Below are 90927 nucleotides of genomic sequence, written 5' to 3'. Positions count from 1 at the left end.
CCTTAGTCCTTAGTCCTTAGTCATTAGTCCTTAGTCCTTGGTTCTTAGTCATTACAAAGAACAAATGACAAAGGACAAATGACTTATGACTGATGACTAGCTTACGCTAAATGCATTTTAAGAACACTTTTGGGAGCTTTGCGGACTCTGGCTAAAATGGTTTCTTTACCCAAACGCTGGCATGCTTCGTAGCGATGGCACCCAGAAAATCCGTAATACTGTCCGTCAACTTCTAAAACGTCTATTGGTTCTTGCTGTCCAATCTCTGCGATCGATTCCATTAGGGCTTTGACTTTCTTTTGATCGTTCTTTCGTGGCAAAGGTCGCCGTATTTGATTTAAAGGAATTTCTTGAATGACCATATGAGTTTTTTTAGTGGTAATGTTTGATGACTTATCTAAATCATACTCATTATGAGTTTATGTTGCAACTCTTTTGAAAAGTGAGATGGGTAGTAGAATCATCAAAAGATTTATGGCAAAATCCCCATACCGTAAAGGAAAATTTATAGGATGAAAAAAGTTGTATAAGGAACTTTTGGTATAAAACAACAGTCGTTGTGCCGGAAATGCTGCAATTTGATTTTTCTCCACGGACTTTTTTATGGGGGTAAGACTAAGTATTTTTCCTTAGGGATATTGCAATCAAAAACTAAATCCCCCGAGTAACAGAATGAGTGCAAAGGAAGGGTTTTGTGCCTTTAAGATGTATTCTCTGTTTATCCGGAATAAACTTGCACCTTAGTGTAAGATGTGCAGAGGAGGTGATAAATGTGGCAACCGCAACACTCAGGTAAAAACAGCCTTTTTTCTAACCAAATAGTTGCAAAGCCGCTAAGTTGAGTGCAAATTGCATCAACTTCAGACATAAATAAAACTTTTTAAATCTAGAGGATACAACCAGCTCGGCAACGATTAATCACAGTCAAGAAACATCTACCCCTAGACATAACACGATGGCTTTGGCGGCATAACTTAAGATTCCATGAAAATTATCTGGCGTATTTCTTATACCTTACTACCCTTGTTTTGTTTGTTAGGTCTGACTGGTGCGTCAGGTCCGGCTAGCAAAACCAAGGATGTAGAACTCAGGATTGGCATAGTGCAGCGATTTGGAGACGATCCCACAGAACAGCTGCAACTAGAACCTACCAAAGGCGATCGCCTGAAGCTGAAATTTCAAGACAGCAACAGACAGCAAATCGTCGTCACCGATCAACCCATAAAGTTAGAAGTCAGCATGCAACCTTTAGCGCAAGCCGTGGTAGAGGAAAGAGTCGTGCTGGGAGTCTACCGCACTTTTGAAACTGCCGAAGATAGTGCCAGAATCTGGCGAGAACGGGGAATAGAAGTGGAGTTAGCCCAGCCCGATCGCTGGCAAGTATGGGCAAAAAGGGACGTGTACAACACCCCCTTACTCAGACGCTTGCTTTTGCAAAGCGTACAAGCGGCTAATAATAAGACAGCATTTGTTGATACCCAAATTTTGCAACGGGTACCAATAATAAGTTGGCAAGTCAAGGGCAAACGCTACAGTCAGAAAACTGTAGAAATTAGCAGCGAACAGAATTTAATTCGGGTTAATGAAAGCCAAAAACCAGAAAAGGCACGCCTATATGCAGGAAGGATGGAAATTCAACCCAATGCTTACGGCAGCTATACTCTGGTTAACGAAGTGCCTTTAGAAACCTATTTGCGTGGGGTTGTGCCCTATGAAATTGGAACCTCGGCACCAACAGCAGCCCTAGAAGCACAAGCGGTTATTGCTCGTACTTATGCCCTCCGAAATGTACACAGATTTGCTATAGACGGATACCAATTATGCGCTGATACTCATTGCCAAGTTTATTATGGTTTGGGTGGAGCAGCTCCAAACACAGATCGGGCGATCGCAGCTACAAGGGGTATGGTACTTACCTACCAAAATCAGTTAGTGGATGCTTTATACTCTTCGACAACAGGTGGGGTGACTGCTTCGTTTAGCGATGTGTGGAATGGTAGCGATCGCCCTTATTTGCAACCTGTCGTAGATGCTCCAAGCCATAATTTATGGAGCTTAACGGGGCAAAGTTTAGCCGATGAAAACAACTTCGTGCAGTTTATCAACCGCAAGCAAGGATTTAATGAGAGTCAAGCAGACCTATTCCGGTGGAGAAGGGAAACAAAGCTAGAAGACATTGCCAAAGACCTACAAAAATTCCTTAAGGTGAAGAAGAGCCCCTTTGCAAAATTTAAAACTATTAAAGAGATCCAAGTTGTAGAGCGAAGCAAGAGCGGACGTATTCTGAAATTAGAGGTCAACACAGATATTGGCACTTTTACCTTACACAAAGACGAAGTTCGCAGTGCTTTTGCTGCTCCTGTGAGCACATTTTTCTATTTGCAACCCCTTAATAAAGGACAACCCGATCTTTGGGGATACGCCTTCATTGGTGGTGGCTTGGGACATGGAGTCGGCTTGAGCCAAACTGGTGCTCAAAATTTAGCAAATCTCGGCTGGTCAAGTCCCAAAATTCTTCAGTTCTACTATCCTGGAACCAAAATTCAAGTTTTCAGTGATGCACTTGAGTCCAATCAATTGAGTAGCTAACAACGAAATACAAGAGTCTGTGTCACACTAAAAGTAAGTCTATAAAGCAGGAACACAGTGGGCGCTGTGTTCCGTGCTGCATGACGTGAATCTAGACTGATTGCCAAAGTAGGTGTATGGAGCAGACACAGCAAAACAAAAATTCTTTTGTCTGTGCTGCTTCTTTTCTTTTACTGTTTTTGTAACAACAGTTGCTTTTGCAAAAAGTTTGTATTTAGAGCGAAGTAAGCAGTTTAGTAAAGTTCTTCTTCTTGATGGGTTTGGATAGTGCAATCAGAGGTTGGATAAGCGACACAGGTTAGCACATATCCTGCTTCAATCTGGTCATCATCTAAGAATGACTGGTCAGACTGGTCAACGGTACCAGACACAAGCTTACCTGCACAGGTAGAGCAAGCGCCAGCGCGGCAGGAGTAGGGCAGTTCAATACTTTTCTCTTCAGCCGCGTCTAGAATGTATTCATCATCTTTAACGTTGATAGTTTCGTTTATCCCTTCAGCCTCGCTGATAAGTGTCACTTTGTAAGTAGGCATTTTGGTAGTCCTCTCTTTTGTCAACAGCAGTATAAGTTATCCTAAAGCAATTACAACGGCTTCCCTCGTCAGATCGATCGCCTGTTCTAATTTGCTTCACTTCTGATACTACGAGAAAACTCAGAGGATACAACTGGAAATCAAGGGCGATTAGTAATGAAATTTTGTTACTCAAACATGATTAGTTTTACTTATAGCATTAACCGGATACTTGTTAAAGTATTACATAAATTTATAGCTAGCCAGTAAATTTTGAATAGATGAAAAGGTCACAATAGGAAAAAACCGGGTAGGTCTTTAGCACACAATTCAACAAGCATGACATAGACCTACCCACAAGTATGAATAGTTTCAGAGTAGGGAAGGTAGCAACTGCGATCTTTCTACCTTCCTACTTTTCTTGTATCAAAATCTATCGCTCAAGTTAGTAAATTTCTTCTTCTTGGTGGGTTAAGATAGTGCAGTCAGAGGTCGGGTAAGCTACACAAGTCAGCACATATCCTGCTTCAATCTGGTCATCATCCAAGAATGACTGGTCAGATTGGTCAATAGTACCCGATACAATCTTGCCCGCACAAGTCGAGCAAGCACCAGCGCGACAAGAGTATGGTAAATCGAGACCTTTCTCTTCAGCCGCGTCTAAAATGTATTCATCATCTTTGACGTTGATTGTCTCATTTAGCCCTTCTGCTTCGTTGATTAGGGTCACTTTGTAAGTAGGCATTTGGTAATCCTCTCTTTCGGCTAGATTGTTATAACTTCTCTTAATAACAACAGTGCGGCTCATCTCAATCAGACCAGCCGCCGTTCAAGTTTGCTTCACTTCTGATACTACGAGAAAAGTAAGAGGATACAGCTGAAAATCAGACGAAATTAAAAATGAAAGTTAGTCGCCCAAGAACTATTAAATTTACTTATATATGTAAGTAGCTAGTTGCTGAGTTATTAGATAAAGTTATACGTCGGTGAATCCTACGTAGTAGTTCAGTAAACTAATACATACATATCGGTGACTCCTATGTATGATAATTCTCCATTTTCGCAAGACCGTCCTGTACGCGTGGGTTTAGTTGGTACTGGAGCTGCTGCAAAGCTTAGGGCTGAAGCATTTGTGCAAGACAAGCGTTCTCATTTAGTCGCTATTGCAGGCAATACACCAGAAAAAACAGAAGCCTTTGCTAAAAGCTACGAAACAGAGATGGTCAATTCTTGGGAACATCTAGTGGAACGAGAAGATGTAGATTTGGTTGTCGTTTGTACTGTCAATCGCGATCATGGTGCCGTTGTACACAAAGCGCTAAAGAATAGCAAACACGTTGTCGTAGAGTATCCACTGTCTTTAGATGTGGCAGAAGCTGAAGAACTGATTGCACTTTCAAAAAGACAAAACCGACTTTTACACATCGAACATATTGAAATATTAGGTGGAGTGCATCAAGCTTTGAAGCAACACTTACCACAAGTCGGGCAACCATTTTTTGCGCGATACAACACAATCAAGCCCGAGCATCCCGCACCCCGGAAATGGACATACAATCACGAGCTTTTTGGCTTTCCTTTGATAGGTGCCCTTTCCCGATTGCATCGGCTTGTAGATTTATTTGGCGACGTTATGTCGGTCAATTGTCACAACCGATTTTGGACAGTGCAAACAGATTATTACCAAAGCTGTTTCTGCGAGGCTGTTCTGTCCTTTAACAGTGGTTTATTAGCCCATGTTATCTATGGCAAGGGTGAAACTCTGTGGCATCCAGAACGTAAGTTTGAAGTTCATGGTGAAAATGGCGGTCTGATTTTTAATGACGATACGGCGATTTTGATACAAGCAGGAGAAAGAAAACCTATAGAAGTTGGCACTCGACGGGGTTTATTCGCGAAAGACACAACAATGGTTTTAGATTGTTTGATTCATGGAACTCCGCTGTATATCACCCCAGAACAAAGCTTATATACTCTTAAAGTTGCAGATGCAGCAAGGCGTTCTGCTGAAGAAGGGATAACCGCGATCTGCAATCCGAGAGCGGAAACTTTATGAGCCAGAAGGGTCTATTTTCCGATTGACAGCCCCTTCTAGAGGAGAAGCAGTTTTTCTTAGCTTGTGCTATGATTTTCTATCTAGAACAACAGCCCGCATCAGAGCTAATTTTTCTCTGGCTCTGCGAGCATAAGATTGTAGTTTAATTAAATTCCAGCCTGTAATTAAACTCATTTCTTCCAAATTCATTCCCTTCATTAACATTTCTACACACCAAGTGTGTTGTGCTTGTTGAATAATCGGTTGTTGTCCTTCCGGTGTTAACAGCCCCTCAGTTAAAATCTGCCAGCGCTGTTGTATTTCTGCCTCTGAGATTGGCATACCGTCATCGTTAAGAAATAATGCTGTTTGCCCATCTTTACGCACCTTTAACCATTGAGTCAGTGGATTGCGAGTGTATGAACCATAGCGCTTGCCCATAATCCACTGATTAACTGGAACTTGTCGAACAGAACCTTGAGTTATCTGCAATAAGTGCTGTTTGGTATCTATCATTGGGTTTGTTCTGCTTTGCCCAACGGCAGGTATTCGCTCTAAGTTCACAATTTCTGCTGGCGATAAACCAGCTCCAAATAAAACGTATATGAGGGCATAATCGCGCAATCCCGATTTTTTTGCTCGTTGCAAAATGACATGGACTAAAGGGGCTGGTAAATCTACCACTTTCTCTATTAACATAGAGTCAGAATTGATTAAACTGGTAGAATTGGTGACTTGATTTAAAAACAGCGTCACCAAATTTTCCAAAAACTCATCTCTGTTGTGCCAAAGTTCGTGAAATTCACTCGTAAATTCAACCACGGCATACCCTATTAACATACTATTAAGTAAACTAGCTAGCTTTTGGGCTGGCAATTGCGTGTTTACTTGTTCGCGAGCTATTACTGTTGCTAAATATTCAGCAACATCGTGGTTGGCTTGGGCTAATATTCTGCCAAGTGCTTGACGATTTTCAACTGGATAATTGCCAGCCTCACCGACCAAAGAACGTACCAATTCAGGAACTTTGTCTAAAGCCTGCAAGCGGTCTTCACAATAATCTTTCAGCCCTTGGTAAAAACTGGTTGTTTGGCTCCCTTGTATTTTTAAGACTTCGCCCAACTCTTGCAACACTGGAGATTCACAGATGACTGCTAGGAGCAGCCCGTACTTGTTGCCGAAATGGCGGAATAGCGTCACTTCGTTGACTTCTGCTAATTCTGCAACCGCTTTTGTCGTAGTTTCTGTGATTCCTTGAGTTGTGAATAACGCTCTAGCTGCATTGATCAGTCGCTGTCGAGTAGAAATTATTTGACCAGACATAAGTAAAAAGTGCAAGTAGCACTTGCATTTAAAGTTTATCCTTGCTAAGCTGAGACATGTAAGTAGCACTTGCATCCTCTACTCATACTTTAGCTGTCTTGACCAGTTTTTACAGAGGATGTGGAAGCAGTACAGTATTGTTCTGTACTCGTCGCTTTACAGTACACACGTCAAAGGAAAGATTCATGACTACAAACTCAGATGTGACTGTGGAGAAGCAGCCGCTCGCTCTGAGCTGGATCAACGTAGTATTTTTCGGTATAATTCATGCCCTAGCTTTATTAGCTCCTTGGTGTTTTTCTTGGTCTGCTTTGGGAATAACAATATTCCAGCACTGGCTGTTTGGCAGTATCGGAATTTGTTTGGGTTATCACCGACTCTTAAGCCACCGCAGTTTTTCTGTACCCAAGTGGTTGGAATATGCGATCGTCACCTTAGGATCTCTGGCGATGCAAGGAGGTCCAATCTCTTGGGTAGCTGGGCATCGTTTACATCACGCTCATACAGAAAATAGAGACAAAGACCCCTATTCTTCCGAACGGGGTTTTTGGTGGAGCCATATGCTTTGGATTTTGTACCCGCGTCCGGAGTTTTTCGAGTATAAACATTACAAAAGATTTGCCCCAGAACTAGAACGCGAGCCATTCTACCGATGGCTAGATCGCTACTCCTTGCTGCTTCAAATTCCTGTTGGCGTTCTATTGTATGCCCTCGGTGGATGGAGTTTTGTTGTCTACGGTATCTTTGTCAGAGCCGTATTGCTTTGGCACACCACTTGGTTAATTAACTCTGCGGCTCACCTGCGTGGCTACCGTAATTTTCAGTTGAATGACAATTCTCGTAATCTTTGGTGGGCAGCCATTCTAACCTATGGAGAAGGTTGGCACAATAATCATCATGCTCACCCGAATGTGGCAAAAGCAGGATTGCATTGGTGGGAAGTTGATATGACTTGGTGGGCAATTCAAGTTTTGCAAACTCTTGGGTTAGCAAGGAAAGTTGTCATGTTTCCAAAACCAAAAGCAGAAGTTTGACCAATCCTTTGTGATTTTTTTTGCACGGAGAAATACTTGATATCGTCCCCATCCTAACCCAATCGGTCAGGGTGGGATATAATTTGAGCGATATTTGTCCAAAGGTTTCTCTGCTACTCATCCCAACTTATAGTGAACTATATAATGATGGTTTAAACTAAACTTTATGAACAACAGCAAAACGATTGTTTTATTATCCACTAGAGAAATAGAAAAAATGCGTAAGGCTGGACGCTTGGCAGCCGAACTGCTCCATCACCTAGCACCGATGGTTAAGCCAGGAGTCAGCACTCTTGAGTTAAATGACGAAGCAGAACGTTGGACGCAAGCTCATGGAGCTAAAAGCGCCCCTCTTGGTTACAAGGGTTATCCTAAATCAATATGCACTAGTATTAATGAAGTGATTTGTCACGGTATTCCCAGTGCCAAACAGATTCTTCGCGATGGCGACATTATTAATATTGATGTGACACTCATTGTTGATGGCTACCACGGTGATACATCTGAGACATTTTTTGCGGGCACACCTTCCCCCAAGGCTCAAAAGCTGGTAGAGGTAACAAGAGAGTGCCGCAGAAGAGGTATTCAGGAAGTTAAGCCAGGAGCCTACATAGGAGACATTGGGGCTGCTATCCAAGAGTATGCCGAAGCACAGGGTTTTTCTGTCGTGCGAGACTTTGTAGGACACGGTATCAGTAATGTGTTCCACACTGCACCGGAAATTCCTCATTACGGTACCCGTGGAAAGGGAAAACGTCTCAGACCTGGTATGGTCTTTACCATTGAACCCATGATTAACGAAGGGACTTGGGAAGTGGAAATTTTAAGCGATGGCTGGACTGCTTTGACACGCGATCGCAAACTTTCTGCCCAATGCGAGCACACTATAGCTGTGACGGAAGAAGGTTTTGAAGTTTTAACCCTAAGAGAAGGTGAAACCTTCGCCTAATAGCGAGTGGTTAGTAGTTAGTAGTTAGTGGTTAGTGGTTAGTGTTTGGTGGTCAAATCGTTGTTTCATTTGACGACTAGCTACTAACCGTTACTAACCGCTAATGCTCCTCTTATTTTCCCAATTTATTGGGAATACCTTCGCAACCACCGGGGATGGTACCTCTTGTTTTTTCACCGCCCCAAGCACAGCAATAATATCTTGCCGGCTCAGACAGCCGTTGGACATCACTGAAATTGGCATTTTCTACAACAGCACCAGTGTGTTCCCCAGTTTCATAGTTTGGCGGTTCAGTACGGCTGCGTGGTGATGCCATTTCAACAGAACCATAAAATAGACGCGTTCCATTGAGGTCAGCACCTCTGAGATCTGCTTCATACAAGATAGTGCGGGAAAGATTTGCTTTGACCAGATCGCTGTTCCTTAGGTCAGCACGGACAAGATTTGCTTCAGACAAATCAGTCCAGCGCAAATCTGTTGCAGAAAGGTCAGCACCTGCTAGCATGACACCCAAATCAATAACGCGCACACCCTCAACGCGATCTTCAGCATAACCACCTGTCCCGTTGAGAATCGGTCTACCCAATCGTCGATCGCGCTTGAGAGGTGTCAGCAATCTAGACCGCGAAAGAAAGCGAAGAATTTTTGCTTTGCCACTCCCATCCACACTACTTAGGATTGCTGCAGTGCGACCCTCGGCAATAGCACGTTCTTGGGGCCAATCTTCTAATAATCCTTCTTCATCCAAGACTAAATCGGAAACGCCTTGGAAATAGGAGGTCTACTTCTTGGTGAACGATCGCCAACCTGCGTCTGTACTTACTTACATTCAAAGTACGAATATCCTCACCGTCAATGAGAATCCGACCTTCTTGAGGTTCAAAATACCTGAGTAACAGCTTAACTAAGGTTGATTTACCAGAACCAGAACGCCCCACTAACGCTACTGTTTGATACGGCTCAATCAAGAGATTGATATCGTGTAAAACCGGGCGATCGCGATCGTATCCAAAGCTAATATGAGAAAACTCAACTTTCCCAGTAAATTGATAGGGATTGCTTGTGACGTTTGTCTCGTCTAATAACCCCTCAGAATCCAGCCCCGTTGGTTCTTTGAGAAAATCGTGGAACCTTATCATAGATGTATAGCGGCGAGCAAAAATCTCCGCTTGGTTGCTGATAGGTTCCAACTCAGCATATGCCATGCTCGAAAGTGTGAGTGTCATAACAAAGTGACCGAGGCTAAGTCTCCCATCTACTGTTGCTGCTAATGTCAAACCCAGTATCGTAAATACACAAAATTGAATGACCGTCCTTTGCCAAGTTTGCAGCTTGACATAACCCTTGTGAATGCGATATTCAACGAGTTTTAATTCCCGTGATAACCTGATATTTTGTCGCTTTAACTCATGAGCTTCAGTCGCAAAAGCTTTTACAGTTTTGATGTTAGTGATGATTTCTGATGTGCGGCTTTCTGTATCTTCTATGTATTTATCCAGGAGGTTATCGTGCCAAATCAGCCGCTGCATTTTTTTCAGGCTGAAACCCAGGATAACGACAAAGGAAATCAGATATAAAAGAGCAATCCGCCACTCCACAAACCAGATAAATACAAAGATTGCTAACACCCGAAACAGTTTGGGAAGTAACTGTCCGGTGACTTCAGGGTAAGTCCAAGTATGGTTGGCAATTCCTCTAGCTACTCGTCCGGCAATACGTCCGGGGTTGTTTTCGTCATAAAATTCTAAAGGTAAAGTCAGAATCTTCTCTATAGCTGTTTGACACTGAACTCGACGCGCCCTTAAGGCTATATCCCAATGAAACCAATTGGTTAACCAAGGCTGGGTTGGCGCTCTCACTACTGTGGCTAGAAAAATTAAACCCAGTAATGTGCCTAACTCTAAAGGTTTACTTACTGGGTAGTTGGTGAGATTTGACAGATTTGCGATCGCTTCTTGAAGTGGTCTATCTAGGGGTTGGTTGGACAACACATTTAAAATTTGCCCGATAGCATAAGGCACCACCAAATCAATGACTTCATATACACTGGTTGCGGCGATACTAAAAGCGCCAACTGACCAGTAAGGACGAAAGTAGTTGAGAAGATCTCGAAAATTTGCCATGATGCACACTATTCTTGGAGCGCGAACCTGTAACTCCTAAGTCTTTTATACTACACACATACTACAAAACGCGTCAATAGTTTGAATATGTAAATCATTCTTTCGGAGTAGAACACAGGGGACAAGGAAGACAAGGGGGACAAGGAAGACAAGGAGCAGAATAACAAATGACCAATGACAAATGACCAATGACCAAGGACAAATGACTAATCACTTTTGGAAAAAAATTCCAGGCGATAGCGGTAGAGAGCGACAGGTCGAGAAGCCGCACGAAAGTAATTTGGATCTTGGGGTGACAAGTAAACAGCAGTGACCTGATCTGCTTCTATCGCAGGGTTTGCTTGCTCTAGTTTGTGGTATTCAGTAGTGGATTCCACAATGTTGAAGTAAGGACGCCCACCACTCTTAAAGAACTGTTGGAACACCTCAGTTGCAATAAACTTGCCATCAGATGTAGTTTCGGTGGCGCGATCGCTCACTATGGAAACGAGCTGGCGTTCACCACGTAAAAACGTTATCTGACGATTGGGAGAATCTGGATCGACTTTGACTGCTAGCACGGCATCATTTAAATATGCTCGCGCCAAATTCAAGCCATTAAACGCTCTATCGGCAACGACTGCTGGGGCAGTTCTTTTAGCGGTTTTGGCTTGAAAAAACTGCGGAGTTGCTTTGCTGTTTACGAAAGGGAGCGTTTTCAACCCAGTCGCAGGTATTTTTTCCCTGACAAATCGCACCTGGAAACTTATCGGTTCATTGAGATACTGACGATTGCTCTCAAATCCTGGTGTAACAATATCGGGAGCCAGGGGAGCAACTAAATCGGTCAGGATGCTTTTCACCTCCCAATTACCCACCATCCATTCGGGGTAAACCAAATCTCCCACTGCTGGTTGCACTGAGGTTAATTTTTCCCATTGAGAGAAATTTGCCAGTCTCTCCGATAACTCCCCAGCCTCCGCCTCCCCATTCCAAAGCAGACACAGCAGAACTAAGCAACAAGCCCAAACTATCTTCATGGAAGTATTAAAATATATTGCAATATGTTAATTTTATTTTGAGCAATAACTTATTTTAAAAAAAACTTCTCTAGCTTTTTTACTACCAAATTTAATGAAAGTATTATAAAAATAAATAAAAACATTTTTTTCTAAGTACTTTTTCTATCTGAAAGAGGTTAAAAGCCAAGGTAATTGGAGAAAGTTACCTGCTCAAAAACCCAATAGCTGGAAACAATAGTGTTTTGTAGTTCTTCTCTACTCTTGGTCAGTATGTGCTATAGAGAAAATTATTTACAGTAGCTGATTTTAAATATACATTAATTTAATAATTTTAAGTGATATTACGTAAATTTATAGTTATTAGTCTTTCTTATCAGTAATATTACTCTTTCTCATAAGAAAGATATGTATTTATCCTTCTAGATATAAATGCTGAATCACTAAAGATTAAATCACTTTTTATCAAAGCAGTTATCAAAATTGCTTTTGCAGAAATATCTATCAGGGTGCAAGCTCCCATCAACATCATATTGAATACCCCTTGCACTAATGACTCTATCTAGTTCTTTTACGGATTTTTCCCTAGGTGAATTGTTTCAACTGATTGACCAAGGACGAAAATCAGGCTGTTTAACAGTCTGCACCTTACCAGACCTCCATTCTCCCGGTTCTAAATCTCAGTATTTTTACATTTGGTTTAGACAGGGGCGAGTGATAGCAGCTTCCAATCGCTTGAACGGTCAAAGATTAGCTTCTAAGATTGTAAATCGCGGTTGGGCAAATTTGAATGTTATAGAAGAAGCTTGCAATCACGCTTCCACAACAACCCCTCTTGGTCTATTGCTGAAAACTGAAGGCGTGTTAAGTAGCGAGCAGCTCAATTTATTGTTTGCCAACCAATTGCAGCAAGTTCGGGAGCTTTTTGAAATTCAAAAAGGCGTGTTTAAACTTGATAGTAAAGCAGTGTTGCCTTTAAAAGAAATGACTGGATTGAGTCTGAGAGCAATAGAAGTGGCTCTTATGGCTTTGAGAGTATTGAAAGATTGGAAAATGCTAGCTGATGTACTCCCAAATGCTAGTTCCGCGATCGCGAGTATTTTTCAAGCAAAACCGCAAATTCGCTTGCACGCCTTAGAATGGCAGGTTTGGGAATTTGCTAATGGGAACATTTCTTTGAATGCGATCGCCGGTCAACTCAACCAGCCAATTGCTTTAGTTCAGCAAGCTGTTTTCCGGCTGATGCTAGCGGGTTTGGTAGAAGAGGTTCCCAGACCGATATCAACATCTGAGTTAAGTGACTACCCCATAGATGAGAGTATAGCGAACGCTTGTGAATTGGGACGGCAGAAATCAAAGGAATCAGAACCATTGAAACTGAGTACTGCATTTCTGCAAAATTTAGTTGGTTTTTTAAAGAGCAAAACTTGATGGTGAGTAGATAGTAGTTGGTAGTTAGTTGTGTTTCTACCAACCACTAACCACTATCCAATAACTACTAACCACCATCATTCATAGTGTAATAATTAAGATCGCAGTCTTAGAGTAAGCAGTTTAGCCGCCATGCCTTTGGGCAAAATCCTGAATTTACTATTAGCAGCACTTGAGAGAATATCAGCGGAACCCACGACAGTCAAAAACTCGCAAATCTCAAAAGCGCCATCAACTGGAAATGTGGAAACTACTGAAGTCAATGCTGCTATAATAACAGATTTACTGACGGTTACGGAAACTGACGACAGTAGCTATGACTTTCTCCCTCAGACGCCAGTTGCTACAACTGTCTCAAGCAAACCAACAGAAGAGCACAACAATAGGCTGTCTCCTGAATCTCCCCTACCAAAAATATTTGAGGCAACAGACACGAGCAAAATTTCAATACTACACGATGAGTTGCAAAACTTTGTTTCTAGTAGTAACGAGGTTCAGGGTGCTATTCTAGCGAGCCCAGATGGATTAACATTAGCTTCTGTTCTGCCAGCACAAATGGATGAAGAGCATACTGCCGCCATGTCAACATCTATGCTTTCCTTAGGGGAACGCATTGGCACGGAACTTGCTCGCGGGAGTGTCGAACGTGTTGTCATAGAAGGCGATCGAGGTTATGGAGTGTTAGTTGGCTGCAGTCACGACGCTGTTTTATTAATTCTTGCTAGTTCTACGGTTAAACAGGGTGTCTTGTTTTTAGAAATTAAACGTGCTGTTGCCAAAATTGCCCTGTTATTGGAATAAGCCAGATGAAGTTATGGCTTTACCGTCATTTGTCCTTTGTCTTTTGTTCCTGGAGGTAAGACAAACGATTGACGATCGAGAACAAAGGATGACCTGTACGCCTTTAAATAGATTTGTACTGAATTTCTTAATTACCCTGTTTCCCAATTCACCAAAGCGAATGGATAAAAGGGGCTGCAATTTTCTCTAGGATAAGTATTTATTCATATAGGAAAACCGTATTTATTGAGATATAAATATAACAAGCTAATCTCAGCGAATTCTTGGAGTAAATTAATGTTACAGAGATAAAAACCGTTAAATAAATCTGTTATTTTTTAGTAGCTGTTTGGGACTCATCTGAATCTTGTGTTTTTGTTGATACTTAGGAGAACGGGACAATGACTTTAGAACCACAGGCGTTTATGTCCGCACTGGTAAAGCGTTCTAGCTTTACAGATGAAGATAAGGCTTTGCTCAAATCTAATGCAGATTGGGGGTTAGAAATTGCGTCTCAAATGGCTGACCACTTCTATGCTTACTTAGGGCGTGATGAGGAAATGAACGCGATTTTGCATACTGGAGAAGAGCGTATTCATCGCCTTCATGAAACCTTCACTAAATGGTTCCATGAGATGTTTACAGGTATTGATAACTGGGGTTCAGCCTATGCGGATCGTCGTTGGAAAATTGGTCTAGTTCACGTTCGTATTGGTATTGGTCCCCAACATGTTGTCCCTGCAATGGCGACCGTGATATACGAAGTGGGTAAGCGGTTACAAGCTGAGGGGAAAACAGAAGCTCTCAAAGATGCTCTCAGTCGGATCTGCATGATTGACTTAGCTTTTATAGAGCAGGCTTATGTGGAGGTATCTTCGGCTGCTGTTCTCCAAGAGACTGGTTGGACAGAAGGTTTGTTTAGGCGGTTAATTGCGACTGGTGCGCGTTCTATGTAAAAATTCTTTACGAAATGAATCTCAAGGTCTAATTTCCAAAGTAAATAAAATGACCGAAGCGTTCACCCATACAGGGTGTATTTACCAAGTATCTTTCGGTAGCTTGGAAAACTTATAAAATTATTATAGTTCCAAATTATACATCTACGACCGTAGGAAGTCTTTCCGAGAGGAACTTAAAAATTGTAAAAAGCTTTACAAGTAAGCAGTAACTCAGTTTGAAAATTAACTAACTACTGTAGTAAAATCCCAAAGATACCGATGTAACTATTTCAGGGTGTGGAATGTGTGATGCAATTTTTAGAGCGATTGCATCAGTGTGGACAAAAGTCATGATTGTCACATTTCCTGAAGAGGCAAAAAGCTAATGTATCTCATACAATTATCCCCACTCATTAGGTCAATCCTACTGAACACAGTTATATTTACTTGGCTTGAGATTATTTGCAGCACTTCCCAAGCGCTCTTTGCGGTCATTGCTACAGCCTTGCGGAGGTATAAAAAATGGCAATCCTACGCGTAGTGGTAACGGGAGGCGTAGGCGCGGGAAAAACAAGCTTGATTCGTACAATCAGTGAAATAGACGTCGTAGATACCGATAGGAGAGCGACAGATGAAGTAGCACAATTCAAGGAGAAAACTACGGTTGCTTTGGATTTTGGGCGACTCACTATTGCACGGGATCAATCTCTACACCTGTATGGCACTCCCGGACAGATGCGGTTTGACTTTATGTGGGACATTCTCATTGCCAAAGCACACGCTTACATACTGCTCATAGATGCACACCGTCCGGAACAATTACGATTTGGGCGGAGAATTCTCAGTTTCATTAACCAAAAACTGAAATTACCACACATCATCGGGCTTACACACACCGACTGTCCGGATGCATGGGAAGCGGAAGATGTAGCTATTGCTTTGGGGCTGGTAGATGAAAAAGCACGACCCCCAATCATTACTGTCAATGCTACTAATAAAGCTTCTGTCGCACAAGCTTTGATTGCTCTTGTTCACGAAATAGCTAACTTTCACAAAGATTCTACTCTATAGCTTGAAGTTGCGATAAGAGCCAAATTTTTAGAAGACACATCAGAGTGCGTACTTTTAACAGCAAAAATACAACACCCAGATTAATTATTTTGGAGAAGTACAGTCATGATTAACGTTTCAATGCTGCAAGATGAATTGCAAAACTTTGTGTCTGGCAGCGCTGAGATTCAAGGCGCTATTCTTGCTAGTCCTGATGGTTTGGCATTAGCTTCGGTGCTGACGGTGGGAATGGATGAAGAGCGTACTGCTGCCATGTCAGCATCTATGCTTTCACTGGGTGAACGTATCGGACGGGAACTCGCCCGTGGGAATGTTGACCGTATTGTTGTTGAAGGTGAGAAAGGTTACGGTATTTTAGTAGGTTGCGGTCAAGAAGCTGTTTTATTGGTTCTTGCTAGTGCATCTGCTAAACAAGGTGTTTTGTTTTTAGAAGTCAAGCGCGTTGTTGCTAGGCTTGCACCTCTGTTGGCTTAATTGTCAAACGATAAGTTGTAAGGGATTTCCAATACATAAATTCTCCTTTGAATGTGGTACGGGCGTCCTCACCCTTACTGTGCAAATGGCGGGCTGGAAACCCGCACCACAAGAAATATTTGAAGACTTTTTTATTTGGAAGTCCCTAAACTGTTTCATCCCCATGCACAAATGCAGGGACTTTCACCCTTTAATTTTTGGTAAAACTTTTTCAAATCTCAGAGGGGGCTGGTTCCCAAACTTCACCGTACTTTTCTCGTAAAGCTTGCCAAGCCTCTACTTGACCTGGTTCATATTCTCCTGGCTTACCCCACTGCAAAAATGCACTTAAGGCTGGTTCTTGTTTTTCATCAAGAAAGCGGATGGCATAAGTAGTAAAGTTACCTCTTTTTGCCTCTCCTGTTTCAAATTTTACTTGAGTAATCTTATCCATATTCAAGTGAAATTCAAAACCTTCGGTATGCATATTCGCATATTTCCCTTTCGGTAATTCTGCATAAAACAGCTTTTCTATCTTGCCCCGTGCCTCTAAGACAGCTGCACTACTTGTGACAATCAGACGTAATGTACCCAAAGTCTCACAAGCTTCTAAAAATTCCTTTAACGTGGCTGTCATCGTTAATTTCCCTTACTTCCTTGTTTAAATTTTACAGTACTGGACACAGAGGTTGGTGGTTAGCCGACTACTACCCACTAACCACCAACCATCACCTAAGTAAGTCGGTGTGAATAAACAGAAATACGTTACAAAATGTAAATGCATCTGAAACCCTTACAAATGACCCTCCAACCCGCCTACAGGGCTGGACTCACCAATGACAAATGACTAAGGACGCCTTTACCAGTTACGTTTTTTCTTACCGACTTACTCAATGACTCTTTTCATAACCTTCGTAGGCTGCGACAATTTCCTGAACAAGAGGATGGCGCACGACATCTTTTTGGGAAAATTCGCAAAAGCCGATACCTTTTACATGTTTTAGAATATGCAAAGCCAGTGTCAACCCAGATTGTTGGTTGGGCAGTAAATCAGTTTGTGTGATATCACCCGTAATCACCATTCGGGAATGGAAACCCAAACGGGTCAAAACCATTTTCATTTGAGATGGTGTGGTGTTTTGAGCTTCATCGACGATAACAAAGGAGTTGTTAAGGGTCCGCCCTCGCATATAGGCTAAAGGAGCAACTTCAATCACTCCTCTTTCCATTAATGATGGTACTTTTTCTGGGTCGATAAATTCATTGATAGCATCGTAGAGTGGGCGCAGATAGGGATTTACTTTCTGTTGTAAGTCTCCAGGCAAAAAACCCAATCTTTCACCCGCTTCTACAGCAGGGCGTGTTAATATTATCCTTTCAAATTGGTTTGCCAGCAGTGCTTGTACGGCAACAACAACTGCAAGGAATGTCTTACCAGTTCCTGCAGGACCCGTACAAAAGGTGAGGTCGCGCTCGCGGAGTGCTTCTATATACTGCCGCTGTTTTAAGGTTTTAGCGCGGACTTCTTCGCCTTTGCGTGTCCGAGCGATGACATTTCGCTGCAACTCGTGCAGTTCATTTTCTCTATGGGTGTCGAGGGCATGACGGGCTGTTAATATATCCGTACTGGTAATACTATTGCCTTTACTCCAAAGGTCTTCGAGCGATCGCACTAATCGACTAGCTAGGTCAATTTGCTTGTCCGTCCCCGATATATGAAGTTCCTGTCCGCGCAGTACCAGGCTTGCTCCTGTTTGTCGGGCGAGTGTTTTGAGATTTCCTTCTCCTTCTCCGGCTAGTGCGATCGCACTTGGTATATTCGGTAGTTGAATTGTTAAGTTATTAGTCATTAGTCATTAATTAAGGGAAAGTAGAGACGCGAGGAAGCGCTTCTCTACTTCGTTTAGGTTTGATTTGCAATGAACTCAAACCTTCACTTTGACAGCTATCAGTTTTTTATGTGTAACTGAATGACTGGTTACTGGACATTGAGAAATGTTGGTGCGATCGCTCATTTAGTAGCGACCTCCTTTGCGTGCGACTTCCGCTTTGCGCTTCCGGCGCAGACTGGGTTTTTCGTATCTTTCGCGACGTTTGACTTCGGATAAGATGCCGGCTTTTTGAATTTTCTTTTTAAACCGCCTTAATGCTGAGTCTATTGACTCATTTTCTCCCAAACGGACTTCAGCACCTGCAAGACTGGCTCACTTGGGTGCGGATGAATATAGTGGACGAGTTGATTGTGCAAGTCTATCGTCCCAATCTAGATAGTTTTATCCAAAAGATTTCTCGCCCAGAAATGCAAGAAGTCCAACAAACGATTCCCACTGGGATCGGTATTATGGCAGGGTTGCGGAATAATCCAGTTCCTTTGCGACAAATTCAAGCTCAAGTGAGGGCTGTCCAAGAACGTGGTTTGGGTGTAGCCTTCTTTTACTTAGAAAGTCTGTGGAACTACGCTCCAGAACCTGCCAAAGATCGGCTAGCTGGGCTTCAAACCCTCTTTCCATCTCCCGCACTCCGGGCTAGGGCTGAACAACCTGTTAGTACAAATGATTGATGTTGTCAAGAGAATAGAGTTTCTCATCTGTGTGAGTTTTAAGCCGCAAACGAACTAGCATATATCGGCAAAAATAAGGCTACCATTGCAAAGGTTGTCAAGATTGCAGTATAAAGCCGTTACTATCATCCTTTAGCCTTTATATCTAAGCCTTTTTGTACTAGCATCTACCTAAAAGCAGGTTTGGACGTAGAAAAAAATACTATGCCTTGGAAGTGATTTATATAACCAATGGATTGTATCACCCAATTGACACAAGGTATCCATACAAGATACATCATGGTTCAATGGTTATGATAAGTTGTTTCCGATGAAACTTTTTTTAATTCTCGGGTTCACAAGCAAAGGGGAGGGGTAATATGGATACTAGCTTGATCGTATCCAACATCCTGAATCCTCCAGTTCTGTTTTTCTTCTTGGGGATGACTGCTGTTTTTGTCAAGTCCGATCTGGAAATTCCCCCACCTGTACCAAAATTCCTCTCGCTTTACTTACTGTTTTCTATTGGGTTTAAGGGGGGAGTGGAACTGGTCAAAAGTGGAATTACTCAAGAAGTCATCCTGACGCTTGTGGCTGCAATGTTAATGGCTTGTGTGGTTCCGATTTACACTTTTTTTATTCTCAAGTTAAAGCTGGATACCTACGATGCTGCCGCGATCGCAGCGACCTACGGCTCAATCAGCGCTGTTACTTTTATCACAGCAAGTGCCTTTTTGAGTGAGCTTGGCATTACTTTTGACGGCTTTATGGTAGCAGCCCTTGCCTTGATGGAATCCCCAGCCATCATTGTTGGTCTCATCCTAGTGAATATATTTACAACCGATAACGAGAAGCGGGACTTGTCTTGGTCTGAAGTGTTGCAAGAAGCGTTTTTAAACAGTTCCGTCTTTCTGTTAGTTGGTAGTCTTTTGATTGGTATCCTGACAGGAGAACACGGTTGGCAGGTTTTGGAACCATTTACACAGGGACTGTTCTACGGTGTTCTCACCTTCTTTTTGCTAGATATGGGACTGGTTGCGGCTAGAAGAATTAAAGACTTGCAAAAAACCGGCTTTTTCCTCATCTCATTTGCGATACTGATTCCAATCGTTAATGCTAGCGTGGGGTTAGCGCTCGCCAAATTCATTAGTATGTCTCAGGGAGATGCGCTTTTGTTTGCGGTGTTATGTGCCAGTGCCTCGTACATTGCTGTCCCAGCTGCTATGCGGATGACCGTTCCTGAAGCCAATCCCAGCTTGTACGTTTCTACTGCTCTGGCGGTGACATTTCCATTCAATATTATTGTGGGCATTCCACTTTATTTATATGGAATTAACCTGTTGTGGAGGTAATGATTATGCATCTCGTTAAAAAGATAGAAATCATCGCCAATTCTGTTGAACTTGGCAAAATTTTAGATGGTTTAGACCATGCAGGTGTTCACGGTCATGCAGTCATTCGAGGTGTCGCGGGGAAAGGATTGCACGTAGGGAATGAAGATTTAGACATGACGATGTTAGACAATGTGTACATCATCGCATTCTGTATGCCAGAACAATTAAAGGCTGTCGTAGAAAACATCAGACCCATTCTGAATAGGTTTGGAGGTACTTGTTACATCTCAGATGTTATGGAGATTCGCTCCGTCAAATGTGTCGCCTCTCTGTAAGAGAATCATGAACCCAAGGTAAATCTAGAGAAACATTTATGGAACGTCGTGATTTCTTAAAGTTGGGAACCATTGGAGCAGTTGGTTTGGGATTAACCGCTCTTGATTCATTGTGGCATATTCAACAAGCTCAAGCCGCCGAATTGCCACGTCGCTTTCCTCAACTTGGGGAACCAGAACAAGGAAGTGGATCTCCAACCATTTCTGAATCCCTCAGCCCTGATGCTGCATTGCAAAAGTTGATGCAGGGAAATCAGCGCTTTGCTCAGAACCTTCCTCAACATCCTTATCAATCCCCGGCTCGGTTAAAGGCAGTTGCTCAAGCTCAACACCCATTTGCAACCATTTTAAGTTGTGCCGACTCACGGGTGCCAGCAGAAATTATTTTCGATCGCGGTATCGGAGACATCTTTGATGTTCGTATTGCCGGAAATATTGCCACACCTGAAGCAATTGGCAGTATTGAATACGCAGTCGCCCTGTTAGACACGCCCCTACTTCTGGTACTGGGTCATGAACGCTGTGGGGCGGTAACGGCCGCCGTGAAAAACGAAGAGTTGCTTGGTGATATTAGCACTTTTGTCAAAGCAATTCTACCAGCCGTGAAAAGAGTCAAGGATGAACCAGGTGACGCAGTTGAGAATGCCGTGATTGCTAACGTTCACTATCAAATTGAACACCTAAAGCGATCTGCGATTTTAACTGAGCGCTTGTTATCAGGCAAATTGAAAATTATCGGAGGTCGTTATGACTTGGATACAGGGAGAGTAAATATTATTACTTGATTTCGTGGAGGGGTGTTGACTGCTTGCATAAATATGGGCAAGTCCAGACTGAATTAGGTATTTTGCCCATATTCTAATATTAAGAACGTCTACATAGTCCCTTCTAAACCAAAGAACAAAGTCAGAAAGTCTGAGCAATAAATAGAACTCGAGTCAAGAAACGTAAATATCCCTAAAACCCTTTCCCATCATAACAAATGACCAATGACCAATGACTAAGGACAAAACTTATGAACATCGAGAAGCATTTATTCCCTACCGTCGCAGTGAAATTATCGAACTTTGCCTCCAAGATGGTCAGCTAAATGCTCTTGAGACTGAAAAGTTTAAAGATTTCTGCCAAATCCTATCTGCATATTACCACTTTCGCTTTCACAAAACCTTAGAAATTATTAAGGACAACTACGGGTCCTTTAATCCAAATGAAGATTTTCAACCACTTACTCAACCAACCCTAGAGCAGTATGATGAGATGGAGTCAAAAGTCATTGATGCATTTCATCACATTTTAGAAAGAGCTAATTACATTCTCTTGCCCGAATCGACCATACAACGAGCATTAAACAAGAAATCTTTAATTGAATTAAAAACTCAAGTTGATTTCAAAGACTTCGAGAGATTTTTTTTCTATTATCAAGGTGAAATATCAGAGAAAATTTTGATAAAAAAGCTTTGGTTTTGGCAGGAGGAAAAGACAATCGATGTTTTTGAAAGGCTGGTTTTGCTAATTAAGTTTAAAGAAGCGGCTTATTTTCGAGGAAAAAACAATAAGAGAGAAAACCTAAACTTTCTTCCTGGAAAAATGTATGTCTATTTCTATAAAAATATTCCAAAATTAGATATTGAATTACTCTTTCCTAATGTCGTTACAAGTATGACCTGGAAAGACAGACTGCTATTTGGTATTCCTGCCATTGGGGCAGCAATTCCCCTAATCTTAAAGGCATTACCGAATCTGTTACTGCTTATTGCTGCAATTTTGCTAGTGTTCAACGCACCATCTCTGCTTCAATCCTTGGGTTTAGCTTTAGAACAGCATAGCAATCGAAATGTAATGCCCGTTTTAGTCGCAGCCCTATCATTGGCGATCGCTCTAGGTGGATTTGCCTTCCAACAATATAACAATTACAAAAATAAAAAAATCAAATTCCAAAAAGATGTGACCGATACGCTGTTCTTTAAGAATTTAGCCATTAATACTAGCGTCTTTCAGATGCTTATTGACATCGCTGAAGAACAGGAGTGTAAGGAAATTATTCTGGTTTATTACCATCTTCTGACAAGCCCCACTCCGCTAAATCCACAACAGCTAGACTCTCGCATCGAAACTTGGATGGAGAGGAAATTGGGTATTAAAATTAACTTCGATATCCACGGCCCATTAAATAATTTAAAAGATATTCGTGGCAAAGCAATCCCAAATCCCCAAGCAGCCAACAACACACCTGAAATTCCTCTACTTACATACGATAACCAGGGATTTTGCCGCGTTCTTCCACTACATGATGCTCTGGCAGTCCTGGATTATGTTTGGGACAATGCCTTTCGGTACAACGATATATCTTTTTAATTGATATCATACTTTGTATGGTAATTCTTCATCCGCTTTCAGATTTTATTGACAGCAGTTGTATCGTTGACGGCTTATCGCCCAGCTACTGGTATGAAGGGCTTTGTCCCCAAAATGGTAAGCTGCTGAAACTGCCTCGCACTCCACTAGCAGAAGCGATCGCCACTAGTTTAATGCGATATCTTGCCTCCAATAACCGTTATTCCCGTGAGGGTAAGATGTACGGAGTATTGCTAGTTGAACTACCTTCAGGCGAACAACGGGTACTCAAAGCTTTCTCCGGGCTGCTTAACGGTAACAGTGTAGTGGAGGGTTGGGTACCCCCCATTCCAGGGCGAGAACAAGTTGCCTTAGACGAAACTCGCACATTGGCTGAGTTGGAAGCAATCAAGCAAGAACTGATTAGTCTCAAGCAACTTCCAGAACGACAGCAGTACGAAAAAGTATCTCGCGAGTTTGAGTTACGCCTGCAAGAAACCCGCCTTCGCCATCAAGATTGCAAACAGCAACGACACGAAAAACGTCAGATATTCTGCGAAACGCTTACCGGAGAATCACTCACTACTGCCCTAGAACAACTTGATGAAGAAAGTCGTCGGGATGGAATTGAGCGACGGCGGTTGAAACACCAACGCGATGAAATATTGCAGCCACTCAAACAGACCGTTGACGCAGCCGATACACGAATTTGCCAACTGAAACAGCAGCGTAAAGAACTGTCCCGACAACTTCAAGCTCAGATGCATGCCAGTTACTCCCTAATGAATTTTTTAGGGAAATCTTCATCATTGCAACAGTTAATGCCGGGAGGTGCTATGCCCACAGGGACAGGAGACTGTTGTGCCCCAAAGCTACTCCATTATGCAGCCACACACGGTCTAAAACCATTGGCAATGGCAGAATTTTGGTGGGGACCTTCCTCTAACAATCAAGATAAAGTCCAAGGAGAATTTTACGGCGCGTGTACGGAACGCTGTCAGCCATTAATGGGGTTTCTGCTATCAGGATTGCCGACTGCAGATATGGAGACTAAGCATGGCTGGTCTCTACGCCTACCTATTCTTTACGAAGATCAATGGTTGATTGCGGTGAACAAACCCCCAGGGCTACTATCAGTTCCAGGGCGTTATCGCGAGCGCCAAGATAGCGTTCTCAGTCGTTTGCGTCATTTGTTACCAGATGGCATGGGTCTTATTGCCGTGCATCGCCTGGATTTAGAAACATCTGGCATTCTTTTGTTGGCTCGAGATCGACAAACTTACCGTCAACTGAGTCAGCAGTTTCAGCAACGGCTGGTTCACAAAGTTTATGAAGCCGTCCTTGCTGGTTCCGCCACCAGCGATCGAGGTATCATTGAACTGCCGTTATGGGGAGATCCAGAAAACCGCCCCTATCAGCAAGTGAATTGGCAGTATGGAAAACTCAGTGTGACTCACTTTCAAGTGATAGGGAAAGAAGGAAACTACACTCGCGTAGAATTTATTCCACTTACAGGGCGTACCCATCAACTAAGAGTTCATGCTGCTAGTGTTAAAGGGCTTGGGATACCCATACTAGGCGATCTTCTCTATGGCTGTAGTGCAGGTGCTACCCGGTTACACCTACACGCTAGGGAACTGCGCTTCAAACATCCCCAGTCAGGAGAAACCTTGCACTTACTAACAAAAACGCCATTTTAACAAAATCATAGGGCTTTATAAATCAATACGGTTCAGATAAAACCAGAACCTTTATCAGGAACACAACGTAGAGACGCTTCAAACAGCGCGGCTCTACACACATGATTTTTTATACATTAACCTTAACTGAACCGTATTGCGTTATAAGTCCAAAAAATCACAAATTATGCTGTCGAAGAAACTGTTCAAATGCCAGAACAGCATCATACTGGTCGGGCATAGCGATATGTTGCAGCAACACGTTTGGGTCTAACTCTATCTTGGTATGTCGGGAGAGCTACTTTTTAGGACAGCAAACTTCGCAGCCAAGCTTCATCTTCTACAGATAATTTGGGAGTGCAGGGTGTATTATAGTCAATGGCGAGCTCTAGTCTAGCGCGATCGTACACCTGATGTAGCAAGAGTTGTAATTCCAATAGAGGCTCTTGTTCTCCTTTACGCAGAGGAATCGGAAAAGCTGGTATTGGCTGACTTAAGTTAAAGGCGTACAATTGTGCCTTTGGACGTTGAGAACTGCGGCTAATTAAGATACGGTAATCCGATGAAACTGCGCCAATCATGGGAAGTGGCTCACCTCCCCGCAATAAATCTATTTCAACTAAGTGAGTCCTACTCGTGAGAATTTTTTGTCGTTTTTGCAGATAAGCGCTACGTCCTTCACCAGTGCGTTTCTTTTTAGGTGATAGCAGTTCGATTGTAGTTATGACATTTCTTGTAGCACCTTCGCGAATTTCTAAGAATCTTTCTTGGATTTCCTCTGCAATTGGAACCTCAATGTTAAGAGGTTCAACTACAGCAGTGGAAGTTGACGCTTGAGTTGTTTTTGGTACAGAAGAGGTGACCGACACATCTGGAATGCCAACTAATACACTTTCCCCAGCTTCGCTCAAGTATACCCGCTTTTCTACAGCCACACGATAATCTCGACTGAGACAATCATCAAGCTTATCGGCAATCGCTACAATCATGCGGCTGTGAAATTCTGACCAGAATTCCGGGTTTTCCAAATAAGGATTCATGCCAGGTAAAGGAGAGGGCATGGTCAAACATCAAATAGGAACAATTTTAATATATATATTACTAGCTTGTTGACGATACTCTTTTTCTGAAATGCTTGGTAGCAGTTTGTTTGCTGGCAGCAACCTCTGATATGTATTAAAATTTATTAAGAAAGTTTATGTAAAAAAAGGGGTATCTGTGACTACTGAGATGAGTCTGCAAGGAAATGTGCCTGATGTTGTCGAACCATTTGAACAGCAAGAAGAAGGAATATTCCAATGGACTAAGCAGTGGTACCCAGTAGCCGTTGTCAACTTCTTAGACCCTTCTCGCCCACACGCCATGCAGTTACTGGGAAAGGATATTGTGTTGTGGCGGGATGGTGCTGGGAAATGGCGTTGTTTTGAAGATTTTTGCCCCCATCGGCTTGCACATTATCCCCCCACTGAATTCTGGTGGGCACTTGGAGGCGCAATTTTATTTGCAATAGTGGGATAACTGCTGAAGAAATTGAGTCGGCTCTTCTATGTTTATGAGTTTGACCATGCCCGTAATGACTGATTGTTTTATGACATATGTAGAGATGTAGCATATTACGTCTCTACAAGCTGTGACGATTTTGAACGGCTTACGGATTGTGACTGTAAGAGCACAACTAATCCAAGAAGATGACTGTCGAATTTTTCGATGTACCTACAAGCCCAATTCAGGAACTTTTTGACGAAACACTCAATGAAAACGGCATCAGACTTTTTATCAAGAGGGATGATTTACTGAATTTTCCAATATCAGGTAATAAATTCCGGAAACTCAAATTCAACTATTTGAAACTCAAGGAGTTAGGATTTTCAAGACTTGTTACCTTTGGTGGTGCTTTCTCCAATCATATTTACGCCACAGCAGCATTGGGAAAACATTTTCGTATTGAAACTTTCGGTATTATTCGCGGTGAGCGTCCAAAACACCTTAACACGACACTCGATTTTGCTGAAAGTTGTGGTATGAAACTGCAATTTGTCAGCAGATCTGATTTTCGGAATGAGAGTTTTATTATCCAACAGATAGAAAGAGAATTTGGCGATGTTTATGTTTTACCATCAGGTGGTTCAAATACTTTAGCTGTACGTGGTTGTAGAGAAATTGTCGAAGAAGTTCATTCACAAATGCCGTTTCTTCCTGATTATTTTTGTACAGCCTGTGGTACGGGCGGTACTTTGGCAGGTATTATTGCGGCTGCTGATTCACATCAACATATCATAGGTTTTTCAGCTTTAAAAGGAGATTTTTTGAAAAATGATGTGCAAAAACTGCTTGACTTAGAGGAAAGTATATGCTGTTTGAATTGGCAAATAAATGACAATTACTGCTTTGGTGGCTATGCGAAGTGGCAACCGGAATTAATTAATTTTATCAATGATTTTAAACGAAAACACCATATTGCACTTGACCCAATTTACACGGGAAAAATGTTTTTTGGTATTTTTGATTTAGTGAAAAAAGGATTTTTCCGACACAATACTACAATTGTTGCTGTTCACACAGGTGGATTGCAAGGTATTGATGGTTTTAATCAAGTGAAACTCAACGATTCTGCTTTGAAAATTGAATAAATAAGCAGAACTAAACCTAAGGAATGTCTAAGAAATAAATTATTCATCTTGTGTGACGGTTGTCCCACCTGTCCTATATACGTGGCGGGCGAGACGCCCGCACCACAAGAGAAAGTTAGATATTTTTTTAGTTTGAAGTCCCTAAATGTGTCAAGTATTAATTGAGATATTTTTCCTACTAACCACTAACCACTAACTCTTAACAACCCTTAGTCATCCTTATTCACTTAAATAAGTCGGCGTAAATAAACACATATATGATACAAAATATAAATGCATTGGAAACCCTTACTAATGACTAATGACAAATAACTAAGGACGACCCTCATCAGTTACGTTTTTTCTTACCGAGTCACTTAGTAGAAACAAACCAGTCGAGAAGCTTTCGGGCGATACTTGGCTTGGGAGGAATTTGTGGTAAGTCGTGTTTGCTAAACCAAGCAGCATCCGTTAACTCTTCCGGTTCGATAATAATATCACCACTGGCATAGGTAGCTGTGAAGCCAATCATCAGTGAGTTGGGAAACGGCCAGGGTAATATCAACTTGGCGATTTACCTGCATCACGCCACTCATTTTTACATAGGAATTTTCGGCAATGAGCCAATCTAAATAGGGGTAAAGCAAAGGATTACGTGTTTCAAACTCCACTACCTTTTCTCGCCAATCCCAAAAATCCGGAGCACGCTGACGAAACTCATCTAAAAAACCCGCGTTATTCAGCCACAAAATTAATACTAAATTCCTACCAAATAGCTCTTCCCTGCCTAAATTTAACTGCCTCATTTCTTTCACCAAACGTGGTGTTGGTAATTGGTCAATCCCAAATGCCATCACCAACTTGCGCCCAGTTTCCAGATTTAGTTGCCCATCATCTACGCTATAGAGAAAATTATGGAAGGAGTTTTGACTATAAAAAAAGTTATGGAAGGCAAACTTTTCATCGCTAGTTGCTAAAGATTCTTGTAGCTGTCTCACAACTGGATGCTGAGGGCTACTCTCTGGTGCGATCGCAAAGATAATCGTCGTTCCACTAGAAAGTTCCAATACGCTGACTAATTTCTTTAATTCTGCTTTGTCAGCTTCACTGAGAGAGTAGGTATCTTGAGAAAGCATACATAAAACCAGCGTATAATTAGTAATTTTTTGATAAAAAGTCACACATTTAAATACGATTATTAGCAGCTTGCCAGCGTTTTAAATCCTCTATTAAAATAGGGTTAATATCAAACCAAGACTCTTGCCTTGAATTATAATAACCTAAGACCAATTTATTTTGTAATAGTTCGTCACAAATAATAAACTCGCCTTTATTTGGCAAGCTATGTGCCTTAGTTGTTAATTTTCCAGTACGATGGATTGAATCAAGCTCGGGATAATGATAATCACTTAAGTTATATTCCCTACGTACTTCTTGCACTGCCTCTTGTGCAATTTCTAAAGTGACAAGAATTAATTTATTCCGCAACCCAATTTCACAGGCAGTGCGTGCTAGTCTTACTAAATCTCGCATCACCCCGCCACTTTTATCACAAATTAATTCCAGCGCATCAGGATTAAATAACCCCTTGTAGCGATCGCCTAAACTGATAAGACGTTTGTTAATGACATTCATCAGAATTTCCCGACCTTTGCCATTGGGATTACTGGTGGGACATAAATTATCATCACATTCAAAAACAGGAGAATTATTTAAATCCAAACATTTTTGAAAAGTTTCCATTGGCTGACGGAAACTGGGAGAATATCGCAGAGAAATAGGAATAGAATAGATAATGTGGCAGTTTAATTCTATCAACAGAGGACTGGAAAACATCTCCAAAGCTGTGACTTGGTCATGTCTATCTAATCCATCAACAATAATCAGTAACTTTTGCTTTTGTTCTTCTTCTGCAGTCTCGATAATATTATTAACTATAGAGATAATTTCACTCAGCAAAGGACGGACATTGAGAGTTTTTGTTACTCCTCTGGTTAAACCACGTTTGAGAATTATCCCTGCCTTTTCTATAAATTCTGGCGTTCCCAAACTTTCAGATTGACTTCCTTTGTCTTCATAAACTACGCTTTTCAAGCTATCCAATAGAGCGTCTAATAATTTATCTTTTTTAAACAGCCAGTTAGATTGAATTGCCTGACGTGCAATTTGTAAGCCAATTAAAACGACTACTTCGGCATAGCCTATGTTATATCTATCTAGAGACGTTTGCGTATCAATCCAAACGACTGTGTACTTATCAGCTAATTTTTGTTCCAATCTTCGCAGTTCAGTAGTTTTACCCCCTCCTCGATGACCTGCCAGTAAAAATTTAGCTGGGTCATCTTCCATTTCTAGCAAGTTAACAAGCGTATCTACAGGGCTATTATCTCTCTGGACATAAAAACTTTTCAAGTCTTCAGGTGTAGCTAAAGGTTCCTCTGGTTTAAATAACTGGTAAGCAGTTCGCCAAAACTGGGTATCGCTCATACTGTTCCAAATCAGAAGGCTATGTTCTCGATTTTATCTCTTGCACCTGTAAGGATAAACCGCAAATCAGCAAATAAATAGGTAAAAATCTAATACGCAAGATGAAATAAGTTTAAGTAATATAATGATTAAATTTCTCTTCTTGGCGCTCTTGGCGTCTTGGCGGTTCATTTTAAGAATTAAGTACACTTCATGGAGCAATACGGTTTAGATAAGACCACCCTTATCAGGAACAAAACGTAGAGACGCGCCATGGCTCGTCTCTACATAAGTGGTATTTTATACATTAACCTTAACTGAACTGTATTGCTTCATGGAGAACTGTTCTGTTTATTCCTACCCACCTACTGAGTTAAGCCGGCAAAGGGGTTTTAATTTGACCGAAACGGCGATCGCGTTCTTGGTAACTCAACAAAGCCTGATGAAATGCAGCGCGGTCAAAATCCGGCCAGAAAACATCGGTAAAATACATTTCCGTATATGCCATTTGCCATAAGAGAAAATTGCTCAATCGCATTTCACCACTAGTGCGAATCAACAAATCTGGTTCCGGAGTCCCTACAGTGTAAAGGTTTTGTTCAATGAGACTTTCATTGACCTCGTCTGGACTAACTTCCCCACGTTGCACCAGTTCTGCGACTTGGCGACAGGCTCTTGTAATTTCATTGCGACTGCCGTAGTTAACAGCAACAGTAAAGTGAATTGCTTGATTGTGGAAAGTTTCTGCCATTGAACGTTCAATTTCTACCAGTAAAGACGGTCTTAGAATTGACAAATCTCCAATAAATGAAATTCGCACCCCTTCCCGATGCATTTGGGCTAACTCTTGACGCAACAATCGTTCAAATAGAAGCATCAAAAAATCCACTTCTTCAAGGGGTCGCCGCCAATTCTCAGTAGAAAAAGCATAGGCTGTCAGTGCTTTAATTCCCCAATCCTTACAACATCGCAACAATTCTTTTAGCGTTTTTGCTCCCTGACGATGTCCGGCGATGCGAGGTAATCCCCGTTGCGTCGCCCATCGACCATTACCATCCATAATGACAGCTACGTGCTGGGGTAAACGATGAATATCTAAATCTGAAGGTAGTTTTGAAGTCATGGTTAGTGGTTGGGAGGGTTGGATTTAACTGATGAGCTTGTGGTGTGGAGTCTCAAGCAATTTGGCTAAACTCGCTCGTACAGTTGTCCAATGCCAAACAAGTCTTGCAAATACTCTGGAGTAACGCTGTTGTTCCAAGCCAACAAACGACCTATTGTGTAGGCAAAAGTAAATATGAGACTTACTTTATTGGTCAAAGACCAGGAATTCCAATTTAGTGTACCCAGCATGCGTTTTAAAGTACGCAGTAGGCTGTTGCGTTTGTAGTCTTTGTGGCGTGTTTTCAGCAACGTGCGTCCTACCTGAATAAAAGAAGTCTCTGGAAAAGCCCAGACACCAAATCCCCAGAATTTGGTCATGTGATTAATTTCATCCTGAACCAATTCTTCTAAAACATCTTGAAGTGCGCCGGTTGTGTGAGCCATCAACCATATATAGAGACAGGTTGCGCCGTATTCAGTGACAACTCGATGCAATCCGTGACGATATAAATCTTCATAGGGATTGTCAGTAGGGAGATAACCTCTAACAGCGCGGAATGTTGGGGTGATTTTCTTACCTGTCAATCGATAATAAACTTTAGCCAATGCAGGAGTATGCTGACGCTCTTCTTTTTCCCACAATCCAAGCTCGATTAACTCTCCATTTTCATTCACTGTTCCGCCCACAAACCGGGCTAGTTGGGGGTGTAACTTTTCCAAATACTGTCGGCTGGTTTGAGTGTATCCCCGAATCGGGGCTTCAGTATCCATCGCGCCTACAAGAATGGACAAAAATACCTCTGCGTCTAAGCCTATAATCTGATTTGGAGAAATAGCTTCCCAGTTGATAGGTTTCCAGGGACGTGATTGGGGATTTTTAAATTGAACTGGCAAATCTTGCAGGCGCTCGCACAGTTTCTCAACCGAGAGATAATAATCTGCAAGGGAACGAATCCGCCGTTGAATCTGAAAGTAGTTGGGGTGAGAATGAATTTGTCCCGCCAAGTCGTGTGAGATTGGGCTGAGGGTGCTAATCATTTTGTTTAACTTTAATTTTTACCTCTTTGCCCAATAGCTTAAGCAACCCCAATATTCCTTGTCAGTCGGCTGAAGTCGGGAAAAAAGTCGGATACCCGTAGGGGCGAACGGTTGAGAGCCCTGAAAATCAACGGTTGTTCGCCCTGATAATGTATACCAACACGGTTCAGTTAAAGATTTTTGGTGAGATTCCGCAATGTGTCCAGACGCTTCAAACAGCGCGTCTCTACATTTACTATTTCCGAAAAGATTTACAAAAACTTATCCGAAATCACCAACACCTAAGTTGTAGACTAAATAACAGCTGATGAATATAAAATATCCTCGTCGTTAGGAAATGGACGCCGAAGCAGTACTGGCTTGGTTAGAAACTGTTATTCCTGCTCAAACCGGCGAACGGTTGAGCGATCTGCAAAAAGTTATTCTTCAGCAAGTTTGGCAAGGTCGAAAGTACCTAGAGATTGCAAATGCTTACGGTTGTACGGAAGGACATGCCAAAGATGTTGGTTCCGATTTGTGGAAACTTCTTTCCAAAGCGCTGCGAGAGAAGATAACGAAAAGTAATTGTCGAGCGGCTTTGGAGCGGTATTGGAAGAAAGCAAGCGTTCTCTCAAATTTGCTCGATCGCTCGCGTTTTCCTGAAAACGTCGCCCCACCAACGCTACTACACCCTACAGAGGAGGAGCATCTCAGAACAGAATTCACGACAAAACGCGACAACATCAATTTTCTCGGGCGGACAGAAGCAATTTCTCACCTCAATACTTTAGTGGAACGAGGCGTAAAAGTCATTGTTATCCAAGGTGAGGGAGGGGTAGGTAAAACGACTCTGGCTCAACAATATCTGCAAACTCAAGGATTCGATTTGGTTTTAGAACTCTTAATGGCAAAGGAGACTCAGAATATCACCGCTGCGGAACACGTGGTGGAAGAGTGGTTGAAGCAGGATTTTGATGAAGAACCTGGAATTGAGTTTGGGGTGACGTTGGGACGACTGAAACGACAGCTTCATACTCGTCGCATTGGGGTTCTGATTGACAATTTGGAACCAGCCCTCGACGGACAAGGGCGATTTATTGCTCCCCACCGCAATTATGTGGAGCTATTGCGTATTTTAGCTGATGCAAGAGTCCAATCTGTCACTTTGATTACGAGTCGCGATCGCCTCTGCGAACCAGAAGTTAACGTAGAGCACTACCGTCTCCCTGGTTTAGATAGAAGCACGTGGCAGGAATTTTTCACCCACCGAGGATTACCTATTGATTCACTAACCCTGCAAATCATGCACCATGCTTATGGAGGGAATGCTAAAGCAATGGGCATTCTCTGCGGTTCAATCCAGCAGGATTTTGACAGTGATATGACTGCTTATTGGGGAGAAAACCAAGCGGAACCACTGGCTGCTGTTGACTTAAAAAATTTGGTTGTCAGTCAAATTAACCGCTTGCAAGCCCTAGACCCCCAAGCATATCGCCTGCTTTGCCGTTTGGGATGCTACCGCTATCAAGATGTATCCAAAATTCCCAAACAAGGGCTATTCAGTTTACTGTGGGATGTTCCAGTTTCCCAGCACCAGCAAATTGTGACATCTTTAAGAAATCGTTCTTTAGTAGAGTGCCATAAAGGAGATTACTGGCTCCATCCCATCATTCGCTCGGAGGCTATTTCTCGCTTGCGTATCAGTGATGAATGGGAGATTACAAACCGGAAAGCTGCGGAGTTCTGGACAGATACCGTCCCAACGATTGCAACATTTAAAGATGCTTTGCAAGCTATGGAAGCATTTTATCACTATGTAGAAATCAATAATTTTGAGCTAGCAGGTCAGGTTATTCTCAAAAGCAGAAACAATCAATGGCAGCAGTTTTTGCCACTTGGTAGTACATTATATCGTATGGGGTGGCTGCAACCTTTAATTGGTGCCATTACACAAGTTCTTAATAATGCTTCTTCAGATAAGAAATTGAGCGAGCTTTATAATATTTTAGGGGATTTATACTGGATTACTGGTAAAATTCAATCAGCTATAGAATGTCAGGAAAAGTCTATTGATATAGCCAAGCAGGTACTTGAATCCCTTGTACAAATTAAGGAAAATAAACATAAGTTTTATTATTTTAAGATGCTTGAGCTAGATTCTCTATTAAGCATCGGTCTTTACAAGATTGACTTATGGGAACTGGATGCATCTGCCCAATTATTTCAGCAGGTTATTGACTTAGCTCAAAATACCGACCATAATCGCTGGGCGGAAAAAGCAACTGTTTGTCTGGCTTTAGTGAATTCCGATCTGGGTGTGCGGGATAAGGCATATTCATTAGCTGAGGTGGCTTATCAAGCGATCGCAATACAAAAACTTGTTGAACAAACTGGTAGATTTGCTTATTTTATCCAAATTTTAGGTCAAACATACGTCAATTTGGGTGATTTTACTAAAGCAGATGAAATGTTTAGCAAAGCCTTGACTTTTGCTGAAGAAAGTCACTACACGCAAGTGAAAGCAAAAACACTTTGTGGTATGGCAGAAATTCACCGACAACAAGCAAACTTTGAATTAGCTGTGGCAAATCATTTAGAAGCGATCGAGCTTTTGGAAAAAATAGGTGCTAGGTGCGATTTAGCAGTTGCTCATTTTCAGCTAGGTATAACTTATAGCAAGATGAAAAAGCAAAAGAATAGCAAAACCCATTTTGACAGGGCCATTCGCCTGTTTGCGGAGATGCAAGCACCGAAACAAATTGAGAAAGTTTTTGAGTATCTTAGAAAAACGACTGCGTGAATCGGTTTTCAATAACGAAACATCCCACCCGCTTGAAACCACCCTCCTCTCGATTGGGGCGGATTTGGGGAGGAGTAGAGGGGTAGGTTGGGTTGAGGAACGAAACCCAACACTTCAATTAAATGTTCTGACTGGCATGGCTGCATTAGAAGTTGCCCAGAACCTGCGTCCTGAAATCCCAGGCGGGCGGGGACGCCCGCACCACAAGACACAAGAAATATGCAAGACAATTCTCCGGAAGGTGCATTGCAGCTGCATAAACTCAATCTATCAACCGTGGTGAATAACAGAAGGGGTTGAGGCGCTGCCAACGCAACGGCGAATCAGCCCGAAACTCAATCAAAATCATTTTCTGAATCATCACTCACGAGGTATCTAACTATGGACACTAAATTTATGCTGGAGATGTGCCAACTTTCTAACGTCGAGCCTGGTAAAAAAATCACCATTTTGGGTGCGGGAATCGCTGGGTTGGTTGCAGCCTATGAATTAGAGAAGTTGGGTCACGAAGTCACGATTATGGAAGGTAGCCCTCGCATTGGTGGTCGAGTCTGGACTCACCGTTTTGGGAGTGAAAAAGACGCACCCTACGCAGAGTTGGGCGCAATGCGGATTCCTAGCTCCCACAACCATACACTTCATTATGTCAATGAAATGGGATTGGGTGACAAGTTATGCAAATTCGTCACGGTATTCGAGGAGCAAAACGCTTTCATGAATGTCGAAGGCAATGTTTTCCGCATCAAGGATGCACTTCGCATATTCCAACAACGCCATGGCGGTATCTATACCGACACTCGTTACAGCGAAAAAACTCGCCTGTTTGCCACATGGTTGCAAATGGTTGTCAATACTATCTCCCCTGGGAATTTGCGTGCAAGTTTGGAACAAGATTTGCGATCGCATCTCATGGATGAATTAGAACGTTTAGATTTAAGCCCTTATTTTAGTGAAGACATGGAAACCATCGATTTACAAGCTTTCATCAAAGCTCATCCTGGTTTCCGCGCTCGTTGCAGCAAAGCATTGGATATGTTCCTCAACGACATCCTAGTTGAAACCAGCCACGACTTATTACAAATCAAAGGTGGAATGGAGCAGCTTATCTGGCGCTTAGTTGAGTCGGTCAAAGCAGAAATTCACTGCAACCAACAAGTGACAGCAATCAGAGTCCGGGAAAACTTTGTGGAAATTGATTGGTTGGAAAATGGCGAATCACATACCCGCATTTGTGACTATGTTCTTTGTACAATTCCTTTCTCAATACTCCGGAAAATGGAATTAGAAGGATTCGATCAAAGAAAGCTCCAATCCATCCACAACACGATTTATTGCTCCGCCACAAAAGTCGCATTCCATACACAACAACAATTTTGGTCTCAGCAAGGAATTCATGGTGGTGCATCCTTTATTGGAGAAGGTGTTCGCCAAACCTATTATCCTTCTGTAAAGTTCAACCCCAACAACGGTAGCGTCATGCTAGCCTCTTACACCATTGGTGACGATGCAGACCGCCTGGGCAATATGTCCGAACCAGAACGCCATGACTTTGTTAAAAATACAGTCAGTCAGGTTCACCCGGAATTGCAAACTGATGGTATGGTAACAGGGGTAGCCTCCATCGCCTGGGGTAACTATAAATGGAGTGCTGGCGGTTGCACGGTGCATTGGAGCGATGATATGTCTGACGAATCCAACCACACCATCAGCTATCTCGAAGCAGCAAGACCGCAAAAGAATCTCTTCTTTGCCGGCGAACATTGCTCAAAGTACCCCGCTTGGTTGCAAGGTTCCATCGAATCTGCACTCGAAGCTGTCTATGACATCGTATCTCAAAAGCCTGCATCCACACCATTTATTGCTAGAGAAAATGCCAACCTCAAAACAAATCAATCCGTGGGCAAAAATCTTGTTCGTTAAACTCCTTGTACTGAGGCAGTTCGGTTTTCATATTCTTACAGCTAACTATTTAACCTGTTTCCCAAACCTTACATCCTTCTAAATCGGAATATTTGTTATTCTTCTGATTCGAGATTATATATAAGTTTTCAGGGCATCAACCAAAATTTATTTCTGAAAATATTTCCCAGGCAATATTTTTTCTATCAACTCAATCAAACTTTACTTATTGTTTTCTTTTTACAACGATAAAAGCAGAAAGCCCACAAAGTTGAAACACGAAGTGTGATACCATGTTCGACTCATTACTTACGATACACAAATTCTACCCCACCTGCCTAACGGCACCCTCCCCTTAATAAGGGGAGGGTTAGGGAGGGGTATTTTTATTACAAGTGTTTAACCGAACATGATATGACCGACAGTTGGAATACAAGTGTGAAAAGTTTGGTAGTCAATTAATTGTTGCAGACCAGTGGTACCCATCCAGCAAAACTTGTAGTTGTTGTGGGTACAAGAAAGATAAATTATCCTTGTCTGAGCGAGTGTTCGATTGCTCTAGTTGTGGCAGTTCTATCGATAGGGATTTAAACGCAGCTATTAATTTGAGCCAGTGCGTTGCGCTCTTTAAGCGCGTTGAAGCACAGGAGCGTATCGCGTCTGGCGTTCGGCGTGAAAGCAAAGCTGAGGGATAACCGCTCCCATGCTCCCAATGAAGTAAAGTCTAGATTTGCCTGGGTTTTATATAGCAGCAACTGGCATCCTTGGTTTAAAGACGCAAGGTTTTCCCGCTCGCGGAGGCTTTTAGATGAATTTCCAAATAAAGAGTAACGCTATGGACTCTACTCACTTGCTCAATTGCACGGAACCCCATGCCTTAAATGTAGATTCACTCATTAACACTGCAAAAATAGCAGTAAAGTTCCAGAATTGCTTGCTTCATACTCACCCCCTGCTGATTCGCGTCTTCAACTTTATTGAAACGCACTATCAAGATTCCATTAGCCTCAAGGATGTGGCTGAAGCGGTTGGTCGTTCCCGAGCCTATCTTACCAATGTCATACGACGGGATACTGGAAAGACCGTGCTTGCTTGGATTATTGAATACCGTATGGCAGAAGCGCGTCGCTTGCTTAAAGAAACTAACCAGTCGGTAGAACAGATTACCCAAGCGGTGGGCTACTCCGATAAACGCCATTTTAGTCGTTTGTTTCTCCGGCTTCATGGGACAACTCCACAAGTATGGCGAAGAATGCATCAAAAAAGTAACTTCCCATTTCAACAAGAATACTGCCAGTAGTATGACGCGACTTAAATAACCCTTCAGGTTCTTCAATTTTATTGAATATTTACATTCTAAAAAATGCAGTTTTCTAAAATATTAATTGCTAATCGTGGAGAAATTGCTTTACGCATTCTCCGGGCTTGCGAAGAAATGGGAATTGCCACCATTGCGGTTTACTCTGTAGCTGACCGTGATGCCCTCTACGTCCAACTTGCTGATGAAGCTGTTTGCATTGGCGAAGCTCCTAGTAGCAAAAGTTATCTCCATATTCCCACAATCATTGCCACTGCCCTGACTCGTAATGCTTCTGCCATCCATCCTGGCTATGGTTTTTTATCTGAAAATGCCCAATTTGCTGAAATTTGTAGTGACCATGGCATTACTTTTATTGGACCTTCCCCAGAAGCCATTCGGGCTATGGGAGATAAATCAACCGCTAAGAAAACCATGACAATAGCTGGTGTGCCTACTATACCCGGTAGTAATGGGTTGCTTAAAGACGAACTAGAAGCACAGGCAATAGCACAGCAAATTGGGTATCCTGTAATGCTTAAAGCTACTGCAGGTGGTGGTGGACGAGGAATGCGGCTAGTACAAAATGATAGCGAAATCATCAAGTTGTTTTTAGCCGCTCAAGCAGAGGCTCAAGCAGCCTTTGGTAATCCAAGCCTGTATTTGGAAAAATTTATCAAGCGCCCTCGCCATATTGAATTTCAAATTCTGGCTGATAAGTACGGCAATGTCATCCATTTGGGTGAGCGAGATTGTTCAATTCAACGTCGTCATCAGAAATTGCTAGAGGAAGCTCCTAGCCCTGCTCTTACTCCAGAACTGCGAGACAAAATGGGGGAAGCTGCCGTTAGGGCTGCCAAGTCAATTAACTATGTAGGTCCAGGCACAGTTGAGTTTTTACTTTCTGAAACTGGCGAATTTTATTTTATGGAAATGAATACCCGGATACAAGTTGAGCATCCAGTGACAGAAATGGTCACTGGTCTCGATTTGATTACAGAACAAATTCGGATCGCTCAAGGTGAAAAATTGACATTGACCCAAGACCAAGTAGTGCTTCGCGGTCATGCAATTGAGTGCCGAATTAATGCTGAAGATCCAGAACAAAACTTTCGTCCCCAGCCAGGACGAATTACTGGTTATTTGCCGCCTGGAGGTCCTGGTGTCCGGATGGATTCTCATATTTACACCGATTATCAAATTCCTTCTTATTACGACTCCCTGCTTGGCAAATTAATTGTCTGGGGACCAAATCGTACTATTGCAATCAATCGCATGAAACGGGCTTTGCGCGAGTGTGGATTAACGGGGCTCCCGACTACAATTGGCTTCCATCAAAAAATTCTACAAAAATTAGAGTTTTTACAGGGGGAGATCTACACTGATTTTGTAGAAAAAGTAATGCATAGTTCTAAATAAATTTTTTAAAAATACATTTTTTTGAAGACTCTTTCTGGAAGTTTATTATTAATTAAAAAACTGGAAAGTCGGTTTTTCTTAGGTAGCAATTTGCTACTGTTAAGTGTAAAAAACTGTAATTTTCCAGAAATTTTATTTATATATGTTCGAGCTATTTTTTATAAAAATAAATTAAGAAATACCAAATAATTAAAATTCGATAAATTAACCCTTGTTAACGCAATATGGAAATTCTAAACTAAAGTATAGAACACTAAATTATCTTCAAAGGAATTTTAGAAAATGGTATCTAGAACATATGCAGGAAAGGAAGAAGATTTTCACTTGAAGGAAATGACTAATGCTGATTCTTATCAGCATTTTGTTAACAGAGAATCCCTGCTAACTGCGCTAGCAGAAGAAGGTTTTCAAGGGCTTTATTGCTCGCTTCAAGAAGCATTGCAACAGGCACCTAACGATCCACTGAAACAACTGGAAGCAATTGGAATTGCCTATGTTCGCTATGCAATTTCTCACCCTTCCCACTACCGAGTTATGTTTGGAAGTTATGGAATAAATGAAAAGACACAGCCTTCTCTAAAAGAGGCATCTAAACAAGCATTTATGGTATTAGTGAATGTGATTGTTGACGGTCAGAGCACAGGGGTAATGCGATCGGGAGAACCAAAACAACTGGTGCTAGTATCCTGGTCATTGGTGCATGGGTTAGCAATGCTATTGATAGATGGTCAAATGCCAGTGACAGAGAGCCGAGAGATTGACGCTCTATCGGGATTTATTACCCATGTGTTTGTTCAAGCAGTCAGCCGTTCATAAGAACTTGCAACTATAACTGCTTTGATATATAACCAAGGCAGTTATTACAATTATTTTTGAGTGGGTTGTGTTGCAAAAACAGAATAGTGATAGTAGGTCAAATCTGACGGGGCTATAAAATACTTTGAAAAACTTATTGGATAAAGAATTAACAACCTTACAGCAAATTGCAACGCGGAGGAGGTACAGACTGTTGTAAGGGCGCAACGCCTTGCGCCCCTACCGATGTACTTCATTTACCTGAAAAATGCTGTAACTCAAACGCAAAGGAATACAAAGATACGCTTTGTGTTGAAGAATATGGTTGTTATGGATGACGCCATGACAGCTAAACAATTGAGTTGGAAGGTCAAAGTTGAGTCAATTTCGTACAAAGTCGTATGAAATTTGTCACTTAATCTATGAAACTCGAACGCAATAAGAAGTACGAGTGACGATGTTTGAGGGCTATGAGGCTTATCATAACAACATCATAGATATTTAGGTTTTATCGCCCTTCAGCTAAAGCTTACACAACGCTCTCAGTAGTTCAACCTTTACCTCTAAAAAGTGAATTCTATGAGCTGTGTTATCATCTCGGATTCTCTAGAAAATCGCAAAAACTTCTTAGAAACTAGTTTTAAGAAGACTGCAAATTTGCGAAGACATGAATCTATCTTTCCCGATCATCCTCAATTTAAAAAAGTCTTCCAGTTTATTGAGGAGAACTATTATAAACCAATTGCCCTTGTTGATGTTGCTCAAGCAGTTGGTTATTCTCCCGCTTACTTAACTAGCCTTGTAAAAAGCCAAACTAAACGAACTATCTTTAGCTGGGTTGTTGAACGTCGGATGTTAGAAGCTCGTTATTTGCTTTTAGATACTAACCAATCAGTAACTCAAATTGCCACAGCAGTAGGGTATCCAGATTCTTGCTACTTTTCTCGTCGGTTCCGTCAAATTCATAAAATTTCTCCACAAGAGTGGAGAAATGGACATCGTACTAAAGAATCGGTTCAATAAGCCCCACAATTCGATTTCCGTTTGTTAAAAAGAACGATATTGTTTTGTGAGACTAAAAGAAACTGGGTTTTTAACTCTAATACATGAATTTCGGACTGGTACTTTAAGTAGGTGGTCAGATTTATAAAGTGGGTTTGATTGAGGAACGAAAACAAAAGAATTAATTAAATATGGAGTTTTTATAACCTGTCAAACCCTGTTAACTTTATTTGTACCAAACTACTTATATACAAATTGAAAAAGATAAATTGATTCTCAATTGATTAACCGTCTTGAATTGTTCTAAAATGAAACTAGAGCTAATTACCAAACCAAAAATCGGAAAGTTTCCCATTCTAATAGCCGTGACTGGTTTAACAGCGACTGTTGTTGCTGTTTACTCTGTTTTACATCCCCAGCCTCCTACCAAAAGCCCTTCGACAATAGCATCAGCTACTAAAAATTATGTCGATAGTATTGCTGCTTTGGGTTATTTGGAACCTCAAGGAGAAATAATTCATTTGTCTGCTCCTGCTTCCACTGAAAGTGCAAGAGTTGACCAATTGTTAGTGAAAGTTGGAGACAAAGTTAAGGCGGGACAGGTGATTGCAATACTAGATAATCGCGCTCGCCTCCAAGCTACTCTAGAAATTGCTGAAAAACAGGTTAAAGTTGCTCAAGCTCGTTTAGCTCAGGTAAAAGCTGGAGCAAAAAAAGGTGATATCCTTGCTCAAGATGCTAGATTGCAACAGACAAAGGCTGAGTTAGAAGGGCAAATTAATACGCAAAGAGCAACTATTTCTAACATCAAGGCTCAGCTGCAAGGAGAAAAAAATACTCAAGAAGCAACTATTGGGAGGCTTCAATCTGAGTTAAGTAATGCTCAAAGTGATTGTCAGCGCTATCAGCTATTGTACCAAAGTGGTGCAATCTCAGAACAGTCTCGTAATAATTTCTGTTTGAAAGAAAAAACAAATCAAAAATTGCTTCAAGAGGCTCAAGCTAACCTTAATTTGATTATTACAAGTCGAAAAGAGCAAATTCAAGAAGCTCAAGCTAATCTTAATCGGATAATTGCGACACAGCAAAGACAGATTGAACGAGAAAAAGCAACTTTAGATGCAACTGAAGAAATTCGTTCAGTAGATGTACAAGTCGCTAGTGCAGAGGTTCAACAAGCACAAGCTAATGTCCAAAAAGCAAAGGCAGATTTAGCTTTGGCTTACATACGAGCACCAAAAGATGGTCAAGTTTTGAAAGTTCATTCTTGGTCTGGTGAAATTATTAGCGATCGAGGAATTATTGAGCTAGGTCAGACAGACCAAATGTATGTAACAGCAGAAGTTTATGAAACGGATATTGCCAGAGTGCGTATCGGTCAACGAGCAACGATCGCAAGCGAGCAAGGAATCAGAGATTTGGAAGGAACTGTAAAAGAGATTGGCTTGCGGATTGGTAGAAAAAGTGTTTTAGGCACAGATCCAGTTGCTGATACTGATGCCAGGGTAGTGGAAGTTAAAATTGCCCTGAATTCTGAAGATAGCGAGCAAGTAGCTGGTTTAACTAATATGCAAGTTAATGTAGTCATTAATACTTCTTCTCTGAATGCAGACAAGAAACTGACGGGTTCTCAAGAATCCATGACAGAAGTCACAGGTAAGAACAATTCAGAAGATGAACAATGATTAATAAATTACCCACAGCTTGGTTACAACTGAAATACCAAAAAGTTCGATTAATTGTAGCACTAGCAGGAGTCATTTTTGCTGTTGTTATTATTTTTGTACAACTTGGTATTCGTGATGCTCTGTTTGACAGTGCTGTTCGTTTGCATCAAAGTTTAGAAGGCGATTGCTTTTTAATTAGTCCTCGGTCTACGGCTTTAATTGCAATGGAACGTTTTTCTGAACGTCGCCTTCTACAAGCTTTGGCATTTCCTGAAGTAGATTTTGTTAGTCCAATCTATTTAGACTTTACTCAATGGAAAAATCCCAAAACTAAAAATTATTGGCGCAATATATTTGTCATTGGTTTTGATATTAGATATCCAACCTTTGATTTACCAGGTGTTAAGGAAAACATAGATAAACTCAAAGTCCCTGATTTAGTTTTATTTGATAGAGATTCAAGAACTGAGTTTGGAATTCTTGTTAAAGATTATCAGGAATCAAATCTCATCGTTACAGAAGTGGGTAAAGGTGGAAACAACAGAAAAGTTCAAGTAGCTGGATTATTTAAGTTAGGAACATCTTTTGGTTCTGATGGGAATTTACTCACCAGCCATCTTAACTTCTTACGGATTTTTAGCCATCGTCAAAAACACTTTATTGACATAGGCTTAATCAAACTTAAAACGGGAACTAACATCGAGATTTTTACTAAGAAATTGAAAAAATATTTACCTGAAGATGTTCAAATTTTTTCTAAGGAAGAATTAGTCAAGTTTGAAAAAAATTACTGGCAATCCAGTACAGCAATTGGTTTTATTTTTAACTTAGGAGTTTTTCTAGGAATAATTGTAGGCATTGTAGTAGTTTACCAAATACTTTATACAAATGTTGCCGAACACCTGCCCGAGTATGCTACTTTAAAAGCTATAGGTTATCGACATAATTATCTATTATCTGTAGTTTTGCAACAAGCTATATTTATTGCAATTTTAGGTTATACACCAGGTTTATTTATTTCTGTTATTCTCTATGAATTAGCAAAAGATGCTACTCTTCTTCCGATTAGCATGAATTTTGATAGAGCTACTTTTGTTCTAATATCAACTATTATTATGTGCTTCATTTCTGGTGCAACTGCTGTAAATAAACTAAAAGCAGCAAATCCAGCGGATATTTTCTAGGTGTGAGAACTGTATGAATCCTATCATATCTATTCAGCATTTGAACCATTACTTTGGTAAAAACGCTTTAAAAAAGCAGGTTTTATTCGATATAAATCTAGCAATTTCTCCTGGAGAAATTGTAATTATGACTGGTCCTTCAGGGTCTGGTAAAACTACTCTGCTTTCATTAATTGGTGGATTGCGTTCAGTTCAAGAAGGCAGTCTTAAAATTTTAAACGAAGAATTAAATGGAGCCAGTGAAGAGCAAATTGTGCAAACGCGCCGTCGCATTGGTTACATTTTTCAAGCTCACAACTTATTACCGTTTATGACAGTTCGACAGAATGTCCAAATGTCGATGGAACTTCATGACAATATTACTAAAGCAGAAATCATTACTAAATCTAAAGAAATACTAAAAATAGTTGGTTTGGAGAAACGAATAGATTATTATCCAGAAAATCTTTCTGGAGGGCAAAAACAGCGAGTTGCTATTGCCCGTGCCCTCGTAACTCACCCTAAGTTAGTTTTAGCAGATGAACCTACTGCGGCTTTAGACAGTAAGACTGGTCGAGATGTTGTAAATTTAATGCAACGTCTAGTAAAAGAACAAGGATGCACAATTTTACTGGTGACTCATGACAATCGCATTTTGGATATTGCCGATCGCATCATTTCTATGGAAGATGGTCGGTTAGTTAATGCAGCAACTCAACCTACAGCGTTGGTCAAATGATGTCACTCAACTCTGTTTTTGATACTGGTACAAGATGTGATTTATGAAAATTCATTTCTAATTTCTGCTTCCTCAATTTTTTAAGAAAAGTTACCCATTCAAGGGTCAAGAATCAAGATTCAAGAGCCAAGATTCAAAATTTAACAGAAAAATTGGGTAGGAGAAAAACTTTACCCATATTTTTTTGTATACTTTATTTTTTTCATCCTTGGGTAGCAAGTTTAAGAAGTAAGAACAAAGGTCAATACGGTTTAGATAAGACCAGAAACCTTATCAGAAACAAAATGTAGAGATGCTTTAAACAGCGCGTTTCTACATAAGTGTTATTTTATATATTAACCTCAACTAAATTGTATTGGAATAAATGTGAGGAGGCAAGACTTCAATCTGCTGAGTAACATCTTTGAAGTATTACTGTGTATTTATGCCAGGGACTACGTCAAATTGTATCTAAACAATGTCCATAGATTTTTATTTTATGGTTTGGTAAAGTAGTTTTTGATAAGAATAAAATAAAAACTTAATTCTTATCTAAAGGTTAAGCCTAGTAATTGCTAGTTAGCAATAATCTTCTTGAAAAGCATTGGTGTACTTAATTTAAAAGATTGTTAAGTAAGTCGGGGCATAAATAAAGCTTATTGGAGAGAGTTTTTTTTGGAGATTAGTCCTCAGCAATTTATTGTGATTAAAGGACAACGAAAAAATCAATAATACTCTCAACGTAGTTATATTTCATTTTACCCACTTATTTACTTCAAGCTCGATCTGTTATGCATGTAAGTTGCATATTTACTCCTGAAGAGCGTTCTTTGTCATTGTTCATTAGTTTCTTTATAGTACAAAAAACTTGGACAGAAAACAAATAACGGTCATCGCTAAAAAATATGTGAGTTACATGTGCATTACCCAACTAGGATAGTAACATGACAACGAAAGCAATGAAAATCAATAGACCGCGTTTAGAGCATATCGGTGCTGAAATTTTAGACATAGATGCTCTCTTATTTACTGAAACAGAAGTCAAAACTATTAAACAGCTTGTGTATGAACACAAACTAGTCATTTTGAGGAACCAATATCTTACTGAAAAGCAATATTTAGAATTGGCTGAAAAAATTGGTTCGCCACAAATCTATCTTCAAAGCAACTATCATCACCCAAACTACCCTGAAATATTTGTTTCCTCTAACATTCCGCGAAACGGAAAGAAAATAGGAGTTCCTGGAACTGGTAGGTACTGGCATACTGATTGTGCATTTCTTGATGAACCTTTGCCATTTACTATGTTGTCTCCGCGAGTTTTACCAAACTCGGCTCGAGAAACATACTACATTGATATGCAACAGATATATCAAAAACTACCTTCAAATTTAAGAAGTTACGTTGATGGAAAATACATGATTCATGAGGCTAAATGGCGCTATAAAGTGCAAGAGTGTGATATATTTACAAAACTGCTGAGTTTTGTTCGATGTGTGGTCCTAAGTTCTGCCCAATGCAAACCAAAGTTGATGCTGACGCACTGACAGAACTTGAGAAGTTTTTGGCAAGAGAAAAAACAAAAGTATAAAGTATGAAGGATGAAGGATGAAGTATTGAGTGTTAAGTGTTAAGTATGAAGGATGAAGTATTATTTATCCTTTATCCTTTATCCTTCATCCTTTCCCCATACCTTTTTTGAATATCCTCAATTGTGAACACTGCTTCAAATTGCAATCCTACGGATTGATAGAACTCTGCTCCTCCTTGTTTGCGGTCAATTAATGAAATAACCCGATTGACGGTATAACCAGCCGCTTGTAGCCGTTCAACAGCTTTCATGGCAGATTGTCCGGTGGTAACAACATCTTCTAAAACAATGACTTTTGCACCTTCTGGTAAACTAGGACCTTCAATATACGCTCTCGTTCCGTGTCCCTTGGCTTCTTTACGAACAATAAGCGCTGGTATGGGTCTATTTTCATAAGCAGATATTACACTCACGGCACTCACAATTGGATCTGCTCCCAAAGTTAGACCAGCAACGGCTTGAGTATCTAATGGCAGTCGGGATAGAAGAATACGACCAATTGCCAAAGCACCTTGAGGGTGGAGTGTCACTTGTTTGCCGTTGATATAGTAAGAGCTACGCTGCCCGGAACTGAGGACAAAGTCGCCCTCTTGATACGCCAGTTCGCAGAACAAATTTAGCAACTCTTGGCGTAGAGTTCCTAAATCAGTGGTAGCTGCCCACAGGTGAGGCTGAGCAAGGCTTTCGGCTTGATTAGTCATGACAATGAGTAAAAAATTATGCTACACCAAGAGGATGAACTCTTAGGAGTTCTGAAATAAAGCATAAGTTAAAATTCGCACAAATGTTGAGGAGCAGTGAATGATGGGCGCAAAATTTAGAGCCCTTGGTGGGTTATTGATATTACTAGCTAGTATGAGTTTTCCTGCTGTTGCAACCGCTGACACAGAAGTACCCAAGTACCAAACGACGAATGAAGTCTTTGAACGCGCTTTTTTCAAGAATGACCCTAATTTTTACCGCAACCAGTCCATATGGCGTCAATTAGACTTCATACTAGGAAAGGGGTCTTTGTTCCGCAATTCATTTCCAGAACAGGAAATTGCACGAGATGCCGAGTTGATGAATTTTGTTTACCGCGATGTTCTTAACCAACAAGCGACTCACGATCCCTACATTCGGACACCGGATTTACCGAATCCTTACACCTCATCAATACTCATGTCTCCTGCTCTGAACGCTAACCAACTCAAAACAGGAACTGAGTTTCGTTTTGAAACCAACTCATCACGATAGTGAGGTTATATCTGACCCTTAGTCCTTTGTCATTTGTCAGTTGTTAATGATTAAGGACTGAGGAATCAATCTGTTAATCCAGGGTGCAGGAGTTGAACCTGCCTGGGGCGAATTATGAGTTCGCTGCCTCAACCGCTCGGCCAACCCTGGTTTTACCTTACTAACTGTAGCATACACTTACAGATAGTGACAACAAGTAATCAACTTATTAGATTTTAATACTACATAATTTGACAGTACGATAGTGCAGACTAATATTGATTAAGCCCTTTCGGGCAATGAAGTTTTAGTTTCAATATTTTTGAATATACCACCATTCTTGAGTTATATCTTGTTTACAATGAAATTGAATTCTACTGTACTTTTAACTTTGATTTTGTTAATCCTCATGTTGGGGGCTGGTTCTGTCAGTGCGTTTTGGGGCTTCACTTTGGGGAGTGCAGCGCTAAAAGGTGTCACTGCACCAGATGCGCGTCCTACAACCAAGTTCGCTAGCAGTAAGTCAGCTACCGCACAACAAGCAGGGTTAGCACTACTGAAGGAGGATGAAATCCTCAAAGTTGTCAAGGCTCGAATTGATGGCAAAAAGGCTACCAAATCCACAAAGCAAGACAAGGACAATGAGGAAACGAAAAATACCAAGCAACAGCAAGAACAAAAACCTGCCTCAGTAGTTGAAGAAGAAAAGCCTCAAGAAGGTTTTCCAGTGAGTTCTGAAAGCGAAGGTGTTAGTATGTCGGTACAATCTGCTCGCTATTCTGGGGGGGCTTTACTTTTGCGGGTGAAGATGCAGAACAAGGGCAAGGATTCTGTGCGCTTTCTGTATAGTTTCTTGGATGTTTCCGATGACAAAGGAAGAACCCTCAGTGCCAGCACAGAAGGTTTGCCATCAGAAATACCTGCCAATGGACCTACATATTCTGGTACAATCAGCATTCCTTCAGCTGTACTTGACGATGTAAAACAAATCTCACTTTCTCTCACAGACTATCCGGAACAAAAACTCCGATTACAGGTATCAAATATTCCTGTAAATAGATAAGTGTTGGTAGATAGTAGATAGTAGTTAGTGGTGCTATCAACTACTAACCACTAACCACTAACTACTAACCAGTAACAAAAATTCTCATTGGGGGCGTCAGTTTTACACGAGCTTGGGCGTGAGTGGTTTTCTGAATTTAAGTTGGACAGATGTAGGGCTGCGGTTGTTGTCAGTACTGCTGCTGATTGCCATCAATGCCTTCTTTGTGACAGCAGAATTTTCAATGGTAACATTGCGGCGATCGCGTATTCGTCAGCTCGTAGAAGCTGGTGATATACAAGCCATCTCCGTTGAAGTGCTGCAGCTCAGCATTGACCGATTGCTATCTACAACGCAATTAGGTATTACCCTGTCAAGTTTGGCACTAGGCTGGATTGGAGAAAGTACGATTGTTGTTTTGATCAAATCATGGCTGCTTTCTTTACCCTTACCCAAGGGTATGAGTGGTTTTGTTGCCCATTCTTTATCAATTCCAATTGCCTTTGTTCTCATAGCCTACTTGCAAATAGTTTTGGGAGAGCTTTGTCCGAAATCAATAGCTATGCTGTATTCAGAACAGCTTGCTAAATTTTTGGGACCATCCATTGGAGCAATTGTAAGATTTTTTAACCCCTATATCTGGATTCTCAATCAATCTACTCGTTGGTTGTTACGATTGTTCGGTATCCAGTACATAAGTCAAATTTGGCGACCTCCCGTTACATCTGAAGAATTGCAGCTGATCATTTCCACTGAACGAGAATCCACAGGTTTGCAGGAGGAAGAGCGCGAATGGCTGAAAAACGTCTTTGAATTTGGGGAAGTCACAGTGCAAGAAGTCATGATTCCCCGGACTGGTATTGTAGCCTTGCCAAAAAACGCCACCTTCCTAACTTTTCTTCAGAGAATGGTAGCCACTGGTCACTCTTGCTACCCTGTTACTGGAGAATCTTTGGACGATATTCGCGGTATTGTCTACTTCAAAGATTTTGCAAAACCTTTAACTTTAGGGAAACTATCTTTAGAAACACAAATCCAGACCTGGTTGCGACCTGCCCGATTTGTGCCAGAACACACGCCATTAAACGAGCTGTTACCAATGATGCAACAGGAAAAGCCCTCTATGGTAATAGTTGTGAATGAATTTGGCGGTACTGTAGGACTTATCACTCTTCATGATGTCATCACCCAAATTATTGGCGAACTGGACGAACCAGAAAATAGCAATGGCTTGCTCATTAAAATTTTGGATGAACAAACATTTCTAGTACAAGCGCAAATTAATTTAGAAGACCTCAACGAAGTCTTGCATTTCAATTTGCCATTGAACAGGGAATACCAAACTCTCGGTGGTTTTTTGCTATACCAGTTACAAAAAATTCCTATTCTTGGTGAAACCTTCCATTATCAAAGTTTGGAATTCACCGTAGTCGCAGTTACTGGACCTCGGTTGCATCAGGTTCAGATACGACGCTTGGAGTAATGATATCATGTCCGGTTCAATACTGGGTCTTCCCCTACTTCTTACTTCCTTCATAAGGCAAAGGATCTACCAATTCCAATTCCTTAAAAGCAGCAAGACGCAGACGGCAAGAATCACAGACACCGCAAGCAAAATCGCCACCAGCGTAGCAAGACCAAGTAAGATTCCAGGGTACTCCTAGCTGATTGCCCAGTTGAATAATTTCTGTTTTTTTCAAATGAATGAGGGGTGCAACAATGGTAATGGGAGATCCCTCACGCCCTTGTTGCGTTCCCAAACGAAACACTTCCTGCATTGCCTGAATATAATCAGGACGACAATCGGGATATCCAGAGTAGTCCAAAGCATTGACGCCAATGTAGACCCTTTCAGCACCAATGGTTTCGCCATAGGCGAGGGCAAAGCTAAGAAAGATAGTATTGCGGGCGGGAACATAGGTTATTGGTATACTCTGAGACATTTCCTCCAAAGAACGCTCCTGAGGTAGATCGATGGTGTCATCTGTCAATGCTGAACCACCCCACTGCCTTAAATCAAAATTTACCACTTGATGTTGCACTACACCAGCAGACTTAGCGATCGCAGATGCTGATTTTAACTCTCGTTGGTGTCGCTGCTGGTAATTAAAGGAAATAGCATAGCAATCGTACCCATCAGCTAGAGCTTGGTACACAACAGTAGAAGAGTCTAATCCACCTGATAATAGAATGACAGCTTTCATAATACATATCTTGGAACAAGGGAGTGGACAGTAATGAGTCTTGAGATTTTTATTTCATTTAAGTCATTTTTAAATGCAACCTAAGCAACTTCTCTTACGTCATAGTTGTTCTTTAAAGTTAAGAAAAACTCATTTGATTTTTTGTAAAGTGCAAAAAAAGCATCAATTTAAACTAAGTGCACAAAACCGACTCAAAGGACGGGAACTCACATTAAACTTTGAAATTCTTCATAAACCGAACCTCTATGTTACCATCTGGATGGTTTCAGACGACTCGTCATTGGCAAATTCGCATTACAGCCAACGAACGTAGCGTCTTTATATTTGGTGGTTGAGGAGATTATAAGAGTGCAAAATAGAAGCATGTCACTAGGAGAACACAATGGTCAAGCACAGCGCAACTACCCACGACCAATCCGCATAGGTGTGATCGGAGTGGGTAACATGGGACAGCACCATGCCCGTGTACTGAGTTTAATGAAAGATGTCGAACTAGTTGGCGTAGCCGATATCAACGTCGAACGAGGCTTAGAAACCGCTAGCAATTACAAGGTGCGATTTTTTGAGGATTATTGCGACCTTTTACCTCATGTGGATGCAGTGTGTATTGCCGTTCCTACACGACTGCACTATGCCGTAGGTATTAACTGTCTGCTAGCAGGAATCCACGTTTTGATAGAAAAGCCAATTGCGGCGAGTATATCTGAAGCAGAATCTCTAGTGAATGCAGCTGCGGAGACTGGATGCATTCTTCAAGTCGGTCATATTGAACGATTCAGCCCAGCATTTTTAGAATTGAGTAAGGTGCTGAAAACTGAAGAAGTGTTGGCACTCGAAGCTCACCGCATGAGCCCTTACTCAAGTCGGGCAAACGATGTTTCTGTTGTCTTAGACTTGATGATCCACGACATAGACCTACTTTTGGAATTAGCTGCTTCCCCAGTAGTAAAGTTAACAGCTAGTGGAAATCGGACTCTAGACTCTGGTTATCTGGATTATGTGACCGCCACCTTGGGTTTTGCCAATGGCATCGTTGCTACCTTAACAGCAAGTAAAGTAACACACTGCAAAATTCGGCGCATTGCTGCCCATTGCAAAAACTCATTTACCGAGGCAGATTTTCTCAGAAATGAAATTTTGATTCACAGACACACCCCCGCCAGCACAATTAATGACTATCGGCAAGTGTTGTACAGACAGGATGGTGTAATTGAAAGAGTTTATACCAGCAATACTGATAAATTAGGCGCGGAGTTAGAACATTTTGTCAACTGTGTGCGCGGTGGGAACCAACCTTCCGTTGGAGGCGAACAAGCGCTCAAAGCGTTGCGACTAGCCAGCTTAATTGAACAAATGGCTCTAGAAGATCGTGTTTGGAACCCGTTGGATTGGCAATCTGAATCGAGGGTGCAATCATTGACGCCCATCGTATAAGAAAACAAGGGGACACGGGGACATCGGGGAGGAGTTAACAACTTTTCCCCCTAGCTCTTTGTCCTCATTGCCTATGTGTAGATATTTTTGATACCTTGATTAATATCAGGGATTCATGCAATTTTGAGACCGCGATCGCTCAATGACTAACAAAATTTCACTAAGCAACTTTAGGAACTAACTGAATGACGGATTGGATAAAAGAGATTATCGAATCCCTAGGCTATTGGGGAATTGCTTTGATGATGTTCCTCGAAAATTTGTTTCCTCCCATTCCCTCAGAACTGATTATGCCCTTGGCAGGATACACATCAAATTTGCCAGGGGCTAAGCTTAACGTCATAGGTGTATTTTTTTCGGGGCTCGTAGGTTCTGTATTGGGCGCACTAGTCTGGTACTACCCTGGAAAATTTCTTGGGGAGAGACGTTTATCTGCCTTAGCTGATAAATACGGCAAATGGTTGACTATATCTAGCAAAGATATTGTAAAGGCTAAACAGTGGTTCGATCGGCAAGGCACAAAGGCAGTTTTAATTGGTCGTCTTGTACCAGGAGTACGGACACTGATTTCCGTTCCCGCAGGCATCAGTCGCATGCCTTTGCTGCCATTCATGATTTACTCTACATTGGGTAGCGCTGTCTGGGTTGGTTTGCTAACATACTCAGGATATATATTGGGAAGCCAGTATGAACTTGTGGACAAGTACCTCGCTCCTGTATCTAAAATCGTTTTTGGGCTTCTTGTCTTGGCATTTATTGCCTGGGTTGGGAAGCGCAGACGAAAACACAGGAGAAAATAAAAGACTCTTGTCTGCACAAAATGTAGAAAAATAAGTGTTGTTTACCTTCAGGTAAACATAACTAGCCCAAAAACTTAGCTTACTGCTTTATCACCGTTGTATGGTAAGCAGTGAAACTGATGTTTTAGAACCATTGCTTCACTATTCAGTCATGTTTGGTAAAGTTCCAAGCGGAGTTGATGCAGCAAGGGTTTTCTGATGCAAGCATTTTGTAAGATGGGCATGATAACTTATTAGAGCTAATTAACTACTAGGAGCTTTCATGACAGACCAACCATCCGCCGCTACCCCTATGAATGCAGCTGCTATCCCCATGAATAGGGTTTCAGCGTCTACACCGATCAATGCAACTCCAACTCAACCAACCCCTAGCAACTCGGGAAAAAAAATTCTTAGTGTAGATTTAGGAAGAACTTCCACAAAAACTTGTGTGAGCCGCGAACCAGGTAATGTAACGTTTATTTCTGCCAACGTTAAAGAAATGACAATGGAACAAGTGCGTGGAGGTGTTTTTGAAGCCCGTGCAACAGACCCATTGATGGATCTTTGGCTGGAGTATCAAGGCAGCGGCTATGCTGTCGGTCAGTTGGCAGCAGATTTCGGGGCTAACCTTGGTGTAGGTCAATCAAAGGTAGAAGACGCCCTCATCAAAGTTCTAGCGGCTGCTGGCTACTTCAAACTCAAAGACGAAATCTCAGTTGTCCTGGGTCTGCCTTATCTTTCGCAAGAGCAATTTGAACGGGAAAAAGCTCAACTCATCAGCCAGCTTTCCGGTCCTCACATCATGAATTTTCGCGGAGAACCTGTAAACCTAAACATCACTAAGGTTTGGGTTATGCCAGAAGGTTATGGTAGTTTGCTATGGTGTGAAGCTCAACCCAAGAAGGGCGCAACAATGCCCGATTTTACGAAGGTATCTGTGGCAATCGTTGATATTGGGCATCAAACAACAGATTGCTTAATGGTTGATAACTTCCGTTTTGCCCGAGGTGCTTCTAAGAGCGAAGATTTCGGCATGAGTAAGTTTTATGAGCTTGTAGCCGCTGAAATTCAGGGCGCAGACAGCCAATCTTTGTCTCTAATCGCCGCCGTCAACCGTCCAAAAGGCGATCGCTTCTACCGTCCGCGAGGTTCGAGCAAACCCACCAACCTAGATGATTTTCTTCCCAACCTCATAGAAATGTTTTCTCGTGAGATTTGTAGCCGCGTTTTAGCATGGCTGCCAGAACGCGTTACTGATGTTATCCTAACTGGAGGCGGTGGAGAATTTTTCTGGGAAGATGTTCAACGCCTGCTGAAAGAGGCTAAGATCAATGCACATCTAGCTGCACCATCTCGGCAGGCAAATGCTTTGGGGCAGTTTATTTATGGAGAGGCACAACTATCTTCTGCTCGCTCTGCTAGGGCCTAATACTAATGTTCCAATGGTCAAAAAAGGTAGTTAAATCGGTTACGTTCAATCCAGGGGTGGCGGACGAGAGCTTGTTAGCTCTTGTAGAAAGTCAATTGGAAAAAGATCCAGAAAAGACTTTCAGCGACCTCTGTAAAGAGGCTCTTTGGCAATCTTTGTGCGTACCGGAATCTGTAAGACCTACCCCCAAACCAGCAGCAACACCAGCAGCAACACCAACACCAACACCAACACCAACACCAACAGCAATAGAAACCGCAACACCATCGGGGGTCGAAGAACAGATAGCTGAACTGCAAAATCAAATATCTGACCTTGAGGGACGTTTTTTTGCCAAGGAATCCAAGCGATTAGAGACAATGGAACACCATATTATGCAATTGAGCCAGCAAGTGGCACAGTTGGCAATTATGGTGAATCAAGTCTCCACTATGCAGCCGTCAACCCAAGCTGCACCAGTTATGGAATTCATAAATAATACTCCTCCCCCCGCTAATAACGCTGCGTCGGCTCCTCCTCCACAAGAGGTAGACCCCGTTATCAGCCGCCTTAGCCAATTTTTGGACGATTTCTAGAGGAAATCAGGTGTGCAAATATGAGTGCTGCTGTAAAACCTCCTTAATAGGTTTGTCTATTAAGGAGGCTTAATATTTATTCATTGTAGTTCATATTGTTATTTTTTCATTATCAGAACAATCTTGGCGATAGCTTCGCTACAGCATAGCGGCAGATTGCTTAGCATCCAATGTAGGTTGGGTTGAGGAACGAAACCCAACAAATCATTAATTGTGTAACGTTGAACAACGAAACCCAACAAACCATTAATTGTCAAAAGCTTTATTCCACATGAGGACGCCTTCTTTGACAGCATCTCGGTATTCTAAGGGAATTGCGTTATCAATCCAAAAAACAATCGGTTTTTTAGGTGGAGAAATGGCTGCGTTGGGATTTTGTTTTTCTAAATTCCAGCGATTTATATAGCGGACAAATGGGTCGTTGCGATCGTCATTAGATAAGTCTTGGTAGGCGCTAATAAAATAACCTACGCGATCGTCTGCTAAACGCGGGCGATAACCGTTGTCTGAAAGTTGGGAAAAACTGTAATGGACGCGCAAGCTAAATCCACGGCTGTCAGGCAGCGAGGCATAACGGAACATGGCATTGTCGCTACCATTAGTGCTGGAGAAATTTAAAACTGTCTCAACTACCATGTTAAGCGGGAAGGCTTTCACATTACCAAAATACGATTTGTCCGTCCCTGGCGTAATCCCCAAACTAAAAGATAATCCTGCTAAATCCGTCAGCAGCAAGTCACCCAAGTCTATAAGAATGGTTTTTCGTTGTGGATGAATGCTTTTGATTGGTAGTGAGTAGAGAACTGAATCACTGAATGACCGGGCGAGCGAGCGCCGCTGTGGATCGCCTTCCCCAGCACGAAAATTGACATTGCGAACTGTAAAGTTTACTTTGTTATTTATCCGCTCGAAGTAAAACAAGAAATCTTGCAAAGGTATACCGCTGTAAATTCCAGCCTCACCAATACCCGATTCTAATGTTGCTGTAGCTAGGAAATTTTTACTTAATTGAGAAGGCTTAATTTCTAAATATACTTTGTTCTCTTTTTTATTTTTGTATAAAGTAAATAATCCGTCTAGCTTTTCAGTATCTTTAATAACTTTGTCAAATGCTTCAAATTCATCTTTTGGCGAAGGTTTTGCGCTAGAACCTGCTTTTTCAGAAGACTCTTCAGACTTATCTAAATTCTTTTGAACTTGCAAAAATGGTTGCTGCCCAATTTTTTTAGTATCTTTAACCACCCAAATATAAGATTCGCGTTGTGTTTGCTTGTTCCGGTCAATTACCCATACTTTGGCAGAAGATACAGCATTGGAAGACGCGGAAGATGATGGAGAGACCTGGAGATGGGGAGATGGGGAGAGTTTCTTTCCATTCTCCCTGTCTACCTTGTCTCCGGTGTCTACCCTGTCCCCCGTGGCTACCTTGTCGCCCTTGTCACTTACCCTAAAAGCCAATGATTTAGCCATTACAGGTGATATTCCAAAAAGCAAACAATTTAACAAAACAATATAAAAGGTAAATCTTTTCATTCCAGCTATCCCCAGTATTGCTCCCTATTTACTGTTTAATACCTGCTCAACAAAGCTAATTTCGCTTTACCAGTAGAGGTGACCTGAAAAGATCCTTGGCTGCTCAACACCAGGCATCTCAGTTCCTGATGTCAGTTATTTATACGATTTTTCAACCTTGTGGCAGTATCTTACGGTAGTAGTTTGCCCAATAATTGCTTCTGTCTCACATAATACGTATTATTTTTAGATTTATCCAAATCAGGATTTTGAACAGCGATCGGTGATATGGCAGTCATAAATAATACATGAAAATAACCAAAGGCTGGAATGCTTGTAAAATAGGGGTTTTTATCTCAGTATTTTCTCACGAATAATTCCGGATTGCTATACCATGTCCGGATCGTCAGTTTAGATGAAAATTTGACAACCAATGGGACACAGAAATGCAATTCGTCTAACATCTGTGCAGGGAACTATCAGATTTGAAGATGTGGAGTTTTGACCTTAACTACTATGACATCAAACAAATTAAACGAGTTAGATTGGTACGCCGTGCTGATGGTTACTATGCTCAATTTGCAATTGATGTTGATTTGGGCTCAACTTTCCGGCAGTGGTTGGAATATTTTGGTCATAAATATGGTTCGGTTACGGTTGCCGTGCCTCCTCATAATACCAGTCAAAATTGTTCCAATTGTGGTGCGAAAGTGAAAAAATCTTTGTCAACTAGAACCCATGTTTGTCATCATTGCGCTTATGTAGAAGACAGAGATATCAATGCCAGCATCAATATCCTGAAATTGGGATTAAGTACCGTGGGGCACACGGGAACTTACGCCTCTTGAGATTTGCCCTCTTGGGCGGTTGGGGCAACCCTGCCGTCTAACGGCGAGTCTGTGAACCAGGAATCTCCCACCCTTTAGGGCGGAGAGTGTCAAATGCTTGTAATATGGGACTTTCTGCCAGTTCTGCCAAGCCCACGGTTTTGAGTAATTTAGTCCATTCTTCAGCCAACACCTGCTCGTTTGGATTGGCACGGCGACGTTCAGCTAAATTTGTTAGGGCATCGTACCAAATATTATTAGCAGTATATACAGTAAATTCTTTTGGTTTGGCTTTGTTCAATTGCCTCTCAAGGTTGGGAGTGAGTGCCACTCGTTGCAGCCATGCGTCAACAAAAAAATAATCGGGTTGCTCTTGGATCTTGCCACAGTAAACTCGGAAGAACCAATGGTATTTCGAGTTGAGCTTGAGAGCATATTTTGGATTTGATGGTAGGCTGATAGCTAAAGTTCCGGGCTTTGCAGGCAAAGTCAAAGGTGTGCGGTAAATATCATGCCCCTCTTCATCCTGCAACACAAATTCACCAAACTGCAGGTTTGCAGGTAATTCAGGAAGATAAACCCAAAAAGTTGGATATTCAGCGACTGTGAATCCTAAAAGAGATTTGTTACTGTGTTCCTCTCCCGGTACCAAAGCAGTGATAGACGTTTTTAGGTTCGGACAGTTTTCTCCACGACTTGTTCCTCCCCGACGGCGACCTGTGGGCTCTCCATTTGGGGGGAATCTCTGGGCAAGGATGATGGATTGCGTCTGGGTTGCTTGTACTTGTAGAGTATAACTTGCGCTACTAACAAGTAGCAAAATCATACAAGTCAGTTGAATTGGCTTGTGAAATAACTTATTTGTTCTCATGATAAGAGTTCCAACGCTTCTTGCTGTTGCTTAAATTAGGCTGTGGTAAAACTTTCAGGACAACGGCACAAAACATCAACGCGAACGCCGGAGGGATCAGTGGAACCCACCCTGCCTGAGTAAATATACCAAAACAGATACTAAAAAGAGTAAAAAACGCCATGACAATAGCCAAGCATAGATAGATTGGCTGCCGAATTTGCCAAGCGATCGCACCTCCTACCAAAGACCATCCCCAAACCCAAAGCGTTTCTACCCACTCAGACCACCACCAAAATAGAGTTCTACCATCTAAAACAGAACTGAGAATGTGGCTGATCATATGTGCCTGTACAAACATACCTGGAATTTCCCTTTCGTTGTTTAATCTTTTAGAGGCGTATGGGGTTTCCCAAAAATCAGAAGAACTTGGAGCCGTTACACCAATGAGAACAACACGATTTTTCAATGATTCCAATAATTCAGGCTTTATTTCGTCGTTTAAAACCTCCCGCAGAGAAACTTTCTGGGCAATATTTTGAAGAGAAGACAGAGAACGGTAATTTAGAAGTATCTGATAACCCCTGGCATCAACATTTTGATAACCACTCGTATGGGATTTTAATTGCTGAAACACAGTGTTACCAATTTGCAAGTTTCCTTCTGTGTTGATTTGCGCCACTATTCCCTTTGCCTCCAAGTAATGGCGTGCGATCGCATAACTAAAAGCATACTCTGCCGTACAAGGAGATTTCAGAGGGGGATTTAAATGTATAAGTTGACGGCGGGAAACACCATCTGCATCTGCCACAAAATCACTAAAACTCAAACGTTTTGCTGGAACTTCTGGAGGAGGAGGAGTGCCATCCGGTGCGCCATCACTTGGTGAAGAAACTTTGCACACTGCAAACAAGCGGTTGTCTTGTTGCAAACGAGAGGATAGATAGGGATAATTCGGGTTACTGCTAAAATCACGGTAAATATCTATACCAATAGTCTTCGGCTGATATTTCTCTAATTTCTGCAACAATTGAGCCATTGCTTGGTCTGAGATTGACCATCGCATCTCCATGTTTTTCTGGAGTTGATACTGAATATCGGCTTCATCAATAGTGATGAGCAAAAGACGGGGATCGGGCTTTTCATTTGCAGGTCGCAATTGCATCAAATGGTCGTAAGCCTGCAATTCTGATGGTTGTAGTATCCCCGTATGGCGTATTCCCATAAGCAAGGCTGTGACAAATACGCTTGTCACTAGCAAGGTCAAAAAGGGGTGATAGCTTGTGCGGTTGACAAGATTTTTGGTAAGGGCTTTTTTTTTCGATTTACGAATAGTAGAGTTGCTCGTGACCCATCGCAGTTGTCCTTCATTGGACTGACTATTGTTGCCAACATTTGCCGCATTTGTTGTTTGAGTTGGCTGAACTTGCCAAATCATCGGTGATTCGGCAGGGTTTTGGCAAATGACTGGTAACCAAGTAGCACAGGGATAATCGTTTTCGAGTGCTTGAAGTCTTTCTCTTGCAAAACGTACCGCCGTATATGAACTGTGCCCGCGTGAAAATTCTCTCAAGAAATTTTTTAAAAATTCTTGAGCAACGACATCTGGGACAGGTTCTCGCATGACAATAACTTGGGGAATGTGCAATTCCTGCAATTGCTGAGCCAATCCCAAACCGTCGCAAGAGTTAAAGATTGCCAAGCGCAATCCATGAGTAATGGCTTGTTTGAGAGCAAACTTTAATTGGTCTAGAGTGATGGTTTCTGTTTGGTTCAGTTGCAGATAGCCCTTTTCTTGAGTGGAACTATGACCTGCAAAAAAGAGAATATCCCAAACCTTTTCCCAAAGCTGATGGTGGAATTCTTTGAATTTTGGCTCTACTAAAAATTGAATTTCTGCTTCAGTTGATAATTCCTCTAAGAGTGCTCTATCCTGACTGATATCGATGCCCTGACTGTTACCAAATATTGCTAAGATTCTCAGCTTATCTTCCCGAGACTTTTTGGAATTAAAAGGTGTTTTTTGGTACTCGGAAGCACTTAAGGCAACTTCTGCCAGAGGATAATCCTCAAAAAAATCCCAAAGATGCCAGGGTAGCCGCCGCAATAAGTTATCGTTGGTTTCAATAATGAAGCGAATTTCTTCTGTTTGTTTTAGGTGCGTGCGTAATTGCTGTTCAATTTTGCGAAACTCTGTAGAATTGAGCCATTCATTCAGCCGCCCCGACAATTTCTTTTGTAAATCTTGGATATCTACTTCAGAAACATTAGTGATGTAACCCCCTTCAATTTCGAGAATATCGTCATCTTCTACCAGTTCTTGAAAACCACGACGAAAACTCAAACGTTGATATAAAGCCGAATGAATTGTTTGCCAATTGCGGTAAAGCTCGGGGAGATCCGCTGCAATTGGTAAGCTAGCCGTAAATTTCATCCGGTATGTATTGTCTGCTTCACCAATGTATGCTATCACAGATGGAAACCCTTCATATAAGTTTCCTTGACCCAAGCATAAAACCACCAACTGACCCATAGGTTTTGACAAATACAAAAAATTAGTCAAATTGCAACTGTCTAAGAGTTGATTTCTAAAATTCATCTTAAATCACCAAGATACGTTAAAAAATTAACGTAAAGAAAAAATTAATTTTTTTCTGGAAGAGTTGAATAATCTGTAACAAAAACCAGTGGAAATAGAGGATTAAGTGGGTTGACAAATGAACTTATTAATGGTGGGGTTAAGATTGAGCGTAACGTTTTGCGATCGCTTAAGTTAAGCTAGAAATTCTGCTAGATGGAGACTATAGCACTTACTAGTTACACGCGATACACAATTGTAGAGAAGTTGTACGTAACAACATCTATGGTGCTGGGTGCTATCTGATAAGAACAATAATATTTCCCAAAGCTTTTCATTCACAGACTGACACGCCCCCCCCAACTTCTGCCTTCCTTAAACGCAAGAGAATTTCAAGGCTACAGCTTTTGGCAATAGTTGATTTAACGGATTTTTTAAACTGTCTGTAGAAGTAATCTCGAAATTTTCCGCGTTTGCCCGCAGGACAAACGTATGTATATTGTGTAAGGTTTAACTAGGCATCAGTAATAGACAATATTTTATACTGACGTCGGATATTGAGCCTATCTTTTTGTTGTATTATCCTCCTTATATATGATGACTCCAGAAAATAACAGTCCTAAATTTCCTCTGTGGCAGTATCTCAATCAACCCCTGATGGACCCCAAAGTTAAATTAGTGCTCAATCCCCGCCGCTTTGCACGCCATTACAGAGTAGAGCTTTTGGAACGGTGTTGGTACAAAGAGTGCGACGCAAGGGGACAGCAACACAGTTAAACTGCTGCAAGTAAATGAAAGGAAGATTGAAAGAACAAGTCAAAAGTTAAAAGTTAGAATGACTTTTGACTTTTGACGGGTTTTGATTGTCAGTTATTCTCCTGTGCCCTGTCCCCTACTGACTGGGGCTTTTTGCCATCAACTAACGCACTGACGGTCATATCTCCCATAACATTAATTACAGTGCGACAGCGATCGAGGAACCAGTCAACCGTCACTAACAAAGCAATATACTCTGTAGGTAAGCCAACAGAACTAAACACCAGTGTCATTGTCACCAGTCCCGCCTCTGGAATGCCTGCGGCACCTACTGACGCAAAAATCGATGTCAAAACGACAACGAGTTGCTGTGCCAAGTTCAAATTCTGCCCAATCACCTGAGAGATAAACAATGCAGACATTGCTTCATAAAGGGCAGTGCCATCATTATTGAAATTTGACCCAACCAACGCCCCTAAAGAAGCGGAGGATTCTCGTAAGCCAATTTTTTGCTGCAAAATATCAAATGTAATGGGCATGGTTGCTACAGAGGAATCTGTCGAGAAAGCAGTTAAAAAAGCATCGGTACCCCCTCGCAGAAAATTAACTGGATTCACCCAAGAACCGAATTTGACTCGCATGAGGTAATAGCAAGCTTGCAACCCCAAGCCCACTAAAACTGTTATCACAAATGCAGCTAGAGATTTAAACGGTTCAAAACCTTTTTCCGCCACAGTTTTCGCCACAATTCCAAAAACCGCTAGTGGTACCAGAGAAATAACCCAATGCAGGACACGGATAATTGCTTCAAATAAAACACTGATTGTATCCTCTATTGGCTGATACCCTCTCTTATGTGCAGTGACTTGTTCTGATTTGATTGCCCGCAGAACGATCCCGAAGGTTAGGGCAACAACAATCAGCTGGATAACGTTGTTATCAACTAAAGGGCTGAGGATAGCCTGTGGGACAGCATCTTTAAGCAGTCCCCAGGGATCGAAATTTCGCTTGGCTATTTCTGTAGTTCCAGGACTAGCCAAACTCCCCCAACTTCCGGGACGCATGAGATTTGCTACGACAAGCCCAATGAAAATGGCGACTGTGGTGTTAACAAACAGCAAAACTGCCAGACGGCGTCCCGCCCTACCTGGAATATGGGTTGTCATAAACGTGTGCAAAACCGCCATCAAAATTAAAGGCGTTGCGAGGGCGCGGAGAGCCTTAAGCACCATTTCTGCAGGAATTGCCAACGTCTCAATAAAAGCTTTGTTAGTCGGGCTGGGATTTCCAGCGCCTAGTGCAATTCCCAACGCTACTGCTAAAATCAGGGCGATGATAATTTGCACCGTGAGGGGAATACGCTGCCACCAAGGGCGGGCTTTGGTTTTAGGCCGAACGGTGCTGTCTGCTTTGTTCATATTGTCGGTGAGGAATTTAATGATTTAGGTAAGTCGGTAACACAAAATGTAACTGGTAAGAACCCTCCCTATTCATTAGTCATTTGTCATTAGTCAGGGTTTCAAATGCATTTACATTTTGTAACGTATTTTTGTTTATTCACACCGACTTACTTAACATCACTTCGCCAATATAAGATTTCCTATAGGTTCGTCGCGATTTATGGCAAACTGCGGTACGCTGGAATACGCCTGATGTTTTTAACTGTTAGTTGGAAACGCGTATGTCCTTTGTCCCTTTGCATATTCACAGTGATTACAGCTTGTTAGATGGGGCAAGTCAATTGCCCGATTTGATTGACCGCGCTATTGCACTTGGAATCAAAGCGATCGCTCTAACCGATCATGGTGTTATGTATGGGGCGATCGAACTCATTAAAATCTGCCGCAACAAAAATGTCAAACCCATTATTGGCAATGAGATGTATATCATCAACGGCGATATTACAAAACAGGAACGCCGTCCGCGATATCATCAAATTGTCTTAGCTAAAAACACAAAAGGATATAAAAATTTAGTTAAATTAACATCTATTTCTAATCTCCAAGGAGTCCAAGGCAAAGGAATTTTTTCCCGTCCTTGTATTAATAAAGAGTTATTAAAACAATACCATGAAGGTCTGATTGTGACCAGTGCTTGTTTGGGTGGGGAAATCCCCCAAGCAATTCTTAGCGGTAAATTGGAAGCTGCTCGTAGGGTAGCTCAATGGTATAAAGACGTATTTGGAGATGACTATTATTTAGAAATTCAAGACCACGGATTTCCAGAAGACCGTATTGTTAACACGGAAATTGTCAAAATTGCACGGGAGTTAAATATCAAAATCGTAGCCACAAATGACTCTCATTTTATTTCTTGTTACGATGTAGAAGCTCACGATGCTTTGTTGTGCATTCAAACTAATAAATTGATTGTTGAAGACAATCGAATGCGCTACACGGGTACAGAATATCTAAAATCTGCTGAAGAGATGAAAAAGCTCTTTCGCGATCATTTGCCAGGTGATGTGATTGAAGAAGCAATTGCCAACACCCTTGAAGTTGCAGACAAAGTAGAAAATTACAATATTTTAGGTGAACCTCGCATTCCCAATTATCCCATCCCTTCAGGTCATACTGCTGATACTTATGTCGAAGAAGTCGCTTGGCAAGGGCTTTTGCAAAAGTTAAATCGTAAATCCAGGAATGAAATTGATTCTGTTTATAAAGAAAGACTGGAATACGAACTCAAAATGATTCAAAAGATGGGTTTCTCTACATACTTTTTAGTTGTGTGGGACTACATGATCGTACTGCGTGCTCCCGCCTGAAAAGCAACACCAGCTATTCCTAAGGCTGCTCGTTCGTCCCCAGCTGCTGTTTGACACGCACTCAAAATAAGCAATTCAATAGCCTCGGGTCTGTTTTGCTCAATAGTTCGCACTAAATTATTAAACTCTTTAACGTAGATGCGGCCATCCCAAGCAACAATAAATGTATCCTCAGCCTTAGAGCTAAACTGACCGTGAGTTGCAAGATGAACCACAGGGAAAGGTAAAGACTTAATCCGGTTTTGTAAAGCTTTGCTGGTAAATTCTTGGTTTACAAGAATGCTGCTGGGTATTTGAGAGCGGATCTGCTCTAATTCACGCTCTACGTTGGGGAGTGCTGAAAACCCAGAACGTGGTTCGCTCAATCCTGCGGCTATTGCTTTTAATTCTTTCTGCAATGGTTTGGGTTCAATCAGTTGCAGACCGGGGGTGAGTGCAATGTTATACTTCTCGACTAGATACTGTTTGCCGTCGTAGAGAACTGGCATTGGTATGTTTCGCAAAGAACCATCCAGCACAAATACTAAATTAGGGGTTTTGCTCTCAGCTAATGCAGCTTCAGCAGGTCGAATTAGCCAGTCGTATACTTTTTGAGATAAGGACTGAATCTGCCGTAGTGTGTGTGGTTTGGGTAAATTTTGCCGTAGTTGGAATAAAGTAGCTTCCACTTCCTTTTCACCTACAGGGCTGGAGTAATGCAACCAACGCTGCTGTGGCAACTGGAGGATGACTTCTAGTCGGTCTGGCAAAATAAATGGATAGAGAATTGCTGCTGTTTGGTCTTCTTTTTTCCTCTGGAGTCTAGCATTCAAACAAGTGTTGCGAAAAAAGTTGTCCAGTTCTGCTATTTGCAGCAATTCTATTATTTCGCTTGCTTTTTCAAGATTTCCCGAGCTAAGTTGGGAGTTTTTTGGAGAATGCAAAAGTAAATCGACTAACTGTCGATAAACTGGTTCGACTTCCTCACGAAAGGAAAATTTAACTGCAGGATTGACAGCCACTAAATCGCTGCGGAGGGCTTGCAGGTTATTCACTGCTCCTGTGTATGCTGCGATCGCTCCTTTTATATCTCCCTTAGCTTTGAGCAACCGTCCTAGTTGCCATTGCCAAAGATAAGCAATGTCTTTAGCGTCAACCGCTTGCGCTATAAGTAAAGCTTGCTGGGTTAAGTTTTGGGCATCAGATAACTGTTGGGTTTGTTCGTACAGTTCACCCAAGACACCGAGAGCATAGGATTCTGTACGTTGGTCTTGCAAGCTTGTTGCCTGCTGTATCACGGTTGACAGTAGTTGGGCAGAGGTACGTAGAACCGGAGAAGAGGAGGATGGGGAAGTCATTTCACCACCTGCCCCCTGCTCGGAATTCCCTAACCCTTCCCCAGCCGCCAATTTCATCAGACTCTGGGCAAAGTTAATTCGAGTATAGATTGCTGTGCGACTAGGGGGTAAGTCAGCAAGTTGAGTTTGGATTTGAGATGACAACTTGTCGAAAGCTTTCCATTGTTTGGTATCCAACAACAGTCTCAATTGATTGACTTGAGCTTGAATGCGTGTTATTGGTGAGGTAGCAGCGTTAGTAGCCTGTTGATAAAACTCTATAGCTGCTTGGGTATTTTGTTGAGCGCTAGCTGTGTTGCCTAAACTTAGCAGAACATCACCTACCGCTTGCGGAGCTGGCAAGGCTTTTGCTATTTCTAAACTTTGTTGCAATATTTGCTGGGATTGTTCTAAATCACCCGTAGTAGCCAGGACGTTGCCAAGGCTACGCAATCCCACCACCTTAAGTGTCGAGTTTGGTTGATTTTGTAAAAGTTGGGCGATCTCAGTTAATGTCTTTTGGGCTTGGCGATAAAGTCCTAGGGCTTGCATCGCTTGCGTTTGGTTAATGCGGTTATTGATAGCTGAATTGTTATCGCTTATCTGAGCATAAATAACAGATGCCTGTCGCCAAGTATTGAGGGCATCCTCAGGTTTGGCAAGGGCTAATTGCAAGCGACCTTGAATATCTAGAACTTGAGCAAGAATTTGGGAGCGCTCTTTTATGTTTATATTTGGAGAGGTTTTTAAAAGATTAAGGCTTTGTGCGATGGCTTGTTCTGCCTCTTGCCACTGTCCTAGTTGCTGATAAGCTAATGATAGGTTGCCCAAGGTCATGGCTTGTCGCAGTTCATCCCCATTTGTATTAAATGCAGCGATCGCCTGTTGCCACATCCCGATTGCATCAGCAAAGCGATCGATTTCATAAAATTCCCTCCCCCGTTCATCTAAACTTTGAGCATTTGGCACACTTTGAACAATGGAATTTCCCGCTTTTATATGAGCAAAAGTAGGAGGCAATAATCCCACGCCTAAGAACATAACTAAAAGCAACAGTAAACTACAAAAGCGTTTTATTCTGCGTAATCTAGATTTTGTTCTTGTCATGTGCTTGCCCTCATTCACGCAGAAGCTGTACTGCTTGTCTGGGCAAACAAACCACTGGTGGAACCAGTCAGTTGCATTTCTTTTGCATTCACTGTGATGTTACCCGCTCGACCATTGCCAGAGGTAGAGGTAAGGAGTTTTCCTTCGCGAACACTCAAGGTATTGGTACTAACTGTGATGTTGCCCCCCTGACCTGTGGAGTTAGACTCTGTATTTGCAAATAGACCACTGGCAGCGCCTATTTCTGTAATTTCGTTAACGAAATATGGATTGCTGGGAACTTTGGCAATGCGGTTAGCGTAATTCGGGTCGTTTCCCAAGATTGTCACCCAATCTGTTGCATTGACAAAGATATCACCTGCTTGTCCAGAAGTGGCGTTGAACTCAAACCCATCTGAAAATTTCAGACTACTCGCCGTAGTTGCTAAGAAAGAACCGCCGATATCAAGACTAGCATTCTGGTCAAAAATAATCCCATTGGGATTAATCAGAAATAGATTAGCTGTACCATGAGTGCGAATTAACCCATCAATATTAGAGATTGACCCACCCGTTACCCGACTAATGATATTCTGAATATCCCCAGCATTATTAAAGAAAGCAGTACTGTTATTAGGCACAGAAAACTCTTTAAAACTGTGAAACAAGTTGCTTCCGGCTTGCGTTCCTCCCGTGATAACGCTGGTGTCACCATCTTGTGTGACAATAGAGTTATTAGGTAGAGTGCCATCTGGGGTAATTTGAGCAAGAGCACAATTTGTAGAGAAAGAGAACACACCACCGCTTGCCATTCCTAAAAACCAGCCCCAAAAAGTATTCCTGAAACCGAACATTGTACCTTCCTCAAGGAAACAGCAGTTGCGGAACTTTGGTTATGTCACACCACTAATACGGGTTTATTGGTGGTGGAAGTAACCTCTGCCTAATTCTCAATTTCAATGATGGTAGTTTTACATAAAACCTCCTATTTTCTTTACAGAAATTTATAAATTTTTTGTCACGTAAATACGAAATTTAGCACTGGTGCTTCACACCGCTGCAATCCACGAGTATTCAACCAGATATAATATATTCCTCTGCCTAGCGTGATGAAAGAGCGTTAGCCTCAATTCTTACCTGCCAAGTAGTTAATGCAGTTCCTACAGTTTTATCAAGGTTCGTTAAAGCGTTGAGATATTCAATTGTTGCGTTAAGTTCTGCATTTCTTGCCTCTACCAAACTATTTTCCAGACTCACAATCTCAAAAACTCCAGACCCCCTGCCCAATCGCTGCTTTTCTCTTTCAATCTCTAATTGTCTTTCGGAAGACTGTCTGGCAAGGCGTGCAAGTTCCACCTGCTTAAAACTCAAATTCACATCTCTAATCCCGTCCATAACCTGAATTTCTAAACTTTCACGCCGATCTTTCAAATTGTTTTCCGCTTGCAATTGGTTAACTCGGCTGCGCTGAAACCTCTGTTCCGGTGTCAAATCGCCTAATGTTTTGCCAAAAGTTAGTCCGGCTCTCACGTCTGATGTTGCGTTATCTCCTGTATTGTCATAACTAATATTCAAACCCAAGTCCCAACGTCTGTTATTTTTTGCCTGCAACAGGTCAAGTTTAGTTTTGTCCAAGTTTATTTGTGCCTGCAAATACTCCGGCTGATTTTCAAACGCTAATTGCCGAAGTTTGTTCGTGTCTAGGGTGACGGGTGACGCCTTTGGAATTTCTGCTGCCAAAATATTGGTATTTCGATCGATGTCAAGAATTTGAAGTAGAGCTAACTTTGTTGACTCAAGATTATTCCAAGCTGTCACCAAGCTGACTTGCCGATTAGCGATCGCCGTCTGACTTTGAATAATATCAACTGGTGCCAACCTACCCGCCTCAATCAAAGCCCGATTTATTTCCAGAAGTTCTTGAGCGCTTTTCAAAGAAAGCTGCTCAATTTTTACCCGTTCCTGACTGCGGAGTAAATTCCGGTATGCCAGAATAGCATCCGTAATGGTGTTGATCAATGTCGATTTTAAATCCAATACATTACTCTTTTCAGTGAGTCGAGCCGTCTGAATTGAAGCTCGGTTTACATTGATTCCAGCTCCTCGTAGTAGAGGTTGATTAAAACTTATCTTTGGCGTTAGAGCATTCGCTGTCCACCCTACACTCACTTCCCCCCCGGTAGGAATCTTCATCTTTGCCTCAAGCCCGACTTCATTAGTAGTTGTTGTAGTTCCATCTGACCCGGATTGAGCCATCGACATTGACACTGAGGGTGTAAATGTAGGAGTAAATTTATTTTCTTCCACTGCTAGGTCTTGTTTTTGAGCTATTCTTTCAAGATATGCGTTTTTTATAGATCTATTATTTTGCAAAGCCAAGACGACAACATCAGAGAGCTTAAGTGCAATAGGAGGTACTTTTGGTAATGCTTTCTGTTGACTCTGTTTCAGACTGGTTTCAGTCACTCTATCTGCTTGTTCTACTTTTAAATTTTGGTTCTGATAAGAACTTACATTCTGTCGTGGTACTTGACGCGTTTGAGGGAAGATATGGTGAAGCGGCTTCGATGATATGGAGAGAGAGAGATTTGGTGACGCGAGAAAAGACGCACCCGCCCTAAAGTTATTCTGCTTGCGGGACAAAATCGGCTGAGCCTCCTGTTTTGAAAGGAGGTTTGGTGGGGTGGGAAGACGTGATGATGCAGAAATAATTTCTGGAGTAGGTATCGTCAGAGCCTCTCGTCTGTCATTTCCTGGTTCTTTTTGTAAACGAGAGGTTAAGGGTGATGTCAAGGAGACTTGCGATTTCATTAAGTGCAGTGTATCAGAGGGCGATCGCGTAGCGTCATTTAACTTCCAGCTTTTATAAAGCAGTTGGTTATTTTGGCTCTGAGGTTGAGAACGAGCTATAAATGTGTTCGCGTTTACCGTTAGCATACCTGAAGCGTAGTGTGTCGGTTTTGCGCTCTGAGTTTGCTGTAAGCGTTTCCTGGCTGTAAGACTTCCCGAAGGATTTTTCAAGGGTAAGACAATCGCCTCACCCTTGCTAAGTTGTTGATTGGCTTTGCTTTGGATGTGTTTGATGTTTCCAGGAGCCTTAGGTTGAACCATTGGCAGTTTGGCAGCTGCCTCAACGCTAGCAGCAGGTTTAAGTATCTTTTGGGGTTTAGAAATTAGGGCGAGAATACAAGCCGTACCTAAAGTTACAGTTGCAACAACGACCACCTTAAGTAACAAGAAACTGACGGGTCGTCTAGATAGAGGCTCGCTTTGGTTTTGACGTTGAGAGTCTTGGTTAGGTGGTTTCTTCATAGTGATTTAAACTTATGAGTAAATTGTTCTGCTTAGGCTGACTCTTGGGAATTAAGATTAATTTCCTACACCACCAGGCAAAGCTATTTGCATTGAATTAAACAGACTGGTCTTTATACATCACCGCCACTGTGAGATTGATGATGTTAGATTTAGGAGTTGCATCAGACAGCTATTGAGTTTAGTAAAACTCATTGTTCCTATCTAAATTATCCTCTTGATTTTACTTTATACTGCTCATTTCACTTCCCAAGTAAGGTTCTGAAACAAAAGTGCTTTAGTTTTGAGTGGAGAAATTATAGATTGCTGTGTTAATCTCTACAGAGATGAGGCAATCAACTGGACAAAATTGGAAAATCCGGAATCTCAAGAGCGCATCTATGCATTTTATTTGAACGATTTTTAAATCAATATTTTCAATTCAAAAACATAATTACTTGAATTATGTGTCAAAAATGAATGTCTAAACCTTGAATTTATAAATCCAATCTTGGAGTATTAAAGAAGAAAGAGACAATCATCTATAAACCAGTAATTAGACACACTTCCTGGATAAGTTAGGTGGTCTTGACAACAACAAAATTCTATTAATTGAAAAGGAGAATAACTATGGGTACATTAAAGAATTTAGCTATGTTCAAGTATGTGGTTGGAGGTACTGGTGCCGTGCTGGCAGTCGCAGCCATGACATTTATGAGTTCGGTTGATTCTGTATCTGCAGCCACCAGGGGGACATGTGGTCAGAAGTTTGACAACGTTACGGTCGTCGGCGGTCAGGCTTCCTGGTCGCTGTCTTGCTCCGGCAACAAGATCACTATCACCGGATGGGTAAAAGACACCAAGGCTGACGGCAAGTGCGCCAACGTCAAGGCGGAAGGCGGCGGTCAGTACAAGAATCCACTCGCCACGGCTTGCCCCAAGGGTAAGGTGACGCACTTCACGTGGACGGTTCCTGGCCGCGAGATTAAGGCATACCTGTATGTCGCCTAGCTTGGTTGGAAACACAGCAGTGTCCCTACTTGCTAGAGAAACTAATTGAACACTAATTCCGCCACGCATCCTTTATTTATGTAAAATATGGGCGGAGTTAGTGACCTTTACTCGGTCTGGGCTACTCAAATACATCCTGATTCTGGAAATCCTCCAGTAGCGAAGATCCAGCAGAAATAATGCTGTGAGCAAGCAGTCCAATATACAGGTTTCCAGTAGAACTTTTAACGTGTCCACAAATTATTTACAAATAGTTCTACTGGAGACTATTTTTTTCAGCAATATTTTTGCCAATTTATTAAGCTTGAACAATTACTGAAACGGAAAGAAGAAGGCTGAAAGTTTTAAGTTTGTAGAATATCTTGGCTCATAAAATAGAGTCGGGTTTTGGAGGAAGCATTTTTATAATTTTACGGACATATTGTTAATATAAGTTTTTTATATTAGACAGTTAACCGAGCCAAAATCTGTATCATACATTATTATGAAATTGATCGATCGAACTATTACCTCTGTAGCAGTAGTAACAACCCTAACCATCTTTATCCCTAAGGTCAAAGCAGCGGACTACACTTTACCGATTAAACAAGCAGCTGATGCCACTGGAGTAACGGCAGCGCGAGATTTATTTGGAGTAGAAGGCAGTGGCATTACCATCGGCGTCATCTCAGATAGCTTCAATACCTCAGAAATCAGTTTTGATAGCGCTGGTAATGCAGACAACTATGCAACTAACATTGCCAAGGGCTACTTGCCAGCAGCCATTAACGTTTTGCAAGATTTTCCCGATCCGAATCCTGGCGTCAACGCTGAATACGATCCCACCGATGAGGGTCGTGCCCTTCTGCAAACAATTCACGCAATTGCCCCTAAAGCAAACTTAGCGTTCTATGCTACCCCCAATGCGCGACTTCCTAATGCTAGCCCGGAAGATTTAGCTGGATTTGGTAATGCCGTGCGAGCACTAGCGGCGGCTGGGGCAGACATCATTGTAGATGATATCTTTTTCTTCAACGAGCCAGAGCCTCCAGAGGGAGCAATTAACCAAGCCATTACAGAAGTCTTTAATCAGGGCGTTGCTTACTTTTCTGCTAATGGTAATGACTATCCATTTTTACCAGCATTCGGGCATACCAATAATTCAGGAGCAGCTAGTGTGGGTGCAGTCTACTACGGTAATCAGGAGATTTCTCCAATTGATGGGGTAACGAGACAGGGACAATTGGAAAGCTTTTCCTCTGCCGGACAAGCAGGCTCGATCAAGCCTGACTTTGTCGCTCCCGATGGGCTAGACATTTCCTTCAACCACGCTCAAGCTTTCCCCGTGAATTCCGACACTGGCTTGTACCCCTTCTTTGGCAGTTCCCAGGCAGCTCCTTTCGCAGCTGCTGTGGCAGCTTTGTTGCTGGAAGCTGCACCAAATACCAGCCCTAGCGAACTATACAAAGTACTGCGCGACACGGCACAGCCGTTGAAAGGACAAATCGGCTTCGACAACCGTAGCGGGTATGGCTTGATCCAAGCAGATAAAGCGCTGCTAGCTCTGAGAGCGCAACCCGTACCAGAGCCCGGTAACGTCTCGGCACTGGTGGCAATTGGGCTGTTTGGAGGTGTGGCGCTACTCAAACGTCGTCGCTTTCACTGGGGTTTTACTGAATCGTTTGGCACGCTTACAGGCATAAAAAAAGTTAATGGCAAAATCTAGGGAGATTGGTCAACGCTAACTATTAACTACTAACTACTAACTACTTGCTACGCAAAGCCGTAACGGGACTTAGCTGGCTAGCTCGTAGAGCCGGGAGAAAACCAGCGCCAACCCCCACTAAGAGAGCCGATCCTAAGGACAACGTTGCTGTAGTGCTTTCAAATTGGTAAGGCAAATCAAAAGTATTGGCAACTACCAACGTCAACCCATGCACTGTAATCAGCGCTGCAGTTCCCCCCAATAAGCTTAACAGCGCCGCTTCAGAAATGAACTGCAACATGATGTCTTGCTTTGTTGCCCCAATTGCCAGCTTTAAACCAATTTCAGCAGTACGCTCTGCTACAGTGGCAATGGTAATATTGGCGATGCCGACACCACCTACTAATAGAGAGATAGCTCCCACTGCAGCCAGTGCCATTGAAACGGATTCAAGAGTTTTCTGTTGCTCTAGAATGTCTTCCACATTGTTGGAAACATAAAATTTTTGACCGGGGAAACGCTGCTCCAGAAGTTTCTTTGTCTGGGCTTCCAAGTTTTTCAGGTCTTCGAGTTTGCGGGGGCGCATCCAAATAGTTCTGGATATTTGCCAGCAGATGCAGAACAAGTTGTGCGATCGCGTGCTTTAGACTTACAATGCCCTGTTATTGTGCCCCAACCTGCGTGTCAAGTTGCCCCAGGATGGGCAGAGTGGGAGATGAGTCAACATCTAAGAATTATAAAATTTCCATTGGTGCTGCAGGGGCAAATTCAGTTGGCAAACACAGCCTTGGCATTAGGGGCTGTGGAAATTTTACAAACACGGGGTTGGAAAATTTCTGAGGAAGCTATTGTTAATGGGATGGCTAAAACCAAGTGGCTTGGCAGGATTCAATGGACGACTTGGAGAAATCACAAATTATTGTTGGACGGTGCTCATAATCCCGGTGGTGCCCAAGCTTTACGCGATTATGTGGATACTCTGGAAACTCAGCGAGTGGATTGGATTATGGGGATGCTCGCACGAAAAGACCATGAGGATATTTTCAAAGCTTTACTGCGATCGGGTGATAGATTGTTTCTGGTTCCAGTACCAGATTCTACTTCAGCCGATCTGAATGAATTAGCTGCAATGGCTTGGAATGTATGTCCGGAATTGAGCTTTTGCGCTACTTATCCCGATGTATCATCAGCCTTAGAGACATCTTTTGGTTCCTCAACAGGTCAGGTCGTTGTTCTGTGTGGTTCGCTGTATCTTATAGGGCATTTTTTCAAGGAGTCAATGGTCAATGGTAGGTCGGGTTGAGGAACGAAACCCTACTTTGTCGTGGATTCTAAAAGCAGTATAACGTAGTTTTTCTTAATAAAACGTAATAAATCTGTGTAGGATAACTAATGTAGGCACATTAGCTACGATTTTATGTTTTTAACGCCAAAAGAAGTACAAAAAAGATATGGATTTCATCCTAGAACTCTCGTAGATTGGGCAAATGAGGGAAAAATAGAATGTCTGAAGTCTCCAGGGGGGCATCGACGTTATTCTGTCGCTTCACTTGAAAAAATAAAAACTAACAGCACCACGACTGTTCTTTATGCGCGTGTTTCAACTACATCCCAAAAAGACGATCTAAAAGCCCAAGTAGATTATCTTGGCAAGAAATACCCTGAAAGCGAGTGCATTACAGATTTAGGTTCTGGTTTGAATTTTAAGCGAAAAAAATTTATCCAACTGATGGAGCGCGTTGCTAATGGGGAGGTAGATACTATTGTTGTTGCTCATAAAGACCGCCTAGCTCGGTTTGGATTTGATTTTATCGAATGGTTTTGCAATTTAAACAACTGCTCTATCGTTGTGTTAAACAATTCTTACAAAACGCCTCATCAGGAGCTTATGGATGACTTTATGAGTATAATGAACTGCTTTTCTAGCAAATTATATTTTCTGAGACGCTATGAAAAAAAGATTGCACAAGAACTTGATAAAACGTAGTAAATCTGTGAGAGTAAGAAATGTGGGATGGTCGTCTCGCCCGTCCTTCATAAGCGGGCAAGATGTCTGTACCATAAGAATGGTGGGCATTGCCCACCCTACTCATTTTGTTGGGTTTCGCGCTTTGCTCAACTCAACCTACCATTCCATTCATTTGCTGCATCCTCGACAGCTTTATCTACTGTCTTTTCGCCCAGCATAGCTGCTTGCAAGTTTTCGTAGATTGTCTTTTGCAAAAGTTTTATGTCTTTTAACCTGGGAGTGAGAACTTCTGCTTGCTGCAACTCTTGTGCGCTAATAACACGTGCCTTATCTAAGGTTGAGGCGGTTGCGGGTACATCCTTAAAGTAGCTATCAGAAAGTGATTTGACTGTAGAAGGAAGAACGTTGGCTGCTTTGGAAAAGGAAAGCTGGTTCGTATCGTTAGTAAGATACAAGGCGAATTTAAGAGCAGCATCAGGTTGTTTGCTGTCCCGAGGTATGACGACATTCATAACGGCAACATTTTTCTTACCAGTTTCACCTGTGACTTGTGGTGCAGTTGCAGAAACTTTGGCTATTGTTGGTGCGTTTTTAGCAACGGTCTCTAGGAACTCTCCACCAGAAAATAGTAATGCAGTTTCCCCAGCTTGATACAAATCTACGGCATGACGGTGCCCTTGTGTCAGAACTTCCCTGGGAAGTAGCCCCTTTTTGTATAAGTCAACCCAGTATTGAAATGCTGCTTTCCCTTGTGGGGAGTTAAAGGCAGCTTTTCCTTCACTATCTATTAACGTGACGCCCATTTGTACGAAGGACTCTAGGACTTCACCGGAGTCTTGAGGAACAAAGGTCGTAAAAAAGGCATACTTGCCAGTTTTGTTCTTAATTTGTTGGGCGACTTGTGCTAATTCAGTATATGTGACAGGTGTTTTATTAATACCTGCCTGTTTTAATAGATCGGTGTTATAAATGGTTAACCGCGTGGTGAGGTACCAGGGAATACCAAAACTCTTACCATTTAGCGTGCTAGCTTTCCAAATATTGGGCAAGTAGGAGGAACGCTCTACTTCTGAGATTTTTGCGTCTAAGTCCAACCAGGCATTTCGTCCTGCAAGTTGAGAAGCAAAATCCGGATTTAAGTTTACAACGTCTGGTGGCGTTTTTGCTGAAACAGCTGTTAAAATCTTGTTTTCCATTGCAGCCCAAGGCACATCAACCCAGGTGACTTTTATACCTGGATTTTTTGACTCAAAGGAGGCAATTAGGCTTTTGAAGTAGTCAGTAAATTGAGGTTGGAGTTGCATTGTCCAAAACTCAATGTTTGCGGCTGCTGATGATGCCTGTTTTGTATTTGTGCTGACATTTCCCGTGCTGCAACTGACAATCCAGCTTGTTAATAAACCAAGTAGTAACCAAACAGTAAATGTTTTGAATTTTTGAATTTGAATCATTTTGCTTTTGTTCTTTGTCTTTAGTCGTTGGTTTTTTGTCCTTAGTTCCTGGTTCAGTACAAATGACGAAGGACAAATGACTGAGGACGATTCTATGCTTTTAGGTATTCTAACGGGGGAGGAAAAAGGAGCAATCGTATTAATCTTTTATATTATTCATTTTTTTACTTAGCATTCCGGTGGTAAAACTGTGGTTAAACAACTCAATAATTTATTTAACAAATCTAAAGGTGGGGTGGGGATAGAACTTTCACCACAACGTGTAAATTTAGCTCAAATCCGCAAGCAACGCCAAGGTGTGAAACTAGAAAATTTAGTATCAATGCCAGTTCCTGAAGGTGTGATTGTTGATGGTCAAATTACTGACCCGCCAGCAATGGCCCAATTGATCCAGCAGCTGCTGGCGGATAATAAGATTAAGGCTTCTCGTGTTGCGACTGCTGTGCCGGGACGGGATTCTATTGTGCGTCTCATACCCGTGCCTGCTGAGTTGGATGATAAGGAACTCCGAGAGATGGTACTCAACCACGAGGCTGGTTTGTATTTACCTTATCCCCGTGAAGAAGCTGATGTGGATTATCAGAAACTTGGGTATTTTGTAGATGAGGATGGTATTGAAAAGGTTCAGGTGCTTTTAGTTGCAACTCGCAAGGAAATTACCGATACCTATATCAGTACCTTCGAGCAGGCGGGATTGCAAATTGATGTTTTGGAGATTAACTGTTTTTCTTTGATTCGGACGATTCGCGATCAACTCCGACAATTTGGACCACAAGAAGCAGCAGTGCTTGTGGATATCGAATTTGACAATACAGAAATTGCCATTATTGTCAATGGAGTGCCGCAGTTTTCCCGCACAGTGCCTATCGGGACTTATCAAATGCAAATTGCTTTGTCAAAAGCGATGAATTTACCCGTGTCACGGGATATGGAATTGTTGCAAGGAATGACGATTCCTTCAACCCCTGTAGATGGCGGAAAGACTGGTGTCACTGAAATTAATCCAGGTATGGCTGCTGCGATCAGGGTGTTGGGAGAACTCACCGATGAACTGCGCCGTTCTATCGATTTTTATCTCAATCAGAGTGAAAATCTTGAGGTCGCGCAGATTCTGCTAGCAGGACCGGGAGGCGGACTAGCACAGTTAGATGAGTTTTTTACACAAAGATTGAGTTTACCAAGCTCTCATATAGATCCGGTAGGCGCTTTGTCATTGGAAGTTGATGAGGAAAAATACCCTGCGGTAGAACGCCCTGGGTTGGGAATAGTCCTTGGTTTAGGAATGCGAGAGGTGTGAGGGATGTACAGTCTAGATATTAACTTTCTGAAAGATCGCCCAGCCTATTACAAATCTTCTGAAAAGAAGCCAAAAGTTAAGATATCTCTCCCAACAGGAGATTTAACTCCTTTGTTTATAGGATTGGGATTGGCGATCGCTTTACCGGGTTTGGTGGGTACGACTTGGTTTATTTTACAAGCGAAAAATTCTGAATTGGAGGTAGCGATCGCCCAACTGGAGCAGGAGAAACAATCCCTTGAAACACAAATAGGAAATATTAACAAAATCAAGCAAGAAACCAGCAAAATTAAGGAGGTGACTCAGGCTTTAGTCACCGTTTTTGACCAAATTCGTCCTTGGTCAGCCATGTTGCAAGATTTGCGCGATCGCATTCCAGCGTCAGTCCAAATTCAGAACATCAAACAAACTCCACCTGCAACCCCAGTCGATGGAGAACCAGTACCCAATCCTGCAGGAGGTATAGAAATTGTTGGATTGGCTCGTACCTTCAATGATGTCAACGATTTCATGCTGACTTTGCAACAGTCTCATTTTTTAAAAGCATCTGAGACAAGAATTGCCACAGCAGAGATGGTAGATGCACCAGTACCGTTTGGAATTACCCTTCCAAAAGGATTTAAACCACCTCAAGTAGTTAGATACACTATTCAATCCAGTATGAGTGATATTCCCGCTTCCGAGTTAATGCGGGAATTAGAGCAGAAAGGCACAGTGGGATTAGTAACTCGGATTCGCAGTATGCAAAAAACAGGACTCATTCAAAGATGACTCTGAGTGAAGATTTAAATATAGAACAAAGCAGGGAATTTAATGCAGCTACCCCCAGCTACCCCGTTATTTTTGGAATTTCTTTAACACCTAAAGTCAGTGGAATTGCCCTAGGGTTTGTGGGAATTGCAGCCGCCGTATATATGGTCATGAATATGCTCATGCCAACATGGGATACTTTCCAGCAGCAGCAAGCCAAACAGACCGAAATACAAACGGACATTGACCAAAAGAAAGCTGCTATTAAACAAATTGACAAAGTAAAACAAGAGCAGCTGTTGGCAAAACAGCAACAAGTTCAAGTTTTAGGTCTGTTTGCTAATGAAAAAACCTTAGATACATTGTTGCTTGATATCAATAGATTGGTAGAGTCTGGTAACAGCCAAGTTCCTGCCAATGGGACGAGAGCAAAACTCAAGAAATACGTACCTGCTTCTGGAAAAGCAGAACCAATCATGGATGGAAGCCTTGGACCTCTTGTAAATGGCAAGCTAAAACGCACCAATATCACTATTGATGTTTTTGGAACCTACGAACAAACACAATCTATTCTTCGCAATATAGAGCGGTTACAGCCTTTGTTAATAGTCAAAGACTATCAATCAGCATTGGCACCAGAAGAGACTTCGACAGACAAGGACAAACCGATACGTCGGATTGGATCGGCACCCATTAGGACTAGTTTCCAATTACAAGCATTGATGCCGATGAGCCCAGAAGAGACAGCCAAAGCGATTGCTGCCAAGAAATAACAGTCAATAACCATCGTAGGTTGGGTTGAGCCACAGCGAAACCCAACACCATTAGCCCGTAGGTTGGGTTGAGCCACAGCGAAACCCAACACCATCCGTCATGCAAATCACACAAACAGACAAGGATGCCCATCCCAAAAAAATTAAGAATAACATCGTAGGTTGGGTTGAGCCGCAGCGAAACCCAACACCATCCGTCATGCAAATCACTATCCCAAAAACCCAACACCATTGGTCAAAAGTTGGGTTTCGTTCCTCAACCCAACCTACCTTGAATGCTAAATCTTGATTTTCCTAGTGGTAGAGAGAATCATTATATGTAACAAAAATTTAGCGAGGAAATATGAATTATTTTCTGTTTCTTCCGTAATTCTACGGCACGATTTCAAACAGCTTCATGAGAAACTAAATTTAACAAACCCAATGCAAAAGAACTGTTAATTTTACAAAATTAGCGGGAAATATATAAAGTATCTTCTTTTGATTTGTCAGTTAACCAAGCAGCAACCTAAAAACAAAAATCTAAAATTGTTTCGGTTACAAGGCACAATTACTCTAAATTTTTCTTAATAATTTTCTGATGTGAGGAATGAACTGTGAAACAGCTTCACGGTAATGGTTTAGTATTTGGTGTTGCCGCAGTTGTAATGATAGCGGCTCAGCCAGTATGGGCGGAAACAACTCAAATTACTGGAGTCAAACTAAGTCCTGCTGAAGGAGGAGTGAACGTTGTCTTAACAACCTCCTCAGGCTCGCGCCCACAAATTTTTACGACACAAAGGGGTAATGCCCTAGTAGCAGATATTATTAATACTCGGCTGCGGCTATCGAAAGGTAATAGTTTTCGCCAAGACAATCCATCTCCGGGAATTGCTTCAATTGTCATCAATCAGCTCGATGCCAATAGTGTCCGGATGATAATCACGGGAACTAATAGCGCCCCTACCAGCCAACCTGCGGAGAGAAAGCAAGACAAAATTACCCTAAGCATTAGCCCATCAAATGGAACCCAGGCGAAGGCTCCAACTTCACAAGCTTCACCAGGGGCAACAGCAAGCCAGCAAGCAGCCACACCTATTCCAGTAGCACCCAGTCAAAATCAGCAGCCAGAGGTTCTTGTTCCCAACCCGAAAGTGACCGTTAACGGCACACCAGCTGCTGCGTCTGGTGTCGATCCAGGTAACTATCAGGCACCACCTTTCTTACCTAGAGCCGTTGCGCCACCAGTGGGAGATATTGCAATTTCCAATATGGATGCCTCTCCCAGCGTCATTGATTTAGGAACTCAAGAACGGGTACCTCGTTTGGTGTTGCGAGATGCACCCGTGCGTGAAGTCTTGTCTCTACTAGCCCGTGCTGCCGGTCTTAACTTAGCGTATGCGGGGGGTGCAGCAGGAGGACAAGCAGGGGGACAAGCGGGAGGTCAAAGCGGAAGTACAGGTGATGGACCGACAATCTCCTTGGATATAGAAAATGAGCCAGTGCAAGATGTTTTTAACTATGTCTTGCGCTTAAGTGGTTTGGAAGCTAACCGCAGCGGGCGCACGGTTTTTGTTGGAGCTAAACTGCCTAATGCCACCCGTGATGTTATCATGCGAAATATTCGCCTCAACCAAGTCAAGGTAGATACGGCTCTGAGCTTTTTGGTGGCATTAGGAGCAGAGAGTGCAATCACCCGAGAACGATTGGTAACCAGTGTTAATGCTGTCCCTGTGGGAGGTGCCGCTAATACAGCAGTCACTCAAAGCCAGACAACAACAGAACTTAAAATAGAGACTTTGCGTACTGAGTTTCAGGATTCAACGCCTTTACTACGCGGGTTACAGGCATCAGGCGACCAACGCACTAACTCAGTGACTTTAATTGGTTCTGCCAGACTTATTGATATTGCGATGGCTCAGCTGACCCAGTTAGATGTCCGTCGCCGTCAAGTAGCAGTTAATGTCAAGGTTATTGATGTTAACCTCTTGGGAACCCATGACTTTAACACCAGTTTCTCTTTTGGTATTGGCAACAACTTCTTTGTCAACGATGGTGGCGCAGCAGCATTAAACTTCGGTGGTGCCAGACCTGCTACTGCAGGTGAAGCAAGAAACAGTGTAACTGAGACACCAGTTATCCAGAATCCGGTTCAAGGCGCACCATTCTTTGACCCAAACCAATCAGTAGATATTCCAGGAACGGCACCTGGTACTATAGTCGTGGATCGAAATGGTAATACCTTTAGAACACAAAACCCAGGTACAGGTACATTTTATAAACCCGTTCCTCCTACTGGAGACCCATTGCAGCCCGGTTTCTCTCAAATTACTCCAGCAAAAGATAACATTGTCACTTTTGATGCGAATGGCAACCCTAGCGTAACACAAGGTACTCTTGGTACAGCTGTAGCATCTTTGCCAACCCTATTCCAGTTCCCCAAACGCTTGCTTGCTAGTTTGCAAGCTCAAATTACGACTGGCAATGCCAAGATTTTGACTGACCCAACTCTCACAGTTCAAGAAGGGGAAGAGGCTTTAGTAAAGTTAACAGCACAAGTATATGGAGGTGTTAAAATCACATCGCAAAGTGGATCGTCAACACAAGGTACATCATCTATCGCTAATAGAGAACCTATTATTAAAGATGCTGGTCTAACCGTTGCAGTCAAAGTTGACAGAATAGATGATAACGGTTTTGTTTCCTTATCTGTTGCACCTACGGTGTCTGCTCCTTCTGGTACAGTACCAACACCTGGGGATGGTGACATTACTTTGCTAGCAGAAAGAAGTCTCCGATCCGGTCTCATTCGCTTGCGGGACGGTCAAACTTTAATTCTTAGTGGTATTATTCAAGAATCAGATCGAGTCAGTGTGTCTAAAGTACCTATCTTAGGTGATATTCCTCTACTAGGTTCTTTATTTAGAAGAACAAACAAAACTAACCAGCGTAATGAAGTAATAGTGTTGCTCACACCTCAGATTATGGATGACACCGAGCGCTCTTCTTATGGCTATCAATACACCCCCAGCCCTGAGGTAAGGCGGATTCTTGAACGTCGCGGTTTGCCAACGCCCAGGCAATAATGCGACTAGAGCACCAATTCATTATTTAAGAGGATAAAGAAACCCAGTTTCTTTGTGTTGAGCCAACAAAAGTTCGGTCTTTACACAAATAAAAACTGGGTTTTTAGCATGACTGGACTGATGCTCTAAGTATGGAAGAATAATGTGTAGCAAACATTTAGGGAAACAGTAAGTAGACCAGGGAAAACAAACCGCACTTTATTAACTCACATCTTGCACCTGGAAATTTGAATGTCAAAACCACAACTACGTGCAAGGGGTGCTAAGCGTTCAATATTAAGGGACAAATGACAAATGACAAATGACAAAGGACAAAGGACAGAGGAAGTTTGACAGCTTGTCTTTTGACAAGAATTCCCCCTATTCGTAAGTATACATATGCTCTGACTAAAGTTATGTGTTGTTTATACACTTATAGCTTATATTGTCAAGACCGTGAAATACTAATTGGGTGTGGTGAGGTAAAGAGTGAAGTTGACTTTTCTGGTTTTTCAAGTTATATTTTCTAGCTTTGCTTTGGCTGGTATTAGTGTCGCACAGGATACTAAGTTTTATCAAAAAAATTCTGTTACAGATAAGACATCAAATATCCGGTCTTTAAATGAAATAGAAAAACCATTGACGAGTGCAAAATTCCTGACTCAAACGCCTACAGTTCCTTCCACAACACCTCAAACAACTGACGATTCCAACTCCTCTACAGAAGATTCAAAACCCACAGTCAACGACAATGAAGATGCCGACATTATTATAGATGTGACAGGTAAAGAAGATAATATCCCTCAATCGGCTCCAACATACGTTATTGAAAAAGAGGAGATTCAAAAGCAAGGTGCTTCAAGTGTAGCTGATGTTTTGAAGAAGTTACCGGGATTTGCTGTTAACGATGCAGGTTATGGTGCTGATATCCACACAGGAACGTATTACCGAGGAGCTTCAATAAATCAATCTGTCTTTCTTATAAATGGAAGACCGATTAATAATAATGTCAACACCTATCACGGAACGACCGATCTAAATAGCATTCCTGTAGAGTCTATTGAACGAATAGAATTATACAGTGGCGCGGCTTCCACGCTATATGGTTCTTCAGCCTTTGGAGGAGTTGTTAACATCATTACCAAACAAGGTAGTACTGTGCCTCGATTCAATGGGGCAGCGGAATTTGGCTCGTTGAATTTAAATAATCAACAATTTAGCTATGCAGGTTCAATTAGTTCTTTAAGATACAACTTCAGCTTTGAAAGGTATTTTGTAGATAACCGTTACCGTGTTCCTGTTGGTGCAGCAAATCGCGATACCGAAGGATATTTATTTAATGCAGATACAGCAACTAGCACGTATTTTGGTAGCCTTGCCTTAGATCTAAATGATAGGAATACTGTTAGTTTAGACGTGAGTACCCTAAGCAGTCGTAGGGGATTAGTGTACTTTGGGTTTCCTTTACAGAGGGATCGCTTAAACCGCGATGGCTTAAATATTGGCTTGTCTTGGAGAAGCCAAATTGGTAATGGTAATAATTCTATTTTAACAACCACAATAGGTTACAACCAAGACTACTTCAACACTTATGGTCCTAGCGGTCAATTTTACCGTACTGGAACTTTGGATACCCAACTCCTTTCAACTCGGGTGGATCATGAGTGGCGAATAACACCAAATAATAAATTGCGGTGGGGGTTGGATTTAAAAAATACCTGGTTAACGGCTGAGACATTGAGTACAGTTCCCAACCGCATCGCTTTGAATGAAACTGAAAACCGAAATTTGTTAAACACCGCACTCTTTGCTGTAACAACTTGGAATGTTAGCGATAGTTTTTTGCTAGATGTAGGGTTAAGACAAAGCTTTGATAGTGAATTTGGAAATTATCTCAATCCCAGTGTAGGGTTCAAATATGCTATCAATTCAACATTTGCCATACGAGGAAGTTGGGCAGGAGGACAGCGCAATCCTGGATTAGACCAATTGTATGCCTATGATACAGTACACGGTTGGTTGCCTAACCCGAATCTGGAACCAGAAACCGGTTCTTCTTGGACTGCTGGAATAGATATCCTATTTTCTGATAGTTTGACAGGTCAATTTACATATTTTGGTAGTAGTTTAGATAATCGCTTGGGAGTCGTACAAGGAAGATGGGAAAATATTGGATTAGTTAACACCAATGGTTTAGAAGCAGCATTGCGGTGGAAACTAGGCTCTGGCTGGTCAACCTTTCTCAATTACACCTACACAGACGCTGAAATTAAAACGGGATCGGAAAGAGGTTTGCAATTAGGGTTGATTCCTTACTCTGTAGCCTCTGTTGGTATCGGTTACGAAGGTGGCGGCTGGCAGGCAAATTTGTATGCAACTTACTCTAGTGGTGCTCGTCGTGCCCTATTTACGAGACCTGGAGATAGGATTACAGACTTTACCCCGTCTTTCTTGAATTTGGATTTTAGTGCTCGCGTTCCGATTACAAGAACTTTGGGATTAAGTGTCTACTTGGAAAATTTATTCGATGAACAATACGAGCGAGTTAATCGTACTTACAGCCCTGGGTTAACTTTTCGTCTAGGTTTGACATCCAATATTTAGCAATTGTATTTCTTCTAACTTAGAATTTACAGTTACGATAAAAATTTTAGATGAGAGATTTACTAAATAGCTAAAAGTAGAACCTACTTACTTCAGAAGTGAAATCAAACGCTTGTGTTGCATGAACCAGATTTTACAGACTTTTTTGGTTAATTGTATCTCCTCAGGAGTTAAAAGCCGATCTGGGGTTTCAGATGCTAAAATACTGGCAACTCGTGCAGCTTCATAGTAGCTTACGCCGTGTTTGACAAGTTCTGTGTGAAATAGTTCTTTTTTCTCCTCTGGTGATATTGACAACCGTTGTCGCATGAATTTTCCGAAACAATGTAATGTTTATGATTATAATTAGAGGTTACTCGATTATCGGGAAACGCTTACACCCTCTAAAAGACACAAAAATATTTTGCCGACGATACCACTCCAGGTAAATTACAATGCATTCATGAGAGCTAAAATTGAAAACAACGTGCTTTTTCTTCACCAGGAAGATGTTCCTGTGTATAAAAAAGGCGGTTCCGTAGTTAGGAACAGCTATTTTTGGGCATTGCGTTCCATAGCTGGTAGAGCTAACCGCTATGGAGACTGGGAATACGAGCCTGAAGTTTGGTTTGCATTGACGCGGATGCTCTTGTCGTTTACGGAGTCGGGTTATTTGGGATTGAAAGAAACTGTACTGGAGTTTCCTCTATCTCAAGGGGAAATTCCCGATGTGCTGCGTCCCGTGTCAACCTGGGATTGACGTACTCCGATAAACGCATGGGAATACTTGAGCAGGTATAGAATTTGCCAATGAACTACGGTAGTTGAGTTAAAAGCTGGCAGACTTTGGGAATCATAGATTTGGGATAACTTTGAGTCTATGAGGAAGTCTAGAGAATGCTTGCAACCCAATTGTTTCCAGACGACTATAACTTAACTGAGATTATTCATGAAGGCATTCACAGTGTTGTCTATCGGGGTGCATCGCTAGAGAGTCAACAGCCTGTAATTCTCAAAGTTCTCAAATCTGACGATCCGTCTTTAGAAGAGATTGCTTACCTCAAGCATGAATACAAAATCGAAAAAGATTTAAATCTACCTGGTGTTGTCAAGGCTTTAGGAATAGCAAGTTATAAAAATCGTTTGGGGCTGGTGTTTGAAGATTTTGGCGGAAAATCTCTCAAGCAGCTGTTGAATACAACAAAGTTAGATTTAGAAACTTTCTTGGACATTGCTATACAATTGGCACAAGCACTGGCAGACCTACATTCCCATCATATTATTCACAAAGACATTAAACCAGCAAATATAATTATCAATCCCGAAACTGAAGTTGTCAAATTAGCCGACCTCAGCCTTGCGAGTCAACTCGATCGCGAAACGCCGCAACTCATACAAACTCAACACCTTGAAGGGACTTTGGCGTATATGTCTCCGGAACAAACTGGAAGGATGAACCGGACATTAGACTATCGCACGGATTTTTACTCTTTAGGTGTCACTTTCTATGAAATGCTTACAGGTGAATTACCTTTTCAGAGTAATGACCCACTAGAGTTAGTATATTGCCATATTGCCAAAGTTCCTATTCCCATCAAGCAACTCAATCCAGAAATTTTATCTCCCATTGCTGCTATTGTCATGAAACTGATGGCAAAGAATGCTGAGGACAGATACCACAGCGCAAGGGGACTTAAAGCTGATTTGGAATTTGTCCAACAACATTTGACAAACGCTGAGGAACTTGCCAACTTTATTCCTGGGGAAAGAAACCGTACTCCCGCATTACTTATTCCTCAAAAACTATACGGACGAACTCAGGAAGTTGAAACTTTACTAGCAGCTTTCGATCGCGCTAGTCTGGGCAAAAGTGAAATGATGTTAGTGTCTGGTTATTCTGGGATTGGTAAATCATCTTTAGTGAATGAAGTTCACAAACCGATTGTGCGGCAAAAGGGCTACTTCATTGCAGGTAAATTTGACCAGTTCAAGCGCAACATTCCTTATACCTCGATTACTCAGGCATTTCAATTTTTGATGCGTCAGTTATTAACTCAGGATCCGGAATCGCTACAAGGTTGGAGAAACAAACTACAAACTGCTTTGGGAAATAACGGACAGGTGATTGTTGATGTGATTCCAGAATTGGAATTGATTATCGGAAAGCAACCCCCAGTGCAAAAGCTAGAACTGACTGAGGCACAGAACCGATTTCACTTAGTTTTTCAAAAATTTATCCGCGTCTTTACTCAAAAAGAACATCCCCTTGTCATTTTTTTGGATGATTTACAGTGGGCAGATGTTGCTTCACTCAAATTAATGCAAATGTTGATTTGCAATCTTGAAAGTCAGTATTTGCTTTTGATTGGTGCATATAGGGATAACGAGGTTAACCTATCTCATCCTTTAATGCAAACAGTCGAGGAAATACAGAGAACGGGGACAAGAGTAAATCATATCGTGGTTAAACCCTTAGATTTAATTTACATCAATCAACTGTTATGCGATACTCTCTGCCAACCTGAAACTGACCAAACAAAGCAACTCGCATCCTTATTGTTTCATAAAACTGCTGGCAATCCATTTTTTCTCATACAGATGTTAAAAACACTGCAACAAGAACAGCTTTTAGTGTTTGACTTTAACTTGCAGTGCTGGCAGTGGAATTTTGAGCAGATCCAGGCTATAGGAATTACGGATTTGGGTGTTGTAGAACTCATATCCCGTCATCTAAATAAATTGCCCAAATCCACACAAGAAATTTTAACTTATGCAGCTTGTATCGGCGCTAGTTTTAAATTAGATGTACTGGCGATCGCCACAGCAAAATCTATTTTAGAAGTAGCGGAAAACCTGTGGTTAGCACTACAACAGGGGTTGATTTTACCATTAACTAAAGATTATAAAGTTCCACTTTTATTTGACTGTAATGAACTTCAACACTTTAGCTTTGATGAGTCAAGATTGGAATACCGTTTTTTGCACGATCGCGTACAACAAGCAGCCTATGGTTTAATTCCCGATGAACAAAAGCGATTGACTCATCATCGCATTGGGCAATTGCTGTTAGAGAACACATCCAAAGAGGAATTACAAGATAACATATTTGATATTATTAACCAACTCAATTTAGGAATTATTGACCTTAACAATCAAGCCCAACGGAATGAGTTATTGCAATTAAACCTTCTAGCAGGGCGTAAAGCAAAAGATTCTTCTGCCTATGAACCTGCTGCCAAATATTTGAGGTTAGCAATGGACTTATTGACCGAAGATAGTTGGCAAACACAATATGATGTGACAATAACTTTGTATAAAGAAACAGCAGAAATGGAGTTTATTAATGGAAATTTTGAGAAAGCAGAATTTTTAATTTTTACAGCAATTCAACGTGCCGAATCCCATATTGAAAAAGCAGATTTATACAATATTATAGTTTTACAATACACTTGGCAAACAAGATTTTATGATGCTATTCAGGCAGGAATAGAAGGTTTGAGATTATTAGGAATTGAATTGCCTAAAGAGAATTTCCCAGCAGCTACAGATGCTGAGATGGAAGAAATTAAACAAACCTTAGGCAATCGAGAAATATCCTCAATCATCAATCTACCAGTTATGGAAATTGAAGAGAAAAAAGTAGCTTATAAACTGCTAATAAATGTAGAGATAGGCGTTAGTATCACCTCTAATATAGAGCTAAAAGTTATTATTACCCTAAAAGCAGTTAATCTTTCCTTAAAATACGGTAATATTCCTGAATCAGTAAAAGGCTATTGTAACTACGGTGCTATTCTTGGAAATTTCTTTGGAGATTATAAAACTGGATACGAATTTGGATTGTATGCTTATAAATTAAGTGAAAAATTCGACGATCGAGCCCAAAAAAGTAAATCATGCTTTATGCTTGGCGCTATTCTCCATTCCTGGTCAAAGCATATAAAAGGTGCAGCAGATATTAATCATGAAGGTTATCAAGTCGGCTTAGAATCAGGAGAACTCCAATTTGTTGGGTATAATCTCTTCAGCAAAGTATTGAATTTGTTTTTTCAAGGAGTAGAATTAAGTTCTCTCTTACCAGTAGCGTTAACTAGTTTACAATTTGCAGAAAATATAAAACATTCTCTCGTAACTGAGACAATATTGGTCATGCAGTTTGCCATAAATGAGTTGATGGGGAATAGATTGGAAACATCAGAGATTAACATGACAGAAACTGAAGTTTTAAAACAATGTGAGAGAAATCAAAATCTATTTTCTTTGTGCCTTTATTATGTTTTTAAATGTCAATCTTTATATACATTAAACAGACCTCGGGAGGCTCTAAATTATGTTTTGATGTCTAAAAAAATACTATCAGCTATTTCTGGTTTTCCGACCTATTCTGAATATTATTTTTATACATCTCTCATTTTAGCTGACATATTTCCAACTCTTGATGAAATAGAGGTAAAATCTCAATATTGGAAACAACTACAAGAAAATCAAAAGCAGATGAAACGCTGGGTAGATAATTGTCCGGAAAATTTCCTGCACAAATACCTTTTAATAGAAGCAGAGATAGGTAGAATTACTGGAAATCATTTAGAAGCTATTGACTTATACGATCGAGCTATTGAATCCGCGAGAGAGTGGGAATTTATTCAAAATGAGGCTTTAGCAAATGAGTTGGCGGCAAAGTTTTGGTTCGGTAAAAATAAACCAGAGTTTGCAAAAATATATATAAAAAAAGCTTATCAATGTTATAGAAAATGGGGTGCTACAGCTAAAGTTCAAGAATTAGAGTCGTCTTATCCTGACTTATGTATAAAAAAAATTAACTCACCCTCTCAAGATATTACTATTACAAGTCAAAATTCAACTAGCATTAGGAATACTCATTATTTTGATTTTTCAACAATTTTAAAAGTATCGCAAGCACTTTCCGGAGAAATTATTCTGGAGCATTTGCTAGAAAAATTTATGTACCTTGTTTGTGAAAATGCAGGTGCTCAAAAAATATTTTTTATAGAAAAGAAAGACGAGAACTTATTTATAGAAGCTTCAAGAACGAGTGAAGGCAATATTAAAGTATGCCAATCTCTGCCCATTAATGAGTGCGATACTCTATCAAAGTTTCTTACTAAATATGTAAGCTGTACTCAAGCACACCTGGTTTTAGACGATGCGATAAGCGATCCTCAATTTAATTTCGATCCATATATAATTCACAATCAACCTCAATCTATTCTAGTTTTGCCGATTCTTAATAAAGGCAATATGATGGGAATTTTATATTTAGAAAACAACTTAATAAAGGGTGCTTTTACTCAAGATAGATTAGAGGTTTTACAAGTGATTGCCTCTCTAGTTGCAATTTCTTTAGAAAATGCTCGTTTCTACCAAACTTTGGAAACACGTGTGACCCAAAGAACTCAAGAGTTAAAAAATGCTTTAGAAGAATTGCGTCGTACTCAATTACAACTGATCCAAAATGAAAAAATGTCTAGTTTAGGACAGTTAGTTGCCGGGATTGCTCATGAAGTTAATAACCCTATTAATTTTATCTATGGCAATATAGCTCATATATCAAACTATATTGAATCTTTATTAGAATTAATTGATATTTCTCTCGAAACAACTTCACAACCTCCACCAAAATTTTTTGAAAAAGCCGAGGAGATAGATTTGGAGTATGTCCGAGAAGATATTCCCAAAGTTTTAAATTCTATATGGAATGGTGCAGCCCGCATTCGAGATATTGTTCAATCCTTACGGAATTTTTCTCGATTAGATGAAGCAACAATTAAAAATGTCAATCTTCATGAAGGAATTGACAATACCTTGATGATTCTTCAACAAAGGTTAGGATCTATCCAAGTTATTAAGGAGTATGGCAGCTTACCAAAAGTGGAGTGTTATGCTGGAGAAATAAATCAAGTGTTTCTCAATTTACTGACTAACGCGATTAATGCTTTATTACAAGGTGTAGGTCAAAAAGTTTCCAGGACAGCCCATCCTACAATTTGGATTCGTACTGAATTCAGACAGGAGAATAAGCAAGTGGCGATTCGCATTGCGGATAATGGTATAGGTATGACAGAGGATGTGAAAAGTAAAATTTTTGACCCATTTTTTACCAATAACGCCGTTGGCAAAGGGAGTGGTTTGGGATTGTCTATCAGTCATCAAATAGTAGTGGACAAGCACGGCGGTCAAATAACTTGCCAGTCTGTATTAGGAGAGGGTACGGAATTTACTATTATACTACCATCATAGTATTGTAAACTTATATTGAGGAGTTAAGAGTTTTCTCTGCCAAGAATGTAATCTAAGCAGTGTTCATATTTAGAAATGTTGACTTGATAAGGCATCGGTCAGTAATTGAGTTTAGGGCTGTATAGTTTGCGGTAGAAAGTTTTGGAGTGTGCCAATGCTTGTTCCGTGGAAGAAGTTATTCTCAAAAGAGCTTGACTTAAGTTACGATTACACGTTAAATTCTTAACAAATCTAAATCAGTCTTGCCTAATCCGTCCTTTGTCCCAAACACAGCGTTCTCTTGGAGCAAGTTCGGAGCGGAGGAACCAATTTTGGGGCTTATCATTATGGAAGGATAAAAGCTTAAAGCGTGAAGGGTAAATGAGGGATCGCTCTTTTGAACTTCATCCTTTATATTTCATGACATCCTTCTTAAGAGGGACATCTCTCAGTCCTAGCC

69 protein-coding genes, 1 tRNA gene and 10 pseudogenes are annotated in these 90927 nt (G+C 41.5%); 51 read left to right on the top strand and 29 right to left on the bottom strand.

The annotated features are described in order from the left end of the window. Positions 1 to 101: 101 nt before the first annotated feature. Complete coding sequence (locus ACYRY3_RS12825) at positions 102 to 362, bottom strand: ParB N-terminal domain-containing protein (RefSeq protein WP_460202043.1); 261 nt, start codon at positions 360 to 362, stop codon at positions 102 to 104. Positions 363 to 984: 622 nt separating this feature from the next. Here ACYRY3_RS12825 and ACYRY3_RS12820 point away from each other — a divergent pair. Then, a complete protein-coding gene (locus tag ACYRY3_RS12820) occupies positions 985 to 2589 on the top strand; it encodes a SpoIID/LytB domain-containing protein (protein ID WP_460202042.1) in 1605 nt (534 codons plus the stop codon). 233 nt (positions 2590 to 2822) lie between these two features. On the opposite strand, the gene ACYRY3_RS12815 is transcribed toward ACYRY3_RS12820, so the two are convergent. Next, positions 2823 to 3122 carry a ferredoxin gene (locus ACYRY3_RS12815; protein WP_460202041.1) on the bottom strand — a complete coding sequence of 100 codons (300 nt, stop codon included), beginning with the start codon at positions 3120 to 3122 and terminating at the stop codon, positions 2823 to 2825. 424 nt (positions 3123 to 3546) lie between these two features. After that, on the bottom strand, positions 3547 to 3846 hold the full coding sequence (locus tag ACYRY3_RS12810) for a ferredoxin (protein WP_460202040.1): 300 nt from the start codon (positions 3844 to 3846) through the stop codon (positions 3547 to 3549). Positions 3847 to 4140: 294 nt separating this feature from the next. Here ACYRY3_RS12810 and ACYRY3_RS12805 point away from each other — a divergent pair, with 294 nt between their 5' ends. Then, positions 4141 to 5157 (top strand): Gfo/Idh/MocA family protein, encoded by a 1017-nt coding sequence (locus tag ACYRY3_RS12805; RefSeq protein WP_460202039.1) that lies wholly within the window; start codon positions 4141 to 4143, stop codon positions 5155 to 5157. A gap of 66 nt (positions 5158 to 5223) precedes the next feature. Here the strand turns inward: ACYRY3_RS12805 and ACYRY3_RS12800 are convergent, their stop codons facing one another. After that, positions 5224 to 6459: a TetR family transcriptional regulator gene (locus ACYRY3_RS12800; RefSeq protein WP_460202038.1), complete on the bottom strand. Its 1236-nt coding sequence runs from the start codon at positions 6457 to 6459 to the stop codon at positions 5224 to 5226. 185 nt (positions 6460 to 6644) lie between these two features. Here ACYRY3_RS12800 and ACYRY3_RS12795 point away from each other — a divergent pair, with 185 nt between their 5' ends. Further along, positions 6645 to 7493 carry an acyl-CoA desaturase gene (locus ACYRY3_RS12795; protein ID WP_460202037.1) on the top strand — a complete coding sequence of 283 codons (849 nt, stop codon included), beginning with the start codon at positions 6645 to 6647 and terminating at the stop codon, positions 7491 to 7493. 166 nt (positions 7494 to 7659) lie between these two features. Continuing rightward, a complete protein-coding gene (gene map, locus ACYRY3_RS12790) occupies positions 7660 to 8442 on the top strand; it encodes a type I methionyl aminopeptidase (RefSeq protein ID WP_460202036.1) in 783 nt (260 codons plus the stop codon). Positions 8443 to 8554: 112 nt separating this feature from the next. On the opposite strand, the pseudogene ACYRY3_RS12785 reads toward map, so the two are convergent. The 3 genes and pseudogenes from ACYRY3_RS12785 to ACYRY3_RS12775 form a co-directional block, all read right to left on the bottom strand. Beyond that, a pseudogene (locus tag ACYRY3_RS12785) lies at positions 8555 to 9220 on the bottom strand (pentapeptide repeat-containing protein); the annotation flags it as partial. Further along, positions 9219 to 10565 (bottom strand): annotated as a pseudogene (locus ACYRY3_RS12780) (ABC transporter transmembrane domain-containing protein); the annotation flags it as partial. The pseudogenes ACYRY3_RS12780 and ACYRY3_RS12785, both read right to left, overlap by 2 nt. 206 nt (positions 10566 to 10771) lie before the next feature. After that, the gene (locus tag ACYRY3_RS12775) at positions 10772 to 11584 is read right to left on the bottom strand and encodes a DUF6816 family protein (RefSeq protein ID WP_460202035.1); all 813 of its coding nucleotides are present in this window, start codon (positions 11582 to 11584) and stop codon (positions 10772 to 10774) included. A 531-nt stretch (positions 11585 to 12115) separates the two neighbouring features. On the opposite strand from ACYRY3_RS12775, the gene ACYRY3_RS12770 reads away from it, so the two are divergent. From ACYRY3_RS12770 to ACYRY3_RS12750, 5 genes and pseudogenes are all read left to right on the top strand, one after another. Next, positions 12116 to 12994, top strand: a complete 879-nt coding sequence (locus ACYRY3_RS12770; protein ID WP_460202034.1) for a DUF4388 domain-containing protein — start codon at positions 12116 to 12118, stop codon at positions 12992 to 12994. A gap of 132 nt (positions 12995 to 13126) precedes the next feature. After that, positions 13127 to 13795 (top strand): roadblock/LC7 domain-containing protein, encoded by a 669-nt coding sequence (locus tag ACYRY3_RS12765; protein ID WP_460202033.1) that lies wholly within the window; start codon positions 13127 to 13129, stop codon positions 13793 to 13795. A gap of 380 nt (positions 13796 to 14175) precedes the next feature. Further along, positions 14176 to 14730: a protoglobin domain-containing protein gene (locus ACYRY3_RS12760; protein WP_460202032.1), complete on the top strand. Its 555-nt coding sequence runs from the start codon at positions 14176 to 14178 to the stop codon at positions 14728 to 14730. A 504-nt stretch (positions 14731 to 15234) separates the two neighbouring features. Then, positions 15235 to 15783 carry a GTP-binding protein gene (locus ACYRY3_RS12755; protein WP_460202031.1) on the top strand — a complete coding sequence of 183 codons (549 nt, stop codon included), beginning with the start codon at positions 15235 to 15237 and terminating at the stop codon, positions 15781 to 15783. A gap of 105 nt (positions 15784 to 15888) precedes the next feature. Next, positions 15889 to 16257, top strand: a pseudogene (locus ACYRY3_RS12750) (roadblock/LC7 domain-containing protein); the annotation flags it as partial. 211 nt (positions 16258 to 16468) lie between these two features. Here ACYRY3_RS12750 and ACYRY3_RS12745 read toward each other — a convergent pair. From ACYRY3_RS12745 to rpsU, 3 genes are all read right to left on the bottom strand, one after another. Then, entirely contained in the window at positions 16469 to 16873 is a 405-nt protein-coding gene (locus ACYRY3_RS12745; RefSeq protein WP_460202030.1) for a ChuX/HutX family heme-like substrate-binding protein, read from the bottom strand. Positions 16874 to 17126: 253 nt separating this feature from the next. Beyond that, a complete protein-coding gene (locus tag ACYRY3_RS12740; RefSeq protein WP_460202029.1) occupies positions 17127 to 18086 on the bottom strand; it encodes a PhoH family protein in 960 nt (319 codons plus the stop codon). 165 nt (positions 18087 to 18251) lie between these two features. Then, complete coding sequence (rpsU, locus tag ACYRY3_RS12735) at positions 18252 to 18413, bottom strand: 30S ribosomal protein S21 (protein WP_155744047.1); 162 nt, start codon at positions 18411 to 18413, stop codon at positions 18252 to 18254. 14 nt (positions 18414 to 18427) lie between these two features. On the opposite strand from rpsU, the pseudogene ACYRY3_RS12730 reads away from it, so the two are divergent. The 6 genes and pseudogenes from ACYRY3_RS12730 to ACYRY3_RS12705 form a co-directional block, all read left to right on the top strand. Further along, a pseudogene (locus tag ACYRY3_RS12730) lies at positions 18428 to 18796 on the top strand (family 10 glycosylhydrolase); the annotation flags it as partial. Positions 18797 to 19155: 359 nt separating this feature from the next. Beyond that, complete coding sequence (locus ACYRY3_RS12725; RefSeq protein ID WP_460202028.1) at positions 19156 to 20127, top strand: sodium-dependent bicarbonate transport family permease; 972 nt, start codon at positions 19156 to 19158, stop codon at positions 20125 to 20127. Between the two features lie 5 nt (positions 20128 to 20132). Further along, positions 20133 to 20444 carry a P-II family nitrogen regulator gene (locus ACYRY3_RS12720; protein WP_460202027.1) on the top strand — a complete coding sequence of 104 codons (312 nt, stop codon included), beginning with the start codon at positions 20133 to 20135 and terminating at the stop codon, positions 20442 to 20444. A 38-nt stretch (positions 20445 to 20482) separates the two neighbouring features. Continuing rightward, a complete protein-coding gene (locus ACYRY3_RS12715; protein ID WP_460202026.1) occupies positions 20483 to 21229 on the top strand; it encodes a carbonic anhydrase in 747 nt (248 codons plus the stop codon). Positions 21230 to 21440: 211 nt separating this feature from the next. After that, positions 21441 to 22799: a TMEM143 family protein gene (locus ACYRY3_RS12710; RefSeq protein WP_460202025.1), complete on the top strand. Its 1359-nt coding sequence runs from the start codon at positions 21441 to 21443 to the stop codon at positions 22797 to 22799. A 17-nt stretch (positions 22800 to 22816) separates the two neighbouring features. Further along, positions 22817 to 24478: an RluA family pseudouridine synthase gene (locus ACYRY3_RS12705; protein ID WP_460202024.1), complete on the top strand. Its 1662-nt coding sequence runs from the start codon at positions 22817 to 22819 to the stop codon at positions 24476 to 24478. A gap of 284 nt (positions 24479 to 24762) precedes the next feature. Here ACYRY3_RS12705 and ACYRY3_RS12700 read toward each other — a convergent pair whose 3' ends face one another. Then, the gene (locus ACYRY3_RS12700; protein ID WP_460202023.1) at positions 24763 to 25518 is read right to left on the bottom strand and encodes a DUF4058 family protein; all 756 of its coding nucleotides are present in this window, start codon (positions 25516 to 25518) and stop codon (positions 24763 to 24765) included. A 157-nt stretch (positions 25519 to 25675) separates the two neighbouring features. On the opposite strand from ACYRY3_RS12700, the pseudogene ACYRY3_RS12695 reads away from it, so the two are divergent. Together ACYRY3_RS12695 and ACYRY3_RS12690 are read left to right on the top strand one after the other, a co-directional pair. After that, positions 25676 to 25909: pseudogene (locus ACYRY3_RS12695) on the top strand (Rieske 2Fe-2S domain-containing protein); the annotation flags it as partial. Positions 25910 to 26145: 236 nt separating this feature from the next. Beyond that, positions 26146 to 27087: a 1-aminocyclopropane-1-carboxylate deaminase/D-cysteine desulfhydrase gene (locus ACYRY3_RS12690; protein ID WP_460202022.1), complete on the top strand. Its 942-nt coding sequence runs from the start codon at positions 26146 to 26148 to the stop codon at positions 27085 to 27087. A 352-nt stretch (positions 27088 to 27439) separates the two neighbouring features. Here the strand turns inward: ACYRY3_RS12690 and ACYRY3_RS12685 are convergent, their stop codons facing one another. From ACYRY3_RS12685 to ACYRY3_RS12665, 5 genes are all read right to left on the bottom strand, one after another. Then, the gene (locus ACYRY3_RS12685) at positions 27440 to 27598 is read right to left on the bottom strand and encodes a hypothetical protein (protein ID WP_460202021.1); all 159 of its coding nucleotides are present in this window, start codon (positions 27596 to 27598) and stop codon (positions 27440 to 27442) included. After that, on the bottom strand, positions 27564 to 28202 hold the full coding sequence (locus ACYRY3_RS12680) for a hypothetical protein (protein ID WP_460202020.1): 639 nt from the start codon (positions 28200 to 28202) through the stop codon (positions 27564 to 27566). Before ACYRY3_RS12680 ends, ACYRY3_RS12685 begins: the two co-directional genes overlap by 35 nt. Positions 28203 to 28251: 49 nt before the next feature. Then, positions 28252 to 29553, bottom strand: coding sequence for a P-loop NTPase fold protein (locus ACYRY3_RS12675; protein WP_460202019.1), 1302 nt, complete (start codon positions 29551 to 29553; stop codon positions 28252 to 28254). 352 nt (positions 29554 to 29905) lie between these two features. Beyond that, on the bottom strand, positions 29906 to 30655 hold the full coding sequence (uppS, locus tag ACYRY3_RS12670; RefSeq protein WP_460202018.1) for a polyprenyl diphosphate synthase: 750 nt from the start codon (positions 30653 to 30655) through the stop codon (positions 29906 to 29908). A 65-nt stretch (positions 30656 to 30720) separates the two neighbouring features. Then, complete coding sequence (locus ACYRY3_RS12665; protein ID WP_460202017.1) at positions 30721 to 31674, bottom strand: ferritin-like domain-containing protein; 954 nt, start codon at positions 31672 to 31674, stop codon at positions 30721 to 30723. Between the two features lie 337 nt (positions 31675 to 32011). Here ACYRY3_RS12665 and ACYRY3_RS12660 point away from each other — a divergent pair, with 337 nt between their 5' ends. The 12 genes and pseudogenes from ACYRY3_RS12660 to ACYRY3_RS12605 all read left to right on the top strand — a co-directional run. Next, a complete protein-coding gene (locus tag ACYRY3_RS12660; RefSeq protein ID WP_460202016.1) occupies positions 32012 to 34453 on the top strand; it encodes a tetratricopeptide repeat protein in 2442 nt (813 codons plus the stop codon). Further along, positions 34425 to 34736 (top strand): hypothetical protein, encoded by a 312-nt coding sequence (locus ACYRY3_RS12655; RefSeq protein WP_460202015.1) that lies wholly within the window; start codon positions 34425 to 34427, stop codon positions 34734 to 34736. The genes ACYRY3_RS12660 and ACYRY3_RS12655 overlap by 29 nt, the downstream gene beginning before the upstream one ends. 98 nt (positions 34737 to 34834) lie before the next feature. Beyond that, positions 34835 to 36373 carry a flavin monoamine oxidase family protein gene (locus ACYRY3_RS12650; protein WP_460202014.1) on the top strand — a complete coding sequence of 513 codons (1539 nt, stop codon included), beginning with the start codon at positions 34835 to 34837 and terminating at the stop codon, positions 36371 to 36373. A gap of 404 nt (positions 36374 to 36777) precedes the next feature. After that, a complete protein-coding gene (locus ACYRY3_RS12645; protein WP_460202013.1) occupies positions 36778 to 37047 on the top strand; it encodes a zinc ribbon domain-containing protein in 270 nt (89 codons plus the stop codon). A 140-nt stretch (positions 37048 to 37187) separates the two neighbouring features. Beyond that, positions 37188 to 37652 (top strand): helix-turn-helix domain-containing protein, encoded by a 465-nt coding sequence (locus ACYRY3_RS12640; RefSeq protein WP_460202012.1) that lies wholly within the window; start codon positions 37188 to 37190, stop codon positions 37650 to 37652. Between the two features lie 63 nt (positions 37653 to 37715). Next, on the top strand, positions 37716 to 39068 hold the full coding sequence (gene accC, locus ACYRY3_RS12635; RefSeq protein WP_460202011.1) for an acetyl-CoA carboxylase biotin carboxylase subunit: 1353 nt from the start codon (positions 37716 to 37718) through the stop codon (positions 39066 to 39068). A gap of 282 nt (positions 39069 to 39350) precedes the next feature. Continuing rightward, positions 39351 to 39884, top strand: a complete 534-nt coding sequence (locus ACYRY3_RS12630; protein ID WP_460202010.1) for a TetR-like C-terminal domain-containing protein — start codon at positions 39351 to 39353, stop codon at positions 39882 to 39884. A 558-nt stretch (positions 39885 to 40442) separates the two neighbouring features. Beyond that, positions 40443 to 40886, top strand: coding sequence for a helix-turn-helix transcriptional regulator (locus ACYRY3_RS12625; RefSeq protein WP_460202009.1), 444 nt, complete (start codon positions 40443 to 40445; stop codon positions 40884 to 40886). Between the two features lie 287 nt (positions 40887 to 41173). Further along, complete coding sequence (locus ACYRY3_RS12620) at positions 41174 to 42550, top strand: ABC exporter membrane fusion protein (RefSeq protein ID WP_460202008.1); 1377 nt, start codon at positions 41174 to 41176, stop codon at positions 42548 to 42550. Continuing rightward, positions 42547 to 43716, top strand: coding sequence for an ABC transporter permease DevC (gene devC, locus ACYRY3_RS12615; RefSeq protein WP_460202007.1), 1170 nt, complete (start codon positions 42547 to 42549; stop codon positions 43714 to 43716). Before ACYRY3_RS12620 ends, devC begins: the two co-directional genes overlap by 4 nt. A gap of 13 nt (positions 43717 to 43729) precedes the next feature. Further along, positions 43730 to 44434, top strand: coding sequence for a DevA family ABC transporter ATP-binding protein (locus ACYRY3_RS12610; RefSeq protein ID WP_460202006.1), 705 nt, complete (start codon positions 43730 to 43732; stop codon positions 44432 to 44434). Positions 44435 to 45357: 923 nt separating this feature from the next. Further along, positions 45358 to 45801: pseudogene (locus tag ACYRY3_RS12605) on the top strand (TauD/TfdA dioxygenase family protein); the annotation flags it as partial. A 274-nt stretch (positions 45802 to 46075) separates the two neighbouring features. On the opposite strand, the gene pyrE reads toward ACYRY3_RS12605, so the two are convergent. Continuing rightward, positions 46076 to 46705, bottom strand: a complete 630-nt coding sequence (gene pyrE / locus ACYRY3_RS12600; protein WP_460202005.1) for an orotate phosphoribosyltransferase — start codon at positions 46703 to 46705, stop codon at positions 46076 to 46078. 103 nt (positions 46706 to 46808) lie between these two features. Here pyrE and ACYRY3_RS12595 point away from each other — a divergent pair, with 103 nt between their 5' ends. After that, on the top strand, positions 46809 to 47240 hold the full coding sequence (locus ACYRY3_RS12595; protein ID WP_460202046.1) for a hypothetical protein: 432 nt from the start codon (positions 46809 to 46811) through the stop codon (positions 47238 to 47240). Between the two features lie 77 nt (positions 47241 to 47317). Here the strand turns inward: ACYRY3_RS12595 and ACYRY3_RS12590 are convergent. Then, positions 47318 to 47390, bottom strand: a tRNA-Ile gene (locus tag ACYRY3_RS12590). A 190-nt stretch (positions 47391 to 47580) separates the two neighbouring features. On the opposite strand from ACYRY3_RS12590, the gene ACYRY3_RS12585 reads away from it, so the two are divergent. Together ACYRY3_RS12585 and ACYRY3_RS12580 are read left to right on the top strand one after the other, a co-directional pair. Then, positions 47581 to 48282 carry a hypothetical protein gene (locus ACYRY3_RS12585; RefSeq protein ID WP_460202004.1) on the top strand — a complete coding sequence of 234 codons (702 nt, stop codon included), beginning with the start codon at positions 47581 to 47583 and terminating at the stop codon, positions 48280 to 48282. 118 nt (positions 48283 to 48400) lie between these two features. Continuing rightward, complete coding sequence (locus tag ACYRY3_RS12580) at positions 48401 to 49744, top strand: hemolysin family protein (protein WP_460202003.1); 1344 nt, start codon at positions 48401 to 48403, stop codon at positions 49742 to 49744. Positions 49745 to 49778: 34 nt separating this feature from the next. On the opposite strand, the gene queC is transcribed toward ACYRY3_RS12580, so the two are convergent. Further along, complete coding sequence (gene queC, locus ACYRY3_RS12575; RefSeq protein ID WP_460202002.1) at positions 49779 to 50465, bottom strand: 7-cyano-7-deazaguanine synthase QueC; 687 nt, start codon at positions 50463 to 50465, stop codon at positions 49779 to 49781. Positions 50466 to 50807: 342 nt separating this feature from the next. On the opposite strand from queC, the gene ACYRY3_RS12570 reads away from it, so the two are divergent. The 4 genes from ACYRY3_RS12570 (at position 50808) to ACYRY3_RS12555 (ending at position 54685) form a co-directional block, all read left to right on the top strand. Further along, positions 50808 to 51899: a Gfo/Idh/MocA family oxidoreductase gene (locus tag ACYRY3_RS12570; RefSeq protein WP_460202045.1), complete on the top strand. Its 1092-nt coding sequence runs from the start codon at positions 50808 to 50810 to the stop codon at positions 51897 to 51899. Between the two features lie 185 nt (positions 51900 to 52084). Beyond that, on the top strand, positions 52085 to 52699 hold the full coding sequence (locus ACYRY3_RS12565; protein ID WP_460202001.1) for a DedA family protein: 615 nt from the start codon (positions 52085 to 52087) through the stop codon (positions 52697 to 52699). 262 nt (positions 52700 to 52961) lie between these two features. Then, positions 52962 to 54110: a ParM/StbA family protein gene (locus ACYRY3_RS12560; RefSeq protein ID WP_460202000.1), complete on the top strand. Its 1149-nt coding sequence runs from the start codon at positions 52962 to 52964 to the stop codon at positions 54108 to 54110. A 5-nt stretch (positions 54111 to 54115) separates the two neighbouring features. Continuing rightward, a complete protein-coding gene (locus tag ACYRY3_RS12555) occupies positions 54116 to 54685 on the top strand; it encodes a plasmid segregation centromere-binding protein ParR (protein WP_460201998.1) in 570 nt (189 codons plus the stop codon). A gap of 252 nt (positions 54686 to 54937) precedes the next feature. Here ACYRY3_RS12555 and ACYRY3_RS12550 read toward each other — a convergent pair. Then, positions 54938 to 56218, bottom strand: a pseudogene (locus ACYRY3_RS12550) (DUF5117 domain-containing protein); the annotation flags it as partial. A gap of 476 nt (positions 56219 to 56694) precedes the next feature. Here ACYRY3_RS12550 and ACYRY3_RS12545 point away from each other — a divergent pair. Then, positions 56695 to 57123 (top strand): annotated as a pseudogene (locus tag ACYRY3_RS12545) (RNA-guided endonuclease InsQ/TnpB family protein); the annotation flags it as partial. Here the strand turns inward: ACYRY3_RS12545 and ACYRY3_RS12540 are convergent. Continuing rightward, on the bottom strand, positions 57083 to 57895 hold the full coding sequence (locus ACYRY3_RS12540; protein ID WP_460201997.1) for a DUF928 domain-containing protein: 813 nt from the start codon (positions 57893 to 57895) through the stop codon (positions 57083 to 57085). The pseudogene ACYRY3_RS12545 and the gene ACYRY3_RS12540 overlap by 41 nt on opposite strands. Further along, the gene (locus ACYRY3_RS12535) at positions 57882 to 60407 is read right to left on the bottom strand and encodes a CHASE2 domain-containing protein (protein ID WP_460201995.1); all 2526 of its coding nucleotides are present in this window, start codon (positions 60405 to 60407) and stop codon (positions 57882 to 57884) included. The genes ACYRY3_RS12540 and ACYRY3_RS12535 overlap by 14 nt, the downstream gene beginning before the upstream one ends. Before the next feature lie 639 nt (positions 60408 to 61046). Here ACYRY3_RS12535 and ACYRY3_RS12530 point away from each other — a divergent pair. Beyond that, positions 61047 to 61229, top strand: coding sequence for a hypothetical protein (locus tag ACYRY3_RS12530; protein WP_460201994.1), 183 nt, complete (start codon positions 61047 to 61049; stop codon positions 61227 to 61229). Positions 61230 to 61318: 89 nt separating this feature from the next. Here the strand turns inward: ACYRY3_RS12530 and ACYRY3_RS12525 are convergent, their stop codons facing one another. Continuing rightward, positions 61319 to 62626, bottom strand: a complete 1308-nt coding sequence (locus ACYRY3_RS12525) for a dicarboxylate/amino acid:cation symporter (RefSeq protein ID WP_460201993.1) — start codon at positions 62624 to 62626, stop codon at positions 61319 to 61321. Positions 62627 to 62889: 263 nt separating this feature from the next. Between ACYRY3_RS12525 and ACYRY3_RS12520 the strand changes: the two are divergent. Continuing rightward, positions 62890 to 63951, top strand: a pseudogene (locus ACYRY3_RS12520) (PHP domain-containing protein); the annotation flags it as partial. Here the strand turns inward: ACYRY3_RS12520 and ACYRY3_RS12515 are convergent. The 3 genes from ACYRY3_RS12515 to ACYRY3_RS12505 all read right to left on the bottom strand — a co-directional run bounded on the left by ACYRY3_RS12515 (position 63945) and on the right by ACYRY3_RS12505 (position 69689). After that, a complete protein-coding gene (locus tag ACYRY3_RS12515) occupies positions 63945 to 66398 on the bottom strand; it encodes a CHAT domain-containing protein (protein WP_460201992.1) in 2454 nt (817 codons plus the stop codon). The pseudogene ACYRY3_RS12520 and the gene ACYRY3_RS12515 overlap by 7 nt on opposite strands. A gap of 14 nt (positions 66399 to 66412) precedes the next feature. Continuing rightward, positions 66413 to 67189, bottom strand: coding sequence for a filamentous hemagglutinin N-terminal domain-containing protein (locus ACYRY3_RS12510; protein WP_460202044.1), 777 nt, complete (start codon positions 67187 to 67189; stop codon positions 66413 to 66415). Between the two features lie 289 nt (positions 67190 to 67478). After that, on the bottom strand, positions 67479 to 69689 hold the full coding sequence (locus ACYRY3_RS12505; RefSeq protein ID WP_460201991.1) for a TolC family protein: 2211 nt from the start codon (positions 69687 to 69689) through the stop codon (positions 67479 to 67481). A gap of 609 nt (positions 69690 to 70298) precedes the next feature. On the opposite strand from ACYRY3_RS12505, the gene ACYRY3_RS12500 reads away from it, so the two are divergent. Together ACYRY3_RS12500 and ACYRY3_RS12495 are read left to right on the top strand one after the other, a co-directional pair. Then, positions 70299 to 70679, top strand: a complete 381-nt coding sequence (locus ACYRY3_RS12500) for a hypothetical protein (protein WP_460201990.1) — start codon at positions 70299 to 70301, stop codon at positions 70677 to 70679. 484 nt (positions 70680 to 71163) lie between these two features. Continuing rightward, positions 71164 to 72384, top strand: a complete 1221-nt coding sequence (locus ACYRY3_RS12495; protein WP_460201989.1) for a S8 family peptidase — start codon at positions 71164 to 71166, stop codon at positions 72382 to 72384. Positions 72385 to 72424: 40 nt separating this feature from the next. Here ACYRY3_RS12495 and ACYRY3_RS12490 read toward each other — a convergent pair whose 3' ends face one another. Next, the gene (locus tag ACYRY3_RS12490; RefSeq protein ID WP_460201988.1) at positions 72425 to 72949 is read right to left on the bottom strand and encodes an ABC transporter permease; all 525 of its coding nucleotides are present in this window, start codon (positions 72947 to 72949) and stop codon (positions 72425 to 72427) included. Between ACYRY3_RS12490 and ACYRY3_RS12485 the strand changes: the two are divergent. Beyond that, a pseudogene (locus ACYRY3_RS12485) lies at positions 72950 to 73666 on the top strand (glutamate ligase domain-containing protein); the annotation flags it as partial. A 114-nt stretch (positions 73667 to 73780) separates the two neighbouring features. Further along, complete coding sequence (locus ACYRY3_RS12480; protein WP_460201987.1) at positions 73781 to 74350, top strand: IS607 family transposase; 570 nt, start codon at positions 73781 to 73783, stop codon at positions 74348 to 74350. A gap of 128 nt (positions 74351 to 74478) precedes the next feature. Here the strand turns inward: ACYRY3_RS12480 and ACYRY3_RS12475 are convergent, their stop codons facing one another. Further along, positions 74479 to 75783 (bottom strand): ABC transporter substrate-binding protein, encoded by a 1305-nt coding sequence (locus tag ACYRY3_RS12475; protein ID WP_460201986.1) that lies wholly within the window; start codon positions 75781 to 75783, stop codon positions 74479 to 74481. Between the two features lie 190 nt (positions 75784 to 75973). On the opposite strand from ACYRY3_RS12475, the gene pilM reads away from it, so the two are divergent. From pilM to ACYRY3_RS12445, 6 genes are all read left to right on the top strand, one after another. Then, positions 75974 to 77080 carry a type IV pilus assembly protein PilM gene (gene pilM, locus ACYRY3_RS12470; RefSeq protein WP_460201985.1) on the top strand — a complete coding sequence of 369 codons (1107 nt, stop codon included), beginning with the start codon at positions 75974 to 75976 and terminating at the stop codon, positions 77078 to 77080. A 3-nt stretch (positions 77081 to 77083) separates the two neighbouring features. Beyond that, positions 77084 to 77851 (top strand): PilN domain-containing protein, encoded by a 768-nt coding sequence (locus tag ACYRY3_RS12465; protein WP_460201984.1) that lies wholly within the window; start codon positions 77084 to 77086, stop codon positions 77849 to 77851. Beyond that, positions 77848 to 78603, top strand: coding sequence for a pilus assembly protein PilO (locus ACYRY3_RS12460; protein WP_460201983.1), 756 nt, complete (start codon positions 77848 to 77850; stop codon positions 78601 to 78603). Before ACYRY3_RS12465 ends, ACYRY3_RS12460 begins: the two co-directional genes overlap by 4 nt. A 100-nt stretch (positions 78604 to 78703) precedes the next feature. Then, positions 78704 to 78892, top strand: coding sequence for a hypothetical protein (locus ACYRY3_RS12455; protein ID WP_460201982.1), 189 nt, complete (start codon positions 78704 to 78706; stop codon positions 78890 to 78892). Between the two features lie 307 nt (positions 78893 to 79199). Beyond that, on the top strand, positions 79200 to 81668 hold the full coding sequence (locus ACYRY3_RS12450) for an AMIN domain-containing protein (protein WP_460201981.1): 2469 nt from the start codon (positions 79200 to 79202) through the stop codon (positions 81666 to 81668). A gap of 468 nt (positions 81669 to 82136) precedes the next feature. Continuing rightward, positions 82137 to 84251, top strand: coding sequence for a TonB-dependent receptor plug domain-containing protein (locus ACYRY3_RS12445; protein WP_460201980.1), 2115 nt, complete (start codon positions 82137 to 82139; stop codon positions 84249 to 84251). A gap of 87 nt (positions 84252 to 84338) precedes the next feature. Here ACYRY3_RS12445 and ACYRY3_RS12440 read toward each other — a convergent pair whose 3' ends face one another. After that, positions 84339 to 84560, bottom strand: a complete 222-nt coding sequence (locus tag ACYRY3_RS12440) for a hypothetical protein (protein ID WP_460201979.1) — start codon at positions 84558 to 84560, stop codon at positions 84339 to 84341. 133 nt (positions 84561 to 84693) lie between these two features. Between ACYRY3_RS12440 and ACYRY3_RS12435 the strand changes: the two genes are divergently transcribed. Further along, positions 84694 to 84990: a hypothetical protein gene (locus ACYRY3_RS12435; protein ID WP_460201978.1), complete on the top strand. Its 297-nt coding sequence runs from the start codon at positions 84694 to 84696 to the stop codon at positions 84988 to 84990. 137 nt (positions 84991 to 85127) lie between these two features. Next, entirely contained in the window at positions 85128 to 90488 is a 5361-nt protein-coding gene (locus ACYRY3_RS12430) for a trifunctional serine/threonine-protein kinase/ATP-binding protein/sensor histidine kinase (RefSeq protein ID WP_460201977.1), read from the top strand. Positions 90489 to 90927: the final 439 nt, after the last annotated feature.

This window comes from Scytonema sp. NUACC21 (assembly GCF_054684315.1).
Note: the sequence above shows the minus strand (reverse complement) of the source record. Positions and strands in the feature narration are given on the sequence as shown.

Coding starts and splice junctions, on each gene's coding strand:
- ACYRY3_RS12825 (WP_460202043.1), bottom strand. CDS start 362: ATGGTCATTCAAGAAATTCCTTTAAATCAAATACGGCGACCTTTGCCA.
- ACYRY3_RS12820 (WP_460202042.1), top strand. CDS start 985: ATGAAAATTATCTGGCGTATTTCTTATACCTTACTACCCTTGTTTTGT.
- ACYRY3_RS12815 (WP_460202041.1), bottom strand. CDS start 3,122: ATGCCTACTTACAAAGTGACACTTATCAGCGAGGCTGAAGGGATAAAC.
- ACYRY3_RS12810 (WP_460202040.1), bottom strand. CDS start 3,846: ATGCCTACTTACAAAGTGACCCTAATCAACGAAGCAGAAGGGCTAAAT.
- ACYRY3_RS12805 (WP_460202039.1), top strand. CDS start 4,141: ATGTATGATAATTCTCCATTTTCGCAAGACCGTCCTGTACGCGTGGGT.
- ACYRY3_RS12800 (WP_460202038.1), bottom strand. CDS start 6,459: ATGTCTGGTCAAATAATTTCTACTCGACAGCGACTGATCAATGCAGCT.
- ACYRY3_RS12795 (WP_460202037.1), top strand. CDS start 6,645: ATGACTACAAACTCAGATGTGACTGTGGAGAAGCAGCCGCTCGCTCTG.
- map (WP_460202036.1), top strand. CDS start 7,660: ATGAACAACAGCAAAACGATTGTTTTATTATCCACTAGAGAAATAGAA.
- ACYRY3_RS12775 (WP_460202035.1), bottom strand. CDS start 11,584: ATGAAGATAGTTTGGGCTTGTTGCTTAGTTCTGCTGTGTCTGCTTTGG.
- ACYRY3_RS12770 (WP_460202034.1), top strand. CDS start 12,116: ATGACTCTATCTAGTTCTTTTACGGATTTTTCCCTAGGTGAATTGTTT.
- ACYRY3_RS12765 (WP_460202033.1), top strand. CDS start 13,127: ATGCCTTTGGGCAAAATCCTGAATTTACTATTAGCAGCACTTGAGAGA.
- ACYRY3_RS12760 (WP_460202032.1), top strand. CDS start 14,176: ATGACTTTAGAACCACAGGCGTTTATGTCCGCACTGGTAAAGCGTTCT.
- ACYRY3_RS12755 (WP_460202031.1), top strand. CDS start 15,235: ATGGCAATCCTACGCGTAGTGGTAACGGGAGGCGTAGGCGCGGGAAAA.
- ACYRY3_RS12745 (WP_460202030.1), bottom strand. CDS start 16,873: ATGACAGCCACGTTAAAGGAATTTTTAGAAGCTTGTGAGACTTTGGGT.
- ACYRY3_RS12740 (WP_460202029.1), bottom strand. CDS start 18,086: ATGACTAATAACTTAACAATTCAACTACCGAATATACCAAGTGCGATC.
- ACYRY3_RS12725 (WP_460202028.1), top strand. CDS start 19,156: ATGGATACTAGCTTGATCGTATCCAACATCCTGAATCCTCCAGTTCTG.
- ACYRY3_RS12720 (WP_460202027.1), top strand. CDS start 20,133: ATGCATCTCGTTAAAAAGATAGAAATCATCGCCAATTCTGTTGAACTT.
- ACYRY3_RS12715 (WP_460202026.1), top strand. CDS start 20,483: ATGGAACGTCGTGATTTCTTAAAGTTGGGAACCATTGGAGCAGTTGGT.
- ACYRY3_RS12710 (WP_460202025.1), top strand. CDS start 21,441: ATGACTAAGGACAAAACTTATGAACATCGAGAAGCATTTATTCCCTAC.
- ACYRY3_RS12705 (WP_460202024.1), top strand. CDS start 22,817: ATGGTAATTCTTCATCCGCTTTCAGATTTTATTGACAGCAGTTGTATC.
- ACYRY3_RS12700 (WP_460202023.1), bottom strand. CDS start 25,518: ATGCCCTCTCCTTTACCTGGCATGAATCCTTATTTGGAAAACCCGGAA.
- ACYRY3_RS12690 (WP_460202022.1), top strand. CDS start 26,146: ATGACTGTCGAATTTTTCGATGTACCTACAAGCCCAATTCAGGAACTT.
- ACYRY3_RS12685 (WP_460202021.1), bottom strand. CDS start 27,598: ATGATTGGCTTCACAGCTACCTATGCCAGTGGTGATATTATTATCGAA.
- ACYRY3_RS12680 (WP_460202020.1), bottom strand. CDS start 28,202: ATGCTTTCTCAAGATACCTACTCTCTCAGTGAAGCTGACAAAGCAGAA.
- ACYRY3_RS12675 (WP_460202019.1), bottom strand. CDS start 29,553: ATGAGCGATACCCAGTTTTGGCGAACTGCTTACCAGTTATTTAAACCA.
- uppS (WP_460202018.1), bottom strand. CDS start 30,655: ATGACTTCAAAACTACCTTCAGATTTAGATATTCATCGTTTACCCCAG.
- ACYRY3_RS12665 (WP_460202017.1), bottom strand. CDS start 31,674: ATGATTAGCACCCTCAGCCCAATCTCACACGACTTGGCGGGACAAATT.
- ACYRY3_RS12660 (WP_460202016.1), top strand. CDS start 32,012: ATGGACGCCGAAGCAGTACTGGCTTGGTTAGAAACTGTTATTCCTGCT.
- ACYRY3_RS12650 (WP_460202014.1), top strand. CDS start 34,835: ATGGACACTAAATTTATGCTGGAGATGTGCCAACTTTCTAACGTCGAG.
- ACYRY3_RS12640 (WP_460202012.1), top strand. CDS start 37,188: ATGGACTCTACTCACTTGCTCAATTGCACGGAACCCCATGCCTTAAAT.
- accC (WP_460202011.1), top strand. CDS start 37,716: ATGCAGTTTTCTAAAATATTAATTGCTAATCGTGGAGAAATTGCTTTA.
- ACYRY3_RS12630 (WP_460202010.1), top strand. CDS start 39,351: ATGGTATCTAGAACATATGCAGGAAAGGAAGAAGATTTTCACTTGAAG.
- ACYRY3_RS12625 (WP_460202009.1), top strand. CDS start 40,443: ATGAGCTGTGTTATCATCTCGGATTCTCTAGAAAATCGCAAAAACTTC.
- ACYRY3_RS12620 (WP_460202008.1), top strand. CDS start 41,174: ATGAAACTAGAGCTAATTACCAAACCAAAAATCGGAAAGTTTCCCATT.
- devC (WP_460202007.1), top strand. CDS start 42,547: ATGATTAATAAATTACCCACAGCTTGGTTACAACTGAAATACCAAAAA.
- ACYRY3_RS12610 (WP_460202006.1), top strand. CDS start 43,730: ATGAATCCTATCATATCTATTCAGCATTTGAACCATTACTTTGGTAAA.
- pyrE (WP_460202005.1), bottom strand. CDS start 46,705: ATGACTAATCAAGCCGAAAGCCTTGCTCAGCCTCACCTGTGGGCAGCT.
- ACYRY3_RS12595 (WP_460202046.1), top strand. CDS start 46,809: ATGGGCGCAAAATTTAGAGCCCTTGGTGGGTTATTGATATTACTAGCT.
- ACYRY3_RS12585 (WP_460202004.1), top strand. CDS start 47,581: ATGAAATTGAATTCTACTGTACTTTTAACTTTGATTTTGTTAATCCTC.
- queC (WP_460202002.1), bottom strand. CDS start 50,465: ATGAAAGCTGTCATTCTATTATCAGGTGGATTAGACTCTTCTACTGTT.
- ACYRY3_RS12565 (WP_460202001.1), top strand. CDS start 52,085: ATGACGGATTGGATAAAAGAGATTATCGAATCCCTAGGCTATTGGGGA.
- ACYRY3_RS12560 (WP_460202000.1), top strand. CDS start 52,962: ATGACAGACCAACCATCCGCCGCTACCCCTATGAATGCAGCTGCTATC.
- ACYRY3_RS12555 (WP_460201998.1), top strand. CDS start 54,116: ATGTTCCAATGGTCAAAAAAGGTAGTTAAATCGGTTACGTTCAATCCA.
- ACYRY3_RS12540 (WP_460201997.1), bottom strand. CDS start 57,895: ATGAGAACAAATAAGTTATTTCACAAGCCAATTCAACTGACTTGTATG.
- ACYRY3_RS12535 (WP_460201995.1), bottom strand. CDS start 60,407: ATGGGTCAGTTGGTGGTTTTATGCTTGGGTCAAGGAAACTTATATGAA.
- ACYRY3_RS12530 (WP_460201994.1), top strand. CDS start 61,047: ATGATGACTCCAGAAAATAACAGTCCTAAATTTCCTCTGTGGCAGTAT.
- ACYRY3_RS12525 (WP_460201993.1), bottom strand. CDS start 62,626: ATGAACAAAGCAGACAGCACCGTTCGGCCTAAAACCAAAGCCCGCCCT.
- ACYRY3_RS12515 (WP_460201992.1), bottom strand. CDS start 66,398: ATGACAAGAACAAAATCTAGATTACGCAGAATAAAACGCTTTTGTAGT.
- ACYRY3_RS12510 (WP_460202044.1), bottom strand. CDS start 67,189: ATGGCAAGCGGTGGTGTGTTCTCTTTCTCTACAAATTGTGCTCTTGCT.
- ACYRY3_RS12505 (WP_460201991.1), bottom strand. CDS start 69,689: ATGAAGAAACCACCTAACCAAGACTCTCAACGTCAAAACCAAAGCGAG.
- ACYRY3_RS12500 (WP_460201990.1), top strand. CDS start 70,299: ATGGGTACATTAAAGAATTTAGCTATGTTCAAGTATGTGGTTGGAGGT.
- ACYRY3_RS12495 (WP_460201989.1), top strand. CDS start 71,164: ATGAAATTGATCGATCGAACTATTACCTCTGTAGCAGTAGTAACAACC.
- ACYRY3_RS12490 (WP_460201988.1), bottom strand. CDS start 72,949: ATGCGCCCCCGCAAACTCGAAGACCTGAAAAACTTGGAAGCCCAGACA.
- ACYRY3_RS12480 (WP_460201987.1), top strand. CDS start 73,781: ATGTTTTTAACGCCAAAAGAAGTACAAAAAAGATATGGATTTCATCCT.
- ACYRY3_RS12475 (WP_460201986.1), bottom strand. CDS start 75,783: ATGATTCAAATTCAAAAATTCAAAACATTTACTGTTTGGTTACTACTT.
- ACYRY3_RS12465 (WP_460201984.1), top strand. CDS start 77,084: ATGTACAGTCTAGATATTAACTTTCTGAAAGATCGCCCAGCCTATTAC.
- ACYRY3_RS12460 (WP_460201983.1), top strand. CDS start 77,848: ATGACTCTGAGTGAAGATTTAAATATAGAACAAAGCAGGGAATTTAAT.
- ACYRY3_RS12455 (WP_460201982.1), top strand. CDS start 78,704: ATGCAAATCACACAAACAGACAAGGATGCCCATCCCAAAAAAATTAAG.
- ACYRY3_RS12440 (WP_460201979.1), bottom strand. CDS start 84,560: ATGCGACAACGGTTGTCAATATCACCAGAGGAGAAAAAAGAACTATTT.
- ACYRY3_RS12435 (WP_460201978.1), top strand. CDS start 84,694: ATGAGAGCTAAAATTGAAAACAACGTGCTTTTTCTTCACCAGGAAGAT.
- ACYRY3_RS12430 (WP_460201977.1), top strand. CDS start 85,128: ATGCTTGCAACCCAATTGTTTCCAGACGACTATAACTTAACTGAGATT.